75 protein-coding genes, 10 pseudogenes, 1 riboswitch and 1 other annotated feature are annotated in these 93,510 nt (G+C 35.1%); of the genes and pseudogenes, 61 read left to right on the top strand and 24 right to left on the bottom strand.

Going from position 1 to position 93,510, the window contains the following annotated elements; genetic code table 11:
- The 4 genes from ACM6HU_RS06230 to ACM6HU_RS06215 form a co-directional block, all read left to right on the top strand.
- A partial coding sequence (locus ACM6HU_RS06230; protein WP_098116946.1) for a thioesterase domain-containing protein occupies positions 1-1,159 on the top strand: 1,159 nt, incomplete at its 5' end.
- Positions 1,160-1,252: 93 nt separating this feature from the next.
- The gene (locus ACM6HU_RS06225) at positions 1,253-1,330 is read left to right on the top strand and encodes a helix-turn-helix domain-containing protein (RefSeq protein ID WP_154214532.1); all 78 of its coding nucleotides are present in this window, start codon (positions 1,253-1,255) and stop codon (positions 1,328-1,330) included.
- 164 nt (positions 1,331-1,494) lie between these two features.
- Positions 1,495-2,178, top strand: coding sequence for a 4'-phosphopantetheinyl transferase family protein (locus ACM6HU_RS06220; protein ID WP_368494266.1), 684 nt, complete (start codon positions 1,495-1,497; stop codon positions 2,176-2,178).
- A 15-nt stretch (positions 2,179-2,193) separates the two neighbouring features.
- Entirely contained in the window at positions 2,194-2,919 is a 726-nt protein-coding gene (locus tag ACM6HU_RS06215) for a thioesterase II family protein (RefSeq protein WP_016114799.1), read from the top strand.
- Between the two features lie 376 nt (positions 2,920-3,295).
- On the opposite strand, the pseudogene ACM6HU_RS06210 reads toward ACM6HU_RS06215, so the two are convergent.
- A pseudogene (locus ACM6HU_RS06210) lies at positions 3,296-3,409 on the bottom strand (MerR family DNA-binding transcriptional regulator); the annotation flags it as partial.
- A 102-nt stretch (positions 3,410-3,511) separates the two neighbouring features.
- On the opposite strand from ACM6HU_RS06210, the pseudogene ACM6HU_RS06205 reads away from it, so the two are divergent.
- From ACM6HU_RS06205 to ACM6HU_RS06195, 3 genes and pseudogenes are all read left to right on the top strand, one after another.
- Positions 3,512-3,598, top strand: a pseudogene (locus ACM6HU_RS06205) (GNAT family acetyltransferase); the annotation flags it as partial.
- A 247-nt stretch (positions 3,599-3,845) separates the two neighbouring features.
- Positions 3,846-4,460, top strand: coding sequence for a DedA family protein (locus ACM6HU_RS06200; RefSeq protein ID WP_016114801.1), 615 nt, complete (start codon positions 3,846-3,848; stop codon positions 4,458-4,460).
- Positions 4,461-5,216: 756 nt separating this feature from the next.
- Positions 5,217-6,221 carry a GH25 family lysozyme gene (locus ACM6HU_RS06195; protein WP_414848076.1) on the top strand — a complete coding sequence of 335 codons (1,005 nt, stop codon included), beginning with the start codon at positions 5,217-5,219 and terminating at the stop codon, positions 6,219-6,221.
- A 199-nt stretch (positions 6,222-6,420) separates the two neighbouring features.
- On the opposite strand, the gene ACM6HU_RS06190 is transcribed toward ACM6HU_RS06195, so the two are convergent.
- The gene (locus ACM6HU_RS06190; protein ID WP_088094515.1) at positions 6,421-6,627 is read right to left on the bottom strand and encodes a KTSC domain-containing protein; all 207 of its coding nucleotides are present in this window, start codon (positions 6,625-6,627) and stop codon (positions 6,421-6,423) included.
- A gap of 653 nt (positions 6,628-7,280) precedes the next feature.
- Between ACM6HU_RS06190 and ACM6HU_RS06185 the strand changes: the two genes are divergently transcribed.
- Entirely contained in the window at positions 7,281-9,770 is a 2,490-nt protein-coding gene (locus ACM6HU_RS06185) for a PBP1A family penicillin-binding protein (protein ID WP_016114804.1), read from the top strand.
- Between the two features lie 142 nt (positions 9,771-9,912).
- On the opposite strand, the gene ACM6HU_RS06180 is transcribed toward ACM6HU_RS06185, so the two are convergent.
- Together ACM6HU_RS06180 and ACM6HU_RS06175 are read right to left on the bottom strand one after the other, a co-directional pair.
- Complete coding sequence (locus ACM6HU_RS06180) at positions 9,913-10,203, bottom strand: hypothetical protein (protein ID WP_003197573.1); 291 nt, start codon at positions 10,201-10,203, stop codon at positions 9,913-9,915.
- 165 nt (positions 10,204-10,368) lie between these two features.
- Entirely contained in the window at positions 10,369-10,806 is a 438-nt protein-coding gene (locus ACM6HU_RS06175; protein WP_033671187.1) for a hypothetical protein, read from the bottom strand.
- 198 nt (positions 10,807-11,004) lie between these two features.
- Here ACM6HU_RS06175 and ACM6HU_RS06170 point away from each other — a divergent pair.
- From ACM6HU_RS06170 to ACM6HU_RS06135, 8 genes and pseudogenes are all read left to right on the top strand, one after another.
- Positions 11,005-11,206: pseudogene (locus ACM6HU_RS06170) on the top strand (HesB/YadR/YfhF family protein); the annotation flags it as partial.
- A 420-nt stretch (positions 11,207-11,626) separates the two neighbouring features.
- On the top strand, positions 11,627-12,745 hold the full coding sequence (mmgD, locus tag ACM6HU_RS06165) for a citrate synthase (protein ID WP_016114806.1): 1,119 nt from the start codon (positions 11,627-11,629) through the stop codon (positions 12,743-12,745).
- A 98-nt stretch (positions 12,746-12,843) separates the two neighbouring features.
- Positions 12,844-14,280 (top strand): 2-methylcitrate dehydratase, encoded by a 1,437-nt coding sequence (gene prpD / locus ACM6HU_RS06160; RefSeq protein WP_016114807.1) that lies wholly within the window; start codon positions 12,844-12,846, stop codon positions 14,278-14,280.
- A gap of 17 nt (positions 14,281-14,297) precedes the next feature.
- On the top strand, positions 14,298-15,206 hold the full coding sequence (prpB, locus tag ACM6HU_RS06155; protein WP_006094816.1) for a methylisocitrate lyase: 909 nt from the start codon (positions 14,298-14,300) through the stop codon (positions 15,204-15,206).
- Positions 15,207-15,318: 112 nt separating this feature from the next.
- Complete coding sequence (locus ACM6HU_RS06150; protein WP_098116945.1) at positions 15,319-17,079, top strand: sigma 54-interacting transcriptional regulator; 1,761 nt, start codon at positions 15,319-15,321, stop codon at positions 17,077-17,079.
- A gap of 140 nt (positions 17,080-17,219) precedes the next feature.
- A complete protein-coding gene (locus ACM6HU_RS06145) occupies positions 17,220-18,935 on the top strand; it encodes an acyl-CoA dehydrogenase family protein (protein WP_016132802.1) in 1,716 nt (571 codons plus the stop codon).
- Positions 18,936-18,951: 16 nt separating this feature from the next.
- Positions 18,952-19,842, top strand: coding sequence for an NAD(P)-dependent oxidoreductase (locus ACM6HU_RS06140; protein ID WP_003207149.1), 891 nt, complete (start codon positions 18,952-18,954; stop codon positions 19,840-19,842).
- A gap of 75 nt (positions 19,843-19,917) precedes the next feature.
- Positions 19,918-21,378 carry a CoA-acylating methylmalonate-semialdehyde dehydrogenase gene (locus ACM6HU_RS06135; RefSeq protein WP_016114811.1) on the top strand — a complete coding sequence of 487 codons (1,461 nt, stop codon included), beginning with the start codon at positions 19,918-19,920 and terminating at the stop codon, positions 21,376-21,378.
- Between the two features lie 82 nt (positions 21,379-21,460).
- Here the strand turns inward: ACM6HU_RS06135 and ACM6HU_RS06130 are convergent, their stop codons facing one another.
- The gene (locus ACM6HU_RS06130) at positions 21,461-22,093 is read right to left on the bottom strand and encodes a LysE family translocator (protein WP_033671189.1); all 633 of its coding nucleotides are present in this window, start codon (positions 22,091-22,093) and stop codon (positions 21,461-21,463) included.
- Positions 22,094-22,224: 131 nt separating this feature from the next.
- Here ACM6HU_RS06130 and ACM6HU_RS06125 point away from each other — a divergent pair, with 131 nt between their 5' ends.
- Positions 22,225-22,770, top strand: coding sequence for a helix-turn-helix domain-containing protein (locus tag ACM6HU_RS06125; protein ID WP_003197601.1), 546 nt, complete (start codon positions 22,225-22,227; stop codon positions 22,768-22,770).
- Between the two features lie 83 nt (positions 22,771-22,853).
- On the opposite strand, the gene ACM6HU_RS06120 is transcribed toward ACM6HU_RS06125, so the two are convergent.
- Positions 22,854-23,906 carry an enoyl-CoA hydratase/isomerase family protein gene (locus tag ACM6HU_RS06120; RefSeq protein WP_016114813.1) on the bottom strand — a complete coding sequence of 351 codons (1,053 nt, stop codon included), beginning with the start codon at positions 23,904-23,906 and terminating at the stop codon, positions 22,854-22,856.
- Between the two features lie 458 nt (positions 23,907-24,364).
- Here ACM6HU_RS06120 and ACM6HU_RS06115 point away from each other — a divergent pair, with 458 nt between their 5' ends.
- The 13 genes from ACM6HU_RS06115 (at position 24,365) to ACM6HU_RS06055 (ending at position 45,408) form a co-directional block, all read left to right on the top strand.
- Positions 24,365-24,622 carry a hypothetical protein gene (locus ACM6HU_RS06115; protein ID WP_003197605.1) on the top strand — a complete coding sequence of 86 codons (258 nt, stop codon included), beginning with the start codon at positions 24,365-24,367 and terminating at the stop codon, positions 24,620-24,622.
- A 475-nt stretch (positions 24,623-25,097) separates the two neighbouring features.
- Positions 25,098-25,337, top strand: coding sequence for a DUF2584 family protein (locus ACM6HU_RS06110; RefSeq protein ID WP_016114814.1), 240 nt, complete (start codon positions 25,098-25,100; stop codon positions 25,335-25,337).
- A 21-nt stretch (positions 25,338-25,358) separates the two neighbouring features.
- A complete protein-coding gene (locus ACM6HU_RS06105; protein ID WP_003197609.1) occupies positions 25,359-26,516 on the top strand; it encodes an exonuclease SbcCD subunit D in 1,158 nt (385 codons plus the stop codon).
- Complete coding sequence (locus tag ACM6HU_RS06100; RefSeq protein ID WP_016114815.1) at positions 26,513-29,602, top strand: AAA family ATPase; 3,090 nt, start codon at positions 26,513-26,515, stop codon at positions 29,600-29,602. The genes ACM6HU_RS06105 and ACM6HU_RS06100 overlap by 4 nt, the downstream gene beginning before the upstream one ends.
- Before the next feature lie 730 nt (positions 29,603-30,332).
- On the top strand, positions 30,333-31,118 hold the full coding sequence (locus ACM6HU_RS06095) for a 2,3-dihydro-2,3-dihydroxybenzoate dehydrogenase (RefSeq protein ID WP_003197614.1): 786 nt from the start codon (positions 30,333-30,335) through the stop codon (positions 31,116-31,118).
- A gap of 24 nt (positions 31,119-31,142) precedes the next feature.
- A complete protein-coding gene (gene dhbC, locus ACM6HU_RS06090) occupies positions 31,143-32,360 on the top strand; it encodes an isochorismate synthase DhbC (RefSeq protein ID WP_016114816.1) in 1,218 nt (405 codons plus the stop codon).
- Positions 32,361-32,378: 18 nt separating this feature from the next.
- Positions 32,379-33,995, top strand: coding sequence for a (2,3-dihydroxybenzoyl)adenylate synthase (locus ACM6HU_RS06085; protein ID WP_016132805.1), 1,617 nt, complete (start codon positions 32,379-32,381; stop codon positions 33,993-33,995).
- A 46-nt stretch (positions 33,996-34,041) separates the two neighbouring features.
- Positions 34,042-34,962 (top strand): isochorismatase, encoded by a 921-nt coding sequence (locus ACM6HU_RS06080; RefSeq protein ID WP_016114818.1) that lies wholly within the window; start codon positions 34,042-34,044, stop codon positions 34,960-34,962.
- 14 nt (positions 34,963-34,976) lie between these two features.
- Positions 34,977-42,134 (top strand): amino acid adenylation domain-containing protein, encoded by a 7,158-nt coding sequence (locus tag ACM6HU_RS06075; RefSeq protein ID WP_016114819.1) that lies wholly within the window; start codon positions 34,977-34,979, stop codon positions 42,132-42,134.
- On the top strand, positions 42,131-42,352 hold the full coding sequence (locus tag ACM6HU_RS06070) for an MbtH family protein (RefSeq protein ID WP_016114820.1): 222 nt from the start codon (positions 42,131-42,133) through the stop codon (positions 42,350-42,352). Before ACM6HU_RS06075 ends, ACM6HU_RS06070 begins: the two co-directional genes overlap by 4 nt.
- 2 nt (positions 42,353-42,354) lie before the next feature.
- Positions 42,355-43,809, top strand: a complete 1,455-nt coding sequence (locus ACM6HU_RS06065; protein ID WP_016114821.1) for an MDR family MFS transporter — start codon at positions 42,355-42,357, stop codon at positions 43,807-43,809.
- A 172-nt stretch (positions 43,810-43,981) separates the two neighbouring features.
- Positions 43,982-44,746, top strand: a complete 765-nt coding sequence (locus tag ACM6HU_RS06060; protein ID WP_414848075.1) for a 4'-phosphopantetheinyl transferase family protein — start codon at positions 43,982-43,984, stop codon at positions 44,744-44,746.
- Between the two features lie 113 nt (positions 44,747-44,859).
- Positions 44,860-45,408, top strand: a complete 549-nt coding sequence (locus ACM6HU_RS06055; RefSeq protein ID WP_016114823.1) for a hypothetical protein — start codon at positions 44,860-44,862, stop codon at positions 45,406-45,408.
- A gap of 39 nt (positions 45,409-45,447) precedes the next feature.
- Here ACM6HU_RS06055 and ACM6HU_RS06050 read toward each other — a convergent pair whose 3' ends face one another.
- Positions 45,448-45,720, bottom strand: coding sequence for an HU family DNA-binding protein (locus ACM6HU_RS06050; protein WP_016114824.1), 273 nt, complete (start codon positions 45,718-45,720; stop codon positions 45,448-45,450).
- 306 nt (positions 45,721-46,026) lie between these two features.
- Between ACM6HU_RS06050 and ACM6HU_RS06045 the strand changes: the two genes are divergently transcribed.
- Complete coding sequence (locus ACM6HU_RS06045; protein ID WP_016114825.1) at positions 46,027-46,974, top strand: MBL fold metallo-hydrolase; 948 nt, start codon at positions 46,027-46,029, stop codon at positions 46,972-46,974.
- Between the two features lie 55 nt (positions 46,975-47,029).
- On the opposite strand, the gene ACM6HU_RS06040 is transcribed toward ACM6HU_RS06045, so the two are convergent.
- Positions 47,030-48,397 (bottom strand): alanine/glycine:cation symporter family protein, encoded by a 1,368-nt coding sequence (locus ACM6HU_RS06040; RefSeq protein WP_016114826.1) that lies wholly within the window; start codon positions 48,395-48,397, stop codon positions 47,030-47,032.
- A gap of 106 nt (positions 48,398-48,503) precedes the next feature.
- Positions 48,504-48,625, bottom strand: a riboswitch (glycine riboswitch).
- A 270-nt stretch (positions 48,626-48,895) separates the two neighbouring features.
- On the bottom strand, positions 48,896-49,480 hold the full coding sequence (locus ACM6HU_RS06035) for a hypothetical protein (protein ID WP_016114827.1): 585 nt from the start codon (positions 49,478-49,480) through the stop codon (positions 48,896-48,898).
- Positions 49,481-49,673: 193 nt separating this feature from the next.
- Here ACM6HU_RS06035 and ACM6HU_RS06030 point away from each other — a divergent pair.
- Positions 49,674-49,982: pseudogene (locus ACM6HU_RS06030) on the top strand (hypothetical protein).
- A 64-nt stretch (positions 49,983-50,046) separates the two neighbouring features.
- On the opposite strand, the gene ACM6HU_RS06025 reads toward ACM6HU_RS06030, so the two are convergent.
- Positions 50,047-50,829 (bottom strand): hypothetical protein, encoded by a 783-nt coding sequence (locus tag ACM6HU_RS06025; protein ID WP_414848074.1) that lies wholly within the window; start codon positions 50,827-50,829, stop codon positions 50,047-50,049.
- A 142-nt stretch (positions 50,830-50,971) separates the two neighbouring features.
- On the opposite strand from ACM6HU_RS06025, the gene ACM6HU_RS06020 reads away from it, so the two are divergent.
- The 9 genes and pseudogenes from ACM6HU_RS06020 (at position 50,972) to ACM6HU_RS05980 (ending at position 62,277) form a co-directional block, all read left to right on the top strand.
- Positions 50,972-51,787: a hypothetical protein gene (locus ACM6HU_RS06020; RefSeq protein WP_016114830.1), complete on the top strand. Its 816-nt coding sequence runs from the start codon at positions 50,972-50,974 to the stop codon at positions 51,785-51,787.
- Positions 51,788-51,854: 67 nt separating this feature from the next.
- Positions 51,855-52,481 (top strand): DUF4937 domain-containing protein, encoded by a 627-nt coding sequence (locus ACM6HU_RS06015; RefSeq protein WP_016114831.1) that lies wholly within the window; start codon positions 51,855-51,857, stop codon positions 52,479-52,481.
- A 276-nt stretch (positions 52,482-52,757) separates the two neighbouring features.
- Positions 52,758-53,465, top strand: coding sequence for a 23S rRNA pseudouridine(2604) synthase RluF (gene rluF, locus ACM6HU_RS06010; RefSeq protein WP_016114832.1), 708 nt, complete (start codon positions 52,758-52,760; stop codon positions 53,463-53,465).
- Between the two features lie 300 nt (positions 53,466-53,765).
- Positions 53,766-53,994 (top strand) — a binding site (T-box leader).
- 310 nt (positions 53,995-54,304) lie between these two features.
- On the top strand, positions 54,305-56,230 hold the full coding sequence (thrS, locus tag ACM6HU_RS06005; RefSeq protein ID WP_016114833.1) for a threonine--tRNA ligase: 1,926 nt from the start codon (positions 54,305-54,307) through the stop codon (positions 56,228-56,230).
- A gap of 402 nt (positions 56,231-56,632) precedes the next feature.
- Positions 56,633-57,400, top strand: coding sequence for an ABC transporter ATP-binding protein (locus ACM6HU_RS06000; RefSeq protein WP_016132809.1), 768 nt, complete (start codon positions 56,633-56,635; stop codon positions 57,398-57,400).
- Between the two features lie 11 nt (positions 57,401-57,411).
- Positions 57,412-59,292: an ABC transporter permease gene (locus ACM6HU_RS05995; RefSeq protein WP_414848073.1), complete on the top strand. Its 1,881-nt coding sequence runs from the start codon at positions 57,412-57,414 to the stop codon at positions 59,290-59,292.
- Between the two features lie 216 nt (positions 59,293-59,508).
- On the top strand, positions 59,509-60,084 hold the full coding sequence (locus ACM6HU_RS05990) for a hypothetical protein (RefSeq protein ID WP_229161670.1): 576 nt from the start codon (positions 59,509-59,511) through the stop codon (positions 60,082-60,084).
- 352 nt (positions 60,085-60,436) lie between these two features.
- Positions 60,437-61,303, top strand: coding sequence for an ABC transporter permease subunit (locus tag ACM6HU_RS05985; RefSeq protein WP_016114837.1), 867 nt, complete (start codon positions 60,437-60,439; stop codon positions 61,301-61,303).
- Position 61,304: 1 nt separating this feature from the next.
- A pseudogene (locus ACM6HU_RS05980) lies at positions 61,305-62,277 on the top strand (peptide ABC transporter permease).
- A gap of 45 nt (positions 62,278-62,322) precedes the next feature.
- Here the strand turns inward: ACM6HU_RS05980 and ACM6HU_RS05975 are convergent.
- Complete coding sequence (locus tag ACM6HU_RS05975) at positions 62,323-64,023, bottom strand: pyruvate oxidase (RefSeq protein WP_016114839.1); 1,701 nt, start codon at positions 64,021-64,023, stop codon at positions 62,323-62,325.
- 78 nt (positions 64,024-64,101) lie between these two features.
- Positions 64,102-64,839: a ZIP family metal transporter gene (locus ACM6HU_RS05970; RefSeq protein WP_016114840.1), complete on the bottom strand. Its 738-nt coding sequence runs from the start codon at positions 64,837-64,839 to the stop codon at positions 64,102-64,104.
- A 217-nt stretch (positions 64,840-65,056) separates the two neighbouring features.
- Between ACM6HU_RS05970 and ACM6HU_RS05965 the strand changes: the two are divergent.
- A pseudogene (locus tag ACM6HU_RS05965) lies at positions 65,057-65,278 on the top strand (EamA family transporter); the annotation flags it as partial.
- Between the two features lies 1 nt (position 65,279).
- On the opposite strand, the gene ACM6HU_RS05960 reads toward ACM6HU_RS05965, so the two are convergent.
- Entirely contained in the window at positions 65,280-65,855 is a 576-nt protein-coding gene (locus ACM6HU_RS05960) for a histidine phosphatase family protein (protein WP_016114841.1), read from the bottom strand.
- Between the two features lie 222 nt (positions 65,856-66,077).
- On the opposite strand from ACM6HU_RS05960, the gene ACM6HU_RS05955 reads away from it, so the two are divergent.
- From ACM6HU_RS05955 to ACM6HU_RS05945, 3 genes are all read left to right on the top strand, one after another.
- Entirely contained in the window at positions 66,078-66,587 is a 510-nt protein-coding gene (locus tag ACM6HU_RS05955; RefSeq protein ID WP_016114842.1) for a GNAT family N-acetyltransferase, read from the top strand.
- 169 nt (positions 66,588-66,756) lie between these two features.
- A complete protein-coding gene (locus ACM6HU_RS05950; protein ID WP_003203953.1) occupies positions 66,757-66,906 on the top strand; it encodes an aspartyl-phosphate phosphatase Spo0E family protein in 150 nt (49 codons plus the stop codon).
- A 750-nt stretch (positions 66,907-67,656) separates the two neighbouring features.
- A complete protein-coding gene (locus tag ACM6HU_RS05945) occupies positions 67,657-69,057 on the top strand; it encodes a protoporphyrinogen oxidase (protein WP_088094344.1) in 1,401 nt (466 codons plus the stop codon).
- Between the two features lie 85 nt (positions 69,058-69,142).
- Here the strand turns inward: ACM6HU_RS05945 and ACM6HU_RS05940 are convergent.
- From ACM6HU_RS05940 to ACM6HU_RS05930, 3 genes and pseudogenes are all read right to left on the bottom strand, one after another.
- A pseudogene (locus tag ACM6HU_RS05940) lies at positions 69,143-69,611 on the bottom strand (hypothetical protein).
- A 319-nt stretch (positions 69,612-69,930) separates the two neighbouring features.
- Positions 69,931-70,317 (bottom strand): hypothetical protein, encoded by a 387-nt coding sequence (locus ACM6HU_RS05935; protein WP_140386094.1) that lies wholly within the window; start codon positions 70,315-70,317, stop codon positions 69,931-69,933.
- A 39-nt stretch (positions 70,318-70,356) separates the two neighbouring features.
- On the bottom strand, positions 70,357-70,587 hold the full coding sequence (locus ACM6HU_RS05930; protein WP_154214633.1) for a hypothetical protein: 231 nt from the start codon (positions 70,585-70,587) through the stop codon (positions 70,357-70,359).
- Positions 70,588-71,063: 476 nt separating this feature from the next.
- On the opposite strand from ACM6HU_RS05930, the gene ACM6HU_RS05925 reads away from it, so the two are divergent.
- Positions 71,064-71,618, top strand: coding sequence for a GNAT family N-acetyltransferase (locus ACM6HU_RS05925; protein WP_016132811.1), 555 nt, complete (start codon positions 71,064-71,066; stop codon positions 71,616-71,618).
- 84 nt (positions 71,619-71,702) lie between these two features.
- On the opposite strand, the gene ACM6HU_RS05920 is transcribed toward ACM6HU_RS05925, so the two are convergent.
- Entirely contained in the window at positions 71,703-71,888 is a 186-nt protein-coding gene (locus ACM6HU_RS05920) for a cold-shock protein (protein ID WP_000286203.1), read from the bottom strand.
- Between the two features lie 87 nt (positions 71,889-71,975).
- Entirely contained in the window at positions 71,976-72,179 is a 204-nt protein-coding gene (cspD, locus tag ACM6HU_RS05915) for a cold-shock protein CspD (RefSeq protein WP_003203959.1), read from the bottom strand.
- 479 nt (positions 72,180-72,658) lie between these two features.
- Here cspD and ACM6HU_RS05910 point away from each other — a divergent pair, with 479 nt between their 5' ends.
- On the top strand, positions 72,659-73,579 hold the full coding sequence (locus ACM6HU_RS05910; RefSeq protein ID WP_414848077.1) for a CPBP family intramembrane glutamic endopeptidase: 921 nt from the start codon (positions 72,659-72,661) through the stop codon (positions 73,577-73,579).
- 112 nt (positions 73,580-73,691) lie between these two features.
- On the opposite strand, the pseudogene ACM6HU_RS05905 reads toward ACM6HU_RS05910, so the two are convergent.
- Positions 73,692-73,872 (bottom strand): annotated as a pseudogene (locus tag ACM6HU_RS05905) (arginase family protein); the annotation flags it as partial.
- A gap of 393 nt (positions 73,873-74,265) precedes the next feature.
- Between ACM6HU_RS05905 and ACM6HU_RS05900 the strand changes: the two are divergent.
- The 3 genes from ACM6HU_RS05900 to ACM6HU_RS05890 all read left to right on the top strand — a co-directional run bounded on the left by ACM6HU_RS05900 (position 74,266) and on the right by ACM6HU_RS05890 (position 76,776).
- Entirely contained in the window at positions 74,266-74,871 is a 606-nt protein-coding gene (locus ACM6HU_RS05900; RefSeq protein ID WP_016114846.1) for a PRK06770 family protein, read from the top strand.
- 133 nt (positions 74,872-75,004) lie between these two features.
- Positions 75,005-75,427, top strand: a complete 423-nt coding sequence (locus ACM6HU_RS05895; protein ID WP_016114847.1) for a MarR family winged helix-turn-helix transcriptional regulator — start codon at positions 75,005-75,007, stop codon at positions 75,425-75,427.
- A gap of 152 nt (positions 75,428-75,579) precedes the next feature.
- Positions 75,580-76,776: an MFS transporter gene (locus tag ACM6HU_RS05890; protein ID WP_016114848.1), complete on the top strand. Its 1,197-nt coding sequence runs from the start codon at positions 75,580-75,582 to the stop codon at positions 76,774-76,776.
- 279 nt (positions 76,777-77,055) lie between these two features.
- Here ACM6HU_RS05890 and ACM6HU_RS05885 read toward each other — a convergent pair whose 3' ends face one another.
- Positions 77,056-77,967, bottom strand: a complete 912-nt coding sequence (locus tag ACM6HU_RS05885; RefSeq protein ID WP_016114849.1) for a LysR family transcriptional regulator — start codon at positions 77,965-77,967, stop codon at positions 77,056-77,058.
- Positions 77,968-78,226: 259 nt separating this feature from the next.
- Here ACM6HU_RS05885 and ACM6HU_RS05880 point away from each other — a divergent pair.
- The 3 genes and pseudogenes from ACM6HU_RS05880 to gnd form a co-directional block, all read left to right on the top strand.
- Positions 78,227-78,517, top strand: a pseudogene (locus ACM6HU_RS05880) (aminotransferase class III-fold pyridoxal phosphate-dependent enzyme); the annotation flags it as partial.
- Complete coding sequence (locus ACM6HU_RS05875) at positions 78,517-79,206, top strand: MOSC domain-containing protein (protein ID WP_016114851.1); 690 nt, start codon at positions 78,517-78,519, stop codon at positions 79,204-79,206. The pseudogene ACM6HU_RS05880 and the gene ACM6HU_RS05875, both read left to right, overlap by 1 nt.
- Positions 79,207-79,404: 198 nt before the next feature.
- Positions 79,405-80,307 carry a phosphogluconate dehydrogenase (NAD(+)-dependent, decarboxylating) gene (gnd, locus tag ACM6HU_RS05870; RefSeq protein ID WP_016114852.1) on the top strand — a complete coding sequence of 301 codons (903 nt, stop codon included), beginning with the start codon at positions 79,405-79,407 and terminating at the stop codon, positions 80,305-80,307.
- A 79-nt stretch (positions 80,308-80,386) separates the two neighbouring features.
- On the opposite strand, the gene ACM6HU_RS05865 is transcribed toward gnd, so the two are convergent.
- Positions 80,387-81,001: a cyclase family protein gene (locus ACM6HU_RS05865; RefSeq protein ID WP_016114853.1), complete on the bottom strand. Its 615-nt coding sequence runs from the start codon at positions 80,999-81,001 to the stop codon at positions 80,387-80,389.
- The gene (zwf, locus tag ACM6HU_RS05860) at positions 80,988-82,508 is read right to left on the bottom strand and encodes a glucose-6-phosphate dehydrogenase (protein WP_016114854.1); all 1,521 of its coding nucleotides are present in this window, start codon (positions 82,506-82,508) and stop codon (positions 80,988-80,990) included. Before zwf ends, ACM6HU_RS05865 begins: the two co-directional genes overlap by 14 nt.
- A 513-nt stretch (positions 82,509-83,021) precedes the next feature.
- Here zwf and ACM6HU_RS05855 point away from each other — a divergent pair.
- Positions 83,022-83,906 carry a GNAT family N-acetyltransferase gene (locus ACM6HU_RS05855; protein ID WP_016114855.1) on the top strand — a complete coding sequence of 295 codons (885 nt, stop codon included), beginning with the start codon at positions 83,022-83,024 and terminating at the stop codon, positions 83,904-83,906.
- 320 nt (positions 83,907-84,226) lie between these two features.
- Positions 84,227-84,418 (top strand): annotated as a pseudogene (locus ACM6HU_RS05850) (ABC transporter transmembrane domain-containing protein); the annotation flags it as partial.
- A gap of 752 nt (positions 84,419-85,170) precedes the next feature.
- Here the strand turns inward: ACM6HU_RS05850 and ACM6HU_RS05845 are convergent.
- Entirely contained in the window at positions 85,171-85,323 is a 153-nt protein-coding gene (locus ACM6HU_RS05845) for a hypothetical protein (RefSeq protein ID WP_016114857.1), read from the bottom strand.
- A 444-nt stretch (positions 85,324-85,767) separates the two neighbouring features.
- Here ACM6HU_RS05845 and spoII point away from each other — a divergent pair, with 444 nt between their 5' ends.
- From spoII to ACM6HU_RS05830, 3 genes are all read left to right on the top strand, one after another.
- Positions 85,768-87,408 carry a beta-amylase gene (spoII, locus tag ACM6HU_RS05840; RefSeq protein ID WP_016131409.1) on the top strand — a complete coding sequence of 547 codons (1,641 nt, stop codon included), beginning with the start codon at positions 85,768-85,770 and terminating at the stop codon, positions 87,406-87,408.
- 139 nt (positions 87,409-87,547) lie between these two features.
- Positions 87,548-88,831: a phytoene desaturase family protein gene (locus tag ACM6HU_RS05835; protein ID WP_016131410.1), complete on the top strand. Its 1,284-nt coding sequence runs from the start codon at positions 87,548-87,550 to the stop codon at positions 88,829-88,831.
- A gap of 17 nt (positions 88,832-88,848) precedes the next feature.
- Complete coding sequence (locus tag ACM6HU_RS05830) at positions 88,849-89,718, top strand: sigma-70 family RNA polymerase sigma factor (RefSeq protein ID WP_033671172.1); 870 nt, start codon at positions 88,849-88,851, stop codon at positions 89,716-89,718.
- Between the two features lie 54 nt (positions 89,719-89,772).
- Here ACM6HU_RS05830 and ACM6HU_RS05825 read toward each other — a convergent pair whose 3' ends face one another.
- A complete protein-coding gene (locus ACM6HU_RS05825) occupies positions 89,773-89,931 on the bottom strand; it encodes a hypothetical protein (RefSeq protein WP_016114861.1) in 159 nt (52 codons plus the stop codon).
- 305 nt (positions 89,932-90,236) lie between these two features.
- Here ACM6HU_RS05825 and ACM6HU_RS05820 point away from each other — a divergent pair, with 305 nt between their 5' ends.
- The 3 genes from ACM6HU_RS05820 to ACM6HU_RS05810 all read left to right on the top strand — a co-directional run bounded on the left by ACM6HU_RS05820 (position 90,237) and on the right by ACM6HU_RS05810 (position 93,481).
- Complete coding sequence (locus tag ACM6HU_RS05820; RefSeq protein ID WP_029426826.1) at positions 90,237-90,827, top strand: O-methyltransferase; 591 nt, start codon at positions 90,237-90,239, stop codon at positions 90,825-90,827.
- 686 nt (positions 90,828-91,513) lie between these two features.
- The gene (locus tag ACM6HU_RS05815; RefSeq protein ID WP_016114863.1) at positions 91,514-92,623 is read left to right on the top strand and encodes a toxic anion resistance protein; all 1,110 of its coding nucleotides are present in this window, start codon (positions 91,514-91,516) and stop codon (positions 92,621-92,623) included.
- Between the two features lie 24 nt (positions 92,624-92,647).
- Entirely contained in the window at positions 92,648-93,481 is an 834-nt protein-coding gene (locus ACM6HU_RS05810) for a DUF3974 domain-containing protein (protein ID WP_016114864.1), read from the top strand.
- The last annotated feature ends 29 nt before the right edge of the window (positions 93,482-93,510 follow it).

Raw genomic sequence — 93,510 nt, 5'->3', positions numbered from 1 at the left:
TATGGTTCCTGCACACTTTATTGAGGTAGACGCGATTCCGCTTACAACAAATGGGAAGATTGATCGAAAGGCACTGAACAGCTTAACGATTCAAAAAGAAAGTACCTTTTCTACACCAATTATCCCACGGGATGAAATCGAGTATCAGCTGATTAGAATCTGGCAGGATGTGCTACAGATAGAAGATGTCCATGTAAACGATGATTTCTTCGATAGAGGGGGTCACTCTCTCCTGGTAATCAAATTGATTTCAAAGATCAGAGAGAAATTTGGAAAAGAGATTAAGGTGTCCGCACTGATTGAGAACCCGACAGTGGAAGGAATCGCTTGTCTCATCCGTGACAATCATGGTATGGAAAAATCGTTATCGGTTCTGGTTCCATTACAAGAGTCAGAGAAAAGGCCTTTCTTCTGTGTTCATCCGTTTATGGGTAATGTATTCTGTTACATGCAGCTAGCAAGGTTACTCAAGGATCACTGCTCATTTTATGGTCTACAGAATCCTCTCGTAGAGAAAGAAGGAATGGATGGGTTGACTTTGTCGGAAGTAGTTCAACTCTACATCGAGGAAATGAAGCGAGTTCAGCCAGAGGGGCCGTATCGTCTGGGAGGATGGTCTCTGGGCGGTGCCATCGCCTATGAAATCGCAACTATACTACGGAACCAGGGAGAAGAAGTTGAGATGTTGGTACTCATGGATACCAAGGTACCTTCAGAACAGGATCACAAGACAGAGGATGATATGCTTTCTTATATATTGAAGCATTTCATCCATTTAGATCTAGTAGAGCAGGGAGAAGAACTCGTTCATCAACAGGACATGCTTGTTGATCAGTTGATCGTGGAAGGAGTGCTCCTGCCTGATGCGGATCTTACGAGTCTAAAGCAGATTATTAATGCCCACAGGAAGGGTCTAAATTTAATGGCAGAACATGTTTTAACGCCATATTTTGGGGAGGTCATCTATTTCAGTGCTGAAGAAGGTAGAGAGTTGTTCACGGATTGGAAGCCGTTATTACAGGGGAAAGTGAATAAGTATTCGGTGCCTGGGTCGCACGAAGAGATTGTCTTCTCCCCAGCAGTGGAAAAGATAACCAAATGTCTCGTAAATGAATTAGAAGGGATAGAGGGAGCGGACCTTTCGTTAACCACAAAGTAGAGTGTCTAGAAAGATACAACTTTATGAACATAAATTTTCACTATCAAAGGTATTATTTGTGAATAGTGATGTGAATGCAAAAAAAGCCGCTTAATGACTGTACATCAAATTTGTGACATTACGAATATATCAAGAGCAGCACTGTATAAGGTTCTGGTGCAATTACCTTGAAGTTTCTGCACCAGAACCGAGTATTTTAATTATATTTCTAGGTGAAAATTGTATATTTACATTAATATGTAAATATACAATTTTTTTGCTTTATATGTATTTCGAGGGTGTTACGTAATACATAAGATTTTACACCTCTAAAAAGGAAGTGATTTATAATACGAATTCACGCTGTAAAAATACCAAAGCATATTGATAATGATTTATTTAATCAGTTTAGTAATTTGATTTCAAATGAGAAAAGAGAACGAATAAAGCGTTTAATAAAATTGGACGATGTTAATAGGATTTTGATAGGAGATTTGTTAGTCCGTTCTTTAATCTGCGAAAAATATAAAATTAATAATGATGAAATTAAATTTGTATATAATAAGCACAGAAAACCTTTTGTTAAAAATTTTTCTGATTTTCATTTTAATATTTCGCACTCAGGAGAATGGGTGATTTGTATTACTGCTAATTCAAATGTTGGTATTGATATAGAAAAAATTTCAGAAATAGACGCTCTTAAATTAGCACAAGAATTCTTCTCAGAGGAAGAATTTTATGATTTATCTAATATAAATTCTGATGAACAAATTAGTTATTTTTTTGATCTTTGGACGTTAAAAGAAAGTTATATAAAAACTATTGGGAAGGGGCTTTATATCCCGTTAAATTCATTCTCCATAAAAAAAGAAGCTCAAAATTCAATTTCATACAAGAACATACCTCAAAATTTTCACTTTAGACAATATAATATTGAGCCTAATTATAAGATGTCTGCTTGTGCAACACTAGATGAGTTACCAAAGGAGATAATAATTAAAGATATTTATACAATTTGCCAGAATATAAACAAATTTTAATCGAGGGAGACAGTAATGACGAAGATTAAACTTTTTTGTTTGCCACATGCTGGGGGATCTGCGTTTAATTACTCAAAATGGAAAAAATACTTTAATCCATTTATTGAAGTAATCCCTATAGAGTTAGCCGGTAGGGGATATAGAATTGAAGAAAGCCTTTATCATAGTATTGAAGAGGCTGTAAATGATGTCTATAAAATTATTATTAAGCAGCTAAATAATTCACCATATATTCTATATGGACATAGCATGGGAAGTTTGATCGCCTATGAATTAGCCAAGAAAATACAAATTTCCAATGACGTATTACCTGAGTTTCTTGTTTTGTCTGGTAGAAATCATCCAAATAGCAAAATAAAAGATATCCGACACAATCTACCTAATGAACAATTTAAAAATGAAGTTATTGCTATGGGTGGTACACCATCCGAGGTGTTTCAATCAGAAGAATTAATGGAAATTTTTCTCCCCATTCTAAGAGCGGATTTTAAAATCGTAGAGACATATATACATAATAATAATAATATACAAGTATGTGACATTGATTTTCTGATCTTAAATGGAAAAAATGATGAATTAACTTCATATGAAGAGGTAAAAAAATGGGAGCAATACACAAATAAAATGTGTACATTCCACTCTTTTGAAGGTAAGCATTTCTTTCTACATGAAAACATCGAGGAAATAGCAAGCATAATTATAAGAAAGTTAGTTTCTCAAAGATCCTCAATGTATTTTTAGAATTTTCTAAATCGGTTTTAAGACTGGAAAAAATATCAAAGGTAAAAAATTCAGGTTCTAATACAAAAATCATTTGATAGAGACATAGAGATCTACATGGACAGTTCAATGACAGATTATGATGTAATTCAAAACAATCTATCATGTTTCGACAGAAGACTCCTTCTTCAAAAATGTGAAGGTGTGAAACAACAATTTTAGGTGAGAGATGAATGTTCTTAGGCGTGAGCCTATGCGTTTTTGAATACTGTAGTCAAAAACCACTTAGCATATAGGCTTGTCTTTTGTTGTTAGTAATCTAAGAGCAGTTTGGGTCTAACGATATTCTTTCTGTAAATTCCTACAAAAAGAATATCGTTTTTTTGCATTAATGTTATCCCATTTTATGATAATATCTTAACGCTTTTATGGTAATGTCCTTTATTTTAGCAACTTCTCCAATAGAAAATAAGTTTTTCACCCTAATCACTTCCTTTATATTTTTTCTAATATTACCGTTGACTCTCCTCTTAGAGGAGACATTATTATTATTTATTATAAGATATTTACATACGAAATGAAAATTCACTTATATAAAAGGGAGTTTACAAAGATGGATAAAGTAATATACAGAAGTCTAGTTAAAGAAGATTATGAGTCTATTAAAAAATTGATTGGCGAAGCATTTGGCTTCAATGAAGGCAAAACTTAATATATTTTAATACTGTTATGATTTTTAAATAATAGTAAAAACCGTATCCCTTATTTGTGATACGGTTTTCCACTTTATACCTTTATGGTTAGGGTGAACTTCTATTTTCTTAATTATCGCTCTCAGTAAAGGCTTGGAACTACTCAGCATTGAAATGCCGAGATTCCTACGAACGCCAGTGTAATCACTAGTTATTGTACGTAATTAATGCTGTAGAAAAAAAGGAGAAAACAACATGGAATGGGTTTATGAATTATTTCAGCAATATGGCTACTATGTAGTACTTGTTGGAACATTGTTAGAATATATTGCATTTCCGTTTCCAGGGGAGCCGACGTTAGTGTATGCGGGTTATTTGGCACATAAAGGAGATTTAGAATTACTACTTTTAATTATTTTATCATTTATTGGTACAAGCGTTGGGATGACAATTCAGTACTTTTTAGGCAATAAACTTGGTATGCCTTTTGTACAGAAATATGGAAAATATGTATTTTTAACACAAAGAAAAATTGATTTAACGAGAATGTGGTTTGATAAATATGGATATTTCCTTATCTTTATTGGATTTTTCGTCCCAGGCGTACGTCATTTTACTGGTTACTTTGCAGGGATTATTAATTTACCCCTCCGTCGTTTTGCCATAACGATCTACTCTGGTGCTCTATTCTGGGTATCTTTCTTTTTAATCGGTGGCTATTGGTTAGGAGGAAACTTACATGATATATTTGAAGTGCTTGGACAGCACATGGGGAAAATTATCTTCGGAGCGATAATCATTGTAGCCATTACGTTAGGTATTCATTTTCGAAAAAAATTAAAGAGTGTATTTGTAAAAAGTATAAGTTAATACGAAATTCATTCTGTTCAAAATCAAACAGAGTCATTCACCGAGTATTTGGAGGTAAAGTATAGCAGTTGAAAATATAAGTGTGGATTTACCAAAAGATAAAGATTTACTGAAAAACGGTTATCAATTCTTGGGATTCGACAAAGAGAAAAAATGCTGGGGAGTCATGCTTTATATGTTCTTGTTAAACTCTTTTAAGTTGTAGCAAGAAAAAAGAATCTGTTACAGATTCTTTTTTCTTTTATACATATTGGATTAGGAGAGTATGTTAAATCCTTGAAGGGAGCAAGGATTTAACGGTAATAGTAACCGTGGTATTAATGTAACATAGTTGATTCATATAGTTAATTGATAATGTTTGTATTGAATATTACCAATGTTTAGTATAGATATTTACTACTATAAGTATAGTGGTAAGTAATTGTTAGGATTGTTTCTTAAAAAGTGTACGATGAAAATTGTTTTTATAGAAGGTATATAACTGAGTCATGATAGGGCGTTATATAACATTTTATATCTTGATTGAATATTTAATTTATCCCTCTATTCGCGGGTAGTAAGCTCCCCACTGATTAAAGTTTCACTTTATCGTTCGATAAAGTATTAAATCGAACTGGTAAAACGCACACCTATTTTAATCGATTCCTACTATATTCATATTGTCGGAATCGATCAAGTATATGGACAAGTTGGAGGGGAGATTGAAGTATTTCTCTAAGTATTTAAATGTGATATTACAAAAGGAGGAGATGAATAATGGACAAACATATTATTGATATTTCTAAGTGGAATGTTAATATCGATTGGGATGTGGTAGCACTTCAGATTGATCTTGCAATATGCCGTGTACAGTATGGTTCGAGAACAGTTGATGAGCGGTATACAAGCTATGTAACGAATCTGGAACAACATGGTATTCCACATGCAGCATATGCTTATGGTTGTTATGTTTCTGTTAAAGATGCAATTGTAGAAGCGAAAGATTTTATGGCAAGAGCGAGTGCTGACGCTAAATTTCTTGTTCTTGATGTTGAAGATGATACGTTAAAAAGTTGTGGTCCTGATCAGTTAGCTGAAGCATCCCAAGCGTTTATTGATACTTGTAAAGCTGCGGGTTGGAAAGTTGGATTGTACGTAGGTCATCACATGTATAATAAGTATGGTTTAAGTGGGGTGAGAGCGGATTTCCTTTGGATTCCGCGCTATGGTGGTAATAAACCAGCATATCCATGTGATATATGGCAATATACTGAAACAGGAAATATTGACGGGATAGGAAAAGTTGATTTGAATTATTTAGTTAGCGATAAGTCACTTTCATGGTTTATAGATGGTACAAGTCAGGTGCAGGACAATTTAGGACAACCAGTAGGTATTGGAATTGCTATTTCGAAATACCCTGAAGGTTACGGAATTAATCTATATAAGAATCCTGAAGAGCCTATATTTACTGGACATATCACAAATAAAATTCCGTATCTAATTTTTGAAGGATATTGGGGTGGTGGAGATAAGGATATGATTAAATTAGGAAACGAGCAACAGTGGACGGAATTAGAGCACTTTGATATAGAGTGGTTCTATGCATATTCAAACTCCCCCGTTGGATATGGGATTAATTATTATGCAGAACCTGAATGTATAAATTTTAAAGGTGTGATTGATGGTTCAAGTTCTTATCGTGTTTGGGCAAGAAAAGATGGTGCTATTGATATTGGACAAAGCAGCTGGATTAAAGAGGAGCAAGTAGTGATCAAGTAGTATTGGAAGCTATATTTAAATTTAAAAAATGGTATTACATTCGATAAACAATGTAATACCATTTTTGTTTTACATAAGATAATCATTTATACAATGATATAAATTGCTTCCTATTTATCATGCTATTTGCAGACAGTAATATTACTACTTCGAAAGTCAGTGCAAGAAAAGAAGTTAGGAGAATGAGGAACCTTACTGATTAAATTTTGGTGTGACGATAGGAATTTCTAATATAGGTGTTATAATAATAGCTTTTGGATTGCGCGTTTCGTAATCCTGTGTATATACTTTCTGGTACATCGTAAAAATCATATGTGCCAATTCTGAATTCAATTCGTAAAATCATAGATGATGGATTATAACCTACAGCGACTAATTTTTTGGAAATTACTGGATACAAAGTCATGTTAGTTCATCTCCCTTCTTTAATATGTTTAGATGTTAAGAAAGGAAAATCCTGCTAATTTATAGAATTATAATACTTAGATGCTATACATTGCATATTATATATCCATTTTGATTTTCAAACATATAAGTCGCTGCTATGAAGAACAAAGGGTGGCCTGCACTCATTTTCTATGGGGTAGGAAGAGGGTCTGATCGCTTCTATGCATGGCCGGATGCTCTCTTTTATCTAAAAAAGAAAGGTTTTATGTCGGTTTTTCAATTTGTATTTATATAGTACTGTTTTTGTGATTGCGTAGTTTATTGTGAGTTCACACGAAATTCATATTGGTGTGATATTTTTATTTCACTATTGATTTACTAGTAATAGTTTTTCAAATAAAAAAGTTTGACCAAATGAAAAAAAAGTATATTATTTATACGAGGTTATATGTTTTTTATACTTTGCTGTTTAAAATTTTCGAATTAACTTATGCCAAAAGAAAAATGAAAGCCAACCTCTTATATTATATGTGTTACATGTAAGTATTATTAGAAAGATAGAGGGAAAATAGTTGTCCAAAGTATATAGGCTTATTTGTTGAGGTGAAATCAAGATGTTGGTTTCATTTTCGTGTAAATCAACGGGAGAATTGAAAGGCAGGAGAAAGCAAGATGTCAGAAAATTATCGTTCTCGAGAAGAGCGAAGACAAGTACAAAAGAAAAAGCAACCAAGTGCTAATGTAGAAAAAACGAAAGGTAAAACATCGTTTTTTCGTAAATTTTTAATTGGATGTTTAATACTTGGAATCGTGGCGCTCGTAGGAGGAGTAACTACTTTTTTCATTATGATAAAAGATGCTCCGAAACTTGAAAAAGAAAAGCTTGTCAATCCATTATCAGCAAAAATTTATGATAAAGATAAAAAGCTGGTATATGAATATGGGAAAGAGAAACGAACAAATATTACGTATGATCAAGTACCTAAATTAATAGAAAATGCATTTTTAGCTACAGAGGATGCACGTTTTTATGATCATAGTGGTGTTGACTTCAAAGGGACTGCACGTGCTGTTTTAGTCAGCCTTACTGGGAATTATGGCTCACAAGGCGGAAGTACAATTACCCAACAGGTTATTAAAAACTATTTCTTGTCTATGGATAAAACCCCTAAGCGTAAGGCACAAGAAATATTTTTAGCTTATAAGTTAGAACAGCAATATTCAAAACATGAAATATTAGAGATGTATTTAAATAAGATTAATTTAGGGAACCGCTCATATGGTATTGCAACAGCAGCTGAAAACTATTATGGAAAAGAATTAAAGGACTTAACTTTACCACAGGCTGCGATGCTTGCAGGACTACCAAAAGGCCCTAGTATTTATGATCCAACAAAACCGCAAAATGTAGAGCGGGCAACAGAGCGTAGAAATGTTGTCTTACATTTAATGAATCGACATGGATATATTTCGAAAAAACAAATGGAAGAAGCATCGAAGGTCCCTGTAACCGACGGACTACTTCCTCCTAAAGAAGTTACAGAAATGCCATATCCAGCATTTATAGACGCTGTTGTGAAGGAAGTAGAGAAAGAGTTACCAGATGCAAACGTTGGATCTGATGGGTTATCTATTTACACAACTTTAGACCCAGAAGCACAGAAATATGCTGATGATCTTTTAAACAAAAATATTATTAGTTATCCAAATGATAAATTCCAAGGTGCTTTTACATTTATGGATACAAAAACTGGAGAAATTCGCGCTATAGGTAGTGGACGTGGTGAAAATAAAGCGACATTCAAAGGGCATAATATGGCAATTGAACTAGATCGTTCAGCAGGTTCAACAATGAAGCCAATTTTTGACTATGGTCCAGCAATTGAATATTTAAAATGGCCAACTTATCATCAACTCGATGATTCAGCATATAAATATTCGACAGGACAACAGGTTCAAAATGCTGATAAAACGTATAAAGGTATGATAACAATGCGTGAGTCTCTTAAATGGTCTCGTAACATACCAGCAATTAAAACAGCAAAAGAGGTAGGATTAAGTAAAGCACAAAGCTTTGCAGAAAGCTTAGGTATTCCATTTAAAAAAGATGCAGTTGAGTCAACAGCAATTGGTACAAATGAAGTATCGCCAACTGAAATCGCAGGAGCATATGCTACATTTGGTAATGATGGTAAATATACAAAACCACACTTTGTTAAAAAAGTGGTTTATCCTGATGGAAAGTCACAAAGTTTTGAACCAAAATCGAAACGTGTTATGGAAGATTATACAGCGTATATGATTACAGATATGCTACGTTCTGTTGTGAGTTCTGGTACTGGTACAGCAGCTAATGTAAGTTCTTTAGATGTGGCAGGTAAAACAGGAACAACAAACTATTCATCTGAACAAATATCGAAATATGGTATACCATCTAGTGCATCGCGTGATAGTTGGTTTGCGGGTTATACACCGCAGTATACAATGGCAGTTTGGACTGGATATATGAAAGATAGTCCTGAAGATTATATAAGCAGCAAAAATACGAAAATTGCACAACAGATTTTTAAAGAAATGATGAGTAAATTTGGAACAAATACGTCACGCTTTAAGGCGCCAAGTAGTGTTGTTCAAGAGGGTGATGAATTACGTGTGAAAGGTGCAAAACGAGATTCTTCTCCAAATCCGAGCACGTCAAATTCAAACTCAAGTGAACAGCAGAAAAATGATGGTCAAAATAAACAGCAAGAACAGCAGCAACAAACAGATGGAGATAAAAAACAACAAGAGCAAAAACAAAGTGAAGAAAATAAGCAAAATAATGATCAAAATAAACAAAATGAAGACAATGCAACAAATAATCAAGGTGGAAATGATCAAGGGAATACAACCCCGCCGAGCAATGGAAATGGTCAAGGGAATACAACTCCGCCGAGCAATGGAAACGGCCAAGGAAATACAACTCCACCAGGCAGTGAAAACGGCCAAGGAAATACAACTCCACCAGGCAGTGGAAATGGCCAAGGGAATACAACCCCGCCAGGCAGCGGAAATGGCCAGGGGAACACAACTCCGTCAAGCGGTGGAAACGGCCAAGAAAATGCAACACAACCGAGCAATGGAAATGGTCAAGGAGAGGCAACTCCAAATGGTGGTCAATAAATATAATGTTTTTTAAAGTTTCAATCATATAAAAGTGTATGAAAAACACCTAGGATACCGGAGATTGATCGGTAACTTAGGTGTTTTTTTGTATGCTATCATGTATAAAAATACTTTATATGAAATTGAAGAATATATATGTTCAAATGTTGAAGGTCCCATAAAAATTTTGAAAATAAATTGATGGGAAATGATAGAAAATCTGGAGAGGTGGATACGGAGAATGGGGAGGATGACCATAATAGGTAGTGCCACTAGGAGGTGTGCCGTGATGCCAAAATGAAGGTGTTGCTCCACCTGATAATTGATATTGCTGCCAAGTTGCTGGGAGTTCAATGCCAACATCAGAAGTTGCTGTATGAACGGGAACAGAATGGACAGAAGGAGAGGCAACTGGGGCTACAACGGCAATTCTTGTTGGAAATAAATACATAAAAGAATCACCCCTAAATCGTATTATATAGCAGTATATTCTTGCACGAGCTGCAAATGTGCACGCAAATTTTTACAGAGTATAGAATGTATATAAAAAAGAACAAGAAAGAACAAAAATGAGTTCTTTCTTGTTGAAAGACATTTAGATATTGTAGTAGTTTCATTAACGGCAATCGTGGTCGTTGCCAATAGCTAACGCGCTAAAAGAAACCGGACCTACTATTGCAGCTTCGGCACCAGCAGTCATATTTTCAGCAGTAAGCGTGTAAACATGAGTTCCGGATCTTAGATCTTTGTCAATTGCTTGGAAGGTTACAGCGTAAAATTGTTCTGAATCAGTGGATTCTATCCCAACTTGAGTGTTGAAAATCTCAGTATTATCGCGGAAAATACGAAATACGATTTGAGCGATGTTTGTAACTCCTTCAACTCCAACTGTTGTGATTAATTCTACTGTGTTGTCACGGGAGTCTCTACGTGGAATATTTACTCGTAACTGAGCAACTGTATTTCTTTTTGGAGAATGGTCAATTGGAATTGGTTGTCTTGCATTTGTTTTACTACGTGGCTGAATAGCTTGAAAATCAATAATATGCGTTATAATTCTCACCACCTATTGTTTGATACCTTATAATATGAAGACTCTTAGAGAATAGCTTGGACATTCTTACGTCGAAAGACTAACTCCAACTATAGATGGTGGACTTTTTTTATAAAAACACATCTATTTATGGAAGGAAGTTCCTGTATAAAAAGATACAATATGATTGTAATAAATAATACCTTTTATGAGTTTTTATATGGAGATAATAGCACCATTCAGCCTAGTTATTCTTTAGGAGTGGCTTTTGAGGTGTCAGAAGATATAGCCGCATCTGTTGAACAGGATGGCATTCAATTTTTTTGTCGATTCCGACGATATTTGGTATTTTCGGGACTATGATTTAGTAGTAAGTTATCATAAGAAAATGGACGAAATTGAATTTAACTATGTAAAATAATAATTTTATTAAAAATGAAAATATTTTATATAAAAATTGTATTTAATTAATATCGATATATAAAATAAGTGTGAACGAGTTGTGTATATGTACAACTCGCTTTTTTGTGTGCTGAAAAAAGATAATAAATATACGGAGTAAATTGTTTGTTGTATAAGCTTTATATGGAATTTTATTGAAAATCAATATATTTCGGTTTAAAAGAAAGAGAAGGGACAACGGGCTTTTTGATAAAAAACTTAGACGTTATTCTTAAAAAACAATTTTATTACAGCAGGAAAAGTATAGGAAACTTATCATTATAAAATAAATTGAAATCTTCTAAAAACTCTGATACATTGAAATAGAAATGTAGTTCACAATGTTGTAAAGGCTTACAGTTATGTGCACGAAGATCTATTAGGATTGGAGGAAATGATAATGAAAGCTGAAGAAAAATTTTCCCCGGGATTAGATGGTGTAGTCGCAGCGGAGACGAAAATTTCGTTTCTCGATACGGTAAAAGGTGAAATTGTTATTCAAGGATATGACTTAATTGAACTATCAAAGACAAAAGGTTATTTAGACATTGTGCACCTTTTATTAGAAGAACATCTACCAAATGAGGATGAAAAGGAAAAACTTGAAAAGAAATTGAAGGAAGAATATGAAGTACCAGAAGGTGTATTCAATGTTTTAAAAGCATTGCCAAAAGAAACGCACCCGATGGATGGGTTACGTACAGGTGTATCAGCATTAGCTGGTTATGATAACGATATTGAAAACCGTTCGCTAGAAGTAAACAAAAGTCGTGGTTATAAATTGTTAAGCAAAGTGCCAAATATTGTTGCGAACAGTTATCATATTTTAAACAATGAAGAGCCGATCGGGCCGCTTCAGGAGTTATCGTATAGTGCGAATTTCTTCTATATGTTAACTGGTAAAAAACCGACTGAGCTTGAAGAGAAAATCTTCGACCGCTCTTTAGTTTTATATAGTGAACATGAAATGCCAAACTCTACATTCACAGCTCGCGTTATCGCATCTACGCAATCAGACTTATATGGTGCTTTAACAGGAGCAGTCGCATCCTTAAAAGGAAGCCTACATGGCGGTGCAAATGAAGCAGTTATGTACATGCTGTTAGAAGCTGGAAATGTTGAGAAATTTGAAGAGTTACTGCAAAAGAAATTATATAACAAAGAAAAAATCATGGGATTTGGACATCGCGTCTACATGAAGAAGATGGATCCAAGAGCACTCATGATGAAAGAAGCTTTAAAACAGTTATGTGATGTAAAAGGTGATTATACATTATATGAAATGTGTGAAGCTGGAGAGAAAATTATGGAGAAGGAAAAAGGAATCTATCCGAATCTAGATTATTATGCAGCTCCAGTATATTGGATGTTAGGTATTCCAATTCAACTGTACACGCCAATCTTTTTCAGTTCTAGAACAGTAGGCTTATGTGCGCATGTTATTGAACAGCATACAAACAATCGCTTGTTCCGCCCACGTGTAAATTATATCGGCGAGCGACATGTGCTTAGCAAATAAAAACAACTGGGGAGTTGTTAAGGCCGCCCGCCAGGTGGGTGTTTGACTGACACCCATCCTCAATAATAACGAATTTTCGACAGAAAGGGAAGGATAGCATGATTAAAACAAATGAAATTAAACAAAAAGATGCAATTTTAGAAGAGATTACGGATTATGTATTAAATAAAGAGGTGACGAGCTCAGAAGCATTTAGCACAGCACGCTATGTGTTACTTGATACGCTTGGATGCGGAATTTTAGCGCTGCAATATCCTGAATGTACGAAACTCCTTGGACCAGTTGTACCAGGAACAGTTGTGCCAAATGGTACACGTGTACCAGGAACATCATTTGTACTTGATCCAGTACGCGGTGCTTTTAATATTGGATGTATGATTCGTTGGCTGGATTATAACGATACATGGCTTGCTGCAGAATGGGGACACCCGTCTGATAATTTAGGTGGAATTTTAGCTGTTGCGGATTATGTGAGCCGCGTTCGTATTTCAGAAGGAAAAGAACCATTAAAAGTACGCGATGTACTTGAAATGATGATTAAAGCCCATGAAATCCAAGGTGTACTTGCATTAGAAAATAGTTTAAACCGCGTTGGTCTTGACCATGTATTATATGTAAAAGTAGCGACAACAGCAGTTGTTACAAAAATGCTTGGTGGCACGCGTGAAGAAATCTTTAACGCATTGTCTCATGCATGGATTGATAACTCTAGTCTTCGTACATATCGTCATGCCCCAAATACAGGTTCACGTAAGTCATGGGCAGCTGGGGATGCAACAAGCCGTGGTGTTTACCTTGCACTTACTGCATTAAAAGGTGAAATGGGTTATCCAACGGCATTATCTGCACCAGGATGGGGATTCCAAGATGTATTATTTAATAAGCAGGAACTAAAATTAGCAAGACCTTTAGATTCTTATGTAATGGAAAATGTATTGTTTAAAGTATCATATCCAGCAGAATTCCATGCTCAAACAGCTGCAGAATGCGCAGTGAAATTACATCCAGAAGTGAAAGAGCGATTAGAGGAAATTGACCGTATTACAATTACAACACATGAATCGGCGGTTCGTATTATTGATAAAGAAGGTCCATTAAATAACCCAGCTGACCGCGATCATTGCTTACAATACATTACTGCAATTGGTCTATTAAAAGGCGATATCGTTGCAGATGACTATGAGGATGAAGTTGCATTTGACCCTCGTGTAGATGAATTACGAAATAAGATGGTTGTTGTAGAAAATAAACAGTATAGTTTGGATTACCTTGATCCGAACAAGCGCTCAATCGCCAACGCTGTTCAAGTTCATTTTAAAGATGGAACAGTAACAGAAAACGTAGAGTGTGAATACCCATTAGGTCACCGTTTCCGTAGAGACGAAGCGATTCCAAAGGTTGTTCAAAAGTTTTCTGCAAATATGGCTGTTCATTATTCTAATAAACAACAAGAAAAAATTCATGAAGCTTGTTTGAATGAAGAAAAGTTAGAAAATATGAATGTAAATGAATTTGTAGATCTTTTCTTAATTTAAGTATAGGGGGAATAAGAATGGCTTGGGTTGTGAATAAACCGTCAACACAAGAAGAGCTTGCTAATCGATTCCGAGCTTTAGTAGAGGCACCTGAAATTTTACAAATCCCTGGTGCTCATGATGCAATGGCTGCTCTTGTTGCAAAAAACACTGGATTTTCAGCTCTTTATTTATCGGGAGCTGCTTATACAGCAAGTAAGGGTTTGCCAGATTTAGGTATTGTAACGTCTACTGAAGTAGCTGACAGAGCAAGAGATCTTGTTAGAGCAACGGACTTACCTCTTCTTGTCGATATTGATACAGGATTTGGTGGAGTGTTAAATGTAGCAAGAACGGCTGTAGAGATGGTGGAAGCAAATGTAGCCGCTGTCCAAATTGAAGATCAACAATTACCGAAAAAATGTGGACACTTAAATGGAAAAAAACTTGTTTCCACTGAGGAATTAGTACAGAAGATTAAAGCGATTAAAGAAGTAGCACCAACACTTGTTGTTGTAGCACGTACAGATGCTCGCGGTGTAGAAGGATTAGATGCAGCAATTGAAAGAGCGATTGCTTATGTAAAAGCAGGTGCAGATGCTGTTTTCCCGGAAGCACTTCAATCCGAAGAAGAATTCCGTTTGTTCAACAGTAAAGTAAATGTTCCGTTGCTTGCGAACATGACTGAATTTGGGAAAACTCCATATTATAGTGCAGAAGAATTTGCAAATATGGGCTTCCAAATGGTGATTTATCCGGTTACATCACTTCGCGTTGCAGCAAAAGCATATGAGCGTGTGTTTATGCTAATTAAAGAAACAGGCTCACAAAAAGAAGGGCTATCTAACATGCAAACGAGAAGTGAATTGTATGAAACAATTTCGTATCATGATTTTGAGGAATTAGATAACGGAATTGCAAAAACAGTTTTATCTGAAGATCAATAGAACAGAGAAGAAAGGCGATGATGGGACATCTTGGGCAAGAACAACTGCTTGATGTGAGAATTCATCGCCTTTTTATATGATTTGAATTGTTGTATACAAGAGGTGAGAAGATATGAGTTCTACAAAAGATTTCTCTGTAGAAAAATGGATGCAGCAAGATTTCCAGTTTGTGAGAAGTAACGATACGATTACTGAAACAGTTAAACTTCTTATTAAAATATCAAAGGATGAACTTCCTGTGCTAGATGGAAAGCAAATGATTGGCATTGTAAAACTGACAGATTGTATTCAGTGGATACAACAAAAAAGTGATAAAAGTATGTTAGTTCATATGATTGTCACTAATTCTATTAATAAGGGTAGTATGAAAACAACTATGAACGAATTACAGGATACACCATTTTATGTGACAACTGAACAAGATGGAGTACTTGTAGGAATCATAGACAAGCCTGAACTTTTCGCTTTTCAAAAGTTTCTAAAACAGCAATTAAAAGAATCACAACAATTAATTGAATGGTTTCGTTTGTCTTTCGACACTGCGTATGAAGGCATTGCGATTGTGGATGAAAACGGCGTCATTCAAATGTTTAATGATACGTATAGCCGCTTTGTTGGAGTATCAAAAGAAGAAGCAATTGGACAACTGGCCGAAAATGTAATTGAGAATACGAGGCTTCCAGTTGTATTAAAAACAGGGGTACCAGAAAGAAATCAAGTGCATCGTTTGCAAGGACAAAATTTAGTTGTGCATCGGATGCCGATTTGGAAGCAAGGAAGAGTGATAGGTGCTGTAGGCATGCTTATTCATGAAGGGATTTCAGATATTTATAAAATACTAGAGAGGTTTGATCAAAAAGATAGTGCTGTCAAACCGTTATTTTCTAAACCGAAGAAGAAGCAAATTCGATTCGAAGATATTCTTGGAGAAAGTCAGACGATTTCTGAAACGAAAAAAATGGCTCGAAAAGCAGCTGGGTCGAAAGCGTCTGTGTTAATTACTGGAGAAAGTGGTGTTGGTAAAGAGCAATTTGCAAGAGCTATACATGATACAGGTATAACAAAAAACGGTCCATTTATCAGTGTGAACTGTGCTGCTATTCCTGATAATTTACTAGAATCCGAACTGTTTGGTTATGCAGAAGGTGCTTTTACAGGTGCGAAAAAGAACGGGAAAGCAGGGAAGTTTGAACTTGCGAATCATGGCACGTTATTTTTAGACGAAATCGGTGATATGTCTCTATTAACACAGGTGAAAATTTTACGTGTTTTACAAGAAAGGGAGATAGAAAGAATTGGTGGTACGCATCCAATTCCAGTTGATTTTAGGCTAATTGCAGCGACAAATAAAGATTTAAAACAAATGGTTAGAGAAGGTACATTTAGAGAAGATTTATATCATCGTCTTCATGTTATTCCGATTCATATTCCACCACTTCGTTTTCGAAAGCAAGACATCCCACTCATTGTCGAAGAACATTTACAAAAGTTATGTCAAATGTATGGTGCTAAAGAAAAGACACTTGATAAAGAAGTATTACGCCTTATGTTCCATTACAATTGGCCAGGAAATGTTCGGGAATTAATCAATGTGTTGGAAAGACTATTTGCACTATCGGATGATGTACATATACGAGCTAAGGATTTACCAGAAGAATTCTATTATCGGGATATGGAACAGAAGAAATTAGTACCTATGATTCAGTCTTTACCAGCAAAGCAAGAAGCGATGAAAGTGGTACGTGAAGAGGAAGAGCGAGGATTAATTGAACGCGTTTTAAAAGAAGCAAAAGGGAATAAGTCAAAGGCAGCAGCATTGTTAGGGATTTCTAGGGCGACTCTTTATAACAAATTATCACGATTCAAAATCTAGACAAATTGTTATAAACAGTGTAAAACTGTCTAAACAGTTTTACGTTTTCTATTTATTTAGCCCAGGTTCTATCAAGTTTTTAGTTTGGCATAGATTTTGCATATAAAGAAAATGAAGACCGAAATGATAGGGGGATACAGATGGAGAAAACAAAGTTGCAATGGGACGAATTTTTTTCGCTGAATAAGAATCTTAATACAACTTTTTTTACACCGGAAGATTTTTCAGGTGATGAAGATTTAATCGCAAAAACAACAGAACAGTTTGTTAAACAGGAAATTGTTCCTCAAATTGAAAATATCGAGCAGCACAATTATCAAGTTTCTCGCGGGTTGTTTGAAAAGGCCGGAGAACTTGGGTTGTTAAGTATAGAGGTACCAGAAGAATATGGTGGGTTCGAATTAGGAAAGGCAGTTTCTGGCCTTGTAGCAGAAAAGATGGGATATGCAGGAGCATTTAGTGTTTCCTTTAATATTCATGCTGGTGTAGGAACATTGCCATATATATACTATGGCACAAACGAGCAGAAGGAAAAATACTTACCTAAAATTGCATCAGGCGAATGGATTGGAGCGTATGCATTAACAGAACCTAATGCTGGATCAGATGCATTAAGTGCAAAAACAAGCGCTGTATTAAATGAAGAAGGAACAACTTGGAAATTAAATGGGGAAAAGCAGTGGATTACAAATGCTCATATGGCTGATGTATATGTTGTTTTTGCAAAGACAAATAAAGGAATGACAGCATTTATTGTCGAAAGAACATGTGAAGGTGTTTCAATTGGCTTAGAAGAAAAGAAAATGGGCATTAAAGGATCTTCGACTGCGACACTCATTTTAGAGGATGTTGTAATTCCAGTTGAAAATGTATTAGGGGAAGTTGGAAAGGGTCATCACGTAGCCCTTAATATCCTCAATTTCGCTAGATTGAAACTCGCTTTTGGAAATATTGGAACAGCAAAACAAGCAATTGGTTTATCTGTTCAATACGGAAAAGAACGAAAACAGTTTCAAACAGAATTAGTTGATTTCACGATGATTCAAGAGAAAATTGCAAATATGATTATCGCTACATACGGTGCAGAGAGTGCAGCTTATCGAACAGCAGGCGTAATTGACGAGGCAATTCATGAGACAAATGGGGATGGCAGCATCATGCAGAAAATGTCTCAATTTGCAATGGAGTGTGCCATTAATAAAGTGAATGCTTCGGAAACACTAGGAAATATTGTGGATGAAGCTGTACAAATTCATGGTGGCTACGGTTATATGCAAGAATATGAAGTAGAACGATTATATCGTGATGCTAGAATTAGCCGTATATTTGAAGGAACGAATGAAATTAACCGCTTAACAGTTGCGAAAATGTTAATGAAACAAACGAAGCAAATAGGAGATCAAGTAGACGAAGGCACATTTGAAAATATAGAACGAAACCATCGTTATATTTTATTATCGAAACAGTTATTGAAGCAATCTTTGAAAACGCTATCTCAAACTCCTAAATTGAAAATCGAGCAAGAACAAGAATATTCACGCGTATTAGCAGACATGTTGAAAGATGTGTATGTAATGGAATCAGCATTTTTACGTACGAAGAAAGCAGTGAGTAAAAATGGTGAAGAAAAAGAACGTACAAAACAGTTCGTAACAGATGTTCTTTGTGAGGAAGGGTATCGTAAAGTAGAATCAGCGGCAATGGTTCTTCTTTCTGCAGCAGTACAAGAAGAGCAAAATAGAAACGCTATTCTAGATGAAATTCGTCAACTGTCAATACCTCTATATACGAACATATTTATGAAAAAGAGAGAAATTGCAAAAGCCATTATAAATCGCGGAAAATATATTGTTTAAATAGGAGGAGAACAATATGAAAAAGATTGGTTTTATTGGTTTAGGTAATATGGGCCTTCCAATGTCTAAAAATTTAGTTAAATCAAATTACACTGTATATGGCGTCGATTTAAATAAAGATGCTGAGGCTTCTTTTGAGAAAGATGGAGGAATCATCGGCTTATCAATTGCAAACTTGGCAGAAACATGTGATTTGATTTTTACAAGTTTACCATCTCCGCGAGCTGTGGAAGCGGTTTATTTTGGAGAAGAGGGTTTAATTGAGAATAGTCATCCGAATGTTGTTCTAATTGATACCAGTACAGTAGCACCGCAATTGAATAAAAGATTAGCAGAAGCTGCTAATGATAAAAAAGTAGATTTCTTAGCAGCACCGGTTAGTGGTGGGGTGATTGGAGCAGAAAATCGCACATTAACTTTTATGGTCGGTGGATCAAAAGAAGTATATGAAAAAGGTTTACCAGTGATGGAAGTATTAGGGGCAAATGTGTTTCATGTAAGTGAACAAATTGATAGTGGCACGACTGTAAAGCTTATTAATAACTTATTGATAGGTTTCTACACAGCGGGTGTAAGTGAAGCTTTGACTTTAGCGAAGAAAAACAATATGGATTTAGAGAAAATGTTTGATATTTTAAATGTGAGTTACGGACAAAGTAGAATTTATGAGCGCAACTATAAAAGCTTTATTGCACCAGAAAACTATGAGCCAGGTTTTACTGTAAATCTATTAAAGAAAGATTTAGGATTTGCGGTTGATTTAGCAAAAGAAAGTGAACTTCACTTACCAGTAAGTGAAATGCTGTTGAACTTGTATGATGAAGCGGGTAAAGCGGGGTATGGTGAAAAAGACATGGCTGCTTTATATAAGAAGATAAGTGAACAAGTAATCTCTAGTCATGAATAATGAATGGTTATAGCGTCGAATTATAAATTGTGAGAAACAATTCGAACTTATAACAATAAAAAAGGAGCGAATACAATGATTACAACAGAAATTAAACGAGTGAAAAATCATATTAATGGTGAATGGGTAGAATCTACTGGTACGGAAGTTGAAGCTGTTCCAAATCCTGCAACTGGGAAAATAATCGCTTATGTTCCGCTTTCTCCAAAAGAAGATGTGGAGCGTGCTGTTGAAGCTGCAAAAGCAGCTTATGAAACATGGTCTAAAGTGCCGGTTCCAAATCGTTCAAGACAGCTATACAAATATTTACAACTTTTACAAGAAAATAAAGATGAGCTTGCGAAAATTATCACATTAGAAAATGGAAAAACATTAAAGGATGCGAGTGGTGAAGTACAGCGTGGTATTGAGGCTGTAGAATTGGCAACATCAACACCAAATTTAATGATGGGGCAAGCACTCCCGAACATTGCAGGTGGAATTGATGGTTCGATTTGGCGTTACCCAATTGGAGTTGTTGCTGGTATTACACCGTTTAACTTCCCGATGATGATTCCATTATGGATGTTCCCATTAGCAATTGCTTGCGGTAACACATTCGTATTAAAAACGTCTGAAAGAACACCGCTTTTAGCTGAGAGACTGGTAGAGTTATTCTATGAAGCAGGTTTCCCAAAAGGAGTTTTAAATTTAGTGCAAGGCGGAAAAGACGTTGTAAATAGCATTCTAGAAAATAAGGACATTCAAGCGGTTTCATTTGTTGGATCTGAGCCAGTTGCACGCTATGTATACGAAACAGGAACAAAATATGGAAAACGAGTACAAGCGCTCGCAGGAGCGAAGAATCATGCGATTGTTATGCCAGATTGCAATCTTGAAAAAACAGTACAAGGTGTTATTGGTTCTGCATTTGCGAGCAGTGGAGAGCGCTGCATGGCATGTTCTGTTGTAGCTGTTGTGGATGAAATTGCTGATGAGTTTATTGATGTACTAGTAGCGGAAACACGTAAATTAAAAGTTGGCGATGGTTTCCATGAAGATAATTATGTAGGTCCATTAATTCGTGAATCTCATAAAGAGCGTGTACTAGGCTATATTAATAGTGGTGTAGCAGATGGGGCTGCTTTATTAGTAGATGGTCGTAAAATTAATGAAGAAGCCCGTGAAGGATATTTTGTTGGAGCAACAATCTTTGATGGTGTGAATCAAGATATGAAAATTTGGCAAGATGAAATTTTTGCTCCAGTTTTAAGTATTGTGAGAGTAAAAGATTTAGAAGAGGGCATTAAACTTACAAATCAATCCAAATTTGCAAATGGTGCAGTTATTTATACATCAAGCGGTAAACATGCGCAAACATTCCGTGATAATATCGATGCAGGAATGATTGGCGTAAACGTTAACGTTCCAGCACCGATGGCATTCTTCGCATTTGCTGGAAATAAAGCATCCTTCTATGGTGATCTTGGAACAAATGGAACAGACGGTGTTCAATTCTATACACGTAAAAAAGTTGTGACAGAGCGCTGGTTTTAATAGATGAATAGCATATACATGTAACTTGTTACATGTACAAAAAGTACACCCCTCTCATTAGAGAGGGGTGTACTTTTCATCGTTAACTATTCTTTTCAAAAGCTAATTTGATACCAAATCCAATTAATACAATACCAGTAAGTCCTTGGATGTATCTTTGGGTAGCTGGTTTTTTCATGAAAACACTGATTTTATCAATTAAGAAGATATAAAAGGCAAACCATATCGCGGTTAAAACGAGATAGGTAAGACCCATGGTTAGAAATTGAATGAATGTATTATGGTTAGGATTTAAAAATTGTGGTAAAAAGGTCAAAAAGAATACAGCGACTTTAGGATTTAAAAGATTAGTAAGAAACCCTTGGCGAAAACAAGAGCTGTTTTCATCTGCATGTTTCATAGGTAACTCATTTGTATCTATGCTGTTTTTGCTTTTTAAAGATAGAAGTGCTTTTATTCCTAAATAGACTAGATAAATGGCACCAACATATTTAAAAATAGAAAATAAGAAAGCAGATTTAACAATAATAGCGGAAAGCCCAATTACAGCAGCTAAAGTATGAATTAAAAGGGCGATACATGTGCCGAAAACCGTTTTTACACCTCCTATTTTTCCTGAAGTAAGAGTGTTTTTTGTAGCCATTGCAGTATCGGGCCCGGGTAAAATAATAAGACAAATAGACATGATAATAAAAAGAAGATAGTTCTCCACAATCACTCCACCTTTCTGTGTTTATCTTTCAGAAAATTTAATTAAAAATAGTTTAACACAATTTAAGTGATATGATAAATAAAATTTAAGTATGTTAAAATATATCTATCATATTGTTTGAAGGAGCATGAGGTATGGAAAATATAAATATCGGAAAAAAGGTGAAAGAGCTTCGGGAATATAAGGAGCTGAGTATGCGAGAGTTAGCTAAAATGGCAGAAATAACACCTTCTATGTTAAGTCAAATTGAACGAGGATTAGCTAATCCTTCGATTCAAACATTGAAATTGCTAGCCAAGGCTTTAGAAGTTCCAACTTTTAGTTTTCTCATTGAAGATACGAACACGGATGATCTAGTTATAAGAGCGAATGCACGTAAAAAAATGATCGTAGGAAATTTATCCTATGAATTATTATCACCAGATTTAACGGGTGCTTTGGCAGTATCTTTAATGACTTTGCCACCTAATTCTGTTTCCTCCGAAAAACTTTTAGAGCATAAAGGAGAGGAAATTGCCCATGTTTTAGAAGGACAGATTATCTTGTATTTACAGCAAGATATATACACTTTATACCCCGGGGATAGTGTGAAAATCCCTTCTTATATGAAACATAAATGGGAGAATCTATTTGATCAAGATGCCGTTATTTTATTCGCTGTAACGCCTCCATCGTTCTGATAATGAAGATACATAATACATATGTCTAGAAAGAAAAAAGCTAGATGAAGCAGCAAATAGGTTGCTTTCATCTAGCTTTTTGATTAGGCATTAAGCAGATTGAAGAAGCGATTGACATCTTCATCTGAAACATCACTTAATTGTTTATATTTATACTTTGGATTTTGATCTTTGTCGACAACGACTGAACGTACTCCTTCAAAGAAATCTTCGTGCCTCATGAAATTTTTAGCGAGCACGAGATCTGTTGCAAAGCATTCTTCTATCGATTTTTCCTTTCCGTCAATAAGTTGTTTTAATGTTATTTTTAATGAGAACGGAGATTTTGATAGTAATGTTTCTTTCGTTTTTGAAGCGAAGGATCCGTCAGCATTATCTAATGAATGGATGATATCTTCAACTGTATGGAATGAAAAATGTTGATCAATTTCTTCTAATAAGGAAACAAGTTCACTTTCTACACTAGGAGCTGTTTCATATTTATTAATGAGTTCTTTTAAAGTGATATGTACATTTTGATCATGCCAATTTACTTTTTCGATTGCATCTAGGAAAGTAGGTAAAGTTTCCGATGGCATATAATGATCAGCAGCTTTTATATATAATACATCAGCAGCTTTTAAAACAGATGCTGTTAACGCAACATACCGACCAGTCTGCCCAGGAGCCTTGTTTAAGAAATAAGCAGCTCCAACGTCTGGGAAAAAACCAATGTTCATCTCAGGCATGGCCCATTTTGTACGATCTGTTACAATTCTATATTTTGCCCCATTCGTAAGACCGACGCCACCACCCATTACAATTCCATCTAAACAAGCAATAATTGGTTTTGGATAATGATATATATAAGTATCTATTTCGTATTCTTCTTCAAAAAAATGTTCAGCATGCTGTAACGCAACTTCATTTGAACGTGCTTCGTATAATGTTTTTATATCACCACCAGCGCAAAATCCTTTCGTGCCAGCACCTTTCAAGATTACTACGGCAATACGATCATCTTTTCCCCATTCTTTTAGTTTTTGACCAATCGGATGTAACATATCATAAGATAAAGAGTTAAGTGCTTTTGGGCGATTTAAAGTGATTGACGCGACGCCATTTTTGTGAATGGAAAATAAAACATTTTCAGTCATTTTGAATCCTCCTCTTATATATCTTCTCATTCTTATTTCTCGATAAAAGCTAAAATGTCCTTTATAATTTATTTGATATTGCAAGTAGCGTGCCAGTTTTAATGTCCTTAATTAAGAAGAAATGCCAGTAATAAAGTGTCTAACTGTCTAAACAAATGGACATTTAGACGTCGGACTAGATACTTTTTAGAATGGTGCATATTTTGACGAGTTATATTTGCAGGATTTCAACATATGAAAATGAATATTACAACATCAGTCATTTAAAATGTAGGGGTATTGTTTGTAACTTGAAAATGAAGGGAATACTATATACCATATTTAATTTGAAAGAAAATGAGTAATTGGAATGAATTCAATATGGATAGCAACTTCACTTTGTTGTATTTACTGAATTGTCTTGCTTTTAACGAAGTGAGAGTTTGTATATAATAGGAGTAGAGAAAGGGGAGATCGGAATGCCAGGGCCTTTGCTATTATCGGTTATTATTTTGTCTTCTCTCATGGTAGGAATTACACAGTATTTTCATCGTACAGATACGACAGAAGAAATTAAAGATAAAGTACGTCTCGTATTTCCGGTTTTTATATTATCTATCTCACTGTGTTATGTGTTAAATAAAGATGGGTATATCGTGGCATCATTCTCATTTTTTATAGCAATTGTTTTAATAACTGTATTGTACTATATAATGAAAGAGTATTTGCAAAAATAAAGATGCCTGAAAGGGCATTTTTATTTTTATGAAATTAAACAATTTATACCGGAATTTGAAGATGTGAATTCATATTACTGTTTACCTGCTTTTCTAAAATTGCTTTCTGTATACTTGTTTTTTAAGCTATTATTGCTTTGACTTTAGGATATTAATAAACTTATTGAATCATATTTTTATTGGGACTGTTTTTTGTATCATATAAAATCATTCAACTTGTAGAACATTCAGCTCATTCTTCTTTTCCAAACGGTCACGCGACATCAGCGATTCTATTTTAAACATCGTGACTTAATTTCAAATCCACATGAAACATTATTAATTTCACATACCGCATTATAATTTAAAAAATACATATAACATAAAAAAATAAAATGAGTGTGAAAGTGAATTCTTCATCATGTATTCACTTGTCAATCGTGAATAGCCGCTATACTATTAAAGTATAGAGAACTGGAAAAGGGGTTGTATTTATATGAAATTTGAGATGCATACAAAGATTATTTCAAATGAAAAAGAAATGAGATTACATATAGAAGAAAATATATTTCAATTAATATTAGACGGTTATCATTTATTTGCTGTGGATGAAATGTTACCTTTATATAAATCTGATCAAGAAAGAATCGGTAGTGCAATCGTTCAAAAGTTAGAGTGGGAAGATGGGAAGACAACACTTAACTACCAACTGGTTTCATTACAATCAGTAAATTAAAAGAGAGAAAGGAAGGAAAAGATGAAGTTTTTTCATACAGCGGATTGGCATTTAGGAAAACTTGTTCACGGTGTGTATATGACCGAAGATCAACGAATTGTATTAGATCAGTTCGTTCAAGCTGTGGAAGAAGAAAAACCAGATGCCGTAATTATTGCAGGTGATTTGTATGACCGAGCGATTCCTCCAACAGAAGCAGTAGATTTACTAAATGATGTATTAAAAAAGATAGTGATTGATTTACAAACGCCAGTAATTGCAGTAGCAGGGAATCATGATAGTCCAGACCGTATTCATTTTGGCAGCAGTTTAATGAAAAAACAAGGGTTACATATTGTTGGCCAATTTCAATTTCCGTATGAACCAGTTGTTTTACATGATAAGTATGGGGAAGTGCATTTTCATTTAATCCCATATGCGGATCCAAGTATTGTAAGACATGTGATGAAAAATGAAGATATTCGGTCGCATGATGATGCGATGCGCATTTTCATGAATGAACTTTCAGAAACGATGAATCAAGAAGCAAGACACGTATTTGTAGGCCATGCATTTGTCACTTCTTCAGGTGAAGCAGAAGAAAATACGAGTGATGCAGAGCGTCCGCTTTCCATCGGCGGTGCTGAATACGTAAATAGTCATTATTTTGATAAGTTTCATTACACAGCACTTGGGCATTTGCACCAAGCGCACTTTGTACGTAATGAAACGATTCGTTATTCTGGTTCACCACTTGCGTATTCTATTTCTGAAGAGCGGCATAAAAAAGGGTATTATATTGTGGAATTAGACGAAACAGGTCAAGTGGAAATAGAAAAGCGTTTATTTACACCTCGTCGCCAAATGCGAACAGTAGAAGCGAAAATAGATGATTTATTAAAGTATCCAACAAGTGAAGATTATGTCTTCGTAAAGTTATTAGATGAAAATCCTGTACTGCAGCCAATGGAAAAAATTCGTTCTGTATATCCAAATGCTATGCATGTTGAACGTTCTATGCAAAGACGAGAATTTACAGAAACCAATGAAGTTACTGTTTCTAGACATAAAACAGATGATCTATCCCTTTTGAAAGCTTTTTATAGAGAAATGAAGGGCTCAGATTTATCAGAAGAGAAAGAACGTCTTTTCTTAGACGTATTACAAACAGTGCAGGAACGGGAAGGTGAACGAGGATGAGACCACTTCAGCTTATTATGACCGCATTTGGTCCGTATAAACAGCGAGAAGTTATCGATTTCAGCGATCTTGGCGATCACCGTATTTTTGCTATTTCAGGAAATACGGGAGCTGGGAAAACAACGATATTTGATGCGATTTGTTATGTATTATATGGGGAAGCGAGCGGAGAAGAACGTAGTGATACGAGTATGCTACGTAGCCAATTTGCTGATGATAATATATACACAAGTGTAGAATTAACCTTCCAGTTGAAAGGAAAGCAATACGAAATAAAAAGACAGCTCGGTCATAAAAAACAAGGGAATAAAACAGTTACAGGGTATGCTGTTGAGCTATATGAAGTAATAGGTGATGAGAAGGTTCCATGTGTGGATCGTTTTCATGTGACAGATGTGAACAAAAAGGTTGAAGATTTAATCGGACTTAGCAAACATCAATTTAGTCAAATTGTTATGCTTCCGCAAGGAGAATTCCGAAAACTATTAACGTCTGAAACAGAAAATAAAGAAGAAATTTTACGTCGTATTTTTAAAACAGATCGTTATAAATTAATGCGTGAATTGTTAGATCAAAAACGTAAACAGTGGAAAGACGTCTTACAAGAAAAGCAAAAAGAAAGAGAACTGTACTTCCGTAATGTTTTTAAATTACCGGTTCGAGATGATTCATTATTAGAGACAGTAGTTCAACAGGAACATGTAAATACGCACCAAGTAGTCGAAGCGCTTGAACAAGAAAAAAATTGCTATGAGGCGGAAGTTGAACAATTACAAGCGCAGCAAACATTGCAAACGCAGCAATTAAAAAAAACCGAAGATCGTTTTCATACAGCTAAGTCTATTAATGAAAAGTTCAAAGATTTACAGCAAAAACAAGAGAAACAAGCAGTTTTACAAGCAAATCGAGAACAAATAGAAACAGAAGAACAACGTTTTAAACTTGCTGAACAAGCGAAACGATTATTACCATTTGAACAATGGTATGAAGAAGCGGTACAGAGTGAACAAAATGCTGAACAATTATTGAAACAAATATCTGTAAAAAAAGAAAAGACGGTTAAGGCGTTTGAACTTGCTTATGAGAAATATGAAGAATTAAAGGGTAAAGAGTCTGTTCGTGAAGAAGGTAAGAAAACTGTACAAAGATTAGAAGAGTTACAGCCAATTATTGCTTCATTAGCAGAGAAAAAATCAAAATTGCAACAGGCAGAACTTCAAAGTGGGAAATTGAAGGAAGGTATTCAGAAGTTTGAGAAACAGCTAGAAGGACAGATTTCTCAAAAACAACAAATTGCCGGAGAATTACAACAGCTAGAGGTTGCACTTGAGCAATATGTAGCAAAAGTAGAAGAGCTAACAAATATGCGGGAAGATGCAAAAGTACTAAAGCAAGCATATGACGTTTGGCAAGAAAAGCAAAAATATGAACAAGAAAAAGAAGTTGCAAATCAAAAGATGGAAGTTGCAGTTAAAGCATATGAAGAGATGGAGCATCGTTGGTTAAATGAACAAGCAGGAATGTTAGCTCTTCATCTTCATGAAGGTGAATCTTGTCCTGTATGTGGTAGCATAGATCATCCAAAGAAAGCTACAGAACGTGGAGATTCCATTGATGAAAAACAGCTAAATGAACTGCGCGAAAAGAAAACAGTTGCTGAAAAATTACATGTTCAAGTAGAAGAGAAATGGAATTTCTACAGATTACAATATGAGCAAGTAATAGATGAAGTCGTAAAACGAGGATACCGTTCAGAAGAGTTAGTTGAAACATACCGTACGCTAGTGCAAAACGGAAAACAACTAGCAGCTGAGGTAAACACATTAAAGGAAAGTGAAGAAAAACGTAAACAGCTAGCGTTAAGTGTAAAAGGATTAGAAGAAAAAGTAGAAGAATTACAGAAGCAAAAACGCGAAGCTGAGGTGATGCAGCACCGTACTGAAATGGAGTGCATGCAACTTCGTACGTCCTATGAACATGATCAGCAAAAAACCCATGAGGACTTACAAACGTTAGAAGCTTGGAAAAAACAATTTGATCAAGCTGTTAGCACACTTCGCTTTATGGAAGAGGAGTGGAAGAAAGTACAAGAAGCTTATCAACATTGGCAAAATGAAAATATACGCATACAAGCTGAGTATGATGGTGCTCTAAAGCAAGTAAGTCATGCAAAAGAAAAGCAAGAAGAGACTTTACTTCGCTTTACGACAGAGCTTGAACAAGGTGGATTTATCGACCAACAAGCTTATAAAGAAGCAAAATTAACAGATGTAGAAATGAAGCATTTGCATGAGCAAATTCAAGAGTACTATTCATCCTTAGAAGTATTGGCTAAACAAATTGAGGAACTAGTAAATGAATTAAGCGGGAAAGAATGGACGGACATTACAGCTCTAGAAGAACAAATGAAAGAGTTAGGAATTCAGCTTGATATTACAAAAGAAAAGCGCCAACGTGCCCAAAGTGCAGTTGCATACATTACCGATTTGCATGAAAACATTAGACGAATTGATGAACAAATTCATGAAGAAGAAAAAGCTTTCCAAGAACTTGTTGATTTATATGAAGTCATGAAAGGGGATAACGAAAGTCGTATTTCGTTTGAACGTTACATTTTAATTGAGTATTTAGAACAAATTGTTCAAATTGCTAACGAAAGACTTCGTAAACTATCAAACGGCCAGTTCTATTTAAAACGAAGTGAAAGAGTTGAAAAACGAAATCGTCAAAGTGGACTAGGATTAGATGTATATGACGCATATACAGGTCAAACACGTGACGTAAAAACATTGTCTGGCGGGGAAAAATTTAATGCATCGCTTTGTCTAGCACTTGGTATGGCAGATGTGATCCAGGCATATGAAGGCGGTATTTCTATCGAAACCATGTTTATCGATGAAGGATTTGGCTCGCTAGATGAAGAGTCATTAACAAAAGCGATCGATGCATTGATTGATTTACAAAAATCAGGACGATTTATTGGCGTTATTTCACACGTTCAAGAGTTGAAAAACGCAATGCCAGCAGTTTTAGAGGTAACGAAGCAGAAGAATGGTTGTAGTGAGACTCGGTTTGTGGTGAAATAATAAAACTAATAAAAAGGTTAATAGTAAATTTTAATTATGAGAGGACGTATGCTTAATAGTGGGCATATGTCCTTTTTTCATATAGTTATATCGGTATGATTTATGTTTGAAGGAAGCGTTGTTTAGAGAAAAAGATGTAAATAGTTATTTTTAAATAAATTTCTTAATAAAATTTTTTCAGAAATTTATTGAGAAATTAAATGTTCAATATGATGGTTTTTATTATAAAATAAAAATTTTTATGTAATTAATGATTATTAATTAGGAAATTTGAAAGTTTCAATTTAATTTTTTAAATCTATTATTTTCACAGAAAATAGGATGAAAAAAGTCTATATTTACAATAAAAGCAGAGATTTTTATGCAGATAAGTATGGGGACATAATAAAATATTTTATCTGAAAAATAAAAAAAGATTGACAAGACTGTTGAGAAACATTATCATTTCGGTGTACAAAAGAAAATGAAAATCATTATCAATTAATACTAAGTGAGTATTACCTAGTTTATTGTGACTGAAATTAAGATTAAATTGCACTTGACTGATAAGTTTAATATGTGTATGATTTTCGTAAATATAATGATAATGATTATCAATATCGTTATTAGTTGGTGATGTTTGTTTAAATATTTTCTTTGCACAGATTAATTAGGTTAACTTTATTAATCTGCAATTGAGAATATACAAGATAAACTAGATCGATTCGTTGTAAGGAAAGGAATTGAGAATATGGATTTCGGGGAATTTGATGGGAAGATTGCATTAGTTACTGGTGCAGCACAAGGAATTGGAGAGACTGTAGCGAACATGCTTGCGGAAAGAGGGGCAAAAGTTGCAGCGGTTGATAAGAATATTTTAGAACTCAATAAGCTTTCAGATTATCATGCAACAAGAGGCAGCTCTTTGAAAGTATTCGCTTTAGATGTGAGTGATAGTTCCGCAGTGGAAAATACAGTAAATCAGATTGAGGATACAATGGGGCAAATTGATATTTTAGTTAATGTTGCTGGTGTTTTGAAGATGAATGCAATTCACTCTTTAAGTGATGAAGATTGGGACAAGACTTTTTCTGTAAATGCTACAGGGGTGTTTTATGTATCTAGATCAGTAAGTAAACGTATGAGATCACGTAAATCTGGTGCGATTGTAACTGTAGGGTCAAATGCTGCCAGTGTACCTAGAATGGAAATGGCTGCGTATGTAGCATCGAAAGCTGCTGCAACGATGTTTACAAAATGTCTTGGTCTTGAGCTTGCGGAATATAATATTCGCTGTAATTTAGTTTCTCCTGGTTCAACTGAGACAGAGATGCAGCGATTACTTTGGATAGATGAAAATGGGGCTGAAAAAATTATTGCAGGCTCACAAGATACATATAGATTAGGAATTCCATTAAAAAAAATAGCAACGCCTTCAGAGATTGCTGAAGCAGTTCTATTTTTAGCGTCAGATAAAGCAAGCCATATTACGATGCATAATCTGTGCATTGATGGCGGCGCTACTTTAGGAATCTAAATTAAATATAGGAGGTTTAAAATAATGAATCATACAACTGCTTTAAAGGAGTTAGCCACAAAATTACTAGATGACTATAAAGCTGGATCTTCATTCTTTTTTGCTTCACCGTACCGTACAATACTTGCCGAAGGAACATTTGCAACGGTGAAACATAGTCAGGTAGAAAATTTTCCTGAGCTGGTTCATGCTGTACTAAATAATGCGAAGCAAGCTGGGCACCATAATCCCATTGTTGTAGGAGCGCTTCCTTTTGATCGTAGAAAAGCGGTACAGCTCGTTGTACCTCAGGAGAGCAGGCTAGCAGATCGTCTGCAATTTGATTTTACAGATCGAATCCAGCAATCACCTGCACTTACATATGAAATGAATCCTATTCCGTCACCTTCAGAATATATGCGTGGTGTAGAGCAAGGAGTAGCTAAAATAAAGAGCGGTCACATAAAGAAAATCGTTCTATCTAGATCGTTGGATTTGAAATCTCCAGAAAAGGTTGACATTCAAAAACTGCTTTGTGATTTAGCGCAGCACAATAAACAGGGGTATACGTTTGCGGTAGATTTACCGAAGAGTGAAGAAATAGGGAATTGTGAGGCTTCACCAAAGCGTAGTCATACACTCATAGGAGCGAGTCCAGAGTTACTTGTCTCACGGAGTGGAATGCAGGTCATTTCTAATCCGCTTGCAGGCTCTAGACCTCGAAGTAAAGACCCTGAAGAAGATAAGAGACGAGCAGATGAGTTGCTTTCTTCAGCTAAAGATTTACATGAACATGCTGTTGTTGTTGAAGCGGTAGCTGCGGCGCTTCGTCCGTACTGTCGTACATTGCATGTTCCCAAAAAACCATCATTAATAAATAGTGAAGCAATGTGGCATTTATCTACTGAAGTAAAAGGAGAATTACTAGACGCATCAGTGTCTGCATTAGAATTAGCACTTGCGCTTCATCCTACACCAGCAGTTTGTGGAACTCCGACAGAAAAAGCTCGAGAGGCTATTAACGAAATTGAACCGTTTGATCGAGAATTTTTCACGGGAATGCTTGGTTGGAGTGATCTGAATGGTGACGGTGAATGGATTGTTACGATTCGTTGTGCGGAAGTTGAAGAGAATTCCCTTCGTTTATTCGCAGGAGCTGGTATTGTTGCGGAGTCAAAACCTGAAGATGAGCTAGCTGAAACATCAGCTAAGTTTCGTACAATGCTTCGGGCTATGGGATTAAATGATGAATCTTTGAAATAGAAGTTAGGGGGATAAATGATGTTAACAGGATGCCAGGAGTGGCCAAAGGAATTTGCAGATCGATATAAAGAAGAGGGGTGCTGGCGCGGAGAGACCTTTGGAGAGATGCTGCGAGAACGTGCGATGAAACATGGTGACCAGATTGCAGTGACAAGTGGCGAAAAACACTTAAGCTATAGTGAACTGGACAAAAGAGTAGATCAATTAGCTGCAGGATTTCTAAATTTAGGAATTAAACAAACGGATCGAGTGGTTCTTCATTTACCAAATATTACGGAGTTTTTCGAAGTCTGCTTTGCGCTTTTTCGCATTGGTGCAGTTCCAGTCTTTGCTTTGCCGTCACACCGAAGTAGTGAAATAAGCTATTTTTGTGAATTTGCTGAAGCGACTGCTTATATTATTTCTGATAAACAGTTTGGATTCGACTATCGAAAACTTGCAAGAGAAATAAAAGAAAAAGTTCCAACGCTGCAACATGTAATCGTTGTAGGAGAGGCGGAGGAATTTGTAGGAATTCGTGATCTTCATATGAATCCGGTCAATCTGCCAGAAGTGAAATCTAGCGATGTAGCTTTCTTGCAACTATCAGGCGGGACAACGGGATTGTCTAAATTAATTCCAAGAACACATGATGACTATATTTATAGTTTACGAGTAAGTGCTGAAATTTGTAAATTGGATCAACAGAGTGTGTATCTTGCTGTACTTCCGGTTGCGCATAACTATCCGCTTAGTTCGCCGGGGACTCTTGGGACGTTATATGCCGGAGGGCGGATTGTTCTAGCTTCTGGGGGAAGTCCAGATGAAGCGTTCTCTCTTATTGAGAAGGAACGTGTCACAATTACAGCACTTGTGCCCCCCCTTGCAATGGTATGGCTTGACGCAATAGCTTCACGCAATAATGATCTATCTAGTCTGCAAGTTTTACAGGTAGGCGGTGCAAAGTTTAGCGCGGAAGTGGCCAAGCGTATACGCCCGGCATTCGGTTGTACATTGCAACAAGTTTTTGGTATGGCCGAAGGGTTAGTGAATTATACGAGACTTGATGATGCAGAAGATATCATTATTCATACGCAAGGAAGACCAATGTCAGAGTTTGATGAAGTTCGTGTAGTTGATGAATATGATAATGACGTAGAGACAGGTCAAGTGGGGAGTTTATTAACTCGTGGACCATATACAATCCGTGGATACTATAAAGCTGAAGAACATAACGCTAAATCCTTTACTTCGGATGGTTTTTACCGCACGGGCGATCTTGTCAAAATAAATGAGCAAGGTTATTTAGTGGTTGAAGGACGCGATAAGGATCAGATTAATCGTGGTGGAGAGAAAGTTGCGGCTGAAGAAGTTGAAAATCATCTGTTAGCTCATGCAGCGGTACACGATGTTGCAATAGTATCTATGCCAGACGATTATTTAGGTGAACGTACTTGTGCTTTCGTTATAGCTCGCGGGGAAACACCGACTGTAGGGCATTTGAAAATGTTTTTAAGAGATCGAGGAATTGCGGCATATAAAATTCCAGATCGAATTGAATTTATAGACTCGTTTCCACAGACTGGTGTCGGAAAAGTGAGTAAGAAAGAATTACGGAAGGCAATTGCTGAAAAACTTAAATCTACCATAAAGTAATAAATGACAAATAAATATTCTTAACAATTCGAAAGGAAGTGATTAGATGGCTATTCCAGCTATCTCAGTATACCCAATGCCATTAGAGTCAGATTTACCAAATAATAAAGTAACGTGGAAGCCAGATCCGAAACGTGCTGTTCTTCTTATTCATGACATGCAAGAGTATTTTCTTGATGCATATCATGCAGAGGAATCACCAAGAGTAGAACTGATTTCAAATATTCAATCTATCAGAAAAACATGTAAGGAAATTGGTGTTCCTGTCGTTTATACTGCACAACCAGGTGGACAAACGCCAGAGCAAAGAGGATTATTGCAAGATTTTTGGGGGGCGGGTATTCCTGATGGGCCTCACAAGAAGAAAATTGTAGATGAGCTCACTCCTGATGAGAATGATATTTTCCTTACAAAATGGAGATATAGTGCTTTTAAGAAAACAAATCTTCTAGAGATTTTACATGAACAAGGGCGTGATCAGCTTATTATTTGTGGGGTTTATGCACATATTGGATGTCTTTTAACGGCATGCGAAGCATTTATGGATGGGATACAACCATTCTTCGTCGCTGATGCGGTTGCTGATTTTTCACAAGAACATCATAAACAAGCTTTGCAGTACGCATCTGAGCGATGTGCAGTAACTATAATAACGAATTTATTATTAAAAGATTTACAAAGTTTAAAAGAAACGTCTGCAGCAGAAGAAAATACAGGATTCACATTACAATCGGTACGTGAACAAGTTGCTGAATTGCTTCGTGAATCACCAGCAGATATTGGAGATAACGAAGATTTATTAAATAGGGGGCTTGACTCAGTTAGAATTATGAGTTTAGTAGAGAAATGGCGCCAAATAGGTGTAGAAGTTACATTCGCAGATTTGGCTGAGCGTCCAACAATTTATGACTGGTTTAATTTGGTGTCCTCCCAAGAGGAAAAGGTGCTATCAAATACAGATAGATAAAGGGGTAAATACGAATGTCTCATTGTCAAAAGGTTCGTCATTCATTGTCAGGTGCGCAAACGGGTATGTGGTTTGCGCAGCAACTTGATCCGAAAAATCCAATTTATAATACGGGTGAATACATAGAAATACATGGTTCAGTTGATGTGAAAACATTTGAATTAGCTGTGCGTAAAGTTGTAATGGAAGCTGAATCTTTACATGTTCACTTTGAAGAAGATGAGAAAGGGCCATGGCAAGTTATCGATGATTCACCTGAATTTCATATGCATATTATTGATGTTAGTACTGAAGAAAATCCCCAAAAAGCCGCTGAAGCGTGGATGAAAGTGGATTTATCTACGCCAGTGAATCTGAAAAAGGACAAGCTGTATACGGAGGCGCTTTTTAAAGTCGCTTCCAATCGTTTCTTCTGGTATCAGCGCATCCATCACATTGTGATGGATGGATACGGATTTTCTTTACTTGCGCAAAGAGTAGCAAGAGTATATACGGCATTCATGAATAATCAATCGTATGATGAGAGATCATTTGGTTCTTTATATACCATTTTAGAGGAGGATGCTGCGTATCGTGCATCGGAGCAATTTGAGAAAGATCGTAGCTTTTGGTTAGAACGGTTCCAAGATCAACCAGAAGTAGTAAGTTTAGCGGAACGTGCTCCTAGAACATCGAAGACATTTCTACGCCAACCAGCACATTTGTCTCGTTTAAGTACAGAATCTTTGCGGAAGGTTGCACATGATTGTAATGCGAATTGGCCGGATCTTATCATTGCTGCAACTGCTATCTATATACACAAGTTAACAAGTGCAGAGGATGTAATTTTAGGTTTACCGATGATGGGGCGTTTAGGATCAGCATCGATCAATATCCCTGGTATGGTCATGAATGTAGTCCCGCTTCGCTTGTCTATAGGCTCTAATATGAGTTTTGCTGAGATTGTCGGGCAGGTTTCTAATGAGGTTCTTGATATACGTTTTCATCATAAGTATCGTCATGAAGAATTACGCCGAGATCTTAAATTATTGGGAGAAAATCAAAGGTTATTTGGTCCAATGACTAATGTGATGCCATTTGACTATGCCTTGAGTTTTGCAGGAAATCATGGGGTTAAACATAATCTTTCGGCAGGACCGGTTGATGATCTTTCAATAAATGTGTCAAACGAGTTTGGTGAAAACGGCTTAAGGATTCATTTTGACGCAAATCCTGAGGTGTATAACTTAGAAGAGCTACTAACTCACAAGAAGAGATTTATGAATTTTCTGGAAGAAGTCTCGAATCTTCAAGTAAATTCACCGATTGGAAATCTAGAGCTCTTACTTCATGAGGAACGCAAGCTAGTTTTAGCCGAATGGAATCAAACTATGAAAGAAAGTTCATTCGTAAGTGTACCTGCTCTCATTGAAAAACAAGTAAGTAAATCTCCTGATGCTATTGCTGTCGTATGTGATGGACTAGAACTTACTTATAAAGAATTAAATGAACAGGCAAATCAACTTGCTCATTTCTTGTTAGAACGGGGCGTTCAATCTAAACAATTTGTAGCGTTAGCATTTCCAAGATCTGTAGAAATGGTTATCGGGATGTTAGCAGTTCTTAAGACGGGAGCAGCATATTTACCAATTGACCCAGAATATCCAGAGGATCGAATTACGTATATATTAAGCGATGCTCAGCCTGCTTGTATCCTAACACATTCTTCTGTTTTAGGTGATTTACCGAATGAGGATCATATAACAAGAGTTGTGCTTGATAATCAGGATACAAAAGAAGAGTTAAGAGGATACCAGAAAAATAACCTAGATTCATTTGATGGAGCAGCACCCTTAAATCCTGCGTATACAATTTATACTTCGGGGTCAACAGGTAAGCCAAAAGGTGTCGTTGTGCCAATGCAAAGCTTAAGAAACTTTTTATTGGCGATGCAAGATCAATTCTCATTACATGTAAATGATCGTTTGTTGGCTGTTACAACCTTTGCGTTTGATATTTCAGCTTTAGAACTTTATTTACCACTTATTAGTGGAGCAAGCGTTCAAATTGCCCAAAAAGAAGCAGTTCAAGATTCTTCAGCATTAACAGAAATCATTCAAAAGGAAAACATCACAATTATGCAAGCTACACCAACACTTTGGCATGCGCTTGTAACAGATTATCCAGAAAGATTAATAGGACTTAAAGTTCTTGTTGGTGGTGAGGCACTTCCATCGAATCTAGCGTCTCGGTTAAAAGAATTAAATTGCCATGTTACAAATCTTTATGGACCAACTGAAACAACAATTTGGTCAACTTTCATGGATATGAATGAAGAAGAGAGTGGTACACCTTCTATTGGAAGACCAATTTGGAATACAGAAGTATATGTACTAGATGCAGGTTTACAACCTGTACCACCTAGAGTGGTGGGAGAATTATATATTGCTGGTACGGGGCTTGCCAATGGATATTTAGGAAGACCAGAATTAACAGCTGAACGATTTGTTGCTAATCCATTTGGGAAACTTGGTACACGAATGTACCGTACGGGCGATCTTGTTAAATGGCGTAAGGATGGTTCGTTAGATTATGTGAGTCGTGCAGATCATCAAATTAAGATTCATGGATTCCGTATCGAGTTATCTGAAGTGGAAACTGTATTATCTCAGCACCCTCATGTTGAGCAAGTCGTTGTAATCGTTCGAGAAGATCGACCTGGCGATAAACGTTTGGTTGCTTACATTGTACCTGATGCTGATGGAAATCTTGACCTTGCAGAAATTCGAACATATGCAGGAGGGAGCCTACCAGGTTATATGATACCGTCAGCAATTATGACGATGTCTGAATTGCCATTGACACCGAACGGAAAGATTAATCGGAAAGTGTTACCAGCACCTGACTTCAATTTACTTGTTAGTGAACGCGTAGCTAGAAATCCACAAGAAGAAATTTTATGTGATTTATTTGCGGAAGTGCTTAGCATAGCGCGGATTGGAATCGATGATAACTTCTTTGAAATAGGCGGACATTCTCTGTTAGCTTCCCGGTTAATGGGACGTATTCGTGAAACATTAGGTGTGGAATTAGGCATTGGAAAACTATTTGAATCACCTACAGTCGCTGAACTTGCTAAACAATTAGATAGCACACAGAGTGCAAGGCCAGCTATTCAGAAAGTAGAGCGTCCAAGAGAAGTTCCTCTTTCTTTTGCACAGCGTCGTTTATGGTTCTTGAATTGTTTAGAAGGTCCAAGCCCAACTTACAATATTCCAGTAGTCATTCGAATGTCTGGTGAATTAAATCGAGAAGCTTTACAAGCTGCATTTTATGATATCGTCGATCGACATGAGACACTTCGAACTATTTTTCCTAACACGCTTGGTACGTCACATCAGCAAATTTTGGAGACAAATGAGGTAAATCCTACTTTAATTGTTACGCAGACTACTGATTCAGAATTACCTAAAGTACTTGCTGAATCTGTAAGATATAGCTTTAATCTTGCAGAAGAGCCAGCTATCCGTATGGAGCTTTTTGAAATAAATCCGGATGAACATGTGTTACTTGTATTATTGCATCATATTGTAGGGGATGGATGGTCATTAAACCCATTGTCAAGAGACATAGCAACTGCGTATCAAGCACATTGTAAAGGTGAATCAGTTCAGTGGAAGTCACTGCCAGTACAGTATGCCGATTATGCCCTTTGGCAACAAGAACTATTAGGAAATGAGAGTGCACAAGATAGTCTCATTTCACAACAAATTGATTTTTGGAAAGAAGAATTGAAGGGGTTACCAGCCCAACTTGAGTTACCTACAGATTATCAACGTCCTGTGGAAACGAGCTATTGCGGAGAAACGATAGATTTTCATGTAAATCCAGAGTTACATGAACGATTATTAGAGCTTGCTCGTAAAAATGGTGTTAGTTTGTTTATGATCCTACAATCCGGACTTGCTGCATTACTTACACGATTAGGGGCTGGAACGGATATTCCAATAGGTAGTCCAATTGCTGGGCGTAGTGATGATGCGCTTGGAGATATTGTCGGATTGTTCGTAAATACACTCGTTTTACGTACAGATACGTCTGGAGATCCTAGCTTTAGTCAACTGTTAAGCAGGGTGCGTAAAGTTAACCTTTCAGCATATGAACATCAAGATGTTCCATTTGAAAGACTTGTTGAAGTGTTGAACCCTGTGCGTTCGAGAAATAGTCATCCACTATTCCAAATTATGTTAGCTTTTCAAAATACACCAGAGGCTACACTTGATATACCGAATCTAGAAACGCATCTTGAGATTAAGAGTGTTGGTTCTTCGAAGTTTGATATGACGATAGAAATAAGTGAACGTAGTACGTCTGAAGGTCAGCCAAATGGATTACATGGTTTACTTGAATTTAGTACAGATTTATTTAAGCGTGAGACAGCTCAGAAACTTGTGAGTCGTTTCATTCATTTATTAGAAGACGCAGTAGAAGATCCAGAACAACCTATTGGGCGTTTGGAAATTTTGGACGAAGAAGAGCGTCAAACAGTACTTGAAAAATGGAATGGCGGCTTTCAAATTGCGCCTGAAATGACCTTACCGGAATTATTTGAGAAACAAGTTCGCTTAACGCCAGATGCAACCGCTGTCGTATTTGAGGACACTACGCTAACTTATGAAGAGTTAAATAAGAGATCGAATAAACTTGCACGTCTGTTAATTGAAAAAGGGGTAGGTCCAGAGCAAATGGTTGCTTTAGCGATACCAAGATCTCTTGATATGGTTGTGAGTTTGTTAGCAGTTTTGAAAGCGGGGGCAGGATATTTACCGCTAGATCCTGATTATCCATCGGATCGAATTTCATTCATGCTAAGTGATGCTAAGCCTGTCTGTATGATTACGAACACACAAGTGACAATAGAGAGTGAAGAGACCGTAACGATTGTAGTAGACGATTTCAAAATAATGGAGACATTAAACAAATATGGTGAAGAGAATATAGAAAATGTGGAACGAATACAGCCACTATCACCTTTACACATCGCTTATGTAATTTATACATCAGGTTCAACAGGAAGATCAAAAGGTGTAATGATTCCTCATCAGAATGTTATAAGGCTGCTTGGGGCAACTGATCATTGGTTCCAATTTGATTCGGAAGATGTTTGGACAATGTTCCATTCTTATGCTTTTGATTTTTCAGTTTGGGAAATTTGGGGGCCGCTATTGTATGGGGGCCGTCTTGTTGTCGTACCACACACTGTGAGTCGTTCACCTAGAGAATTTTTAAATCTGCTTGTCCAGGAAAAGGTAACAGTTTTAAATCAGACACCATCAGCATTTTATCAACTTATGCAAGCAGATCGCGAAAATGTTGAATTAGGGCAGAAGCTTTCCTTACGATATGTCGTTTTTGGTGGAGAAGCACTGGAATTAAGTCGTCTAGAAGATTGGTATAGTCGTCATCCAGAAAATTCACCTAAGCTTATTAATATGTATGGTATTACAGAAACAACTGTACATGTGAGCTATATCGAGCTGGATCAAAATATTGTATCTTTACGAGCAAACAGCTTAATTGGATGTAGTATACCAGATCTTAAAGTATATGTATTAGATAATTACTTACAACCTGTACCACCAGGAGTGGTAGGAGAAATGTATGTTGCAGGAGCAGGGCTTGCTCGTGGGTATTTAGGTCGTGCAGGGTTAACTGCGGAACGATTTATAGCAGATCCATACGGGAAACCTGGTACTCGAATGTATCGTACAGGAGATTTGGCGCGTTGGTGTCAAGATGGCACATTAGACTATATCGGTCGTGTAGACCATCAAATTAAGATTCGAGGTTTCCGAATTGAACTTGGCGAAATTGAAGCCGTTATTATGCAGCACTCTCATGTTGAACAAGTAGCTGTCATTGTACGTGAAGATCAGCCTGGTGATAAGCGATTAGTTTCCTATATTGTTCCGTCAGAACATGTAAACATTGATACAGCTGAAATGCGCCAATATGTAGGACTTAGTCTACCTGATTATATGGTACCATATGCTTTCGTTATGATAAGTGAATTACCTTTAACTCCAAATGGTAAGTTAGATCGTAAAGCATTACCAGCACCTGAATTCATGGTATCTACGATAAGCCGAGGACCAAGAACACCAAAAGAGGAAATTTTATGTGATTTATTTACAGAAGTTTTGAATTTACCTCGAATTGGCATTGATGATGGTTTCTTTGATCTTGGCGGTCATTCCTTACTTGCTGTGCAGTTAATGAGCCGGATCAGGGAAGCGCTAGGAGTAGAGTTAAGTATCGGTAGCTTATTTGCGGCACCGACAGTCGCAGGGCTTGCTGAAATATTTGAGATGGGGACGAGCCAAAGTGCGCTAGATGTAATCTTACCATTAAGAACAAGCGGTGAAGAGTTACCTATGTTCTGTGTACATCCAGCAGGTGGACTTAGCTGGTGTTATGCAGGATTAATGAAGTCTTTAGGAAGCAATCATCCAATTTATGGTGTACAGGCACGCGGCATTGCAAAAAGTGAAGAACTTCCAAAATCATTAGACGAAATGGCTGCTGACTATCTTGAGCACATTCGTGAGATACAGCCACATGGGCCGTACAGGTTGTTAGGTTGGTCTCTCGGAGGAAACGTTGTTCATGCAATGGCAACTCATTTGCAAAATCAAGGAGAAGAAGTTGAACTGCTTGTTATGTTGGATTCTTATCCCGGTCACTTTTTACCAAATACAGAAGCGCCTAGTGAGGAAGAAGCGCTTATTGCCCTACTTGCATTAGGAGGATACGACCCAGATAACATGGATGGAAAACCACTTGATATGGCAAACGCTATTGATATACTTCGCAGGGACGGCAGTGCATTAGCGAGTCTGGAAGAGGAAACAATTTTGAACTTGAAAGAAACATACGTAAATTCTGTTGGTCTTTTAGGAAAGTATGTTCCAAAACAATTTCATGGAAACCTTGTATTCTTTAGATCAACAATCATACCAGAATGGTTTGATCCGATTTCTCCAGATACATGGCTTAGTTATATAGATGGGGAAATTGAACAATATGATATTGATTGCCGACATAAAGATTTATGTCAGCCAGGACCACTTACAGAAATCGGACAAGTATTAGCTAGTAGGCTGCAAGCGATGAAAGGGGTAAATAAAGTATGACGAATCCATTTGAAAACGATAACTTTATGTATAAAGTGTTAGTAAATAAGGAAGGCCAGCATTCTGTCTGGCCAGCCTTTCTCGATGTACCAGCCGGGTGGGATGTTGTTCATGAACAAGATAGTAGACAAGCTTGTCTTGCGTATATCGAATTACACTGGAGTGATATGCAGCCAAAGAGTCTTCACTCACTTGAATGCGTTTCAGTAGGGGAGTAGTAATGAATTTGAAGCTGAATCCGAAAATTGTTGTTAGTGTTGTATATGTAACGGCTATGTTTATGGCTGCTATGGATGCAACGATTGTAAATGTAGCTCTGCAAACGATTAGTCATGAACTACAAGTTCCACCTTCAGCAATGGGGACAGTCAATGTTGGATATTTAGTAAGTTTGGCTGTGTTTTTACCTATTTCTGGGTGGCTTGGAGATCGGTTTGGTACAAAGCGAGTATTCCTAATTGCTCTTTCTGTATTTACAGCTGCTTCCGCGTTATGCGGAATTGCTGATAATATTACTGCCTTAAATATATTCCGTATCATACAAGGTGCTGGCGGAGGATTATTGACGCCAGTAGGAATGGCAATGTTATTTCGAACATTTTCACCACAAGAAAGACCGAAGATTTCTAGGTTCATCGTCTTGCCTATTGCTGTTGCGCCTGCAATAGGACCAATTGTTAGCGGGTTCTTTGTGGATCATATGTCTTGGCGCTGGGCATTTTATATTAATTTACCGTTTGGAATAGTAGCTTTACTAATTGGTGCGTTATTTTTAGTAGAGCATATTGAAAAAACTGCTGGGCGGTTAGATTTACCTGGTTTTATTCTTTCCGCACCAGGATTTGCAATGTTGATATATGCAATGAGTCAAGGGCCATCAAAAGGATGGGGTTCCTCAGAAATAATAGGGACAGGATTAGGTGGACTTTTGCTTATTATTCTCTTTGTATTTGTTGAACTTCGTGTGAAGCAGCCGATGCTAGACTTATGTTTGCTGCAAGATCGTTTATTTCGGAATATGAGTCTCATTTCGTTATTTTCGGCTGCTGGATTACTGGGCATGTTATTTATATTCCCGCTTATGTATCAAAATGTATTACATGCGTCGGCACTAGAAACAGGTCTTACAACATTTCCAGAAGCAATCGGGTTAATGATTGCTTCGCAAATTGTGCCTTTGTCTTACAAAAGACTTGGGCCACGTAAGTTGATTTCTACCGGTTTGCTATGTGCAGCGATTATATTTGTTGTTTTAAGCTTCGTGAATCAGGAAACAAACCCTTGGCTGGTCCGTATTCTATTGTTTTGCATAGGATTTTTCCTAGGTCATTCTGTAGGAGCTGTACAATTTTCAGCTTTTAATAATATTCATCCGTCTTCAATGGGGAGGGCGACAACTATTTTTAATGTGCAAAATCGATTAGGTTCCGCCATCGGTGTTGCAATTCTTGCAAGTCTTTTAGCAGCTTTTGGAAATCATAATGTAAGTGAAGCAGGAAATGAGAGTGCTAGTATTGTAGCGTATCAAATGGCCCTGCTTGGTGCAGCTGTATTCCTATTCATAGCATTATTATTTGTATTACGTATTCGTGATGCGGAAGTAATAGATACATCAAAGAAAAAAACGTCAGTCCAATCAAATGAAGCTCATTCAAAAGCAGTTGCAGGTGAATAAAGGAGGAAGGATCTGCCCAGGTGTAATAATAAATCTGGGTAGGTTTCTCTATTACAATAGCAATGATGAAAAGTGAGAAGGGGAAATGCTAGTGGGGATATTTGCTGAAGGATGGAATAGGTTCCATACTTTTCTTAGTATGAATATTGGATATAAAAAGGGGAGAATTTTTATGAAAGATTGGGAGATTGTAGATTCAGTACCAGAGTTAAGAAGTCATCACTGTCAAGTATGGTGGGCGCGAATTTCAGACTTGCAATCTTGGCACTATAGTTTATTAAGTGAAACGGAGCGTGAAAAAGCAAATTTGTTCCGTCATTCTGAGGACCGAGCAAGATTTATGATTGGATGTGCAATTAGTCGATTGGTACTAGGAAAACAACTCGCAATGTCTCCGCTTCAAGTACCAATCGATCGAACCTGTTCAGTTTGTAAGCTAGCGCATGGATGTCCGCAATTACCTGTAGGCATGCCGCAGCTATCTGTGTCACATTCAGGAGAACGAGTTGCTGTTGCGTTTACAACATCTACACCTATTGGTATAGATGTAGAACAAATAAATTCTAATATTGATGTACTTAAGATGGCAGTAGGAGTATTAACAGATATAGAAATTGCTCAGTTAATGCAACTGCCAGTTGAAAGGCGAATTGAAGGGTTTTTAACATATTGGACGCGGAAGGAAGCGATACTTAAGGCTACTGGCGAAGGGTTAATGATGTCACCTTCTAATCTTACTGTATCAACTCCAGATCATTTACCGGAACTCCTTGTTTTTCAGGATAAGTCACAGCTTGTTGAGACTACAACTTTGATGAATTTGCAACCTGGCTCAGGCTATGTTGCTTCAATAGCTTTATTAAACAAAGATGTAACAGAAATGAGGCAGTTTGATGCCGGAAAGCTTTTGCAGAGTAGTAGACTTCTCCCTCATTAATGAATAGTAATACTTTAATTGACGAAGGTGTGTACGAATAATACAGATACCTAGAGTGAAAATGTTCGCTTGAGTGGTTGCTAGATTATATAAATATAGAGGAGGTGTTAGTCATGTTAGTAGTGGAAAATAGAAAAAGAGAATTGGCTGATGCTACAGTATTTAAAATGGTTAAAGATTTATTGTTTTCTAAAGAGACGTCATCTATTACGTCTTTAGAAAATATGGTGAAAGATATAGTTCAGCTCAATGTTGTGGAACAAGAAATGTTAGATAGGGAATATATTCCAAAAGAAGTAAAAAGCTTTTTTGATAAAAATGGAACATTTCTTTACCGAGTTTCATCCATTAGTTACAAAGGAAAGGTGTTATCTGAAAATCTGATTTTTACTGATACCTCACTATTACCAAGTGAAATTGTGAAAGAGTTAGAAGGTGGAAACGTTCCTATTGAAAACCTAGTTGAGCAAATGGAAGTAAGAAAAAACATACTATATCAAGGATATCAGCCTTCTGGAAATATTATTGAACTGTTTGATGGCTGCTTATTACAATCTAGTATATACCCTACGAGAAAATATCAAATCGTAAGTAACTGTAGATGCTTATTTTATATTTGTGAAGTATATCATGCGGATAATATATATGAAGTAATGAGATAAATCACAGTATAAAATAACCCAGCCTAGGCTGGGTTATTTTTATTTTACAGCTTCTTTTAATTCTTTTCCTGCCTTAAAGGCTGGAACTTTCCCCGCTGCAATTTGAATTTCTTCACCTGTTTGCGGGTTGCGACCTGTACGCGCAGCTCTTTCGCGTACCTCAAATGTTCCGAAACCAATAAGTTGTACTTTGTCGCCAGTTTGTAAAGCATCCGTAATTGTGTCAAATACAGATTGGACAGCTGCTGAAGCTTCTTTTTGTGAGATATCGGCTGTTTGGGCCACATTTTTAATTAATTCAGTTTTGTTCATTTTTTCACCTCATATTAATTTTTTTGTCTAGGTTTGTTTTTGTAATGAGTGATAGAATGTAGAGATATTGTTGAAAAGATTGATAGAATCACATTGTTATCTTAAGTTCGGTGAAAGAAGCGGAATCCCTGCAAAGTATTGATGAATTTATTTTTTTCACCTCTTTAGAAAGAAGGATTTGTATAGAAAATAATAAAAAAACATAACTCGCATGAAAGTATTTATTAAAAAAGGCATTTCAACAGAGGAAATCGAAGCTGAATATTTGTATGAATAGGTAAAGCTATATGAGGAGGGAATAGGTATATGCAGAAAGAATATTTTAGTGAACATTTTGATGTTGAGAATATAGAAGACGGTATTTATGCTGCGATTGCAAAGGAAGGAGGAGGCTCCTTAGCCAATGCCGGTTTTGTTGATATAGGAGATCAAACGATTATTTTTGATACGTTTAACACACAACAAGCAGCTGCAGATTTAAAAGAGATAGCAGAAGAAATAACAGGTCATTCTATATCATGGGTTATTAATAGTCATTGGCACGGAGACCATATTCGTGGAAATCAAGTTTTTGAAAATTGTAATATCATATCTAGTCATAAAACATACGAGCAAATGGCAGAAATTCATCCTTTCAGAATTGATAAACAGAAACAAGACATAGAAGGTTTACATACATATATACAATCCCTACAAGATCAATTCACTCAAACAAATGATGAAGGCTTACGAAAACAGATTTCATTCTTAAATCAGTTAGCGGTTTCATTACCTACACTGCAACTTGTATTACCTCAATATTCTTTCCAAAATGAATTTACTATACATGGTTCAAAGAGAACTGCAAAATTGATTACGTTAGGCGGGGGCCATTCCGTTTGTGATACGATTCTTTACTTACCTAAAGAGAAGGTTTGTTTTATGGGTGATTTGTTATTTGTGAAATCACATCCTACTTTTTTTGAAGAATCTAATCTTCAAGAATGGAAGCGTATGTTAGAAATGATTGAGGAATTTGAAATTGATAAAGCAGTACCAGGACATGGCCCTGTAGGTGTAAAAACAGACTTGAGAAAAGTAATAGAATACATTGAAGAATTAACAGTTTTAGTTAGAGAGAATACAAGTATTGATGAGGTCAAATGTCCGAGTGCTTATAAAAATTGGCATGCTCCTGAGGTTTTTACATCAAATTTAAAGTATTTAAAGAAGGTAATGAAATTATCAATTTTGCAAAGTAATGTTATGAAATAATACAAATAAAGGGTATCCCATTTCTATATGGGATACCCTTGGCATTAAATGTTGATTAACTTGCTATTTTTTTATTTGATGGTTTGAGTTTTTCAGCTTGTAAGAAACGATTTGTTTCTGCTACCACAACACCACTTAATCCAATTAGACCGATTAAGTTTGGAATAGCCATAAGTCCGTTTGCGATATCAGCGAACGTCCAAACGATTCCGAGTTTTAAGTTGGCACCAATTGCAATCATTACAATGAAGATGGCTTTATAGTATTTCACAGCACCTTGTCCGAATAAATAAGCTACACATTTTTCACCATAATAAGACCATCCTAAAATAGTGGAGTAGGCAAATAATATGATTGCAATACCAAGTATCATACTACCAGTATCGCCAAATACAGATTGGAAAGCGAGTGTTGTTGCTTCAACACCAGTTTTTCCAGATTTCCAGGCGCCTGTTGTAATTAACACTAAACCAGTAATTGTACAAACAATAAATGTATCAAGGAAAGTTCCTGTCATTGACACAAGCGCTTGTTTAGCAGGTGAATCTGTTTTTGCAGCAGCAGCAGCAATTGGAGCGCTTCCTAAGCCTGCTTCATTGGCAAATACTCCGCGTGCCATCCCAATTTGAATAGCGGAAGCAATTGTTGCACCGATAAAACCACCAGCCGCTGCAGTACCTTGAAATGCACCAGAAAAAATAAGTGAAAATGCTTCTGGAACTTGATCAAAATGATAAAAAATAATAATGAGACCAGAAATTACATAAAAGAAAGCTTTAAGTGGAACGAAAAATCCAGTGACTTTCCCGATTTTTTTTACGCCACCTAAAATAACAATCGCAATTAAGAAAGCCATTAATATACCAGTTAAAGCAGGGGGAAACGAAAAGTTTATTCTCATAGCTTCTGCAACGGAATTCGATTGCACCATATTTCCGATTCCAAAAGAAGCGGTTGTTCCGAAAATGGCAAATAAAATTGCAAGCCATTTTTTCCCTAAACCACGTTCTAAGTAATACATTGGACCACCGGAATATTCGCCGTTTTCATTACTAATACGATATTTTACCGCGAGGATTGCTTCTGCATATTTCGTGGCCATACCGAACAAGGCAGTAATCCACATCCAAAATATTGCCCCTGGCCCACCGATTGTAACAGCTGTTGCGACACCAGCTATATTTCCCATCCCGATGGTCGCGGCCATTGCTGTCATGAGTGCTTGGAAATGACTAATATCCCCCGAAGAAGATGTATCTTCTGATTTTCGAAATGCTAGTTTGTGAGCGTATAAAAGTTTACTAAACTGCAAACCTTTTAGACGAACTGTGAGAATGATTCCAGTCCCGACTAGAAGGAATAAGGTTGGTAATCCCCATACGTAGTGATTGATTTGTTCTAATACTTTACTTACTGTCTCCATCTTTATTCTCCTTTTAGAAAAAATAAAAAACCACTTCACATAAATGAAATGGTCTCTGGAGAAACAAGGAATAGAAAAATAAACCGATACAAATCGGCGTTTTCTTTCTCTTGTCTCTGTCCTTTTACCTGAGAGATTATCCACTAATACAGCGGATTTGCTCCTTCGGTGCTCTGTTTCCTCTGCACTATATGATAGGCGAGAGGGAGTCTCTCCAGAGATTCGTCCCCATGCAGTTCTACTTGTAACCAAGACCTGAGAGTTTCAAAGTTGAGTCATCAACTTTTTGCCCCGTCGGTAGATCAATTGATCTTCTCCTGAATGGTTCATCCGAATTATGTGATTAAAAACTTAATTATATTGATATGAAATGGTTTATACATAATCAATAAACAACATTATAGGTTCCTTATAAATGAATTGCAATCATTTTTTATTGGAAGATACTTTTTAACAAAAATTTTATCTCCTGAAATGGGAGGAGATTATAGAGTGAATTTATTTTTTGGTTATTCCTAATATACCTTCTAGTTCAGCTAACGTAGATAAGGCTATGACAATATTTTGATCAGCAAGACCTAAAGATTGCGCAGCATTTTCTAAACTATCTTTTAAGGGTTTCTCATTATTTAATCCTTGCGTAACAGATAATGCGGCATTTTCCATACAATTTGAAGCGGCTATAAACGTGGTTTTAAAATGACTGATTTTCTGCTTCAGTGCGGGGTCTTTCATTTTTTCTTCAGCTTTAAATATCTCCGTGTTTTTAGAAATCTCGTTGAATTGGTTTGCTATATGACTCATTTTATCTAATAGTTCAACTGTATTTATGTTATCTGGATTTGAATTTAGTTTAGTCCATGTTGGTAACCAATCTTGTTCCACGATATTATCGTAGTTTGTAGTAAGTAAATCAATTCGGGATTTTAATTCTTGTTGATAGATTTTTTTATCGACAGGTTCCTTAGAAGTTTTTATTGTTGACTCATTAGCGTAGTGTGACAAAATAATCACTCCCATGCTCATAATAATCATTATGCTAAAAAGCCAAAACCACCATTTTTTATAGAACGATTTTTTCATTTGGTATTTCCTCCTAATATGCAAAACATAAGCTGTATTAATCTATAATAACAAGTTACATAGTTAGAAGTTGTTGTATTTTGTCGAAAAAAGGAAGGGATTGAAGAAATAAATAATAATGGGATTATACAGTAAGAATTAGTAAAATATTAAATGATATTACTTTTAATAACATATAAGGATGAGGTTTTCGATGGAGAAAAAGAGACGGAAAATATACTCAAATATAATTATGGTAGTAGTTTTAGGTGGACTATTAGTGCTAATATTCATGACGAAAGAATCAAAGATTAAAGGTTTTCCAGTTCCTATGTTAGCTATTCATATTGAAGATGACAATTAAGCAGATTACCAATATATAAGTCTAATGCCTATTTCAAAAGTAAAGGGATGGGAGAACCTTGGAGAAGATGGGCATACTGTAGTATTTCAAAAAGGAGATAGGAAGGTGATTGTATTACGCTATCCAGGAGAAAATACTTATTATTTGTTTGAAGAATAGTTTAAGATATCAGCGGAATAGGACATAAACAGGATGATTACTTTGTCTATGTCCTATTTATTATTTAAGATAACAATCCGAGTTCCTTTGCATCTAGTGGAGAAAGACTTAATTTCTGAACGAAGAATGCATGAAGTGAGATTTGTTCTTTGATTTTAACCCATTCGTGATAACAGGAAAATAATGTTTGAATATCATTATTAAAATATTGTTCTACTAGTATACGAATCAATTTCGTACTTCGCCAATAATCATAAAAAGCTCCCGCATATGATCCACTTTCCGCAGACTTGCCGAACTTATTTAAAGGGTAATTACTAAATTCAGCTTGATATATGCTAATTAATTCATCTTCTACCTGCATAATTGTTTTAAATTGTTCATGTGACATCATTAGTTTTCTTGGTAAATAAAAGCATATGCCTTCTTCAAACCACATCGATTCTTCATCAATTTCATCAAAATCACTATGGAATTCTTTAGCGTGATGTACAAATTCATGTGCAGCAATAGTTGCGATGTCGAGTATATTAAGTTGCTTATAATATTGCTGAGCTTTTTTAAGTTCTTTTCCGTCAGTTACAGATAAGTAGATATTTTTCCATACATCAATAAGTGGTGTAATATGAATCAAATCACGTGAAGTATAAGCTGGCATAGGAATATTTGAATAAACTTGTGTTGCAGATTCTAAATCGTGAAATACGATTCCTTTTGGTGGTGAGAGGATTGTAACCTTTTCTTGCAATAAAGGTATGAAGCTTTGTAATTCGTTTAGTAGTTTCAAACCTTCTGCTTCAATCTCTTGAATATGAGTTGAATCGGTTACTGAGAATGCGAGTTTCATTGTAAACATACTCCTTTTATTGGATTATTTAGTAAATATATTATAAGCATACCATGATAAAGTTTCTTTTTGTTTTTATTCTGAATCTTTTGTCTTATAATTAATTTGTATATAACACTTTATATAGAAATGAGCTGATTGATTGTCAATTATTAAGAAAATAGGTCGTTTTTGTCCCGTAGATGACACAGGATACATTATTAATGATTCACATATCAATAACATTCAACCAGTCTTTTTGAAGGTTATACAAGAAGTAAAGGATATATGTTTTCATTTGCTACAGGATGACCTTCATAGCATTTATATAAGAGGATCTGTTCCAAGAGGAATTGGAATAGAGGGAATTGCAGATATAGACACAATTATATTAGTTCGAAAAGATCCGAAGGCAATAGACCTGGAATGGATCGAAAGTATAGAGCAACAATTGCTTCAAAAATTTGGTTGTATATCTGGGGTGGAATTAAGTTTTTATGATGTTGAAGAAGTGTTACATTCCAGTCGTTTTTCGTTTATAAGCTTTATGATTCAAACACATGGAGTATGTATACTCGGTGAAGATATAAGATCACAGCTACCTAAATACAAAGTAAGTCGAGAATTAGCACGTGAACATCTTATACATTTACAGCCACAAATTGAACAAGCATGTAAAGAATTAATTCATAATAAAGGTAGGGAAGATATATTAGATTGTTGCCGCTGGATTATGAAAATCATAGTTAGAGCAGGATTAGCATTAACAATTGATAAAGAAGGACTTTATTCTAGAGACCTTTATCCAGCGTATGAGTTGTTTAGTAAGCATTTTCCAGAGCAAGAACAAAATATGAGGAAAGCGCTGCAATATGCAGTTAATCCTATAGACGACATAATGGAAATTACAGCATATTTAGATAACTTTGGGAGTTGGATGATAAAAGAAGCGAATTATTATTTAAATAATAGTGAATGAAGCAAAACATAATTTTATTATGTAAACAAATAGTGCCATTTTTTTAGTTATAGTAAGGGGGAGCAGCATGTTATTAAAAACGATATTTTGTCAGGTAGAAAAAGAGAAAAAGGGTTTGTTTTCAGAGGCGCAAGAGAAATGGAGAGATTTACAAAACTTAGAGGGATTTCATGGACAGTTCGGGGGCTGGGATGAAGATGAGGCCTGTGTATTTACTGTTTGGGAAAACATGAATACATATCAAACATTTATGAATGAAATGCATGATCCAATTTTTCATAATAGTAATCAAAAGGATACGTATGTATCTTGTGAAATAGAGTTATTTCAAACGTTATTTGAAATGAAAGCTACTCCGTTTACGAATGTACTTGCAAAAAATCTATTTGTCAGCGCTGCAGTTTGTGATGTGAAAAGAGGAAGGGAAGAGCACTTTTTGCATATACAAGAAACAATTTGGAATAAAGGAATGGAAAAATCAGAAGGAATGTTAGGCGGCGTTGTGGGAAGGACTCTTAAAAACTCCCATCGTTATGTAGTCATTTCTTTTTGGGAAAATGAAATGTCACATCGGCGTTATGTGAAAGAAATTTTTCCTGGATTATATGAATTAGCTCATGTAACGGAGGATGTTGAAAATATAAATGGGAAGCAAGTTGCGTGTATAAAAGAATGGTCTGTATATGAATTGTGAAAAAAGTGAATAAATGATGTTATATCTAGGGTAAATGCTTTTAGTAGTTATAGTTGTATGAAGGGTTAGTTCAAAAGTAGAAGGTGTGCAGTGAATGTATAATTGGTATGTCGTTCAATGAGACGAATTCTTTTCTTTTAAACATGAAAATTATAGAAGACGTCATATACCCTTTCATGTTAATATATTTAAGTTATAATAGGAGGCTTACCCTTTTGTATTGTACGGTAGAAGCAGTGTGAGCTTGAAATTTTTAAAGAAAAGGATGTGCCTAACTTGCGTATAAATAAATTTATTAGTGAATCTGGAAAAGCATCGAGACGCGGAGCAGATAAGTTAATTAATGAAAGAAGAGTAATTATTAACGGAAAGGTTGCAAAAATAGGTGACCAAGTACAACCAGGTGATGACGTGCGAGTAAATGGAGAGCAGCTTCGAATTGCTCGAGACCATGTGTATATCGCTTTAAATAAACCAGTAGGTATTACATGTACAAGTGAAAAGGCAGTTAAAGGTAACATTATCGATTTAGTGAATCATCCTTTACGAATTAATCACGTTGGACGTCTTGATAAAGATTCAGACGGTTTAATTTTGTTAACGAATGATGGCGATATTATTAATGAAATTTTACGTGCTGAAAATAAACATGAAAAAGAATATATTGTTTCAGTAGATAAACCGATTACGCCTGAATTTTTAAAACAAATGGCAGCGGGTGTTAAAATTTTAGGAACAAAAACACTTCCTTGTGAAATAACACAGTTATCAAAATATGAATTCCAAATTATTTTAACACAAGGATTGAATCGCCAAATTCGTCGTATGTGTGAAGCTTTAGGTTATCAAGTATACACATTAAAACGTACGCGAATTATGAATATCGAGTTGAATAATTTACCAGTTGGACAGTGGAGAGATTTAACGAAGAAAGAGAAAAAAAGATTATTTGCAGACTTAAACTACGAACCACAAGATTGGTAAAAAAGAGAGGGTAACCCGAAACAGTGAATTGTTTTGGTTTATTCTCTCTTTTTTTATCCCGCATTAATGGGCAGTAAGACCCCCACCTCAAGATTCAGAGAAAAACGAGGAAGATAGTTGGGAAATCAACTGCTCGTAAAAGCCCGATTGGTGAGGGATGATAATCAGTGGGGATGAGAAAAGCCCCCACTGATTAAAGTTTCACTTTATGTTTGGAAATCTTTTTTTATTTTTATTTTTAAAACACTTGCCAAAATAAATGGAATAGGATATATTAAATAACAATTAATGGATGTTGTTTTAAAAGCAAAGAAAAGGACACGAGTTATTTTTAACGGTTGTACAGAGAAGGAAGGAACGCTGAGAACTTCCTAACGCAAGTAGAATAACTTACCACCTTAGAGCTGCACTAGGGAAAATAAAAGTATCTAGTGCCGTGTAAGCGACGTTACCGCAAAAGAAGCCATTGTATGTTTAATATGATGGGAATCTGGGTGGAACCACGAATATAAGCATATTCGTCCCTATTATTAGGGATGAGTATGCTTTTTTATTTTTAATTTCATAATAAGCGAAGAAAAGGACACGAGTTATTTTTAACGGTTGTACAGAGAGGGAAGGAGTGCTGAGAACTTCCTAACGCAAGTAGAATAACTTACCACCTTAGAGCTGCACTGGGGAAATTAGAGTATCTAGTGCCGTGTAAGCGACGTTACCGTAAAAGAAGCCATTGTATGTTTAGTATGATGGGAATCTGGGTGGAACCACGGGTAAAAGCACGCTCGTCCCTATTATTAGGGATGAGTGTGCTTTTTTATTTATGAAATGGAGCGATTAAAATGAGAGAACAGATGATTAACATTATTTTTCCAGATGGTAGTGCCAAAGAATATGTAAAAGGAATTACTCTAGAAGAGATTGCAGCATCAATTAGTCCGAGTTTAAAAAAGAAAGCAGTCGCAGGAAAGGTGAATGACCGATTATTTGATTTACATCGAAATATCGAACAAGATGCCAAAATTCAAATTATAACTATGGATTCAGATGAAGGAGTAGAAGTTGCGAGACATACTGCTGCACATATATTAGCGCAGGCTGTCAAAAGAATATATGGCGATGTAAAACTGGGTGTAGGACCTGTTATTGAAAATGGATTTTATTACGATATGGATCTTGCTAATAGTATAGCTGTAGAAGACTTACCTAAAATTGAAAATGAAATGCAAAATATTATAAATGAAAACTTGAAGATGGAACGAGTTGAAATTACTAGGGAGGAAGCGAAAAAACTTTTTCAAGATATAAATGATCACTTAAAGTTAGAGCTTTTAGAAGCAATCCCTGAAAATGAACTTGTAACAATTTATAAACAAGGAGAATTTGTTGATTTATGCCGTGGTCCGCATTTACCGTCAACTGGTTACTTGAAAGCATTTCAATTAACTCATGTTTCCGGTGCATATTGGCGAGGAGATAGTAACAATCAAGTGCTTCAGCGTATATATGGCGTTGCATTTTCTTCTCAAAAAGAATTAGAAAATTATTTGCAGTTTTTAGAAGAAGCAGCAAAGAGAAATCATCGTAAGTTAGGAAACGAACTTGAATTATTTATGTTTTCAGAAGAAGCACCAGGAATGCCCTTTTATTTACCAAAAGGACAAATCGTTCGTAATGAATTAGAGTCCTTTTTAAGAGAAATACAACAAAAATATGATTATCAAGAAGTTCGTACTCCTATTATGATGAATCAAGGCCTATGGGAAGAATCAGGGCACTGGGATCATTATAAAGATAATATGTATTTTTCAGAAGTAGACAATAAAAGCTTTGCATTAAAGCCGATGAATTGTCCCGGACATATGCTTATATTTAAACATAAACTACGCTCATACCGTGATTTACCAATTCGGATGTGTGAATTTGGTCAAGTACATCGCCACGAATTCAGCGGTGCATTAAATGGATTATTAAGAGTTCGTACATTTTGTCAGGATGATGCACATTTATTTGTGACACCTGAGCAAATAGAAAGTGAAATAAAGTCAGTGTTAAAACAAATTGACTATGTCTATAGAACATTCGGTTTTGAATATGAAGTGGAGCTTTCAACAAGGCCTGAAGATTCAATGGGTGATGATGAGCTATGGAAGCAAGCAGAAGAGGCCCTTGAAAATGTACTGAAATCATTAAATTATAAATATAGAGTGAACGAAGGAGATGGGGCATTTTACGGACCAAAAATTGATTTTCATATTAAAGATGCTTTACAAAGAAGTCATCAATGCGGAACAGTTCAACTTGATTTTCAAATGCCAGAGAAATTTGATTTGAATTATATTGATGAAAGAAATGAGAAAAGAAGACCGGTTGTTATTCACCGTGCTGTATTAGGCTCTTTTGATCGTTTCCTAGGAATACTAATTGAACATTTCGGAGGGGCATTCCCAACATGGTTAGCTCCAGTTCAAGTAAAAGTAATTCCTGTTTCTACTCTAGTACATGAACAATATACAAAAGAAATTGAAGAAAAGTTAAAGAGCGTTGGCCTTCGCGCCGAACGAGATGCTCGTAGTGAAAAATTAGGGTATAAAATACGAGAGGCACAGCTCCAAAAGATACCATACATTCTTGTTATTGGGGATAAAGAAATGGAGAATGGATCTGTAAATGTGCGTAAATATGGTGAAGAAAAATCTGAAGTGGTTTTGCTATCTGCATTTATGGAAAGTATACGGAAGGAAGTTTATAATAAAGGATCTAAGTAATAAATCATAAATCAATCAGGTTGAAACACACTACTTTAAGTAAGTAGTGTGTTTTTTACTATCATAAAGAAATTATTCGAAGTTATTCGTCGTTAAAAATCATTTTTAACCTGTTTATCATTTTAACCGAGAAGACTCCCTCCTCTAAACGAAGTGTAGGTGGGGGATTTCAATTTGCTATTTTTGTACCTTACAAAAATGTAAGGTGAATGTAAGATAAATCGCAGGAAGATTGTAGGTAAAAATGAGAATATTAAGAAAGGAAGTTAGGGATATAAGATTTTTCTTATCAAATTCGTTATAAAAGATGTGAAATTAAAAAAATCTTAAGAATTTATGTAGGAGAAATCTAAGAAACGTATGGCAAAGTAATGATATACAAAATGGGATGGAGTGATGGGAATGGCAACAAATGTAGTGACAGTAGAAAGTGTAGAGAAAACATATGGCAAAAGAAATGAAAGCCAGTCAAAAGCATTAAGAGGGGTATCGCTTACGATACAAGAAGGGGAATTCGTTGGGATTATGGGACCTTCTGGATCTGGAAAAACGACACTACTAAATGTAATTAGTACACTTGATCATGCGACAGGAGGAAGTGTGACGATAGCAGGCACAGATATTACTTCAATGAAGGGGAACGCTTTATCAGATTTCCGTTCTCAAAAACTGGGGTTTATTTTCCAAGATTTTAATTTGCTTGAAAATCTCTCGATCTATGAGAATATTGCTTTGCCACTTTCACTACAAGGAGTGCCTTCAAGTGAGATAAGCGGGAAAGTAAATGAGGTTGCACAGAAATTAGATATTGTAGAAATTTTAACGAAATATCCATCAGCTGTTTCTGGTGGACAAAAACAGAGAACAGCTGCAGCGCGGGCTTTAGTACATAATCCTGCTATTGTATTAGCAGATGAACCAACAGGTGCACTTGATAGCAAAAATGCGAAGAGTTTACTAGAAGCGATGCAAGACTTACATGAAAATCATGGAGTAAGTATATTAATGGTAACGCATGATGCATTTAGTGCGAGTTATTGTGAGCGGATTCTATTTATTCAAGATGGGCTACTTTATAAAGAATTGAAACGCCAAGGGACACGAGAGGATTTCTATCAAGATATTTTAGGTGTGCTTGCTCATATGGGCTCAGCGACTGAATCCAAATAGGGGGCGAGATCATGTTATTGAAATTATCACGTCATAGTATGAAAAAAATGTTAAAGGACTATCTTGTTTTGCTTGTTGGTCTCGTCATTAGTATAAGTATCTTCTATATGTTTCAAACGATGGCGATTAACAGTCAATTTACAAAAGATAATAGTATGATTAACAGTATTCGCCTTGTATTTTGGGTTGGTGCTGTCTTACTTTCCTTCATTACGGTCTTTTATATCGTATATGCGAATTCCTTTTTACTTACATTGCGCAGGAAAGAGCTTGGTATGTATATGATGCTCGGTGCAAAGAAGAAAAAAGTAGCTCAGTTATTATTTACCGAAACATTCGGTATGGGAATTATCAGCATTATTATTGGGATTATTGTAGGAATATTACTAGCAAGTGCAGCGGGGAATTTTTTAATGAATGGCTTAGAAATTTCGGCGAAAGGCTATGCACCATTTTATTTACCTGCAGTTCTTGTTACATGTGGTTTCTTCTTGATCTTATTTATTATTACTGGATTTATCAATAGTATACGGTTATTGCGTAAAACTGAACTTGAGCTACTTCGTGAAGATGAAACACAAGATGCAATAGAAAAGAGTAAACGTCATGTTATCATTTTTACTGTAATGGGAGTGTTACTGTTAGGGACAGGATACTATTCTATACTGCATATAGACAAGTTACGTGAAATAGGATTTATACTAGCAACGGGTGCTACAACGATAGGGACATATTTTATTTTTAGCTCATTGTTACCATTGTTTGTAACAAAGTTAAAAAGCAACAAAAAACGAAATGAAACAGGTTTAAATAGTTTTACATATGCTCAGCTTCGTTTTCGAATAAATAGTTTATCTCGGGTACTTGGGACTGTCGCGATGCTAATTGCGCTTGGTGCAGGGGCGATGACAGCTGGAATGGCTTTTCAAAAAAATGTTGGTATTATGACGGATTTTTCTCGAGTCTATGATGCGACAATTCATGATCCGAATGAAAAAGATATAGCGGCATTAAAACAAATGAAAATTGTAGAGCAACGAACTTATAAATATAAAGTGGACGGGGAAGCAGTCTATTATTTACGAGAAGATTTAACTGCAAAGCCACCACTCATTTCTGATCATCAAGATACAAAGAATGTCAAAGAGCCTGTACGTAAACGTGTAAAAGAACCATTAACGGAACCTCTTTATACATCTATGGAAGCACCTGAGGCAGCAAGTAAACTTCCACATATGCCAAGTGATTGGAATGATGCAATCATAAGGGAAGTTCAAGTTACACACAATCAATTCAACGGGAAACCTGTTCGAATTGCAGATAAGGACCATTATAAAAACATTCAAGGAACGGAACATAGTGTCACGCTAGTGCAAGTGGATGACTTACAAAAATATAAACCGTTGTTAATAGATATTGATCAACGACAAAAAGAGTTAGTAGAAAAAGCAAAAGGCGGAAAAGTAGAATTATATACAAAAATGACAACTTATCAATTTATGAATAGTTTCATGAGCGGTACGATGTTTATGGGATTCTTCCTTGGAATTGCATTCTTAGCTATGATGGCGAGCTCTCTTATGTTTAAAATTTTAACAGGAGCTTCTCGTGATGTACGTCGCTATGAAATGCTTCGAAAAATTGGAGTGCGCCGTAGTATGTTGTCGCGTAGTATCTATAAAGAAATTTCATATCTCTTTATCTTCCCGGCTATCATTGGTATTTCACATATTTTAGTAGGACTTAACTTATTCCGTCTCTTCTTAGTTGATCCGTTTGTAAAAGTTTGGATGCCGATTGGAATCTTTCTTATTATTTATGTTGTATATTACTGGATTACAGTTCAATTGTATAAGAGTATGGTTCTTCCAAAAGAACAAGTTGCAAAGTAATACCGAATGAGGTAATTTGCTGGCAGAATGAAAAACGCGCTTATGAAGGATAAGTGCGTTTTTTTTATTTTTACTTTTGACGATACACAGCGGAAAATATAATATGGAATATCTTAGAAAATATTATGTTTTTTATTCTGAATTTTCTATTTATATTTTGTTTTAAATTATATAATTAGGTAGTAATAGAATTGACAAAAGGAGGGTGTCATGTGTATGCAAAAGGAAGAATGGATTCAAAGATTAAGAGAAGGGCGTTATTATGTATCTTCTTATGAAAGTATTATGAACAAGATACACAAGCGTCCTAGTCGCATACCTGGGGTACTGGTTGCATTCGTATTATTAATCATCTTGCCAGGGTGGCTATTTAGGTATAATGATACAAGTAGTATGTTTATAATGTGGGCTTCCCTGATTGTACTCGTTGCTGTGTGGCCATCTATGATAAGTATATTTAGGAAAGTTACAGCCTCTAAATATGATCCTCAGATTCAGGAATATGATCAAAAATTTCAAAGGAGTGTACCGATTCCAATTAAGTATTTTACAGTCAAAAAAATTGATGGATGTATTGCCGCACTAGAGAGCGGAGCAGCAGATGATTTAAAAGAAGCTTTAGCGGTATGGCAAGTTACTGAAACGAGTGAAGCACAGCGAACTTTGTTAGAAGAGCAAAATATTCTTTTGAAAAAACAGATACGTGTGACAAAAGAAGCAGCAAGTGCATCAAGAGATGCGGCAAGTGCGTCACAGGAAGCAGCAAACGCTGTAAATCAACTCAGTCGTTAGTAATAGAAAACATAAAAAATACACCTATATATTAGAGGGTTCTCTCAAGAATAGTGTGTCATATAGGGATAGCTGTATATATATGTTTTCAAAAAATGTATAGATATTCGCAACCTTTGCTTGTATAACGATTGATATATAGTTGAGGAACACCGCCACCATTCTTATGCGTCTGTTAGCTCCTAGAAGGATAAACTGTCTTTTAAATAGTTTTTATAACGTAAGTTACAAAGCGCTTTCTATATTTGTTAAACAATCTTTGACTAAACTACAATTTCAATCTCAAAAAATATATTTTACATTTTTTGAATTTTTTGTAAAATGGTATTATGATTTAGAGAGGAAGAATGTGATGTTACTTCGAGTTGGAAAGTGGTGGGGGATTACTTTTTTGCAACTATTTGCTGCACTGGGATGTATTCTTTGTTTAGGGGCACTCCCGCGTTTATTTAAAGGATTACAAATAGATCTTGTTGGATATGGAAAAGCAATTGTATATCTTGGTGATAAATTGCTTCATCCAAGGGAGATTACGTATGGGTTTCGTGACTCACGAATGTTATTTCCGCAAATTTGGATGCATTATATGGAGACGATGCTAGTATTTGTTTCGTCGTTTCTACTCTCTTTATTAATAGCATATCTTCTTGTTGTATGGGTACTGCAGCGGTCCCATACTAGGCAACGCATATGGAGCGGGATTTTCCTTATACTTGAAAGTATTCCGGATATTTTACTCATTTTATTATCACAACTTTTGGTAGTGGTGGTGTTTCAAAAAACAGGATGGATGCCAGTGAAGTTTGCAGGGATTTCGGGAGAAAGGGTGCGTCTTTTACCGATTTTATGCCTTACATTGCCCACGACGTTATTATTTATTAAATTATTATTACTTCGCTTTAGAGAGGAGTTAGAAAAAGACTATAGTTTATTTGCGAAAAGTAAGGGATTAAGTTTACGGTATATATTAACACATCATATTTCAAGAAATGTGTTACTTACTACGGTTTACTATGCAAAAACGAATATTTTATTCATGTTATCAAATCTTTATATCATTGAATGGCTCTTTAATACATATGGCATGTTTGTATTCGTAAAAGAAAATTCGAAAATAGAAGTGTTTACAGTGTGCTTAGTTTTATTATATGTCCCAATTTTCTTCTTATTTCGCTTGTTACATACGCTCATGCAAAATGTGATAAAGGAGCGTGTGTAATATGTGGCAAACGTTAAAACATGACATGAGATTTTGGGTTGGTGTTATTTTTTTAAGCGGGCTTATGCTTGTCAGTATCGGAAATACTCTATTTTTCGATGGAGAAATTCGAGAAATAACGATGTTGTACAACGAAAAAGGACAAGTAGAAGCAGCGCCTTTTCCTCCATCATCTCAGTTTTGGTTTGGGAGTGATAGTAAAGGGCGTGATTTATTCCAGTTAATAATAGAAGGTGCAAAATGGACAATTGGTGCAAGTTTACTTGTTGCAATTCTGCGAGTTATCATTGGAGGAGGGTTAGGTTTACTTCTTGGTATGTATAGTAAACGTTCTTTTCCGGTTATTTCCTCATTTTTTGATCCATTTAGTATAGTTCCAATGATCATGATTTCGTATTTTATGTTAAGAGAGGTTTTATTCTTTGAAAATGGTACTATTCCAGTTCCTTTCACAATGCGAGTTCTATTTCAAATTAGTATTCTCACATGCTTGGCTGTGCCGACTGTCATGCTGTATACGGCGCAAGAGGTGCAACGTGTAAAAGGGGAAGAGTTTATGATGGCATCAATTATGTCGGCATGTCTGGCCGCATCTTTTGCCATCTTTTTTCTTACTGGTTGTGCAGCAATTTGTTAGTATGTTATTACTATTTTTACATCTTGGTTTACTCCATTTGTTTTTTGGAGGAACTATATCATATAGCGGTGATGCAGATAGTGTGACGAAGGAGTGGACAGGACTGATTGGACAAAATTTCCGTCATTTGACCACACATACTTGGATCGTTCTTGTACCGGTCTTTTTCTATAGCCTGACAATTTTGGCAGGAAATCTTATAAGTAATAGTCTACAAGGGGCGATTGGAATAGGAAATCTGAGAAGAAAGAAAGTAGAAAAGAAAGAAGAAAAAGTTGAAAAACAGATGAAAAGTGAAAGAAAAGATTTTTCTTTTCACCAAGAAGTGTCTAAATAAAAAGATAGATGAGGGCAAACTGTTCTCATCTATCTTTTTTTCATTTTACAAGGGAGGTAAATCGATTTTTCCTTCTTCGAATAACTCTTTTAGCATATGCTTCGTATATCCAGCCGCTTGCCCAAATGTAATTTTTGCAGGCATTGGTGCTTCATTTACGTCTACTACTACATCAATAATACAAGGCTTATTTTGCTTAACAGCATTTTCAAAAGCAGGAAGCAATTCATCAATATGTTCTACTCGGTATCCAACTCCGCCACATATTTCTGCATATTTTGCAAAATTAGGGTTTGTTAAATCTGTACCAAACTCAATATTTCCCATTACTTCTTGCTCAAATTTAATCATAGCGATTTTATGGTTATTTAATACAACAACGATAATTGGTAATTTATACTTAACGGCAGTGACAAAATCATTCATCGTCATTCCAAATCCACCATCACCACAAATTGCAAAGACTTGTTTATCTGGATAAGCAATTTTGCCAGCAATTGCGCCAGGTAGACCACATCCAAGTGTAGCGAGCCAACTAGAGATGATAAACTGCTGATTCGTCATCCGAAAATGACGAGCAGCCCATACTGTGACATTTCCAACGTCTACTGATAAAATTGCATCATCATGAGCAACATGTTGTAAGGCATGCATCACTCTTTGTGGTTTAATTGGAGTAGAAGAGTCCTCTTCTTGATTATGCAATTTTTCTTCCCATTTCTTCATCAGTTCTTGATGATATTCTAGGAATGAATGATCCGTATGCTTCTTCACATTTTCTAAAAACCATTTCAATGTTTTATCTGCGTCACCAGCTAATCCGATATCTGTCGCATAACGTTTTCCAATTTGCGCAGGGTCCGTATCAATGTGAAGCGTTTTGGCTTTTTCAGGTAAAAAGCCAGTGAAAGGATAAGAAGTACCAACCATAATTAATGTATCCGCATTCTTCATTGCTTCGTAAGACGGTTTTGTCCCAATTAACCCTAATCCACCTATACAAAGAGGATGTTCATCAGGAATAATCCCTTTTGCTGGAAGTGTTAAAACGATTGGGGCACCAATATGTTCTGCAAATGCAAGTAAAGATTCCTTCGCATGTTTTGCTCCTTTTCCAGCTAAAATAACAGGTTTTTTTGCGTCATTTAATGCTAGTTTTGCTAACTTTAGATCGTCCTCTTGCGGAAAGAGTTCGGGTAATGTAAAAGAAGAACTTGTTATACGTGCACCAGCTTCCACTTCAAATTTCGGAACATCATCTGGTATGGTAAGAACAGATACACCTTTCTTTGTATATGCCATACGAATCGCTTGATTTACAACCGCAGGGAGTTGTTCAGCTGACATAATTCGTTGATTATAAACAGCTACATCATCAAACATTCTTTCTAAGTTTACTTCTTGGAAGAATCCAGTTCCAAGTAAGTCTGATTCAACTTGCCCTGTAATTGCGAGTACCGGTGCTTGATCTAGTTTCGCATCATATAATCCATTTAATAAATGAATAGCTCCAGGACCAGAAATCGCCATACAAACGCCGAGTTTTCCTGTTAATTTTGCATAAGATGCAGCCGCTAATGCACCGGCTTCTTCATGGCGAACTTGAATGAATTTAATTTGGTCTTGTTTTTTTCGAAGTGGCTCAATAATTGAGTTGATTGAATCCCCAGGCATACCGTAAATGTGATCAACGCCCCATTCGATAAGCAAATCAACAAGCGCTTCACCCGCTGTTTTACGAAACATAATAGATCCTCCTTGTGCATTGAGATACTATTATGTTTTGGATAAATAGGTAAAATATACAAAAAACGAATCCTTATTTTAATGATGGTCAGCGAAAAGAGTAAAAACGGTTATGAGTAAAAATCCACTAATAGACCAAGAAAGGAAGGGGAAAAGAGAAAGGTGTTTTTTAGCTTTCCATAACATCTCATGTATTGTGACATAACCTAAAGAACCGATTGCACTCCCCATTATGAGTCCTTGTAAGTGAATTGCTTTCCCGTTCATCATAATCCCAAAGAGTGTACCAGTGCCGAGGATAATTGATAATAACAAAATTGTTAATAGAAATGAAATATATTTATGCTGTGTAAATAGAAAAGGAATGATTAAGGCTAACCCTTCTGGAATATGGTGTATGACAATCGCAAATAAGAACGGAATTGCAGTTTCGTTATGACTTGTAAAGGCAGTACCCAATGCAAATCCGCTCGGCATATTGTGCATAAAAATAGCGAAGGAGAGAAATAAAAAAGTTTGCCATGCTTGCTGGTCTTTTTTATGTATGATAGGGTGATGGCAATAATTATCTAGTAAACTCATAATTAATATACCAATGGAAATTCCAAGCAGAGGACCAATAATTTCATAGCTTGAAAAAGTTTCTGGAATGATTTCTAGTGATAATAATCCAAATAAAATGCCACCACATAATGCGTATAAACGGTGCATTTTTTCTTCAATAAGTTGCCGCGTTGCCAGCCCGACAGCACCACCTAATAGTAATCCACCAAACGAAAAAAACGTAACGATCATCGGAATCCATAATCGTTCCATAGAATCACACTCCATTTTTATAGCCTTCATTTTCAGCTTACTGTGTGAAAGGAGAGATTAGTCCAAATTATTTTGAAGTAATTGTAGAGAAAGTAAAAAGGTGTCTGTTAATTTGTTTTAATTCATATATTAATATTATGAGATAAAAAGAAAAGAGGTATTGATTAGCAGGCGAAGTGGAATTTATCAGGATATGAAAATAAAAATATAAGATAATGGATGGCAAGATTTTCAAATTAGTGGTCAGGCGTTGTTTGGCGATATATTAGCCTTTATTGCAGCTGGTATCATAACGGCTTATTTCTTTGTCGGTCAGCATGTTCGTAAAAAGCTCTCTCTAGTTCCATATTCAGTTATTAGTTATGGGAGCAGTACATTATTTTTAGGAATGTTTGCTTTCAGTCAGAAAGCATCCTTCTTCAATTATTCCGCACAAACATCTAATCTAAATGTACCGTGCAATTATATAATTCTGAATCCCATCCGTGCTCTATTTTTATAATTTTAGTTATTGATGTATTTTTAGGAGATTCTATCATGCTCAAATGAGGTACTAGTTCTTTGAGAAGGTGCTTAATGAATGAGCCATGACTAACGATTAAGATGTTTTTGTTAGGGTATTTATATGTAATTTCTTCAATAAAAGGTATAGCTCTTGCTTTAACACTGTCACTACTTTCTATTCCTAAATCAAGCGCTCTCCAATTATCTCCCCACTTCGAAATTCGTTCATCTTCGGTTGTTCCTTCAATTTGTCCACCGCTTACTTCGCGAAGTCTAGGGTCTAAATAGATTTCTATATTTTCAATGTTTTTTTCTATTGCCTCAGCAGTTTGTTTCGCTCTTAATAAATCGCTAGAATAGATTAAATCCCAATTTTCTGTAGCTAAACGTTCTGCAAGTTTATAAGCTTCAGATAATCCAGCTTGATCAAGTGGAATATTTGAATTTCCTTGTGCTCTACCTTCTTTATTCCAATGTGTGCTGCCATGGCGGATAATACCGAGTGTAGTCATATGAAAACCTCCAAACTATAGTTTTTAGAAAAATAAAAAATCATTCCGTTATTATATGATAATTCAGGAAATAAGAAAAGGAAACTTTATATTTTCTATATAAAAGTTTTAAAAATATTGTTATGCAAACAGATGAATTAGGAGATTTAAAGATAAATGCAAGTAGGAGTTTTGCGTAGTATAAAGAATCTATATTGTATTAGTTGAAAAGGAGGTAATGTAATGGAAGTTACGATTCGTGCAGTGGAGATACAAGATGCTAGAGCAATTCATCGTATATGCATACAAAATGATGTTTTACCATATATGGTTTTCTTGCCTAGTATGCGAGTGGATGCGATGGAAAATAGGATTCGAAATCTAGCGCCGAATCAATTTGAATTTGTTGCTGAGTATGATGGAAAAGTCGTTGGGTTTATTGGTTTAACGCAAGGGCAAGGACGAAGGTCACATTCGGGAGATTTATTTATCGGTGTAGATAGTGAATATCATAATAAAGGCATTGGGAAAGCCTTGATGACGAAAATGCTGGATCTTACAGATAATTGGTTAATGCTAGAGAGAGTAGAACTTGGTGTTTTGGAAATAAATCCTGGTGCAAAAGTACTATATGAAAAATTTGGATTTAGGGAAGAAGGTATAAAAAAGGGGAATCTAAAAGCTCATGGTAAGTTCATTGATGAAATTATGATGAGTCGTCTTCGGCCCAATGGTTTAATTGTACATAATTAAAAATTACAAGAAAAAGAATGCTTTTTTTGTAAAGCATTCTTTTTCTTGTAATGGGGAGTAGCTTTTTCTTAAAGATGTAAGATTTACATAAACATAACACTTTTACTTATTATGTAAGTAGTCTATACTAGAGTACATATATTTTTAAATTGGAGCGAGTAAATAAAACATGGAGCTGAGAAAATTAGAACATATCATTGAAGTGAAAAAAGAAGAACTTTTTGCACTTGTTTCAAATTATGGATTTCAACACCAAAAAGTTCTTGAAATGAGCCAGGAATTAGACAAGTTAATAAATTATTTTATGTTATTAAAATAAAGAGCGGTCACTTTATACAGAAATAATGATTAAGTGATAGTTGGTTATTTTAATTGTTAGTTTATTAGCTGTAAATATTAAAAAGTATAATTATTTCCTTATTTAAATATATCTTCTAACATCATTAAGCGTTACGAACCTCATTTTAGAATCTCATCATGTTATAAACACTACTGTAATATGAAGTATGTTTTATTTAAATATTTTAATGAAAGAAAGTAAATAGATTAGCGATATTTTTGTTTATGAAAAGACCACCAAGTAAAATGAAATCATTAACTTTTGTTGATGTTTTTCCAGTTCAACCATAGAATTGAGAAGAAACCTTACAACAAGAATCTGTGCATCATAAAAAATGTTTGAAAATGAAGAAGTAGTTTCGTATATGAATGGAATTCATGAGAATAGTGCTTGGAGAACTTTCATTCAATTATGAAATGAAACGAATCGTTATCCTTTTTGTGGAACTAGTGATGTTTTTAATCTTTAAGTGCCTGCATTATGTATTGCTGGAGGGAGTTCGGAGGATGAGTCTTCAGCTGCTATATCTTTTAAACAACTAAATTCTGAGATTCATATTGCTATGTTTCCTTTTGCTTAATCATTTAGTGCATAATGATCAATCTGAAATGTATTCACATACATTGTATACCTTTTCAAGAACTTTGAAAGTTGCTAGTCGAAAAAGCTGATTTTTGGGTATAATAATAAAGGAATTTATTTATAGTATCGGTTAGGAGCGTAGCAGGTATGAAAACAGTTGTTGTCATAGGTGGAGGTATTACAGGACTTTCTACTATGTATTATTTAGAAAGATTAAAAAAGGATTACGATATAGATTTGGAATTAATCCTTGTAGAACAGAATGAATATTTGGGCGGGAAAATTCACAGTGTGAAAGAAAAAGATTTCATCCTGGAAACAGGAGCCGATTCAATCGTTGCACGAAATGAAAATGTTATGCCATTTGTAAAAGAACTGAATTTAGAAGATGAAATGGTATATAACGAAACAGGTATTTCTTATATTTACTCAAATGATACGTTACATCCGATTCCTGCTGAAACAGTATTTGGTATACCGATGAGTGTAGAGTCGTTATTTAGTAGTACGTTAGTTTCAACGAAAGGGAAAATCATTGCACTGAAAGACTTTATTACAAAGAATAAAGATTTTACAAAAGATACATCACTCGCTGTATTTTTAGAAAGTTTTTTAGGAAAAGAGTTGGTTGAAAAACAGATTTCCCCCGTTCTTTCAGGAGTGTATTCTGGTAAATTGAATGAGCTTACAATGGCTTCTACACTACCATATTTACTTGATTACAAAAATACATATGGCAGTATTATAAAAGGTTTTGAAGTAAATAAAAAACAATTTCAGGCTGCTGGGAATAAGAAGTTTTTATCATTTAAAAATGGACTTTCTACGATTATTAATCGTTTAGAAGAGGAATTAGCTGAGACAGATATACGAAAAGGAGTAACAACGACGAAGGTAAATAGAGTTGATGATGAATATGAAGTTTCTTTTTCAAATCAAGAGACAATAAAAGCTGATTACGTTGTTATAGCTACTCCACATGATGTTGCACAAACATTATTAAGTTCTAATGAATTAGATGATGATTTCAATAAACTAAAAAATTCTTCGCTAATTAGCATTTATTTAGGGTTTGAAATAGCTGATGAACAATTACCGGTAGATGGAACTGGTTTCATTGTTTCAGAAAATAGTGATTTACTTTGTGATGCATGCACGTGGACAAGCAGGAAATGGAAGCATACATCAGATAAACAAAATTTATTGGTGAGATTGTTTTATAAAAGTTCGAATCCTGCTTATGAAAAAATGAAACATAAAAGTAAGGAAGAATTGATTCAAGTTGCCTTATCTGATATTGAGAAAAGCCTTAGAATTCAGGGAGAACCGCAAATTGTTGAAGTTACGGACTGGAAAGATTTAATGCCAAATTATCATTTAGAACATAACCATGCAGTTCAATCTTTAAATGAGAAATTATTAGCTGTTTTTCCAAATATGTATCTAGCTGGGGCTTCATATTATGGTGTAGGTATTGGAGCTTGTATAGGAAATGGAAAGAAAACGGCAGAGAAGATTATAAAAACATTGAATAATCACTTTGAATAATGTAGTCTTTATATTTTTGACGAAATCCCTCTCTAGTATAAGAGTGGGATTTCGTCTGTTTTTTACTAAAAATTGTATCTATCGTTTACTTTTTAATTTTGATTAGAGTTTCTGCACGTTTCGTTTTATTTTCTGTAATTGTTAATGTGACGTTACCAGCTTCTTTAAATGAATAAGGGGAGAGTTGATAAATCTCTTTTATGTTATATTTTTCTTTTATTTCTTTTGTGGATGTATTTTTTATTAGGGAAATATTCGGTTTCTTTTTCTTTTTTGATTATTTGTTCTGAGAAATAACCAAATTCACCAATATCACCTGAAACGATATATTGTGTATTGTTTATTTTAATGTCTAGCAAGGAAGGTTGATAAGTGGCTGCGTGATAAAATCCATATGTAAGTGATAATACCGAGGCGATTACAAGCCCAATTATAAATTTTTTCAAGCTGTTTCCTTTGAAACTTGTCATCATCGCCGAGTTTGGTGCGAATCGCTGTGCGAATAAAAAAACAAGTGAAATGAATAAGAGGACAATGCCTATAAAAATATACATGATTTTCAATCACCTCCGTTAATACAACTCTTATCTCCGAATAATAACGTGATGTATTGTTCACTAATATTTTAACATAAATATCCAATTAATATTGGATATAGGGAAGCTTTCGAGAAACAAATGTATATAGTTCATTTTTAAAGAGATGCTTGTTATATTAATCACCTCTTTAAATGAAGAAACATTAGTTTTTATTTTTATTTGTTAATTCCATTTTCCGTGTTCCAAATAATAGTAGGAATCCGATTATGGTAATCATAATGATTGCAGTTACTATTAAATCAGTAAACATCAGATTTTGGTTTTGAATTTCTTTTCAGGTAAGTGTTAGGAATACTTGATTCATTGGTATGTGATTGATAAAACTACTTAATAAAATGAATAGAACTAAACAAATTTGGCTGATAATACTGCCTAGTTTAGAACAACGATTACGTAATAGGAGGCTAGAATCTTTAAATGATTCAGTGGCATCATAAGCAAGGCGATTTAATTTTCTAGCTTGAATTGATGAGAAAAAGCCTACTAACAAGCCACTAATCGTAATTGTCCATGGTGTTGTAGTAAATAATAGCCCTAAAACAGAGCCCATATTGATTACAGTTAATGGGTGATAACGACTGAAACGATTAATCATGCTGTTCCCTATAAATAAGGATAAAATGACACCTATTCCATACGGTAGATAAATACCGTAAATCATGAAAGTACTACTGTTTTGAGATAACGCAAAAAAGGTTCCTTAAAGTAAGTAGAAACTAACAGTCATTCCTTGTGTGAATGAAAAAAAGTAAATGTACTTTGGTAATTGAAGACGAAACTTTAATTTTGTAATCATTAAAGCGAGAACCGCTACTGTAGTAAGGATACTACTAAGTAAAAGTACAATGAGAATTTGAAAATTTGTTTCACGAGTAGCTTTCATAACAAAAAGTAGTACGGTAAATAGAATAAATAATACAAATGATGGCACTGAAAAATGGGAAGAGTCCGGCATAGAAATTTGGTATTTTGGCGTATGTATTAATGAAAATACTTATTTATATGACGTAATTTTTTTCTAATCGTCAAATCCTGATTCGTGAAGGTTGAATAAATTTTACTAATGGAAGTCACGATTTATTTGGCTATGCCCACTTATATTGATTATAGCATGGAGCTGGAAAAATCATCAAAAAGGGGAAAAGGATATAAAATATTTATATAGTATTTTTTGTTTGTAAAGAAAATTCACATATGTTAAAATACCTGAAAGATAATAATTTAGAGTATTAATTCTGTTAGATTTAAAACGAATTAAATATTGTGTATAAACCGAATAAATTAAGAAAACCATGGGGGAAGCCTGTTTCATCTATTTAGAAAACAGGCTTTTATTTATGATGAAACTTCCGATTGGAGAAGCTTTTTCTGATATAATAAATCAGTAAAAAGAAAAGGAGGATTTCAATGGCATTTCCTGTTTTAGAAACAGAACGGTTACGTTTAGTTGAAATTGATCAATCTTATTGTCAAAAAATATATGAAATCTTTTCGCTTGAAGAAGTAACGCGTTATTATGGAATGAATTCCTTTACAGAATTTGGTCAGGCTTCGCGTATGATTGAATCTTTTTCAAAAAATTTTTTTGAAAAACGTGCAATTCGATGGGGAATTGTATTGAAGGAAACAGGTATTTTAATTGGTACAATTGGATTAAATAATTTACAACTTTGGAGTAAACGTTCTGAGATTGGTTATGATTTACATCCTTCTTACTGGAGAAAAGGCTATGCAACGGAAGTTGTGCAAAAAATCATTACTTATAGTTTTCAGGAGCTAGGGATATTCAGAATCGGTGCAATTACATATCCTGAAAATGTAGCATCTTGTAAGATGTTGTCCAAAATAGGATTTCAGAAAGAAGGACTATTAAGAGGGTATATTCATCAAGGAGATCAACAACGAGATGTATATATATATTCTATTATACGAACAGATTTAGAAAAGAACCATGAGATATAGTACGCATGGTTTTTCTATTATAATTAGATAGTAATGAAAAATAACGAACCCCTCTTATCAAAAGATAAGAGGGGAATGAAGCAATCAACCTAATTTAGGTAATAAACGTTCTCCGCTTTTCATGCTACTTTTACATAAAGGGCATTTTGGCTCTTCTTCAAATGAAAAGTTCTTTCTCATCCATCCTAAACAATCCTCTGATTCACATTCCCAAACAGGGGTTTGTTCTGGTGGTACTTCTGCTACATCGTTCTTTCGATTGCGATACATGTGACCACTCCTTTTATGTAAAAATTTTAATTATATATTAAAAAGGTTGTTAACCGTGCGATGGTAACAACCTTTTTATTGTTTAAATTATAGCTTTACAACGTTTTTAGCTTGAGGTCCGCGGTTGCCTTCTTCAACTTCGAAGCTAACTTCTTGACCTTCGTCAAGAGATTTGAAACCTTCGCCAGTGATAGCTGAGAAGTGAACGAATACATCGCTACCGTCTTCAACTTCGATGAAACCGAAACCTTTTTCGCTGTTAAACCATTTTACTTTACCTGTTAATGTCATGGTAAATGCCTCCTAAAAATAAGAAAAATAAATTACAATATGATCCGTCTTATTTCAACGAAAATAAAAATTCACATATTATCAAAAAACCATTAGGAATACTTATTATTCTTAATAGATGCTTGATAATATGTAAAGTTAAGCTTTTATAAATTTGGCCTTAAGACCTATCTTACAACAAATGGTGAGAAATAGCAAGTGTTGTAAGGAAATGGGATATTTTCAAGGGCGAGCGCTTCAATAATGCTATTGGTATAGGGAGTTGATCGTATTTCATGTAGCTAATTTTTTTATTAACAAGATAAAAGATATTCACTTTTATGTATTATTCCTGGCTCGAAAATATGTGAAAATACTCCAGATGATTACGAGTGGCATCCCTTGTTATATTTTTTTATTTATGGATATGAATTTTAAATGAGGATATAAAAGTATAAAAAATAATAAATTCAGTGTAAAATAGGAAGTATTTGTAAGTGATGAAAGGAAAGGGAGGAGTAGTTTTGAATAATAGTCGATTTAAAACAATTGAAGCAGCAAAGGAAGGTCGAAAAAAAGTACATCCAATTTTAGCAGTAATATTATCGATTGTATTTTTAACACTTGGTGAGTTATTCATGCTATTTATGTTGTTTTTACCAAAAGCAGAAACGACATTGATGAAAGGGATTTATGATAACTTAAGGATGTTATTAACATTTGGCGGAGCAATTTTATTTGTATTTTTATGGGTTCGTTTTGTGGAAAAACGTCCATTTTCATCAATTGGTTTTTGGAAAGATAAAGCTTTAAAAAAATACTTACGCGGAGCATTCATTGGGCTTATATTTATAACAATACCCGTTTTAATTTTAGTTTTAAGTGGTTCTGTTACCTTACATATACAACGGATTTCAAGTACAGTCATATTGGGAATGGTAGGTTCTTTAATAGCATTTTTAGTACAAGGTGCCACAGAAGAAATCGTTGTACGTGGTTGGTTATTTCCAGTTATTTCAGTTAGAAGTCGGGTATGGATTGGAGTTGCTGTTACTTCATTACTATTTGGATTTCTCCATCTACTGAATCCAGGCATTACAGTTCTTTCTATATCAAATATCATATTAGTTGGTGTATTCGCAGCGTTTTATGTATTAAAGGAAAATAGTCTTTGGGGTATATGTGCTTGGCATTCTATATGGAACTGGGCTCAATATAATATATATGGTTTTGCGGTAAGTGGTACAACAATATACTCTACACCTCTGTTTAAATCAACAACAAGCGGCCCGAAATCGTTACATGGAGGAACTTTTGGGATTGAAGGAAGTGTAATCACAACAATTATGCTTGCTGTTGCCTGCATTATATTATGGAGACAATTGTGGGGAAGAAAATTGAAACAACATAATATTGGGTAATTTATGGGGGATAGTTAGATTGTGATTAGAACAACATCGTGCATAATGTGAAAAGTAATGAGTATGACTATAACGTTTAGATGTTTGATAGAAGGTTTCTAAGATTAGCATATTTGATTTTTTTATTATGCAACTGTTCTTTGATATGATACAGGGCATTTTTTACAATATAAATTTGAGTGTTCTAGATGTCTAAAATCAATATCTTCATGTGGATAAGAATGAAGTTTATTTTGTAATTCATACGTTTCGTCAAAATGAAGGAATGTTATACCTTTATGTAATAAACTCATTTCAGTCATCTTCTTTACATACTAATCTAGCACAAATTTAAATGACTTAAAAATAAAATGCTTTCTTAATTCAACTGATTTCAAAGGGTATAGTCTGGATAAAGCTAACCGTATTTTGCCGAGCAGAGATGGTGTATGGAAAAATTCTTATATGAATTTTAGAAAATCATAATCCTTTTACAGAATAATCTTGCAATATGAAACTGAATAGAAATACAATAAAAGGAAACCTATGAAAGATTTTGATCAAATGTTATTTTGGGGGAGAGAATGGATGGAGAATTTTTAAGAAAAAGCATTTTTAAAGAATAATTTATAACGAGTTATTTTTGAAAAACGAAATAGGTAGGAAGAAAATGAGTGATGGAATGTTGGGGGGAGGAAATATGTACAATGAAAACACTATTAAAAATACTAGGGATAATTGCTGGAATGGTAGTAATCGGTGTGGCACTTACTTACGGAATTTTATATTATCTCAATCATAGTAAACCAACCGCTAAAAAAACACCAACTGCGGCTCCGGCAGTGGAAGTGTTAGCCGATAGTAAAGTAAAAGCAGAGAACGCAAAGCTGTTAGATAATGGTAATTATTCATTGCCAAATAGTGACTTTAATAAAGGCTTTAAGTGGACTGATGAAAAATTACAAATCGCATTACATGAAATGGCACATCAAAAAGTAAAAGCGGATCAAAAGTGGGGTTATATTTTTATAACGCAAGAACGAATTGAAAGTTTATTGGGGATTGTTAAGAGTAGTGATATGAATCATAAAAATACATATATAGATATTTTAGAAAGATGGAAACAAGGGAAATACGAGAAAGTTGATGCGGATCATAATACGATTTGGAAATTACAAAGCGGTAATCTTGGTGAAGGTAAGGGTGTAATGTCACAAAATGAGCAGAAAGAGTTGGTTAATAAAGTCTTCATGCAAAAGGAGACATTCTCAGGAAGCATGTTAATAGCAGGTGGTGAACAAATTAAAAAATAGTTTTGAAAATTTGATAGATAAGGATAAATACGCAGCGAAATATAAAAGTTCCGCTGCGTATTCGCTTTATTTGACATATGAAATAAATGGGAATAAGATTCATATATGAAATAAAAAAGGAAGGCTTTTTCGAATGGATATGAAAAAAAGAGAATTATATGGAAATATTCGAGATGTCTATCATCAACTGCAAAGAAATTTGGATAAAGCGATAGAAGAGCACGATATAAGTTATGTTCAATTTGGTGTGATACAAGTACTTGCGAAGTCTGGAAAGGTTTCTATGTCTAAGCTAATTGAAAATATGGGGTGTGTTCCAAGTAATATGACAACGATGATCCAAAGGATGAAACGAGATGGTTACGTTGCGACAGAGAAAAATCCAAATGATCAACGTGAAACACTTGTGTATTTAACTGAAAAGGGAGAAATAGCTAGGGAAAAAGTCGATGTAAAATATGCAGGTTTTTTAGAAGAAAATTGTAGTTGTTTTACTGATGAAGAAGAACAGAGGCTACAAGAACTATTATTAAAATGGAAGCATCGCATAGTTTAATTGTGATATATAAGAAAAAGTGTAACATTCTGTTACATTTTTCTTTATATAAATGATTCATATATGAAATAAAATAACGTATATAAAATCGGAGGTGTGAGGAGGAATTTAAATAATTATTTCATATATGAAGTAAAAAAGGGGAATACAAGTTGCAAGTAAAATCAAAGTTACGTATTTTAGCAGTTATCGCGTTTTTTATCGGTTTAGATTCTTTAATTGTTTCACCATTATTGCCTGCGATTTCACAGACAACAGGAATGCCTGCTGAAAAGGGAGGGCTTTTAATTACAGCATACGCACTATGCTATGGGATAACAGCTCCATTTTTCGGACCGTTGTCTGATAAGGTGGGGAGAAAGCAAATGATTGTCACAGGTCTTATCATTTTTTCAGCCGCTACATTTTGTACCGGGCTTACGAATCATTTTGAAATACTCTTATTGTTTCGTGGACTGACTGGTTTATCCGGAGCTCTGATCATGCCAAGTGTATTTGCATTAGTAGGAGATAAAGTACCGTACCAGTCACGAGGAAAAGCGATGGGGATGATTATGGGAGCCATGGTTGGATCGACGGTATTAGGTGTCCCTATCGGTGCGTTTTTATCTGAGGTAGGAAACTGGCAATGGACATTTTATATTATTGGATTACTGGCTTTGCTTGTTACGTTAATTACAAGTCGATTGTTACAAAAAGAGATTCCGAAAAACCAGTTATCAATTTCTGCACCCAGAGCAATGATTAGATCTTGTAAAATCGTATTTACAAATTTCTCTGTTTTCTTTGCGTTATTAGCAACGTTTTTATGGACTGTAGGACTACATGGTATGTTCTCATACATAGGTGTGTATTATGGAAGAAATTTTGGGTTTACAATTGGACAGATTGGAATTGTTATTTTCTTTGCTGGTTTAGGAAGTGTAATTGGTAATGTAGCTGGTGGGAAATTGGCGGATAAAATAGGTAAGAAAGTAGTGGTTTCAATCGCAAGTATATTTGCTTCTATAAGTGTGATTTTATTTTCTGTATATATTGGAAATGTAAAATACGCGATTACCGCACATATGATCTGGAGTATATGTATTGGGTTTGGTCAGGCTTCACTCACTGCCTTGATCTCAGAATTAAATCCAGCTATACGAGGGACAGTTATGGCATTAAATAGTTCTGCAATGTATATCGGAATGACGATTGCTTCAAGTGTTGCATCGTTTGCTTTGAGTAAAGGTTTACCGTTCTTTGTCTTAGGAATAATTTGTGCAATTGCTAGTTTACTCGTCCTTCCGAGCATATATTTTCTTGTTCAAGAGAAGGCTACAACTAAGAAAAAACAAATTGGTATATAAAATGGGAAGGGAAAAGAAGGTATACGTTATAGGTGAGAAATGAATGAAACTCCCAAAAGAGTTGGTGTCCTTCAGCAGAGACAATCAACTCTTTTTCTTTGTTTACTTTACCTTTGTTGTTTCACCTATGTGTTCTCCCAATAGAATAAGGAAAGATTGTAGTACGGGAGATATCCATTCATTCTTAGGGTTCACTCCAATACAGAAAGAATGGCGTTTATTACGATTTTTTCTGTTTCAAATGAAATGAATCTATAAACGATAACTCTCTTTTTATATTTAAATTTCTATTTTTTGAAAAGAAGCTACAATCTTTTGTAACTGCTCAATAAACATTCGTGTAGTGGCACACATATATTTATCCTTTCTATAAATAATTCCAATTTCTATTGTTGCAGTAGGATTTTTGATTTTAATAGCTTGAATAGAGTTACTCTGTAGAAAGTCTATATATGGTTTGGGCAACACTGTAATTCCCATTCCTTTTGACACCATGTGAATTAATGATTCCATTGTACTTATTTCTAAAATTGGTTTTGGTGTAAAGTTAAAGTTTTGACAATGCGAACGAATAAGCTGTGTTAAAAAGAAATTTTTGGGAAGAAGGATAATAGGATATTTCTGTAACACTCCCATCGTTACAGTAGTGTGTTGTGTTAATTCGTGATTAGTTGGCACTACTAAAGTAAGTTCATTTTGATAAAGCGGAATAGATATGATTTCTTTGTCTTGAACAGGAAGAAATGTAATGCCAATATCTAATTCATTTTGTAACAATTTTTCGCGAATTTCCCCAGTACGAAGACCTAATACGGAAAGTTCAATATTGGGATATAACTCATTAAAATTCAAAATGGCTGGTGGTAATAAGTAGTTTACGGTCGTCAATAGAGCACCAATGGTTAACTTTCCTTGCTGAAGCCCGTTTAAATCTTGAATTGCAGCATGCGCTTGTTCTACTTCGTGAAAGACTTTTTTACTATGTGAAAGCAAAATTCTTCCCGCTTCTGTTAAAGAGATTTTTTTGCCAATTCGATCAAAAAGAGGCATACCAATTTCATGTTCAAGTGCACGAATCTGTTGACTCAGTGAAGGTTGTGAAATGTTTAATTTTTCAGCTGCTTTTGTAAAATGTAATTCGTTTGAAACAGCTACAAAGTATTCTAATTGTCTTAACTCGATGGGAATCACCTCTAATGATAGGTTTTACCTATCATTATCATATAAATAATTGAATTGAACAATGATCATCTTGAAATTATACTCACATTAGTAGAACAGCAAAGTAATCATTGTAAAAAATAGATGAGGTGATGAAATGATACAAGCATTAAAATCTAACACATTACCAGGTAATTATTCTCAAAAACTTCATAAGCGATATCAACAAGCTGTACCAATAGGGGTATATAATTCACCACCTTTGTACGTACAATCGGCAAAAGGAGCAATGATAACAGATGTAGATGGAAATAACTTTATTGATTTTGCGGGTGCAATGGTGGCAATGGAGCTAGTGACCGATCGTGTAACGAAAGAACCCGCAAAAGAATTAACAGCGCAGTTAATTAAGGAGTTTTGGAAAAATGGGCTTATAAGCCTTGGGGCGGGTATACATGATAATGTTCTTCGATTTTTACCACCACTTGTAATTTCGAATGAAGAAATTGATAAGGGGTTTGAGATAATAAATCAAGCTTTTGAAGCGCTTTGTCAAAATAGTAAAAGGAGTGGGGAATGATGCCAAGGTCGTATGACTTGAGGTCTCTTAATGTAGGTATGCCAAAAGAAGTGTCATATGGTGGGAAATTAATTCAAACGGGTATTAATAAATCACGGGTAAGTGAGCCTGTTTTTTTATCATCACTAAAATTTAATGGAGATGGGCAAGCTGATTTAGTCCATCACGGAGGAATAGATAAAGCAGTTTGTGTTTATTCCTATAACCATTATCCATATTGGGAAAAGGAATTGAATCGAAAGCTTGTATACGGTGCTTTTGGAGAGAATATGACAGTGCAAGACATGCTTGAGGAAGATGTTTGTATAGGTGATATATTTCAAATTGGCGAAGCGGTGGTACAAGTAAGTCAACCAAGGCAACCTTGTTTTAAATTAGCAAAAAAGTATGATATACCGCAATTACCACTTTACTTCCAAAACACAGGGTATACGGGATTTTATTTTCGTGTTCTAAAAGAGGGGGGGGTATCACCAACAGATTCTCTTAAGCAACTTGAGTCTGATCGTAAAGGTATTTCAATCGCTTTTGCAAACCATATAATGCATAAAGAAAAACGTAACTTTGAGGGAGTACGAAGGATTTTAGGAGTAGAGGCCCTTTCAGCAAGTTGGAGAAAAACATTTGAAAAACGTTTGAAAGGAGAAGAAGGAAGTACGAAGGAGAGATTAGAAGGGATTAGTGAATAACGGGATAGGAACTGGAATGTTTTTTATACTGTAATGTTAAAGTATAAATATTAAGTGACTCCTATGCATCTACCAGAGCTGATTCGTGCAAAATATATCCGTAGTGAAAAAATTTGGATAAATATTGATTGTTCAAATGAAGAAAGATAAACAAAGGATTAGCGAATCTCACTTAGGTATTTTTAGGAGGAGTTAAAGATGAAAATAGGGTTAATCGGTCTAGGGAAAATGGGATTAAATTTAGGTCAAAATTTAATTGATAAGAATCATGAAGTAGTGGCGTATGATGTAAATACAGATGCTATAAAAGAAATAAAAGAATATGGAGCTATGGGTACATCTAGTCTATCTGAACTTATTCAATCTCTCGAAAAACCAAGAATTCTGTGGATTATGGTGCCACATGCTGTTGTTGATACTGTTATTAATGAAATTACACCGCTTTTAAGTCAAGGAGATATTGTGATTGAAGCGGGTAATTCCTATTATAAGGAATCCATTCGTCGTTATGATGAGTTTAAAAAAGCTGGTGTACATTTTATGGATGCAGGAACGTCTGGTGGAACAGAAGGTGCTCGTAATGGTGCTTGTTATATGATTGGAGGAGACCCGGAAGCGTGGGAAACTGTTGAGACTGTATTTCGAGATACGGCTGTAGAAAATGGATATTTATATGCAGGAAAAGCAGGAAGTGGTCATTTTTTAAAAATGGTTCATAATGGGATTGAATATGGTATGATGGCTGCTGTTGGTGAGGGATTTGAAGTGTTAGAGAAAAGTGAGTTTGATTATAACTATGAAAAAGTAGCAAGAGTATGGAATAATGGTTCAGTTATTCGTTCATGGCTCATGGATTTAACGGAACGCGCATTTTCAAAGGATGCAAAGTTAGATGACATTAAAGGAATCATGCATTCTTCAGGAGAAGGAAAATGGACAGTTGAAACGGCTCTTGATTTACAAACAGCGACACCTGTTATTGCCCTGTCCTTATTAATGAGGTATCGTTCATTAGAAAATGATACATTTACAGGTAAAGTTGTTGCAGCGCTCCGTAACGAATTTGGTGGACATGCGGTAGAAAAAAGTGACAAAAAATGAGTCGTTATCTTAATGTAATTGAAAAACGTTTTCTACATAAAAACAACCTCGTTCTTAAAAAAACGGGGTTGTTTATTATTTATATATCTTTAAAAAGAAGAACACGTGCTGGAGAGGCATCAGTTCCAACTAGTTTTAATGGTGCAGCTACCATAAAATACTGATCTGCCGGCACGTTTTTTAAACGTAATCCTTCAATGACGATAATATTTGCATCGAATAATGCCTTATGAGTTGGGTGTCCTGGTTGGCTACGTTCCACCCCGAGAGCATCAATACCAACTCCTCTAATGTTTCGCTCCGCTAGATAATGGGCACCGTCTTCTTTTAAAAAAATAAATTCATAATTAAACTCGTCTTCAAAAGAATTACGAGTTTTAAATAAGATAAAGTCATTCTCTTGAATATCGAGGTGTTGTAAATCAGTTTTTGTAATTCCATCTTCAACAGTTGTTAAATCAAAAACTTTAACAGGTCCCACTAATTTTTCTAATGGAATACTTTCAAAGGTTGCTCCTTCGTTAATCATATGTAATGGTGCATCAATATGCGTACCTGTATGGACGTCTAATGTAATACGTGACTCCGTGACATGCGCATTTGTTGTTCTTGAAAATTGTGGTTGTTTTTCAGGCTTATTTTTGTAAACAGTCATCCCTTCAAATATAGGTGCTGTAATATCATATATTTTCATTGTAACTTTCTCCTTTCAAATGAGAGGTTATCGTTGGCCACCAATGGAAGCAATCTCTTTCTAATAAAGCATCAGATTCTTTAGGGCCCATTGACCCAGACTCATAGTTAGGAAAATGTTTAGCCGGTTTATTACGCCAAACACTCGAGATTGTATCAACGAATTTCCAAGAAAGACATACTTCGTCCCAATGTGTAAAGTTAGTTGAATCACCACGCATACAATCGTATAGAAGAACTTGATATGCTTCAGGTGTATTCATTTTGTCCATACAGTTATTACAATAACTTAAATGGATGGGTGTCGAAGTAGTACCGCTATCGGTTTTTTGCGCATTTAAATGGAGGGTAATTCCTTCTTCCGGTTGAATATGAATGACCAATAAATTAGGATGAACTTTTTTTTCTTTATTAAAATATAGATTCATTGGTAAGTCTTTAAATTGTATGACAATTTCAGTTGATTTTTCTTGCATACGTTTCCCAGTTCGAATATAGAAAGGAACTCCTGACCACCTAAAATCTTCAATCATTAATTTACCAGAAACGAATGTTTCTGTGTTCGATTCTGAATCTACCGCGTTCTCTTCACGGTAGCTAATTACTTTTTGCTCGTCTATCATACCTGGTCCATACTGTCCTCGTACAAAACTATGTTCTACTGTTTCTTCTGAAAGTGGCTGTAAAGCACGTAGTACTTTGACTTTTTCACTTCGGATTTCATTTGCGGTTAGCTTTATTGGTGGTTCCATTGCAAGGAGTGCCACCATTTGTAATATATGATTTTGGACCATATCACGTAGTGCACCTGAATCTTCGTAATAGCGGCCTCGCTCTTCTACTCCTAAAGTTTCACTTGAAGTAATTTGGATGTTAGCTATATATTGATTATTCCAAAGGGGTTCGAAAATTGCATTCGCAAATCGAATGACTTTAATGTTTTGAACCATTTCTTTACCTAAATAGTGGTCAATACGATAAATTTCATCTTCTGTGAAGGCGTGGCGAATTTGATCATTTAATGCTTGTGCTGATTCATAATCATGTCCAAATGGTTTTTCAATTACTAAACGAATCCAACCTTCTGTTGAAGTTAATCCTTCTGATTTTAAATTCGTGGCAATTGTGCCGAAAAAATCAGGGGCCATTGCTAAATAAAACATACGATTCCCTTCGGTAAAATACCTTCCATCTAGAGTGATTAATAAACTTTTTAGCTCCTGATAAGAAGATAAATTCGTTACATCAAAAGGATGATAATAAAAATGGGAAGCGAATGTATCATGAGTCATGTTTTCTTCTTGTAAATTGTGAATAGATTGTTTAACATTTTCACGGAACTTTTCATTAGATAATGGTCGTCTTGCCACACCAATAACGGCAAAGTTTTCGGAGATTTTCCCTTGTCGAAAGAGCCTGAAAAGAGACGGGAATAATTTGCGCTTTGCTAAATCACCTGTCGCACCAAAAATAACGATAATACATTTAGGGGGAGTATAATTTTCCATAGTTAAATAGCCCTCACTTTTTACGAAATTAGCTCTCACTTAGTATGTTGATTATTGAACAATACATGTAAGCGTAAGATAAAATAATTTTTATTCCGCTATTCGTGAGCAGTAAGACCCCCACCTCAAAATTCAGCGAAAGTACAGGAATTGAGTCGGAGATAAACTGCCCGTAAAAGCCCGATTGGTGAGGGCTAGTAATCAGTGGGGGATGAAGAAAACCCACACTGATTAAAGTTTCACTTTATCTGACATATATCGGTTAGCTGTTAAATATAAAAATTATAAAAGTGTTGTAATACTAAAAAAATAATTCCTTAGAGTTTTGCTGAAAAGAACTTGTCTGAATCATAAAGGAAAAAAAACAGGTGGATTAGTATTCGGAGTTATCTTGAAAATCTTAACTTATTTTGGTATATTTTGTGATGATGCGTTGAGTTGTAAGAAGACTTACTTGATTTAAACACAATAGAAAACGATTACATTGATAAGAATGAACTTATGGAGGACAATATGGGGAATCTTATTCTTTTTGAAAACTTTTTTGTGGAGGAATCGAAAAAGGAACCGTTATTTCAATTATTTGAAGAAGTGTTTCGTATTCCTGTTCAAACGTTACAAAATTTTGAGGCCAATGGATTTTGGGACACTACATACAAACCTTTTTCATATTTACAAGAAGGTCAAGTAATAGCAAATGTGTCTATGTTTTCGCTACCAATGTTTGTAAATGGAGAGCGGATTTATGCAGCTGGTATTCAATCTGTCATGACACATCCAGAATATCGGAGAAAAGGCTTGATGAAGCAGCTGTTATGTAAAGTATTACAAGAAATAGATACAAAGTATGAATGTGCAATATTATTTACAGAGAAACCGGAATTATACGAACCATTTGGTTTTCGAGTCGTACAAGAATATCTGATGACATTGTCGTATGAAAATATTCTACCTCGTTCGTCTTCACTTCGAAAATTAAACTTTTATGATGAAAAAGATATGGAACTTATAAAGGAAATAATAGAAAACGCTCAACAGCTTTCAATGGAATTTTCAACATTAAACTATCGGTCTTCTTTCTATTTTAATATGTACGATGCGAAATGGAATGAAAAACTATATTATTCAAAGAAACTAGATGCGCTTATTGTATTTGAAGTGAAAAATCAAGTACTGAAACTATTTGGTATTTTCGCACAAATATTTCCGATTTTAGATGATATATGTGCTGAAATATCTGAGCCATTTACAGAGATTGAATTTTACTTTTACCCTGATGAGTTAGGGCTTGAAGAGGTAGCGTGCAAAGAGTTTCAATCTGAAACATATTTGATGATTCGCGGTGGTAAAAAGATTGATTTTAAAGGATATAAATTTCCAGTTTTGACTGAATTTTAAATAGAATCTTAATCTAGAAGTAACTATTAACAGATACTTTTTGAATGGATTATAGGAAATGATAGATAAGTGAATTATGGAATGTTTAAGAAATTATACCTGTAGTCCATCAAAAGATAATGGATTTGAAACAGAATTTTTGGATTTTACAATTGAGTATACATAATTAAAATTATCCGCATTCTATTATGAAGGAATGCGGCTTTTTGTTATTGTCTTGAAATAGAGTTAAATAAGCGTCCATAAAGTTTTGTGATAAAATTCTTGTTTTAGATCATGGTGAGTTAGTTGGAAGTGGGACGCACGAATATTTAATAGAAAAGCGCCAAAAAGATTTAGGAGAATTGAACGGTTTTATTGAAGAAGCGATTACAGGTGCAGATGTTATTACGTTGTACGGAAAAGAAAAAGAAACAGTAAATAAATTTCATGCGATTAATGAACAACTTAGAATTTTTGCTACAAAATCTGATACATTTTCAGCGTTTATCTTCCCAAGTATGAACTTTATTTTCTTTGTTATATAGAAATTACACAATGGACTAGTAAACAAATTAATGAGACAAGCATATTATGAAGTGTGGGACGAGTTATCATAATTGAGATGATACTTGGAGCTCCATACTCCTTTCACAAAAGAGTACCTAATGGCGGGTACTCTATTTTATTGAACAAAATGGACATTTGAATTGAAAGGATGATGGCAGTGGAAATAATTAATAAATTCGTTGATTACTTGAAGAAATTGGCTGGAAATAAAAAGGGAGTTATTGAAGGAGAGGATGTAAAAGATGTTTGCTGAGGATATAGAAGTTTATTTAAATAATAACGGACATATCTACTCTCACAGTGGGAAAGTGAAAAAATGGAAGAATAAGTGTTGGTAATTGTCCATTGATACTACAACTAAATTTATCCCGCATTAACGGATAGTAACACTCCCACCTCAAAATTCAGCGAAAGCAAAGAAGTTAGGTGGGAGATGAACTGTCCGTAAAAGCCCGATTCGTTCAACTAATAATCAGTGGGGGATGAAGAAAACCCCCACTGATTAAAGTTTCACTTTATAATAACTATTTTAGGCGCTGCCGTGATCGGTTTAGCGTCTTATTTGTTGTTAAGGAAAGATAAGGGGTGAAGGGTTTGACAAAGATATAGTAATATCATTTACTTATTTTATAAGAGAAAGAGCATCTGTTATGGATGCTCTTTTTTGATGTGTATATATTACACAGTAAATTCAATTCTAAACAAAGTGAAAATTCTATTTATTTTTACCGCAATTACATCCTTTTTTCTTTACATATCCTTGGCGATATAGGTTTTGTGATGATTGGTAATTGGAAGATTGTGAAGATGAAGTGCGGATATCTTTATTGTTAGAAGAATCTTTGTTAGAATCGTACTCTTTATTCATGATACCATCACCTCCAGTTTGATATATAAATAGTATATGTGAAAACTCTAGTAATCGTTACGGTAGTTTAAGGTAATGAAACAAGATGAAAATATGACCCGTACATACCTAATATTCTGGATAAAATATTATTAATATAAAAATAAGGTAGTAAATTAATAATGTTTTTGAAAGTTATAAAAGGATAAAAATATTAGATTTATACAAAAGGGTTTCGTGATATGTTAATAAATTTGATAAAAGTAGTGTAACAAGTCCAGTAAAATAAGAAATGATATTTGTATGTGAAAGTAGATAGTATGAAATTGGAGTTTAAAATAAACAAGCTGATTAATCTAGCTTGTTTATTTTAATATTATGCATTATTGCATGCAAACGATTGCGTCTTTCCGTTTATAATGAAAGCGGATACATGAAATTTGTAAATTAAGGAGGAGAGAAGTAATGAAAAATCAGTTTCAATATTGTTGTATTGTCATTTTGTCTGTAGTGATGTTATTTGTATCATTATTAATTCCACAAGCGAGTTCTGCAGCTGTAAATGGAAAAGGAATGAATCCAGATTACAAAGCATATTTAATGGCGCCATTAAAAAAGATACCGGAAGTAACAAATTGGGAGACATTTGAAAATGATTTACGATGGGCAAAACAAAATGGTTTTTATGCTATTACAGTTGATTTTTGGTGGGGGGATATGGAAAAGAACGGAGATCAGCAATTTGATTTTTCATACGCACAGCGCTTTGCTCAATCGGTAAAAAACGCAGGTATGAAAATGATTCCTATTATTTCCACACATCAGTGCGGTGGAAATGTTGGAGATGATTGCAATGTACCAATTCCTCCATGGGTTTGGAATCAAAAATCCGATGATAGCCTTTATTTTAAGTCTGAAACAGGAACTGTCAATAAAGAAACATTAAATCCACTTGCTTCAGATGTAATTCGAAAGGAATATGGTGAACTCTATACAGCATTCGCAGCAGCTATGAAACCATATAAAGATGTAATCGCAAAAATATATTTATCTGGAGGACCAGCTGGTGAACTAAGATATCCTTCATATACAACTTCCGATGGGACAGGATATCCCTCACGTGGAAAGTTTCAAGCGTATACAGAGTTTGCAAAATCTAAATTTCGTTTATGGGTATTAAATAAATATGGTTCTCTAAATGAAGTGAATAAAGCATGGGGCACGAAACTGATTTCAGAGTTAGCAATTTTACCACCAAGCGATGGGGAACAATTTTTAATGAATGGATATCTTTCTATGTATGGAAAAGACTATTTAGAATGGTACCAGGGTATCTTGGAAAATCATACAAAATTAATTGGTGAATTAGCACATAATGCATTTGACACAACTTTCCAAGTGCCAATTGGTGCAAAAATTGCAGGCGTGCATTGGCAATATAATAACCCAACAATACCTCATGGAGCTGAAAAGCCTGCAGGGTATAATGATTATAGCCATTTACTTGATGCTTTCAAAAGTGCAAAGCTAGATGTAACATTTACTTGTTTAGAAATGACAGATAAAGGTAGTTATCCGGAATATTCAATGCCAAAAACATTGGTACAAAATATTGCAACATTAGCCAATGAAAAGGGAATTGTATTAAACGGTGAAAATGCTTTAAGTATCGGAAATGAAGAAGAGTATAAACGAGTTGCAGAAATGGCTTTCAATTATAATTTTGCTGGATTTACGTTACTTCGTTATCAAGATGTAATGTATAACAATTCATTAATGGGGAAATTTAAAGATTTATTAGGTGTAACCCCTGTTATGCAAACGATTGTAGTAAAAAATGTTCCTACAACAATAGGAGATACTGTTTATATTACTGGGAATCGTGCGGAATTAGGAAGTTGGGACACAAAACAGTATCCAATTCAATTATATTATGATTCTCATAGTAATGATTGGAGAGGAAATGTTGTGTTGCCAGCTGAAAGAAATATAGAATTTAAAGCATTTATTAAAAGTAAAGATGGAACGGTTAAATCATGGCAAACAATACAACAAAGTTGGAATCCAGTGCCACTAAAGACTACCTCTCATACAAGTTGGTGGTAATTATATTATGTAAACAAAAAGATCCTTTAGTATGTGATAAAGGATCTTTTTGTTTTTGAAGGAAAAATAAATCTTAAAAGATGTCACATTCTTCTTTCTTCATCCGTCTTGTGTGTAGAACAATAAGGAGGGAATATATATGGAGAATTTTAATGTGGCAATTATAGGGGGGGGACTTGCTGGATTAACAGCTTCGATTTATTTAGCTAGGGAAGGTAAAAAAGTTGTTGTATTAGAGAAATCAAGTCGCTTTGGTGGAAGAGCAATAACAACGAATAAAAACGGCATCCTTATGAATCTTGGGGCGCACGCTTTATATCGCGGGGGAGAAGCACTATCAACTTTTGAGGAACTTGGAATCAACATTCCAGGAGACATACCTTCAACTAGCGCACATGGTATATGGAAAAATGATGTGTATACAATACCGACAGATTTTCGGTCAATCTTATCTACACTATTACTTTCATGGCCTGCTAAAATACAATTCTCTCATTTGATGTTAAAGCTCGGAAAATTAGATTTAAATACACTTCCTAAAATGAGTTTGAGTGTATGGGCAGAAAAAGAAATCAAAGATCCGATGGTAAGAAATATGTTTTATGCACTATGCCGAACATCAACTTACACATATGCTCCTACATTACAGTTAGCATCCTCTGTACTAAAACAAATACAACGATCAATGAAAGAAGGAGTTTTTTATGTAGATGGTGGTTGGGAGACAATTATAACAAAGCTAAGAGACGAAGCTACAAATGCTGGAGTTCATTTTATAGCGAGTAAAAACGTAGTTGAAATTGAGCACTGTGGTCATATTCAAAGAATTCGTTGTTCTGGTGACGAATTTTTTGAAGTTCCTACGGTTGTTGTTACTATACCACCAAAAGAAGCTTGTAAAATTGTAAAGGGAGCAAAAGACACCACGCTGCATATATGGGAAGACCAATCAGTGCCAGTAACAGTTGCTTCATTAGATCTTGGCTTGAGAAGATTGCCTAATTCATTACATCAATTTGCTTTAGGGTTAGATCAACCTGTATTTTTTACGAATCAATCGAGAGCTGCTAAGCTGAGCGCAGATGGAACGGTAGTAGTGGGATTGATAAAATATCATAATCCTACATTACAATCTAGTAACTTTAATGATGATAAAATTTTGTTAGAACATACAATGGATTTACTACACCCGAAGTGGCAACAGGAGTTAGTTGAAAAGCAATATTTACCTAAAATAACAGTTGTCTATGATTTTCCTCATATTGGGCGTACTGAAAATCCAGGGCCTACTGTTCCTGAAATGCCAGGGATATATGTTGCAGGAGATTGGGCTGGACATGATGAATTATTAGCTGATGCTGCGGTTTCTAGCGGTAAACGAGCAGCACTACAAATTTTAGAACAAAGTAAAGTCACAAATTGAAAGAGGGTCATGTGAGTGTGGAAATGGAACAATTGTATCAAGCGTATAAACCATTATTGTTTTCTTTAGCCTATCGTATGCTCGGGAGTGTTATGGACGCTGAAGATATTGTTCATGATACATTTCTTTCATTAAATCAAATAGAAGAGCTAGAGTCTGTTGATAATGTAAAAGCGTATTTATGTAAGATGGTTACGAATCGTACAATCGATAAATTACGTTCAGCAGCTCATAAACGAAATGTTTATATTGGCATGTGGTTACCTGAACCACTTGTTGAAGAAAATGATGATCCCTCAATGACATATATAATGAAGGAGTCTATTTCTACAGCGTATCTTTTGCTTTTACAACAGTTATCTGAAGTTGAACGGGCAGTGTTTATATTACGAGAAGTTTTTGGTTACGATTATGATGAAATTGCATCAATTGTTGATAAAAACAGTGCGAATTGTCGGCAAATCTTTCATCGTGCTAGAAAGAGTATTGTGGATAAACCGAAAGCTTCAAAATTAAGTACAAAGCAGATGGCTGCATATGTGGAACAATTTGTCGCATCTTTGCAGCGAGGAGACGTACAGGCAATGCTAGAAATTTTAAAAACAGATGCGATATTCAAATCAGATGGTGGAGGGGAGGTTACAACGGCTCTTAAACCAATTTACACATCTGAAAGGATTGTTCGTTTATTCTTAGGGATTACCAAAAAGTTACCAGAAGAATATTCCATTACATTTAGAATGGTAAATGGTACACCAGGTATTATTGTAAATATAAATAATCGCGCTACGTATGTGCTTTCGTTTGAATTTCAAGAAGAGAAAATAGCATCTATTTATATGATGATGAATCCAGAAAAGCTTATGCATTTAAATGAGAATGCATAGAATGAAAAAGACGCATCTCAACAGAGATGCGTCTTCGATTTAAAATCATGTAAATTACTTCTCTAACATTTCAAGAGGAACATCTTTTTCGCCTAATACCTCGCACTTAATTTCTCCGTCCTCTTCGTAAATACGCTTAATAATCGGTATAGTTATCATTCGCTTTTTGTGCTGCTTACGTTTTCTAGCAGCCTCTAAATTAATCACGTTCATGTTCAAAGCATCCTTTCTTACATACAGTTATAAACAAAAGAAAATGCGTCCGAAAAGGGCGCTTCTTTAATGTGAAATACCGATTAAAAATGATTTTATAATTGCATTTTGATTGTAAAATAATGTGAATGGAATAATTACACGTAGAAATTAACTTTACCAAAAAATGAAACAATACGCTACAAAAAAATTCAATTCTTTGTCTTATAACAGGAAAAATATTTTCGTTTCGCATATAATGAAAAGTAGACAAACATAATTAACTTTCTCATCAATTTTTAATCATTAAATTTGTTAGAAAGGCGATGAATAGCATGAATTCATTAGAATTATTGTTGTTAGAACTTGAAAAGTACGGGGAAGAGCATGATAGCAAAAAAGAAAAGCGAGAAGAAAAGTTAAGAAATGTTTCTCGTGAGATGGGACAATTTTTATCTATTTTAATAAAAGGGTGTAGTGCACAAAAAATTTTAGAAATTGGTACTTCAAATGGATATTCAACATTATGGCTGGCAAATGCGGCTGAAGAAACAAAAGGAAATGTTACAACTGTTGAGCTTTCTTCAGAAAGGGTCGCAGAGGCACTTATGAATTTTGAAAAGGCAAATCTTAGATATCGGATTGATATTCATAATCAAGAAGCAGGAGCGTTTCTAGATGTACAAGTAAATCGTTCATTTGATTTTATTTTTCTAGATTCAGAGCGTACGCAATATATGTGGTGGTGGGAAAATATAAAACGCATATTAGAACCACAAGGATTTCTTGTCATTGATAATGCGACTTCGCATGCAGAAGAGTTAGCAGAATTTATTCAGATGATTGAAGAAGATGATACGTTTGAAACTGTATTACTAGCCTTTCAAAAAGGAGCGTTTGTAGCACGAAAAAAATGAAGGGATATAGCCATAACGAATTGTGTCTCTACACGTGCATCAGCTTTTACACAAGATGGAGCGATACCAGGGCGTGTTTTTATTATGAAATTAGAAAATTGTATGGAATGGATTCGAGATGCGCTTGCAGTTTCAGAAATTGGTGGAATTATAATGCCAGTTCATCCAGAAGTTACAGGAGTTGAATGGAAGCGATTATAAATAGAACGGAGCTTAATTGGATTATCACATCTAAAGAGACTGTATGTCAAACGATTGAGCAGAACAATATTGATTTTCCTTTTAGATATGTGAGTAGACCTGATGATTTATATATTTCTTTGGTTATAATTCAGGTTCAACAGGTACACTGAAAGGCTTTGTTAAAAGTCATTGGACTGTATTATCACAATTACCGAAGAAACTGAATGGGAAGGTAGACAAAATGAAATTGAAAGCGGAATTACTAAACAATAAACCGTGTAACACGTGAAGAATCCGCCTTCAGCACCTGACCTTCTAGGTCTTAAGTCTGAGGAAAATAATGTAGAGAACAGGTATACTTATGATAAGAAACAGGGAATGACTGCATAAGCAGGAGTTTATTGAAAATCGATTTCAAACCAGTACCATACATGTTGAACACGATATCTTAGATGAAATATAGTGCAAATAAATTCGCACATATAAATAAAGGAGCGATTTTGTTGACTGAATTAGAGAAAAAAGAACCTGTATCAGTAGTGAAAGACAATATGCAAGTAGTTGTTGATACAGTTATTAAAGATGAAGAACTTGTTGAATTGAATAAAGAAGCTGATTTATATGTACAGAAGTTAAATAGTGAACAAAATACAGATCTTTCGAAAGTATTATCACAGCTTGGAGATTTAGGGGATAAAGAACAGCAAGCAGCAGGGCAAACATTATCAGCACTAAAACGTCCTGTAACTGCAATGATGAATGGAAAGAATGAAGAAATTCCAAATACGTTATTAGAATTGCGTAAAGTGGTATCAGAACTCGACCCTAATTCATTGAAAGCATCAGGTATGAAGAAATTTATGTTTAAAGTTTTTAAGAAAAATCCACTTGAAACATATGTGCATAAATATCAATCCATAGATAAACAAATTGAAGAAATAATAAGAGCGCTGCTTATTGGACGTGACAATTTACAAGAGGATACAGTTGGTTTAGAAATGTTAAAAGAGCAATCACATGATAAAATCCATGCCCTTGATAAACAAGTGTATCTAGGGCGTAAGCTTGCCGGGATGCTTGAGGCTGAAAAGCAAAATCCAGATCGTCAAAAGGATATTCCATTAATTAATGATGCATTAGAAAAAATTCTTGTGCGTACACGCAATATGCAGCAAGCAAAGAGCGTATTACTGCAATCTATCGCATCTGTAGACATCATTAAGAAAAATAATGAAAAGTTAACAGAAGCAATTCGTAATGCGATTACAATGACACAAAACGTTATTACGGTTTCCGCAGCAATTCAACTCGCATTAACAAATCAACGGAAAACGATTGATGCAGTTAACGCAACGAATGAAGCAATTGAATCGATGGTATTAAGTAATTCACAGGCTTTAAAGCAAAACACAGAAGAAACGACGAAGCTGCTTGAAAATCCAGCAATCAGCATGGATAAATTGCGCGAATCATTTCAAAATGTATTTGCGGCTATTGAAGCATCTGAGAAATCATCGGAGCGCATTATTGAATCTAGTAAGAAGTTTGTTATTGAACTTGACACATTTAATAATGAAATGAAGCAGAAGCTCATTCAGCGCCCGAAGAAATAAAGAGGCATTAGAGGAGGTGAAAAAATGGGTTTCTTCGAATTTGTTTTAATGATTGGTGGGATTTTGCTTTTATTAGGGTTTACAGTTGTTGTTTTACTTGTTTACTTCGGTCGGAAATTTTACTTGTCATGGGCGAAGCCGTATAAACGAGCGCATGAATCGGTTGAAAAGCTATCAAATAAATCAACGCCGTTTTTACAAGAGTTTACGCAACATCCACTTTTTTATCGCTGGATTCGTACAGAAGGAAAAAAGGAACAAAAAGCATTGAATACCCTTTTCTGCGTTTCAGGTCAGCGTACAAGAGAACAAGTTTTCTCTATGTTACCGAAAGATAAACAAAAGAAAGTGCATGTGATGGCAAAAACAACGAAAAAAGTGACAAATGAAGATATTGATGTAGCAGTGATGAAAGTAAAAGATTTCTTAAGGCAAGAATCACAGCAATCATCCAAGCCAACAGATCTATCGTTTTATAAACTGTATTTTTATGATCGTTATCCTGATGCATTGAATACCATTCAGGCATATAAACGTTCAATTAATCCGTCACTACAAAGAACAGTTGATGACATTACAATTTCCGTATTAAATGCACTTCCGTACTACCAAGAACAACGCATGTTTGAACAACAACATAAACTGGAAACGTTCTTGATGAAAGACTTAATTGATATGTTATCACTTGTAGCACAGTTGCCACCATCACAACGTCCTGAAAAAGAAGAAGAATTACAAGTTTACTTACAAAACTTCCAAAAAGAAATGGAAGTAGTAGAGCGTGATATTCGTGACTCCATTGATCATGATTTGAATGTGAAGATGAGAGCGGCGAAGGAGAAGTTTAAGAATAAGTAAAAGAAAGCCTCTTGAGTTGAAGTGAACCT

This window comes from Bacillus sp. IT-79MI2 (genome assembly GCF_949768135.1).
In the GTDB taxonomy this organism is placed as follows: Bacteria; Bacillota; Bacilli; order Bacillales; family Bacillaceae_G; genus Bacillus_A; species Bacillus_A pseudomycoides.
This window is presented reverse-complemented; position numbering and strand designations above follow the sequence as displayed.

What these genes read in the sequence shown, in the direction of transcription:
- ACM6HU_RS06075 (WP_016114819.1), top strand. Translation starts at nt 34,977, where the DNA reads ATGTCTCATTGTCAAAAGGTTCGTCATTCATTGTCAGGTGCGCAAACG.
- ACM6HU_RS05955 (WP_016114842.1), top strand. Translation starts at nt 66,078, where the DNA reads ATGGAAGTTACGATTCGTGCAGTGGAGATACAAGATGCTAGAGCAATT.
- ACM6HU_RS06050 (WP_016114824.1), bottom strand. Translation starts at nt 45,720, where the DNA reads ATGAACAAAACTGAATTAATTAAAAATGTGGCCCAAACAGCCGATATC.
- ACM6HU_RS06150 (WP_098116945.1), top strand. Translation starts at nt 15,319, where the DNA reads ATGAGTTCTACAAAAGATTTCTCTGTAGAAAAATGGATGCAGCAAGAT.
- ACM6HU_RS06025 (WP_414848074.1), bottom strand. Translation starts at nt 50,829, where the DNA reads ATGAAACTCGCATTCTCAGTAACCGATTCAACTCATATTCAAGAGATT.
- ACM6HU_RS06105 (WP_003197609.1), top strand. Translation starts at nt 25,359, where the DNA reads ATGAAGTTTTTTCATACAGCGGATTGGCATTTAGGAAAACTTGTTCAC.
- thrS (WP_016114833.1), top strand. Translation starts at nt 54,305, where the DNA reads ATGAGAGAACAGATGATTAACATTATTTTTCCAGATGGTAGTGCCAAA.
- zwf (WP_016114854.1), bottom strand. Translation starts at nt 82,508, where the DNA reads ATGGAAAATTATACTCCCCCTAAATGTATTATCGTTATTTTTGGTGCG.
- ACM6HU_RS06100 (WP_016114815.1), top strand. Translation starts at nt 26,513, where the DNA reads ATGAGACCACTTCAGCTTATTATGACCGCATTTGGTCCGTATAAACAG.
- ACM6HU_RS06180 (WP_003197573.1), bottom strand. Translation starts at nt 10,203, where the DNA reads ATGTATTTATTTCCAACAAGAATTGCCGTTGTAGCCCCAGTTGCCTCT.
- ACM6HU_RS06200 (WP_016114801.1), top strand. Translation starts at nt 3,846, where the DNA reads ATGGAATGGGTTTATGAATTATTTCAGCAATATGGCTACTATGTAGTA.
- ACM6HU_RS05865 (WP_016114853.1), bottom strand. Translation starts at nt 81,001, where the DNA reads ATGAAAATATATGATATTACAGCACCTATATTTGAAGGGATGACTGTT.
- ACM6HU_RS05945 (WP_088094344.1), top strand. Translation starts at nt 67,657, where the DNA reads ATGAAAACAGTTGTTGTCATAGGTGGAGGTATTACAGGACTTTCTACT.
- prpD (WP_016114807.1), top strand. Translation starts at nt 12,844, where the DNA reads ATGATTAAAACAAATGAAATTAAACAAAAAGATGCAATTTTAGAAGAG.
- ACM6HU_RS05855 (WP_016114855.1), top strand. Translation starts at nt 83,022, where the DNA reads ATGGGGAATCTTATTCTTTTTGAAAACTTTTTTGTGGAGGAATCGAAA.
- ACM6HU_RS05960 (WP_016114841.1), bottom strand. Translation starts at nt 65,855, where the DNA reads ATGACTACACTCGGTATTATCCGCCATGGCAGCACACATTGGAATAAA.
- ACM6HU_RS06040 (WP_016114826.1), bottom strand. Translation starts at nt 48,397, where the DNA reads ATGGAGACAGTAAGTAAAGTATTAGAACAAATCAATCACTACGTATGG.
- ACM6HU_RS06115 (WP_003197605.1), top strand. Translation starts at nt 24,365, where the DNA reads ATGCCAGGGCCTTTGCTATTATCGGTTATTATTTTGTCTTCTCTCATG.
- ACM6HU_RS05995 (WP_414848073.1), top strand. Translation starts at nt 57,412, where the DNA reads ATGTTATTGAAATTATCACGTCATAGTATGAAAAAAATGTTAAAGGAC.
- ACM6HU_RS05990 (WP_229161670.1), top strand. Translation starts at nt 59,509, where the DNA reads ATGCAAAAGGAAGAATGGATTCAAAGATTAAGAGAAGGGCGTTATTAT.
- ACM6HU_RS05975 (WP_016114839.1), bottom strand. Translation starts at nt 64,023, where the DNA reads ATGTTTCGTAAAACAGCGGGTGAAGCGCTTGTTGATTTGCTTATCGAA.
- ACM6HU_RS06085 (WP_016132805.1), top strand. Translation starts at nt 32,379, where the DNA reads ATGTTAACAGGATGCCAGGAGTGGCCAAAGGAATTTGCAGATCGATAT.
- ACM6HU_RS05845 (WP_016114857.1), bottom strand. Translation starts at nt 85,323, where the DNA reads ATGAATAAAGAGTACGATTCTAACAAAGATTCTTCTAACAATAAAGAT.
- ACM6HU_RS06195 (WP_414848076.1), top strand. Translation starts at nt 5,217, where the DNA reads ATGGACAAACATATTATTGATATTTCTAAGTGGAATGTTAATATCGAT.
- ACM6HU_RS06000 (WP_016132809.1), top strand. Translation starts at nt 56,633, where the DNA reads ATGGCAACAAATGTAGTGACAGTAGAAAGTGTAGAGAAAACATATGGC.
- ACM6HU_RS05875 (WP_016114851.1), top strand. Translation starts at nt 78,517, where the DNA reads ATGCCAAGGTCGTATGACTTGAGGTCTCTTAATGTAGGTATGCCAAAA.
- ACM6HU_RS05835 (WP_016131410.1), top strand. Translation starts at nt 87,548, where the DNA reads ATGGAGAATTTTAATGTGGCAATTATAGGGGGGGGACTTGCTGGATTA.
- spoII (WP_016131409.1), top strand. Translation starts at nt 85,768, where the DNA reads ATGAAAAATCAGTTTCAATATTGTTGTATTGTCATTTTGTCTGTAGTG.
- ACM6HU_RS05810 (WP_016114864.1), top strand. Translation starts at nt 92,648, where the DNA reads ATGGGTTTCTTCGAATTTGTTTTAATGATTGGTGGGATTTTGCTTTTA.
- ACM6HU_RS06145 (WP_016132802.1), top strand. Translation starts at nt 17,220, where the DNA reads ATGGAGAAAACAAAGTTGCAATGGGACGAATTTTTTTCGCTGAATAAG.
- ACM6HU_RS06065 (WP_016114821.1), top strand. Translation starts at nt 42,355, where the DNA reads ATGAATTTGAAGCTGAATCCGAAAATTGTTGTTAGTGTTGTATATGTA.
- ACM6HU_RS06125 (WP_003197601.1), top strand. Translation starts at nt 22,225, where the DNA reads ATGGAAAATATAAATATCGGAAAAAAGGTGAAAGAGCTTCGGGAATAT.
- ACM6HU_RS06055 (WP_016114823.1), top strand. Translation starts at nt 44,860, where the DNA reads ATGTTAGTAGTGGAAAATAGAAAAAGAGAATTGGCTGATGCTACAGTA.
- ACM6HU_RS06015 (WP_016114831.1), top strand. Translation starts at nt 51,855, where the DNA reads ATGTTATTAAAAACGATATTTTGTCAGGTAGAAAAAGAGAAAAAGGGT.
- ACM6HU_RS06045 (WP_016114825.1), top strand. Translation starts at nt 46,027, where the DNA reads ATGCAGAAAGAATATTTTAGTGAACATTTTGATGTTGAGAATATAGAA.
- ACM6HU_RS05985 (WP_016114837.1), top strand. Translation starts at nt 60,437, where the DNA reads ATGTTACTTCGAGTTGGAAAGTGGTGGGGGATTACTTTTTTGCAACTA.
- ACM6HU_RS06140 (WP_003207149.1), top strand. Translation starts at nt 18,952, where the DNA reads ATGAAAAAGATTGGTTTTATTGGTTTAGGTAATATGGGCCTTCCAATG.
- ACM6HU_RS06185 (WP_016114804.1), top strand. Translation starts at nt 7,281, where the DNA reads ATGTCAGAAAATTATCGTTCTCGAGAAGAGCGAAGACAAGTACAAAAG.
- ACM6HU_RS05825 (WP_016114861.1), bottom strand. Translation starts at nt 89,931, where the DNA reads ATGAACGTGATTAATTTAGAGGCTGCTAGAAAACGTAAGCAGCACAAA.
- ACM6HU_RS05925 (WP_016132811.1), top strand. Translation starts at nt 71,064, where the DNA reads ATGGCATTTCCTGTTTTAGAAACAGAACGGTTACGTTTAGTTGAAATT.
- ACM6HU_RS05910 (WP_414848077.1), top strand. Translation starts at nt 72,659, where the DNA reads ATGAAAGGAAAGGGAGGAGTAGTTTTGAATAATAGTCGATTTAAAACA.
- ACM6HU_RS06110 (WP_016114814.1), top strand. Translation starts at nt 25,098, where the DNA reads ATGAAATTTGAGATGCATACAAAGATTATTTCAAATGAAAAAGAAATG.
- cspD (WP_003203959.1), bottom strand. Translation starts at nt 72,179, where the DNA reads ATGACATTAACAGGTAAAGTAAAATGGTTTAACAGCGAAAAAGGTTTC.
- ACM6HU_RS05935 (WP_140386094.1), bottom strand. Translation starts at nt 70,317, where the DNA reads ATGATTTACGGTATTTATCTACCGTATGGAATAGGTGTCATTTTATCC.
- ACM6HU_RS05950 (WP_003203953.1), top strand. Translation starts at nt 66,757, where the DNA reads ATGGAGCTGAGAAAATTAGAACATATCATTGAAGTGAAAAAAGAAGAA.
- ACM6HU_RS06225 (WP_154214532.1), top strand. Translation starts at nt 1,253, where the DNA reads ATGACTGTACATCAAATTTGTGACATTACGAATATATCAAGAGCAGCA.
- prpB (WP_006094816.1), top strand. Translation starts at nt 14,298, where the DNA reads ATGGCTTGGGTTGTGAATAAACCGTCAACACAAGAAGAGCTTGCTAAT.
- ACM6HU_RS05820 (WP_029426826.1), top strand. Translation starts at nt 90,237, where the DNA reads ATGAATAGCATGAATTCATTAGAATTATTGTTGTTAGAACTTGAAAAG.
- gnd (WP_016114852.1), top strand. Translation starts at nt 79,405, where the DNA reads ATGAAAATAGGGTTAATCGGTCTAGGGAAAATGGGATTAAATTTAGGT.
- ACM6HU_RS05900 (WP_016114846.1), top strand. Translation starts at nt 74,266, where the DNA reads ATGAAAACACTATTAAAAATACTAGGGATAATTGCTGGAATGGTAGTA.
- ACM6HU_RS05895 (WP_016114847.1), top strand. Translation starts at nt 75,005, where the DNA reads ATGGATATGAAAAAAAGAGAATTATATGGAAATATTCGAGATGTCTAT.
- ACM6HU_RS06060 (WP_414848075.1), top strand. Translation starts at nt 43,982, where the DNA reads ATGAAAGATTGGGAGATTGTAGATTCAGTACCAGAGTTAAGAAGTCAT.
- ACM6HU_RS06190 (WP_088094515.1), bottom strand. Translation starts at nt 6,627, where the DNA reads ATGACTTTGTATCCAGTAATTTCCAAAAAATTAGTCGCTGTAGGTTAT.
- ACM6HU_RS06070 (WP_016114820.1), top strand. Translation starts at nt 42,131, where the DNA reads ATGACGAATCCATTTGAAAACGATAACTTTATGTATAAAGTGTTAGTA.
- ACM6HU_RS06080 (WP_016114818.1), top strand. Translation starts at nt 34,042, where the DNA reads ATGGCTATTCCAGCTATCTCAGTATACCCAATGCCATTAGAGTCAGAT.
- ACM6HU_RS06120 (WP_016114813.1), bottom strand. Translation starts at nt 23,906, where the DNA reads ATGACTGAAAATGTTTTATTTTCCATTCACAAAAATGGCGTCGCGTCA.
- ACM6HU_RS06135 (WP_016114811.1), top strand. Translation starts at nt 19,918, where the DNA reads ATGATTACAACAGAAATTAAACGAGTGAAAAATCATATTAATGGTGAA.
- ACM6HU_RS06095 (WP_003197614.1), top strand. Translation starts at nt 30,333, where the DNA reads ATGGATTTCGGGGAATTTGATGGGAAGATTGCATTAGTTACTGGTGCA.
- dhbC (WP_016114816.1), top strand. Translation starts at nt 31,143, where the DNA reads ATGAATCATACAACTGCTTTAAAGGAGTTAGCCACAAAATTACTAGAT.
- mmgD (WP_016114806.1), top strand. Translation starts at nt 11,627, where the DNA reads ATGAAAGCTGAAGAAAAATTTTCCCCGGGATTAGATGGTGTAGTCGCA.
- ACM6HU_RS06035 (WP_016114827.1), bottom strand. Translation starts at nt 49,480, where the DNA reads ATGAAAAAATCGTTCTATAAAAAATGGTGGTTTTGGCTTTTTAGCATA.
- ACM6HU_RS05920 (WP_000286203.1), bottom strand. Translation starts at nt 71,888, where the DNA reads ATGTATCGCAATCGAAAGAACGATGTAGCAGAAGTACCACCAGAACAA.
- ACM6HU_RS05970 (WP_016114840.1), bottom strand. Translation starts at nt 64,839, where the DNA reads ATGGAACGATTATGGATTCCGATGATCGTTACGTTTTTTTCGTTTGGT.
- ACM6HU_RS06215 (WP_016114799.1), top strand. Translation starts at nt 2,194, where the DNA reads ATGACGAAGATTAAACTTTTTTGTTTGCCACATGCTGGGGGATCTGCG.